A 115,343-nucleotide genomic window follows, 5' to 3' on the forward strand; every position below is an offset into this window, starting at 1 on the left:
GATGGAGCGGAGTACCAAAAATATTTGGCACTGACATTCATCGGCACACTGTTGAGTTCTCAAAGAACACGCACACACCATCGTTTCCGAACCTTCCGGTTCGTTCACTCCGGGGTGACTGTTCATCCGAGGGCCTTCCGGCCCTCGGGTACGGCTCCAAACCTTACCAGAAGGTTTCGAACCAGTGAAATCTGCAGGCGCCTTCGTCCAACCTCGTTGTCCCGTTCCTCTCGGCCTGGGTCGGTGTCCGTGTCGCTCTGACCTGGAATAAGTTACGCGAACATCTCCGAGAACACCAAATCGCCAGGTCAGAGCTGGTTTATCGACTTACGAAGCGTCGTTGTGAGGGTGTTCAGGGGACCCAGTACTTCGCCGCGAGGTGCTGGACGATCGGATCGTCCTCGCCGGCCTGCTCCAGCATCGCGAGGTCGCTGCGGAGATCCATGAGGCGAGGGTCGTCCCCTTCGGCGTCGCCGATCGGCCGGCCTCCGTCCTCGGCGCGCTGCCGCAGGATCTTCTCCCGAACCCGGTCCTTCAACGACTCAGCCATGAGAGAAGCATGCTGCGCGGTGACCGGGTTGTCGAGGATTTCGGCGCCGTGTCCGAGACCGCTCTCGTGCGCGCCGATGGTCGCGGTCGCTTCGCGTCAACGGTCCTTGTCCCGGAAGACCCGGACGGCCATGGGCAGCACCACGGCGAGAGCGCCGATGATCAGGACCAAGGAGAACAGTTCCATCAACATGTCTCCATCATCCGTGCGAATCGCACACCGCGCAGAAACGTCGAAGGCCCCTCACCGTGGTGAGGGGCCTTCGTGGAGCTGCCTGTCGGAATCGAACCGACGACCTTTTCATTACGAGTGAAATGCTCTACCGACTGAGCTAAGGCAGCGAGCCTTTCGGCGTCCGAAGTCTAGCGGACTACCCCCACCCCGATGCAAACCGGCACTTCGGCTACCGGAACGCCGAGCTCAACCGGGCTGCAAGCGTCGCGAGAGCGAAGCGGGGTTTGACGTTCTGGGCGAGCGCCTCCCGGCAGTCGAGGATGGCTTCGATGCACTCGAGCAGCGACTCCGGCCGGGTCCTCGCCGCGAGGTCGGCCGCACGATCCGACATGTCCGGATGGTTGAGCGTGACCCGCGATCCGAAGGCGTGCACCAGTGCGTCCCGGTAGAGACCGGCGAGATCGATCAGGGCTCGGTCCATGATGTCGCGCTCGGTTCGCGTCTTCCGCGACTTCTGAGTGCGTTCGAGTTCCTTGAGGACCCCGGCCGAACCGCGAAGCGCACCCGCGGCACCCTTGCCGGTACCGCCGGCACCGAGCGCGGTCTTCAGCTCTTCGGTCTCGCGCTCGTCGCGCTCCGCACTGATCTCCTTTGCCTCGGTCTCGGCGCTGCGGCCGAGGTCGTCGGCTGCGGAGTAGGTGGTGGCGGGGCGCAGGACCGCGCCGGCGACAGCGAGGGCACGTGCCCGGTTGTCGCGGGCGCCCTCGTCGGTGGCCAACCGTCGGGCCCGGCCGACGTGGCCTGCGCTGACGGATGCGGCCCACTGCGCCGTCTTCGGATCGATGCGGTCGGTGGCCTCGAGGACGCGCGCGATGGCGTCGGCGCTGGGAGTGACCAACCCGATGTGACGGCAGCGCGAGCGCAGCGTCACCGAGATGTCCTCTGGATCGACCGACGGCGCACACAGGAGGAAGACCGTTCGCTGCGGAGGTTCCTCGACCACCTTCAGCAGCGCGTTCGCGGCGCCTTCGGTGAGACGGTCGGCGTCCTCGATCACCACGACCTGCCATCGGCCCGTGCTGGGACGCCGCGACGCGACCTGCACGATGTCGCGCATCGACTTGACGCTGATCGTCAGTCCCTCGGGCACGACCCGCCGTACGTCGCCGTGGGTGCCGGCCATCGTGGTGGTGCAGGCGTGGCATCGCCCGCAGCCGGAAGTTTCCTCGTCGGTGCACTGCAGGGCGGCGGCGAAACACAGCGCCGCGACCGAGCGACCGGACCCGGGAGGACCGGTGAACAGCCACGAGTGCGTCATCGCCGACCCGGTGTCGCCCCGACGGGCAGCTACCGCGGCCGCGACGAGTTCGGTCTCGACATCGCGTTGACCGACGAGACGATCGAAGACCCCGGGCATGCGCTCAGCCTAACGACCGGGTCCGACGGGTCCGGATCACGTGTCCGAAACGTTCAAGACGGCCGCACGTGCTCGGTCCTACCGTCGGGCCATGACCATTCATTTCTCCGCAGTGGGGCTCGTCGTCGCCGATCTAGATCGGTCCTTCGCGTGCTATCGAGTGCTCGGCCTCGACCTGCCCACCGAAGCACCCGAGGTACCGCACTTCGAGGTCACTCTCCCCGGTGGTCTGCGCCTGATGTGGGACACCGTCGAGTCCGTCAGCAGCTTCGATCCGGAGTTCGAGCCGTCGTCCGGAGGCGGGGCGGCGCTCGCCTTCGACTGTGGCTCCCCCGACGCGGTCGACGAGACACTTGCGGCGTTGATCGAGGCCGGGTGCACGTCGACGAAGGCACCTTGGGACGCATTCTGGGGACAGCGCTACGCGAGCGCGATGGATCCGGACGGCCACAGTCTCGACCTGTTCGCCGCGCTCCCGGGATGACTCCGGACGAGTTCACCGAGAGTGACACCCGACAGCGCACGAACCTCCCGGGCCAGATGCGCCTGGTCGCTGTACCCGCAGTCGGCTGCGACACGGGCGAAGTCGTCACCGGCCCGGGCACGCGCGACCGCCCGACGGAAGCGCAGCACCCGCGACAACGTCTTCGGTCCGTATCCGTAGGCCCGAGCCGAGCGACGACGCAGCGTCCTGTCGCTCCAGCCGAGGGTCGCGGCGACCTCCGTGACGGCCGCACCGGCGGCCAGCGCCCGCGCGAGGTCGGCCATCGGATCGTGTTCGTCGACCGCGCCCCGCACGGCGTCGACAAGCGCAGCGACGGGATCGTCCTCGGCTCGAGCCGCGAGGAGACGCACACGACGTGACGGCCACAGATCGTCGAGCGGAACCCGTCGATCGGTCAGCTCGCTCGCGTCGACACCGAAGAACCGCGGCCCCAGGCCGGGTTCGAACCGGACGGCCGTCAGCGGTCGATCCGCCACCAGATCGGAGAACTGGGACGTCGTGTCCGGGCCGGCGACGAGGAAGCCGTCGGCGCGCCGAATGAGGTCCATGCAGCCGTCCGGCAGCACGTGGGTTCCGCCCACGCGGGCACCGGACGGCCCGGACCGCCACAGTGTGACGCCGACGATTCCCGACGGCAGTTCGCGGTACACACCGTGAGGCTATCCGCGTACCCCGACGGGAACCGTCAGTCCGTCGTCTTCTTCGCGGCAGCCTTCTTCGTCGTCTTCTTCGCCGCCGTCTTCTTGGCGGTGGTCTTCTTGGCGGCAGTCTTCTTCGCCGCCGTCTTCTTCGCGGTCTTCTTGGCCGGACCGCGTGCCCGACGGTCGGCGAGCAGTTCGGATGCCCGCTCGTCGGTGATGGACTCGACCTCGTCGCCCTTGCGCAGGCTCGCGTTCGTCTCACCGTCGGTGACGTACGGGCCGAACCGGCCGTCCTTGATCACCATCTGCTTGCCGCTGACCGGGTCGGTGCCCAGCTCGCGCAGCGGCGGCGTGGCGGCGGCCTGCCGGCCGCGGCGCTTCGGCTCCGCGTAGATCTTCAGCGCCTCGTCGAGCGTGATCGTGAAGATCTGCTCCTCGTTGGCGAGCGACCGCGAGTCGCTGCCCTTCTTCAGGTACGGACCGTAGCGGCCGTTCTGGGCGGTGATCTCGTCGCCGGACTCCGGATCGACACCCACCACGCGCGGCAGCGACAGCAGTTTCAGGGCGTCTTCCAGGGTGACCGTGGACAGGTCCATCGTCTTGAACAGCGAACCCGTGCGCGGCTTCGGACCGGTCTTCTTCGCGGGAGCCTTCTTCGCCGCCTTCTTGGCGACGGCCTTCTTGGTGGCGGTCTTCGTGCCGCCCTCTCCCTCCGAGCCGAGTTCATCGACGGGGATGGGCGTGACGTCCGGCTCCGGTTCGGGCTCGGGTTCCGGATCGGGGATCAGCTCGGTCACGTAGGGACCGAAGCGACCCTCCCGCGCGACGATCTCGTAGCCGGTCGACGGATCGACACCGAGGACACGTCCCTCCTGCGGCGTCGAGAAGAGTTTCTCGGCGTATTCGAGGGTGAGCTCGTCCGGCGGCAGGTCGTCGGGCAGGTTCGCGCGCTGCGAGGTCGGCTCGGCGTCGGGGTTGTTCGGGTCGGTGACCATCCGTTCGAGGTACGGACCGAAGCGGCCCACACGCACGTGGATCTCGCGACCCTCGGAGTCGTCGAACAGGCGGATGGAGTTGATCTCGCGGGCGTCGATGTCCTCGAGGTTCTCCCCCACCAGCTTCTTCAGGCCGCCCTTGCGCGCGACCGACTCCTCGTGACCGTCGTCGCTGCCGAAGTAGAACCGCGTCAGCCAGTCGGTGCGCTGCCGGTGACCGGAGGCGATCTCGTCGAGATCGTCCTCCATCCCGGCCGTGAAGTCGTAGTCGACGAGCTGGGCGAAGTGCGCCTCGAGCAGGCCGATGACGGCGAACGCCACCCACGACGGGACGAGCGCGCTGCCACGCTTGTAGACGTAGCCGCGGTCGAGGATGGTCTTGATGATCGACGCGTAGGTCGAGGGCCGGCCGATCCCGAGCTCTTCGAGCGTCTTGATCAGGCTCGCCTCGGTGTACCGGGCCGGCGGGTTGGTGGAGTGACCGTCCGGATCGAGCTTCGTCGCGGTGACCGAGGCACCCTCGGACAGGTTCGGCAGGCGCGACTCCGCGTCGTCCGACTGACCACCGGCCTCCTCGTCGACACTCTCGACGTATGCCTTGAGGAAGCCCGGGAACGTGATGGTGCGGCCCGACGACGAGAAGGTGCACTCCTCGCCGGTGCCCGCGGTGCCGGTGATGCGCAGCGTCAGCGTGGTGCCCCGCGCGTCGGCCATCTGGGAGGCGACGGTGCGCTGCCAGATGAGCTCGTAGAGCTTGAACTCGTCGCCGTCGAGGCGCGCGTGCAGCTCGCCGGGGGTCGCGAAGACGTCGCCGGCGGGACGGATCGCCTCGTGTGCTTCCTGCGCGTTCTTGACCTTGCGGGTGTACTGGCGCGGCGTCGGATGGACGAACTCGGCACCGTACAGCTGGGTGGCCTGTGCGCGGGCCGCCGCGATCGCCGACTCGGACAGCGTCGTCGAGTCGGTACGCATGTAGGTGATGTAGCCGTTCTCGTACAGACGCTGCGCGGTGCGCATGGTGCGCTCGGACGAGAACCGCAGCTTGCGGCCCGCCTCCTGCTGCAGCGTCGACGTCATGAACGGCGCGTAGGGCTTGCGGGTGTACGGCTTGCTCTCGGCCGACGACACCGTCAACGCGACACCGGCGAGTGCCTCCGCGAGGCGGCGGGCGCGGTCCTCGTCGAGGACGACGACACCGTTCGACTTCAGGTTCCCGTCGGGCCCGAAGTCGCGACCCGAGGCGACACGGGAACCGTCGACGTTGACCAGGCGGGCACCGAACGACCGAGGGCTCGCGTCGGCGCCGGCGTCCATCGTGGCCGCGATGTCCCAGTACTCGGCGGACTTGAACGCCATGCGCTCGCGTTCGCGCTGCACGATCACGCGGGTCGCCACCGACTGCACACGACCCGCCGACAGACGGGGCATGACCTTCTTCCACAGCACGGGACTGACCTCGTAACCGTAGAGACGGTCGAGGATGCGGCGGGTCTCCTGCGCGTCGACCAGGTCGTTGTCGAGGTCGCGGGTGTTCTCGGCGGCCGCGCGGATAGCGGGCTCGGTGATCTCGTGGAAGACCATGCGCCGGACCGGCACCTTGGGCTTCAGGGTCTCGAGCAGGTGCCAGGCGATGGCCTCGCCCTCGCGGTCGGGGTCGGTGGCGAGGTAGAGCTCGTCGGCGTCCTTGAGCAGGCTCTTCAGCTCCGAGACCTTGGTCTTCTTGTCGGCGCTGACGACGTAGAGGGGTTCGAAGTCGTGATCGACGTCGACACCGAGGCGCGCCCACGACTCGCCCTTGTACTTGGCGGGAACGTCCGCGGCACCGCGCGGCAGGTCGCGGATGTGACCGACCGATGCCTCGACGACGTAGTCGCGGCCGAGGTAGGGGGCGATCTTCCTCGCCTTGGTCGGGGACTCGACGATCACGAGCCGACGCGTGCCCGACGAACCGCCCGCAGTGCTCTTCTCCCGTGCTGCCACCGTGCCGCCCGCACCTTCCCTCATTGCCGACATGTCGCCTTGTTCGAAGACATGTATACCGACCCGTTCCCCAGACGCGGCCACACACAGGGTCGCACATCCTCGGGGAACGGCTCTTCACAAGTGATGATCACCCGGCTCCACGTGCGGCCAGATCCGTCGTGCCGCGTCGGCGTCCGGAGGTGCACCGATGTTCTCGACGAGCCTCGTCAGACGCCTCCGGCCGGAGATCCTCAACCCCGGTCCACCGGTGCCGTGCGTACCGATCAGGGTCGGTGCGATGCCGGCGCGCATGAGCGCCTGCGCCAGAACTGCATGGGTGTCGGGAGCCGTCGCATCCAGACCGAGAACATACTGTGCTCCCTCGACCTCCATGCGACCGGACGCGAGGAACCACGCCCGCTGGGCCCGCGAGGACGGGATCCAGCCGGTCGGGACCGTCTTGCCGTCGTCGCTGCTCCACTGGGTCGCGAGCGGGACGAGAGCGGGGTCGACGGATGTGCTGACGGTGAACAGCTCGCCGTCGACGGCGATGTCCGCCTCGACTCCCGTGTCGGTCACGAGCTGCCCGATCGCACGGGCGCGCCACTCGGCGTCGACCTCCACGGTCAGCACCGCGCCGTCGTCGGTGAGACGCGCACGTCCGTGTGCCGCGAGCAGGCCGCTCAGGTCGGCCAGGGCCGGCGGCATCGTGTCGGCCCCGAAGAAGGACAGTTGACTCACGGGTCCTCCTCTCCCGGCTCCGTGAGCGCGACGAGGCGGTGAGGTCCCACGACCGGTTCGCGCACACGTCCCGGAAATGCATCGTCCCCCATCACCTGAGGCGACGGGGGACGATCGGGCGAGGTGGTTGACCTTGCCCGGTTGCTCGCTCGAGCGGGTGGATCAGAGTGCGCGCACGCCGGTGGCCTGCGGGCCCTTGGTGCCCTGACCGACCTCGAACTCGACTCGCTGGTTCTCCTCGAGGGTGCGGAAGCCGGAACCCTGGATCTCGGAGTAGTGAACGAACACGTCGGCGGAGCCGTCCTCAGGAGCGATGAAGCCGAAGCCCTTCTCCGCGTTGAACCACTTCACAGTGCCCTGTGCCATGCTTTTCCTTCTCTTTCTAACACCGGATTCGACGAACCGCCGGGTACGCGATCCGCCAGGTCCCGGTTCCGACCGCTGTACTTCTCGAGTCCCCCGTTGGAAGAGCTAAAGCACCGCGCTCGCAACCATCGATCCTGCGAGCGTGCACTTTTCCAAGTCTACGAACACAGAAGCTGCGACCGGGTGTCAGTCAACCACGTTCTGGGCACGCGCAACAGTAGGAATGGGCACAAACGTGCCAATTCCCTGATCTTGTTCATGTCTCGGTAGCATTACCCACGGGTAGCTGTTGCTCCCATGTTACGGGAGGCCACTGTGGCCCCACTCGTCCCGGACCCGGGTCTCCCGCATCCGACACAGCCTCGCCGTATCCGACACATTCCTATCCGACAGACGTTTTCGACAGACACCTCGTCCGACCCAGCGGAGTACTGCGTGACCGGCTCGCCCTTCCTCCACAACGGCGACGCCACCGCCCCCACCTACGGTCGCGAGCTGCTCGACCGGCTGCTCGCCGGCACCCCGACGGGCGAGTCACCGCTGACCCACGTCGCAGAGATCCCGGCCCGGCCCGCCCACCACAGCGACTGGCCGCAGTGGGCGCACGAGGACGTCGTCCGGGCCTTCCGCGACCAGGGCGTCGAGCGTCCCTGGCACCACCAGGCGAGCGCCGCCGACATCGCGGCCGGCGGGGAGAACGTGGTGGTGTCCACCGGCACCGCGTCGGGCAAGTCGGTCGCCTACCAGCTGCCCGTCCTGAGCGCGCTCGCCGACGACCCGCAGGCCACCGCTCTCTACCTGTCGCCCACCAAGGCCCTCGGCGCCGACCAGCTGCGCGCGGTCACCGAACTGACCTCCGACATCGACGGCCTGTCGACCGTGTGCGCGTGTGCCTACGACGGCGACACCTCCACCGAGATCCGGCAGTGGACGCGCCGGCACTCGCGCTGGATCTTCACCAATCCCGACATGCTGCACCTGTCGCTGTTGCCCGCCCACGCACGATGGGCCCGGCTGTGGCGCCGCCTGCGGTACGTCGTCGTCGACGAATGCCACTCCTACCGGGGTGTGTTCGGCTCGCACGTCGCCCTGATCCTGCGTCGGCTCCGGCGCGTGGCCCGCCGGTACGGCGCCGATCCCGTCTTCGTCCTCGCCTCCGCGACGACCGCGGAACCGGGGGCAGCGGCGTCCCGGCTCATCGGAGCACCCTGCCGCGAGATCACCGAGGACGGCTCGCCGCACGGACCCCGCACGATCGCGATGTGGGAGCCGCCCCTGCTGCGCGAACTCACGGGCGAACACGGCGCCCCGGTGCGGCGGGCCGCCGGGACCGAGGCCGCGCGCCTTCTCGCCGACCTCGTCGTCGAGGGTGCCCGCACCCTGGCGTTCGTCCGGTCGCGTCACGGCGCCGAGCTCACGGCCATGGGTGCACGTCGGCTTCTCGCCGAGGCGGCACCGGATCTCGTCGACCGGGTGGCGGCCTACCGGGCGGGCTACCTCGCCGAGGACCGGCGCGACCTCGAGGCCGCGCTCTCCGACGGCCGTCTGCTCGGCGTCGCCAGCACCAACGCCCTCGAACTCGGCGTGGACATCGCCGGTCTGGACGCGGTGATCGTCGCCGGATTCCCGGGCACGGTCGCGTCCTTCCGTCAGCAGGGCGGTCGCGCCGGTCGCCGCGGGCAGGGTTCGCTCGTCATGCTGGTCGCGCGGGACGATCCGCTCGACACCTATCTCGTGCACCATCCGCAGGCACTGCTCGACCGGCCGGTCGAGGCGACGGTCACCGATCCGAACAATCCGTACGTGCTCGGGCCCCAACTTCTCTGCGCCGCATCGGAACTGCCGATCAGCGATGCCGAGGTCGAGGAGTTCGGCGCGCTCGACGTCCTCACGGACCTCGCGGAGCAGGGACTGATCCGCCGCCGCCCGCACGGCTGGTTCGTCACCCCGGGAACGCAACCGCACGGCGATGTCGAGATCCGCGGCGGGATCGGCCGCCAGGTCTCGATCGTCGAGGGTGACACCGGTCGCATGCTCGGCACCGTCGACGCCGCCCGCGCCCCCGCGACCGTCCATCCCGGAGCTGTGCACCTGCACCAGGGTGAGACCGTCGTCGTCGACGAGTTGTATCTCGAGGATGGCATCGCCCTCGTGCACGCCGAGGACCCGGAATGGTCGACGAGCGCACGCGAGATCACCGACATCTGTTGCATCTCCGTCGACGAACACCGCGAGTTCGGACCCGTCACCGTCGCGTCCGTGGGGGTCGAGGTGACGCACCGGGTGGTCGGCTATCTGCGCCGCCTGCCGTCCGGAGAGGTGCTCGACCAGATTCCCCTCGACATGCCCGAGCACACGCTCGACACCCGCGCGGTGATGTACACGATCGACCCCGACCTGCTCGACCGGATCGGGGTGACCCCCGATCGCGTGCCCGGGGCACTCCACGCCGCCGAGCACGCCGCGATCGGCCTGCTCCCCCTGCTCGCGACGTGCGATCGGGGCGACATCGGCGGCGTCTCCACCGATCTGCACCCCGACACCGGGCTGCCCACCGTCTTCGTCTACGACGGACAGCCCGGCGGCGCCGGATTCGCCGAACGCGGATACCACCGGATCACCAAGTGGCTCACCGCGACCCGCGATGCGGTCGCGGCCTGCGAATGTGCCGCCGGATGCCCGTCGTGCGTGTACTCCCCCAAGTGCGGGAACGGCAACGATCCGCTCGACAAGGCCGGGGCGGTCGCCGTCCTCGATGCCGTCCTCGCTGCGATCGAGGGGTGACGGCGATTCAGGCCACCGGCGCGCCTACTCGGCCGGATCCGGGACGGGAACGGCTGCCAGCAGCCGCTTCGTGTACGGGTCGGGCGGCAACCGCTGGATGCGAGCACAGGCAAGCAACGAGCGCGAATGCGCTGGATACGGCCGCGAGCGACCGCCGACGGGCCTCATCGGGCAGGACCGGCTCGCGCGACGGCCGTCGCCTCCTTCCCGCCGAAGAGAGCCGACACCTCAGCGGTGACCTCGACGAGCGCATCCCACTCTTCGATCTCGCAGCGCCGCAATCGCACTCGCATCCGTGTGGTGATCGCCTCGCTCGCCTCGCAAGCCTCCACGACCCCGCGGTCCAGTGCCGAGGCGACCGCCACCGCCGCCAGGTCGGCCGCCGCCTGCGCACGATGACGTGCGACGACGACCGACCCGACGTGCAGCAACGTGGCCGTGATCGCGATGAGGCCGGCCATCACGGCGCAGCCGATCACACTCGCGCTCCCGTCGTCGCCGAGGAGGGACGGGCCCGACCTCATCGCGTTCCTTCCGGCTCGCGCACCGCCACCGCCTCGGCCGTGAGGGTCAGCAACGGGAGCAGCGGACTCTCCGCAGTCACGACCGCCACGATCAGATCTCCTTCCTCGCGTACCGCCACGCGTGCGTCCGGAGGCGCGACTCGCGTGGCCACATCGACCGCCCTCGCTTGATCTCCCCGCGCGGCGAGGCGGGCGGCTTCACGGGCGGCGTCATGGCACCGCACCTGGTACGCGATGCCCAGCACCGCGCCGAGGCACAGCACGAGCACCGTGACCAGGCTTGCGACGGCGAGAGCCGCTTCGACGGTGACCCCGCCTTCGTCCTCACGAACGAAGGCGCGTAACCAGCGTCGTCCGAGCATCTTTCGCATGCGTCGGTATCACACCGCCGTGTTCAGGGCACGCTCGACGATGCCCGTCAGCGCGGACACGATCGAATCGCCGGTCACCACGGTGTACAGCACCGCCCCGAAAGCCGCCGCCGCAATGGTCCCGATCGCATATTCCGCCGTCGACATGCCGTCGTCCTGCACGACGAGCCCGCCGAGGCGACCGCGCAGACTGTGTGCAAACGCTTCGGTCACTGTTCGTTTCCCCATCTTCCGTCCCTCCCATCCGAGCGGCGCGGACCGTCCGCGCCGACGTTCACATCAGCCCCGCACCCAGGACGTCCCGCGCCAGGCCGACGACGACCGGCACGATGCCCAGGCACACGAAGGCAGGCAGAAAGCACAGACCGAGCGGCCCGCTCACGAGTACTCCGGCCCGATCGATCTCGGCGGCGACCCGGTCCTCCGTCTCGGCGCGATGCCGGACCGCGAGTTCGGCGACGGTGTCCGACAGGGGCGCACCGGATTTCGCGGATCGTCGTGCCGCGCGGGCGAAATCGTCCAGCGCGTCGACCGCTCCCGAACCTCCCCACGCATCGGCCGGATCGGCTCCGAGCGCCAATCGGTCGGCACCTCTCCGCAACGCCGCCGCGAGGTCGGGTGGAGCGGATTCCGCGACGACCCGCGCCGCAGAACCGGCGGGCATCCCTGCGCGCAGGCACGCCGCGAAGAGATCGAAGGCAGCGGGAAACGCGTGCGGGTCGGTCTCGGGTTCAGTTGTATCCGACGCGGCAGCAAGGGTTCTCGTGGAGAACAAGCGGGTGGTTCCACGAGGGGTCGGTGCGACGACGAGAGAGGCCGCTCCCAGCAACACCGCCCACGTCGCGCTCATGCCCTCACCCGTGCCGCGATCCGGTCCGTCCACAGCAGACCCACACAGACCAGCGCAGTGCCGACCACGAGCATGACGCCGCCGAGCCCACCGGCGAGGAGGATGCCGAGCGGAGCAGCGCCCATGAGTTGCCCGAGACCCACCCCGAGCACCGGCAGTCCCGCCAGAACCGTCGCCGTGGCCCGAGCACCGGCAAGTCCGGCCTCCGTACGGGCACGGATCCGCATACGCGCGGCCAGATCGATACGCGCGGCCCCGAGCAGTTCGGCGAGGGCGAGACCGTGGCGGTCGGAGACGGCCCACGCATCGGCGACACGACCCAGACTGTCGGCGACACCATTCGAGGATGCTGTGGCCGAACGTAGTCCGTGTGCCGCCGACCCGCCGAGTCGCGCCCGGGCCGCAGCGACCCGGAAGGCATCGGCGACGGACCCGGCCGTCTCCCGGGCCGCCGTCTCGCACGCGTCGGCGGGATGCGTCCCCACCCGCAGATCGGCGATCACGGTGTCGAGTCCCGACAGCAACATCCGTCGTTGCCGATCGAGCTCCGCAGCGCGGCGCCGGGCTCGGCGACGCCACACCGCGGTCGTCGCGACGGTCGCGCCGGCCACAGCCGGTGTGATTCCCGCCCACACCACAACCGTCGCGAGCACGACGACCATCACCCCGACGACTAGGGCGCGCGGTATCGGGCGCGGCGCCGCGTCGGGCACCCCGCGTCGCAGTCGACGGCGGGCCGAGGACGACGGCAGGACGAACAGCGCCGCCGCGAGGCACAGGATCGTCGCGTTCACGGCGCATCCCGTCGACGCAGGATCCGCTCGAGGGCGTCCATGCCGTGCTCGTCGCCCCTGTCGTGGGTCCATGCCGGTGTGACGATCACGCCTGCGACGGGGTCCCGCTCGACCACGCCGATCCCCACGAGACGTCGCGCTCCGTCGCTGCCGCGGTGGACGTGCAGGATCACCTGCACCGCGGCGACGAGCTGGCTGTGCAGCGCCGCTCGATCGAGGCCGCCGAGTGCGGCGAGAGCCTCGAGTCGCGCGGGCACCTCGTCGGGCGAATTGGCGTGCACGGTCCCTGCGCCGCCGTCGTGACCCGTGTTCAGCGCGGTCAGAAGATCGACGACCTCGGCGCCTCTCACCTCGCCGATGACGATGCGGTCCGGTCGCATCCGCAGCGCCTGCCGCACGAGATCGCGGACGGTGACCTCGCCGACGCCCTCCACGTTTGGTGCCCGTGCCACGAGGCGCACCACGTGCGGGTGGGCCGGGACCAGTTCGGCGGCGTCCTCGACACAGACGATGCGTTCGGTCGGATCCACCGCGCCGAGCAGCGCCGCGAGCATCGTCGTCTTGCCCGCACCCGTGCCGCCGACGACGAGGAAGGCCAGGCGCGCGCGGACGATGCGCAGCAGCAACCGATAGGCGACCTCGGAGACCGCACCGCGATCCCGCAGTGCTTCGAGTCCCTGGGTCGTGGGCCGCAGGACCCGCAGTGACAGGCACGTCCCGGCCTGCGCGACCGGGGAGAGCACCGCGTGCAGCCGGACACCGAACTCACCGTGCCCGGGCAACCTGCCGTCGACCCACATCTGGGCGTCGTCGAGCCGACGCCCGGCGAACAGCGCCAATCGCTGCGCGAGTCGTCTGACCGCGGCCTCGTCGGGGAAGGTGACCTCGGTCAGGTGCAGCCCGTTGCCACGATCCACCCAGACGCGATCGGGCGCGGTGACGAGCACGTCGGTCACGGCCGGGTCTGCCAGCAGATCCTCGAGCGGGCCCGCACCGGTCAGTTCGGTCTGCAGATGCCGCAGTGCCGCAAGCAGATCGGAGTCTCCGAGTACTCCACCGGATTCCGCGCGCAGGGCTGCGGCGACGCGGGTCGGAGTGAGCTCCCCGGTCTCGTCGGCCAGCCGGTCGCGGACCCGCGAAAGGAGGTCGTCCCCGAGGGTCCCGGTCATGCCGCACGTCCCGGGCCGGCGCGGTCGGCCCCGACGGCCGCCAGCACGTCGTGCGCCGCACCGAGCAACGGCGAGCGTGACCGCAGCCGCAGGCCCCCGCGTTCGAGCATCTCGCTCAAGCCCGGCTCGGGACGCATCGAGGTGAGCACGTCCAGGCCCACCGCGTCGGACACGTCGACGGCTCGCAAGCCACCGGGTGCGGGCCCGCGGACGACGACTCCGGCCGGTTCACCCCGCGCCGCGAGCGTGCGGGCGACCCGGGTAGCGGAGAGCACCGCACCGATCCGGGCCGGCACGACGACGACGGTGAGGTCGGCCAGTGCGATCACCGCGTCGGCGACCGGGTCGAAGCTGCGCCCCACATCGCAGACGACGGTTGCTCCCGCTCCGCGCACCCCGTCGACGACCGACTCTGCGGCGACGGCGGTGAGCCGATCGGTGTTCTCGCGGTCGGTGGACAGGACGCCCACCCCGGATGCCCATACGGGTACGGCGTCGCGCAGGGCACGCGCGGAGACCCGTCCACCGTCGACGGTGAGACCGGACCACCGCACTCCCGGACACTCCTCGAGACCGGTCAGGACGTCGAGTCCCGCGCCGAACGGATCGGCGTCGACGAGCAGGGTGTCGCGTCGTTCGTCGTTCCCCGCGGCCCAGGCGAGTGCGGCGGCGAAGGTCGACGCGCCCGCTCCCCCGCATCCTCCGACGACCGCGAGGACGGTGCCGGCACCCGTCGAGGGCTCGTCAGCGGCGGCGACGATCGAGAGCAGTTCCACCTCCTCGGACGGGAGGGCGAGGACGTGTTCGGCGCCGACGGTCGCGGCGGCCTGCCAGTCCGCCAGGCCGGCCGTCCCGCTGCACACGAGGATCACGCCGGGGCGGCGGGGATATCCGGCCGCGCATGCCGCTGCGGCGGACGCATCGAGGACGACGATCGCCGCGTCGGTCCACGCCCTGCGGGGCACCGGCACGGACATCTCGTGCAGTGTGCGGTCGGCCGCCGCGACCACACGATGGAGGTCGGCGACCAGCGCGGGATCGTCGACCAGTCCGAGGATGTCGTTCATGCCCGACAGGCTGCCCCGCTACGGGGTCGTGAGTGTCGCGGAAACGGCCTCGGAAGCCCCGCCTGTGGATGGATCAGGGACCTGTGGACAACCCGGCCGTGCGCCCCCTCGTCGCACCTGTGCGCAGGTCGGCGGGTGTAGAAGACAGTACGGAGACGTGCGGAAAAGGCCTCGGACAAAGCGACAGCCCTCGCCAGGGGGGAGGAGGCGAGGGCCGTCTGCGTTCAGCCCCGGGGGGTCGGGCTGAACACAACCCGAGTATCGACCCGGGCATTCGCGATAGTACACCGCTAGGCGTGACTGCTTGCAACTTCAAACACCGGCGCGGCGCGCCCCTATTGTGGTGATCGTGACCGATACGTCCGTGAATCCGTCCCGACCGGCCCCGTCGACGGGGGGCTCACCGGACTCGGCTCGCATCGCAGCGTTCTTCGATCTCGACAAGACCGTCATCGCCAAGTCGAGCGTGCTGGCGTTCACCCGGCCGTTCTTCGAGGAGGGTCTCCTCAGCCGCCGGGCCGTGCTGCAGAGCACCTACGCCCAGCTCCTCTACCTGTTGTCGGCGGCCGATCAGGCCCGGGTGGACCGGATGCGAGAACACATCGCGCACATGTGCAATGGATGGGATGTCGAGCAGGTCGGATCGATCGTCGAGAAGACCCTGCAGGACGTCGTGACACCGCTCGTCTACGCGGAGGCGAAGGATCTGATCGCCGATCACCGGGCCCGCGGTCACGACGTGATCATCGTGTCCGCATCCGGCCAGGAAGTGGTGACTCCGATCGCCCGGACACTCGGTGCCTCCCACAGCACGGGGAGCCGGATGCGGATCGTCGACGGCCGCTACGCCGGCGAGCTCGAGTTCTACTGCTTCGGGGAGGCGAAGGCGGTCGCGATCCGCGAGCTCGCCGAGCAGTACGGTTACGATCTCTCCCGCAGCTACGCGTACTCCGATTCGGCCACCGACCTGCCGATGTTGCTGGAGGTCGGCAATCCGCGCGCGGTCAACCCCGACCGCCCGCTGCGCCGGGAAGCAAACGAAAACGGTTGGCCTGTTCTCACTTTCGCCCGGCCCGTACCGCTCGGACGTCGTGCCCGTCCGTCGCCGCGCGCCCTGGCGACGCTCGCCGCGACCCTCGGAGCGACCGCACTGATACTGGGTGCCACCCGCCGACTGGCCAAGCGCCGGATGCGTTGACACTCAGGGTCACTCGCCGCGGAATCGAGAACAAACATTGCCGTCGGGGGCTTGCCGACATCTCGCGGACGGGGTAGAAAGGAGTTACGGAAGGACGGAAGGCCAAGACCGAATCGGAAGAGAAGATTCGATCTCCCGACTGTTCTTCCCAGCACGGACACCGAGTACCCACGCGAAGCCGATGCCACTATAAGGGCACGAGTGTTGTGGGCCTGCGAGTTCCGGATTTTCGAAGACGAGTACCCCGCACCCGTTGCGAGGACGAATCGACGATACCCGGATCATCGCCGAGGCCGTTGAATCACAACCCATTTCAGCACGCATGGTAACTCGGACCGCCCGTGCTAGCGGGTGGCGGAATCGATCTCGATCGATATGCCACCCGCTTTCGCGTGCAGGGGGTTTCGCGTACAGGCCGCGATTCGGCCGGCGAAGCCCCGCCCGGCACTCAGCCGGCGAACGCCTCGGCGATCGAGCCGGCCTCACGAGCCCCGGCCTCGAGCGACCCACAGCAGAAGAACACCCAGCCGCCGACGCCCTCCACGGTTCCCGCCCCGAATCCGGCGACCCCGTCGCGGTAGGCCTGCAACCGGCGCATCCAGTGGACCTCCGGTACGCCCAGATTGCGCGTATCGAGTCCGGACGCGACGCACACGAGCCGGGACGCGGCCCGCGCCACGATGCCGTCGGCGACACCGAAGGGCTTCAGGACGGACAGTTCACCGTGCACGACCGCAGCGAGAACGGGCGCCGGGGCGTTCGTCCCCCCGGTGACGAGTTGCGCGAGCCCGTCGAGACGCTCGGCGACCCCCGGCTCCGTCCGCGGACGACCCAGCTCCTCGGCGTCCTCCACGAGATCCGCGGCAGCGAGAAGGTGCAGGCGGGCGAGTGCCTGAAGCGGGGCACGTCGCCACGTCGCGACCATGTTGTCGAGCGCGTCGCCGTCGAGCGACTGCGCGACCCGCAGCGCTCCGGCCAGGATCGGATCGCCGCTCTCCCCCGGCTGCGGAAGTTCCGTCGACCCGCCGTCGATCGACGCCGAGGCGCGGGCGGCCCGCACCGATGCCTCCGCGGCGGTGTTCGCCCAACCACGCCGATTGGTTCGATGACGATGCACCTCCGCGAGCGCGTCGCGGGCACGGTCGGCGGCGTCGCGTACGCCCGGAAGGTCGACGAGAGGCTGAAGAGGGTCGGTCACGCCGACGACGGTACCGGCGCGCACGCGGTGGACGGACGAGAGGTTCACCGGTCGTGCCCGAATGCCGTTCGTCGCGCGAATTCGACCGATGAGCGAAAGTGACGGGGTTGCATATCGATGCAACGGTGCGGCGCCGGTCACAGATGATTACGCTCACAAGAGCCCGAATGGAACCATCCCGGAAAGAGGCCCTGCACCATGACGAGCGCAGCCCAGGAGCACGAATCGAAGGCGTACCCGCCGAGCCCGGAGTTCACCGCCACGGCCAACGCCGGTCCGGAACTGCAGGCCGCGGCCGACGCCGATCGGCTCGGATTCTGGGACGAACAGGCGAAACGACTCGACTGGGCGGAGCCCTGGACGGAAGTGCTCGACTGGTCGAACGCACCGCTGGCGAAGTGGTTCGTCGGCGGCAAGCTCAACGTCGCCTACAACTGCGTCGACCGGCACGTCGAGGCCGGTAACGGCGATCGGGTCGCCATCCACTTCGAGGGCGAGCCCGGCGACAGCCGGTCGCTGACCTACAACGACCTCCTCGCCGAGGTCTCCCGCGCCGCAAACACCTTCACCGAGCTCGGTCTGGTCGCCGGCGATCGCGTCGCGATCTACATGCCGATGATCCCCGAGGCCATCGTCACCATGCTCGCGTGCGCGCGCCTCGGTCTGACCCATTCGGTGGTCTTCGGCGGCTTCTCGTCGTCGGCATTGCGCTCGCGCATCGACGACGCGCAGGCCAAGCTGCTCGTCACGGTCGATGGTCAGTGGCGTCGTGGCCAGGCCGCGCCGCTCAAGGCAGCCGCCGACGAGGCCGTCGCCGATGCGAAGTCGATCGAGCATGTGCTGGTCGTCGCGCGCACCGGCATCGACGTGGAGTGGACCGAAGGGCGAGACCTGTGGTGGCACGAGACCGTCGAGAAGGCCTCCCCCGAGCACGAAGCGCAGCCGTTCGACTCCGAGCACCCGCTGTTCATCCTGTACACCTCGGGCACCACGGGTAAGCCCAAGGGCATCATCCACAGCTCGGGTGGCTACCTGACCCAGGCGTCGTACACCCACCACTACGTCTTCGACCACAAGCCGGGCAAGGACGTCTACTGGTGCACCGCCGACATCGGCTGGGTCACCGGCCACAGCTACATCGTCTACGGCCCGCTGAGCAACGGTGTCACCCAGGTCGTCTACGAGGGCACCCCCAATTCGCCGAACGAGCACCGGCACTTCGAGATCATCGAAAAGTACGGGGTGTCGATCTACTACACCGCCCCGACGCTGATCCGCACGTTCATGAAGTGGGGTCGCGAGATTCCCGACGCCCACGACCTGTCGTCGATCCGTCTGCTCGGCAGCGTCGGCGAGCCGATCAACCCGGAGGCGTGGCGCTGGTACCGCGAGGTCATCGGCGCGGATTCGGCCCCGATCGTCGACACCTGGTGGCAGACCGAGACCGGCGCGATCATGATCTCGCCGCTGCCCGGCATCACGGCCACCAAGCCCGGCTCGGCGATGGCGCCGCTGCCCGGCATCTCCGCGAAGATCGTCGACGACGAGGCCACCCCGCTCGGCGCGGGCGGTAACGGCTACCTGGTGCTCGATCAGCCGTGGCCGGCGATGCTGCGCGGCATCTGGGGCGACGAGCAGCGTTACCGCGAGACCTACTGGTCGCGCTACGCCGAGCAGGGCTGGTACTTCGCCGGCGACGGTGCGCGTTACGACGACGACGGAGCGCTGTGGGTGCTCGGCCGCGTCGACGATGTCATGAACGTCTCCGGTCACCGCATCTCCACCTCGGAGGTCGAGTCGGCGCTCGTGTCGCACCCGTCTATCGCCGAGGCCGCGGTCGTCGGCGCGGCGGACGAGACCACCGGTCAGGGCATCGTCGCGTTCGTGATCCTGCGCGAGCACGTCGAGAACACCGGCGACACGCTCATCAAGGAACTGCGCGATCACGTGGCGGTGGAAATCTCCCCGATCGCCAAGCCCCGTCAGATCACCGTTGTGCCGGAACTGCCGAAGACCCGGTCGGGCAAGATCATGCGCCGCCTGCTGCGCGACGTCGCCGAGGGCCGCGAGCTCGGCGACACCTCGACGCTCGTCGATCCGGCCGTCTTCGACGCGATCCGCGGCAAGTAGCCGAACGACGAAGGCCCCTTCCGGATCGGATCCGGAAGGGGCCTTTCGCGGTCGGTACGACTACACCTCGTCGAGCGACCGGTCGCGGGTCTCCTTGACGACGAGCAGCGCGACGAAGGTCGTCGCCGCGGCGATCAGCAGGTAGATGCCCACCCAGCCGACGCCGTAGCTCGTGGCCAGCCACGTCGCGATGAAGGGGGCCACCGCGGCACCGAGGATGCTCGACACGTTGTACGAGATTCCGGAACCCGTGTAGCGGACGTTGGTCGGGAACAGCTCGGGCAGGATCGCGCTCTGCGGTCCGAAGGTCAGACCCATGAGCAGCATGCCGACGATGAGGAAGAACAGCATGCGTCCGGAGCTCATGCCGTCGCTCGACAGCAGGAACTGGAAGCACAGGCCGAACACCATGATCGCGCCTGTGACGACCAGCAGGGTCGAGCGGCGACCGTAGCGGTCGGCGAGCCACCCGGCGACGGGAACCGCCGCGGCGAAGAACAGCACCGCGACCAGCTGCAGCACGAGGAAGTCCGCGTACTGGAAACCGGCACCGTGGCCACCTTCCTCGGGGGTCTTGCCCGTTCCGAAGCTCAAAACCCAGGTGGTCATGATGTAGAAGAGCGTGTACGTCGCGAGCATGACGAAGGTGCCGATGATCAGCTCACGCCAGCTGTTCTTGAACACCTCGGCGAGAGGCGTCTTGACCTTCTTGCCCTCGGCGACGGCCTTGGCGAAGACCGGCGTCTCTTCGAGCTTGAGCCGCACGTACAGCCCGATGATCACCATGATCGCGCTGAGCAGGAACGGAATGCGCCAGCCCCATTCGAGGAAGGCGCTCGACAGGTCGGGATCGCCGTTGTCGTGGCCGAGCGCCAGCGTGATGATCAGGAACAGGCCGTTGGCGCCGATGAAGCCGATGGGTGCGCCGAGCTGCGGCCACATCGCCGCCCAGGCGCGCTTGCCGGGTTCGGCCGTCTCGGTGGCGAGCAGCGCCGCACCCGACCACTCCCCACCGAGACCCAGGCCCTGGCAGAAGCGCATGAGCGCCAGCAACGCCGGTGCGATGAGCCCGGCCTGGTGATAGGTCGGCAGCAGGCCGATGAGGAAGGTCGCGATGCCCATCGTCAGGAGCGAGCCGACGAGCGTGACCTTGCGGCCGATGCGGTCGCCGAAGTGCCCGAAGACGACGGATCCGACCGGGCGGGCGACGAAAGCGATACCGAAGGTCGCGAGGGAGGCGAGCAGCGCGGTCGTGCTGTTGCCCTGCGGGAAGAACAGGTGCGGGAAGACCGAGACGGCGGCTGTCGCATAGATGTAGAAGTCGTAGAACTCGATGGACGTGCCGACCATGCTGGCGACGACGATGCGCCGGCGCGGAACGCCTGCGACGAGCGAGGAACCCCCGTCCTCGACTCCGACCGATGTGCTCACTGAACCATCCCCACTACTCCACTCACATTCTGAGACCAGATCCCACTTACTAGGAAAGTGAACACCCGAGTTTCCGCCCACCGCAAATCGGACACCCCTACGGACGCCCTCCGTCCGGCGTTAGACTCTTCCCCGGTGTGCCGGGAAGTCTGGTCGGCGACGGTTCGCCCGTGCCCGTATCCGCCCAGCGAAAGACGCCCGTGTCCGACACCTCCTCACCCACCTGGACCGCACCTCTGGGTCGCTTCCTCCGCACCGAGACGGTCGGCGGTTCACTGCTGCTCATCGCCGCAGCGATAGCGCTGATCTGGGTCAACTCCCCCTTCGGCGACTCCTATCTCGCTCTGCGGGACTTCGAGATCGGCCCGGAGTTCCTGCACCTGCACCTCTCGGTCGGCGACTGGGCCAAGGACGGCCTGCTCGCCGTCTTCTTCTTCGTCGCGGGCCTCGAACTCAAGCGCGAACTCGTCACAGGCGAACTCGCCGATCGCAGGAAGGCGATCCTGCCCGTGATCGCCGCATGCGGCGGCGTGATCCTTCCTGCCGTCATCGCAGCCGTCGTGGGCTGGGGTGCGCCGGGAATGGACCGGGGTTGGGCGATCCCCGTCGCGACCGACATCGCCTTCGCTCTCGGCGTGCTCGCCCTCACCGGTTCGCGCATCCCCACCAGCGCCCGGGTGTTCCTGTTGAGCCTGGCGGTCGTCGACGACCTCATCGGCATCGCGCTCATCGCGATCCTGTTCACCTCGGGACTCGCCGTCGCGTGGCTGCTCGCCACAGTGGCCGCAGCGGCGGCGTACTGGTTCGCGCAGCAGAAGCGCATCACCACGCCGTGGTTGTATGTGCCGCTCGCACTGTTCACCTGGTACGCCATGCACAACGCAGGCATCCACGCGACCGTCGCCGGGGTCCTCCTCGGCCTGCTCACCCGTGTCCGCACCGATCCCGGGGAGGACTACGCACCCGCCGAGCGGCTGGTCCACCACATCCAACCGTGGTCCGCCGGTCTGTGCGTCCCGCTGTTCGCCCTGTTCGCATCCGGTGTACCCATCGGTGCGGAGATGCTCGGCCAGGTGTTCACCGATCCTGTCGGCCAGTCCGTCGTCCTCGGACTGCTCCTCGGCAAGACCGTCGGGATCTTCGGCGCCACCTGGATCTCGATCCGGCTCGGTCTCGCCACCCGCCCGACCGGGCTGATGTGGGGAGACGTGCTCGCGCTCGCCGTGATCGGCGGCATCGGGTTCACGGTGAGCCTGCTCATCGCCGAACTTTCGCTCGGCGACATCCACGGTGGCGAGCCCGCCGAGATCGCCAAGGCCGCCGTGCTGGTGACATCATTGATCGCCTCTGTCCTCGGGTCGGCGCTACTGTTACGGCGTGGGCGCGCCCACCGCCAACGGAACGAACCAACCGAAGGGGTCGAGTAGTGAGCGTGACGAACGCGAATCGTCCGGAGAACGGAGTCCCGTCGAGCATTTCGGGCATCCCGTTGACGAAGGTGGACGCTCCGACACCCCGCGATGCCAGTGTGGGCGAACTGGTACGCGACGCCGCGACACAGCTGTCCACACTGTTCCGCGCCGAAGTCCAGCTCGCCAAGGCCGAGGTGACCGGTGAGGTCAAGAAGGGCGTGCAGGGCAGCCTGTTCTTCATCCTCGCGCTCGCCGTGCTGACCTTCAGTTCGTTCTTCTTCTTCTTCTTTCTCGCCGAACTCCTCGATGTCTGGGTGGCGCGCTGGCTCGCCTTCCTCATCGTCTTCCTGATCATGCTGGTGGTGACGGGCCTGCTGGCCCTGATCGGCTATATGCGGGTCCGGAAGCTGCGCGCACCGAACAAGACCATCGAGTCGCTCAAGCAGACCGCGTCGATCCTCCCGAGCAGCCAGGACGGACACGATGCGGACGGCCCGCGCCACGCCGCACCCCGCCGCGTCACCCGCTGACGAACCGGAACAGCCAGTGCCCGTCCCCGACCCGTCCACGGTCCGGTATCCCGGACCGTGGACGCATCGAGACATCCACGCCAACGGCATCCGCTTCCATGCCGTCGAAGCCGGTCCGCACGACCCGGACACACCTCTCGTGGTGTTCGTGCACGGCTTCGCCGACCTGTGGTGGTCGTGGCGTCACCAGCTCACCGCCTTCGCCGATCTCGGCTACCGGGCGGTCGCGGTGGACCTGCGTGGTTACGGCGACACGGACAAGCCGCCCCGCGGATACGACGGCTGGACGCTCTCGAACGACATCGCGGGACTGATCCGCGCGCTCGGGCACACCGAGGCGGTCCTCGTGGGCCATGCCGACGGGGGCCTCGTGTGCTGGGCGACCGCGGTGATCCATCCGCATGTCGTGCGGGCCATCGCGGTCGTCGACTCCCCGCACCCCATCTCGCTGCGCGACGCGACCCTGCGCGACCGCGCGCAACGCAAGGCTCTGGTGCCGACCTTCCTCGCCTACCAGCTGCCGTGGCGTCCCGAACGGAAGCTGGTTCGCGACAACGGCCTGGAGATCGAACGGCTGATGCGTGTGCGGTGCGGCCCGGACTGGCGACGCACCGACGAGTTCGCCGATGTCGTCGACCGGCTGCGCACCGCGATCCGCATCCCGGGCACGGCGCACCTGACCCTCGAATACCAGCGCTGGGCGTTCCGCAGCCAGTGGCGTCCCGACGGTCGCCGCTTCATGAAGGCCATGGACGTCGAGCTCACCTTGCCGATCCTGCAGCTGCACGGCGCGCTGGATCCCTACGTGCTCGCCGCGACCCTCCGACGCTGCGTGCGGCACGCCCCCGGACGGATCCTGAAATTCGTCGACGGGGCCGGCCACTACGCCCATCAGGAGAAGCCCGAAGCGGTGACGGCACTGCTCGCCGACTTCGTCCGCGGACTCGACTGATCTGCCCGTCCGCCGGACGGGCAGACGTCAGACGATGCAGGCGCCGGTCGCAACCGGCTGATTCACCCCGGCCATCTCCAGCTGCCGGCTCACCTCTGCACCGGTGAGAACGAAACCGGTGTCGGTGTTGTCGACCGCCGCGCCGAAGACCATGCCGAGGACATCGCCGGACGGATCGACCAGCGGACCCCCCGAGTTGCCCTGCCGGATCGTGCCGCGCACCGTGTACACCTCGCGTTCGACGGTGCCGCCGCGGTAGATGTCCGGGCCCTGCAGGTCGAGCGTCTCGCGGATCCGCGCCGCGCTCGCTGTGTACGGACCGCCGCCCGGGTAGCCGAGCACGATCGCGTCGTCACCCGACTCCGCCGGCTCCGGGGCGAAATCCAGCGGCTGCGCGGTCAGTCCCGGCACCGCGAGGATCGCGACGTCCACCTCCGGATCGAACAGCACGACGGTCGCTTCGAGCGGGCCGCCGTCCGTATCGACGGTCACCGCTGCGGTTCCGGCCACGACGTGCGCGTTCGTCATCACCCGTTCAGGGGCCACGACGAAACCGGATCCTTCCAGTGCCTTCTGGCAGCTGGGTGCGACACCGTTGATGCGCAGCACGCTCGTCTGCAGCCGGGCCGGGACCGATCCTTCGAGGAGACCGCCGTCGGGTGCCTCCACCTCGGCGATCGGGGTACGCCCGAACGGCCCGATCACCTCGGGCAGACCCGAAGTGTCGAGCAACGCCGAGAACTCGTTGGGGATCGCACGCATCCAGTCGGGGGCGACGTCGTCGACGGTCCCGAGCACCTGGGATCCCCGCACGGCTGCGGAGACGGCGGGCTGGGTCGTGGCGGTCAGCGGGATGGCGAGCAGCCACGCGGCGACGAGCACCGCGACCGATTGCAGACCGGCACCGACGACGCTGTCGACCGCCCGCGCACCCGGACTGTGGATGCCGCTGCGCGCGGCACGTCCGAGCACCATGCCGGCCACCTCGCCGATCACCACCAGCACCACGATCAGAGCGATGCCGGCGAGGATGCGCATGCGCGCATCGTCGATGTGCACGAGCACGTGCGGGGCGATGAGGATGCCCGCGACCGCACCGAGCAGCACACCCAGGAAGGCCAGCGCCGAGGCGACGGCACCCTGCCGGAGCCCGGAGGACGCGGCGATCAGGACGATCACCACGATGATCAGATCGATCCAGCCCGATCCGGTCATGATTCGACCACCCCCGTCTCCAGTTCGGCGAGTACGACGTCGAGATCACGGACGTCGTGGTGATCCCACTCGATCTCCCACCCCGATACCGCGAACAGACCCGCGAGCACACCCGCGGTGAAACCCCAGACCAGCATCCCGTCCACCTGGAAGGCCGGGCCCTGATAGCCCAGACGGTGCCGGACCTGGAAACGGTTGTCGGGGTCGAGCAACTCGTGCAGCGACACCCGGACCACGCGGGTCGCCTCCTTCGGATCGACCACTCCGACCGGGCTCGGGGTCTCCCAGTAGGCGACCACGGGAGTCACGTCGAAGCCGGAAGGCGGGATGAACAGTTCGGGGAGCACGGCGAGCGGCCGGATCCCGGACGGATCCAGGCCGGTCTCCTCCTCCGCTTCACGAAGTGCGGTGTGGATGGCGCCGTAGTCCTCGGGATCGGCGGCGCCTCCGGGAAAGGCCACCTGCCCGCTGTGCTGCCGCAGCGTCGCGGCGCGCTGGGTGAGCAGGACGTCGGCGTCGGCGGGAAGTCCGCCGCGGGCCATCGGATCGGCCTCCGGCGACCCGCCGAACAACACCAGCACCGAGGCCTGCCGCACCCGCGCGTCGCGCGGGGCGCGACGGTTCAGGATCGGGTTGAGACCGTGCGGGTCGGTCGGCGACACCGAGGCGACACGCCGGAGCCATTCGGGGATCATGCGGCCACCCCCAGATGCTCCTCGACGACCGAGGCGACCTCGTCGGCCGACCGGAACGGGATGGGGAGCACGGCGGCGACCGACCCGTCGGCGCGGAGCAGCACCGTCACGGGAAGGACGGCGGGCGCGCCGACCGCGGCCTGTACGCGACCCGAGCCGTCCTGCACACCCGGCAGGTGCACGTCGTAGTCGGCGAGCCGGCCGAGGGCGTTCGACTCGTTCGGGTCGGTGTGGACGGTGACGACGGTGACCTCCTCGCCCACCCGGGCGGCGTAGTCCTGGAGGACCGGCAGTTCCTCGGCGCAGGGAGCGCACCACCAGGCCCACAGGTTCACCACGGCGGGCCTTCCGGCGAGGGCGGCCGCGAGGTCGACGGAGGATCCGTCGCTCACGCACTCGAAGACCAGACCGGCGAGCGGACCGGCGGGAGCGGGCGTGGACCCGCCCGGCTGCGGGCACGGATCGAGTGCGGCGGTCTCCCGCAGCGGAGCGAGGGCCTGCGCGCCGTCCTGGGGCCGGCGGTCCACGGGTGCGGCCGGTCCCGGGCCGGTGGCCGGCGGAGGGTCGCTGCGGTCGCGCGGCCAGATGGCGACGATCAATGCGATGACGACGACGAGAGCTGCCAGGCTCCAGCGGCCTGCTGTGGAAGGACGCACTCCGTCACCGCCCGGCCAGCTCGAGCAGGTGCTCGGTCTCCGGTCCCTTCACCAGCGTGGCCGCGGTCTGCGGATCGGTGGGCCCGGTCCCGTAGGAGGGGCAGTCCTTCGCGAGGACACACACCCCGCATGCCGGCTTGCGTGCGTGGCACACGCGCCGACCGTGGAAGATCACGCGATGGGACAGCAGCGTCCATTCCTTGCGCTCGATGAGCACACCCACCGCGTGCTCGATCTTGACCGGGTCGGTCTCGTCGGTCCATTCCCAGCGACGCACGAGCCGCTGGAAGTGGGTGTCGACCGTGATACCCGGCACATCGAAGGCGTTACCGAGGATGACGTTGGCGGTCTTGCGGCCGATGCCGGGCAGCGCGACGAGATCCTTCAGCCGGGCCGGAACCTCGCCGTCGTGCCGCTCGAGCAGGGCCTGGCCGAGACCGATGAGCGAGTTGGCCTTGTTGCGGTAGAAGCCGGTCGAGCGGATGTACTCCTCGAGCTCGGCGCGGTCCGCCTCCGCGTACGCGCGGGCGTCGGGATACCGGGCGAACAGAGCGGGGGTCACCTGGTTGACCCGCACATCCGTGCACTGCGCCGACAGGATCGTGGCGACGGCGAGCTCGAGCGGATTCGTGAAGTCCAGTTCGCAGTAGACGTGCGGAAAAGCCTCGGCGAGGCGCCGGTTCATCCGTCGCGCGCGACGGACGAGGGCCAGTCGCGACTCCGGTCCGCGAGCCTTTCCGTTCACTCGGCGCGGGGCCGTCTCGGGGCTCTCGGACTGGGAGGCATGCACCTGATCCACTCTACGTAAACACTCTCCCCAGGATCCGGCCCCGTGTCTCTTCCGAGACCTTGCGGGTGTTTACTTCCGGGTATGCAAGCTCTTGCTGTCGTCCTCTTCCCGGTGCTGCTCATGTTGTTCGCACTGTCCATGGAACGTGTCGAAGCGCGCTTGAACCGGTTGTCCGTCCGTGAGCAGGAAGTGGAAGAGTTCCTCGACAAAGCGGACCAGGCCGATGTCGCGGCACTCGCTCGTGAAGGTTTCCCCGGGGCTTTGGCCCGCTTCCAGCGTCGCCGCCGCCGCGGACCGAGCACCGACGGAGCGGACGATTCGGACGGTCATCTGCGCGCGCGCCGCGCCAGCTGAACGACTACTTGCCGGTAGCCTCGAGGTACCGATGATCGGGTTCGTCGATCGTTTCCGTGGTATCGGTCACTCACTCGTGCAGCGCGCACGATAGACTGGGCGCTCGTACGCCTGACAGGTGACCTGCCCAGGAAGTCCGTCGACGTGCAGACCCGGCAGTAGATGACGAATCATTCCCAAAAGGAGCGCACGTGGACGAGGTCCTGGCCAGAGCAGGCATCTTCCAAGGAGTCGAGCCCTCGGCGGTTGCGGCGCTGATCAAAGAGCTTCAGCCTGTAGATTTCCCGCGCGGCCATGTCATCTTCAACGAGGGTGAGCCCGGCGACCGGCTGTACATCATCGTTTCCGGCAAGGTGAAGCTCGGACGTCGTTCGCCCGACGGTCGCGAGAACCTCCTGACGATCATGGGCCCGTCCGACATGTTCGGCGAGCTGTCGATCTTCGACCCGGGTCCGCGCACCTCCACCGCCACCACCGTCACCGAGGTGCGAGCCGTGAGCATGGACCGCGATGCGCTCAAGGCGTGGATCGACCAGCGCCCCGAGATCGCCGAGCAGCTCCTCCGCGTGCTGGCCCGTCGTCTGCGTCGCACCAACAACAGCCTCGCCGACCTGATCTTCACCGACGTCCCCGGTCGTGTCGCCAAGGCACTGCTCCAGCTCGCCCAGCGTTTCGGCACCCAGGAGGCCGGCGCCCTGCGTGTCACGCACGACCTGACGCAGGAAGAGATCGCGCAGCTCGTCGGCGCGTCCCGCGAGACCGTGAACAAGGCCCTCGCCGACTTCGCGCACCGCGGCTGGCTGCGTCTCGAGGGCAAGAGCGTGCTGATCTCCGACTCGGAGCGTCTGGCGCGTCGCGCTCGCTGACCCACGGACATACGAAAGGCCGGGACGCTCGCCGCGTCCCGGCCTTTCGTATGTGCGTATCCCAGCCGTAGCTGCTTCGACTCAACCGTGGCTGCGCAGGTACTCCAACTGCACGTTGACGGACTTCTCCGCCGCACCCCACAACGAGGGGTCGACGTCGGCGTAGACGTGCTCGACGACCTGCCGTGCGGTGGCTTCGGCGCCGAGGGTGCGCAGCGCACCGCGCACCTGCTCGAGCCGACCCTCCCGGTGCGCGAGGTACTCCCGCGCGATCGTCTCGAGGTCGGGCAGCTCGGGGCCGTGCCCGGGCAGCACCGTGTAGCCACCGCCGAGACCGATGAGCGACCTCAACGACCGCAGGTAGTCGCCGAGGTCGCCGTCGGAGTCGTCGAGCACGGTCGTGCCGCGGCCGAGGATGGTGTCGGCAGTGAGCACACTGCGGTCCTGCTCGATCACGAACGACAGCGAATCGGCGGTGTGCCCCGGGGTCGCGACGACCCGGATGCGCAGACCCGCCGCCTCGACGACGTCACCGCCGGACAGTTGCTGCCCACCGCCGTGGCGGTGTTCCGGCAGCACTGCGTGCACCGGGCATTCCGCGAGTTGCGAGAAACGCTCGGCACCCTCGGTGTGGTCGAAGTGGCGGTGACTGATGAGGGTCGCCGCCACCGGCACCTGCGCGATCCGCTCGAGATGGCCTTCGTCGAGGGGACCCGGATCGACCACGACGCACTCGTCGCTGCCGGGGGCCCGGAGGATCCAGGTGTTCGTTCCCTCGAGGGACATGATCGAGGGGTTCTCGGCCAGGATCACCGCGGCGTTCTCGGTGACCTGGCGCAGCTGCGCGTAGGCGGGGTGGACCAGCGCCATCACATGTGCCTCTCGTGTCGGATCCGTCGGGAGCCGCCTCCGATCGGGGAGGGTGGCGTCAGCGTACTTCCACCATCAGCTCGACCTCGACGGGAGCGCCGAGGGGCAGTTCGGCGACGCCGACGGCCGAGCGGGCGTGCGCGCCGACCTCACCGAAGATCTCCCCGAGCAGTTCCGACGCGCCGTTGATGACGCCGGGCTGTCCGGTGAAGCCCTCGGCGGACGCCACGAAGCCGACGACCTTCACGACGCTCGCGATGTTGTCGAGTCCGACGAGACCGTCGACTGCGGCGAGCGCGTTGAGCGCGGCGGTGCGGGCCGCGGTCTTCGCCTCCTCCGCTGACACCTCGGCACCCACCTTGCCGGTGTGCGTCAGCTTCCCGTCGGCCAGCGGCAGCTGACCGGAGGTATAGACGACGTCGCCATTGCGGACGGCGGGTACGTAGGCCGCCACCGGGGCGGCGACCGGCGGCAGGGTGATGCCGAGTTCGGTCAGGCGTTCGCTCCAGGTGTTGTGCGACACCGATCAGCCCTTCGGACGCTTGAGGTAGGCGACGTGCTGCTCACCGGTGGGGCCGGGCAGGACGGTGACGAGCTCCCAGCCGTCGGCACCCCACTGGTCGAGGATCTGCTTGGTCGCGTGCGTGAGCAGCGGCACGGTTGCGTATTCCCATGTGGTGGTTTCACTCATATCCTGACCTTATCCGGCACCGTTCACCGTCCACGACTTATAGGCTCGTGATCGTGGCATCTCCGACATCACATTCCGGCGAATGGCCGGCAGGCGCCGCCCAGGCGCGACTGCACTTCGTGTCCGGCAAGGGTGGCACCGGGAAGTCCACCGTGGCCGCGGCGCTCGCACTGGCGCTCGCCGCCGGAGGCCGCAAGGTCCTGCTCGTCGAGACCGAGGGACGTCAGGGCATCGCGCAGCTGTTCGACGTGCCGCCGCTCCCGCCGGTCGAGACGAAAATCGCGACCGCGCCGGGTGGCGGTGAGGTGTCGGCTCTCGCGATCGACATCGAGGCGGCCTTCCTCGAGTACCTCGACATGTTCTACAACCTCGGATTCGCAGGTCGCGCGATGCGACGGATGGGAGCGATCGAGTTCGTGACCACGCTCGCGCCGGGTCTGCGCGACGTCATCCTCACCGGCAAGATCAAGGAGACCGTGGTACGGACAGACGCGTCGGGCGCACCCGTCTACGACGCGGTCGTCGTCGACTCCCCGCCCACCGGCCGCATCGGCAGCTTCCTCGACGTCACCAAGGCCATGGCCGATCTCGCGAAGTCCGGTCCGATTCGGTCGCAGAGCGAGGGTGTGGTCCGGCTGCTGCACTCCGACCAGACCGTCGTCCATCTGGTGACCCTACTCGAGGCTCTGCCCGTGCAGGAGACGGCCGACGCGGTGGAGGAACTCGAGGCCGCCGATCTCCGGATGGGGACGGTCATCGTCAACCGCACCGCTCCCGAGCACCTGCCCGAGGAACTCGTCGACGACGTCGCCGCCGGCCGCATCGCCGGGCCCGCGATCCGGACGACGCTGGAGAAGGTGTCCATCAAGCTCTCCGACGACGATTTCGCCGGCCTGCTGACCGAGACCATCGAGCACGCCGCGGTACTCCAGGCGCAACAGGTGAGCGCCGCTCAACTCGACGAAGTGAAGGTGGCACGCATGTCCCTACCGGCCCTCGCCGACGGTGTCGATCTCGGTGGCCTCTACGAACTCGCCGACGTCCTCGCCGAGCAGGGTGTCCGATGAACGCACCGATCCGGAAGGTCCTCGACGTCGCCCGCATCCTGGACGACCGCTCGTCCCGGGTGATCGTGTGCTGCGGGTCGGGAGGTGTCGGCAAGACGACCACCGCCGCGGCGCTCGCGTTGCGCGCGGCCGAGCGGGGCCGTAGCGTCGTGGTGCTCACGATCGACCCGGCGCGGCGACTGGCACAGGCCCTCGGGGTCGCCTCGCTCGACAATTCACCGCAGAAGGTGGAGCTCGGGCCGGAGGCGAAGGGCGAGCTGCACGCGATGATGCTCAACATGCGTCGCACCTTCGACGACATGGTGCTCGAGCACTCGACGCCGGAGAAGGCCCAGCAGATCCTCGACAACCCCTTCTATCAGACCGTGGCGTCGTCTTTCTCCGGCACGCAGGAGTACATGGCGATGGAGAAGCTCGGTCAGCTCGCGCAGAGCGACGAGTGGGATCTCATCATTGTCGACACCCCGCCGTCCCGGAACGCGCTCGACTTCCTCGACGCTCCCCAGCGGCTCGGGGCCTTCCTCGACGGGCGGATGATCCGGATCTTCACGGCACCCGGGCGTGGCTTCGGCCGCCTGGTGACCGGCGCGATGGGGCTCGCGCTCAAGGCGGTCTCGACGATCGTCGGGAGCCAGATGCTGTCGGATGCGTCGGCCTTCGTGCAGTCGCTGGACTCGATGTTCGGGGGCTTCCGCGAGCGCGCCAACCGCACCTACCGGTTGCTGCAGCAGCCGGGAACCCACTTCATGGTGGTCGCGGCACCCGAACCCGATGCCCTGCGCGAGGCGTCGTTCTTCGTCGAACGACTGTCGGGCGATCGCATGCCGCTGTCGGGCCTGGTGCTCAACCGCACCCATCCGACACTGTCGGCGTTGCCGTCCGATCACGCCCTCGCCGCGGCGGACCAGCTCGCCGAGGAGGAGGGCGTGGACGCGAAGGCCGCTGAGGCCGTTCTCCGCATCCACGCGCACCGGGCCGTGATCGCCAAGCGGGAGCTGCGGTTGCTACGCAACTTCACCGCGGCGAACCCTGCCGTCCCCGTGGTCGGGGTGCCCTCGCTGCCCTTCGAGGTCTCGGATCTCGAGGCGCTGCGGGCGGTGGGCGAGCAATTGACCCGCGAGGCGTGATGTCTCGCGGGTCATGATCTCGGCGGTTCGTGTACCGGTGAGGTGGTGACTAGACCGCGCTCTGGTGCTGTCGCTGCGCCTGGAAGAAATCAGCCCAGGACTCGACCTCGGGATGCTGCTTGAGGAGAGCACGACGCTGCCGCTCCGTCATGCCTCCCCACACGCCGAACTCGACACGGTTGTCGAGGGCGTCCGCCCCGCACTCAAGCATCACCGGGCAGTGCCGGCAGATCACCGCAGCCTTGCGCTGCGCTGCGCCACGCACGAACAGTTCATCTGGATCGACTTCGCGGCAGCGAGCCTTGGAGACCCAAGCGATACGCGCTTCGGCCTGGTCGACGTCGAGTCGGGTCGTCGGGGTGGTCATGTGCATTCAGTTGCCCCTTTACTTTCCGAACGCCGGTTCGCGGTGTTCGAGGTCTGCGCCGTCCGTGTGCCGCAACGGCGCAAAACCTGCCCGTCAAGGTGTTATCTGCGTCACACTGATGTCTCAATCTAGGTAAACTGATGCCCACGCGCAAGGCGAACGAAACCTTTTCTGGTACGCACGTACAAAGTCCCACGTCGGAGGCGTTTTCACCTCGCCCGTCGTGCCACGCCCGCTCCCTGGAAACGGCCGGCCGGTCCCTCGCCACGTAGTGTGTAGGCGTGTCGATCCGAAGAACGGTGGCGAAGCTCGCTGGTTGCACGGCCCTCGGCGGCGTTCTCGTAGCAGGGATGCTCTTCCCGGCCGCGGGTGGTTTCGGGTACGTCTCGAACCGAGCCGCGGACACCGTCGACAACAGTTCCGCAGAGCTCGTCGAAGGTGTCGTCCCAGCCGTGACGACCATGGTCGACAAGGCGGGCGAGCCGATCGCGTGGCTCTACGACCAGCGTCGCTTCGAGGTGCCCAGCGACCAGATCTCCAACGAGATGAAACTGGCGATCGTCTCGATCGAGGACAAGCGGTTCCCCGAGCACCAGGGCGTCGACTGGCAGGGCACCATCCGCGCGTTCCTCACCAACACCACGAGCGGTCAGGTCGAGCAGGGCGCCTCCACGATCGACCAGCAGTACGTCAAGAACTACCTGCTCCACGTGATCGCGAAGACCGACGCCGAACGCCGCGCGGCGATCGAGACGACGCCGGCCCGCAAGATCCGTGAGATCCGCATGGCGCTGACCCTCGACGATCAGCTCACCAAGGACGAGATCCTCACCCGCTATCTGAACCTCGTCCCCTTCGGCAACGGTTCGTTCGGTATCCAGGACGCCGCCCAGACCTACTTCGGCATCGACGCCAAGGACCTGAACATCCCGCAGGCCGCGATGCTCGCGGGCATGGTGCAGTCCAGCTCGGCGCTGAACCCGTACACCAATCCCGACGGCGTGCTCGCCCGTCGCAACATCGTGCTCGACACGATGATCGACAACATCCCGGAGCGCGCCGACGAGATCCGCGCCGCGAAGGAACTGCCGCTCGGCGTGCTGCCCGAGCCCAACACGCTCCCCCGCGGCTGCATCGCTGCCGACGACCGCGGTTACTTCTGCGAGTACGCGCTGCAGTATCTCGAGAACTCGGGCCTGTCGCGCGAGCAGATCGACCGGGGCGGATATCTCATCCGCACGACCCTCGACCCCGAGGTCCAGAACTCCGTCAAAGAGTCGCTCGACCGGTTCACCAGCCCCACCGTCGACGACGTGGCCTCGGTGATGAACGTGATCGAGCCGGGCCAGGATTCGCACAAGGTCCTCGCCATGGGGTCGAGCCGCAAGTTCGGTCTCGACGCCGAGGCCAAGGAGACGGTCCAGCCGCAGCCCTACTCGCTGGCCGGTCACGGCGCCGGGTCGATCTTCAAGATCTTCACCGTCGCCGCCGCCATGGAACAGGGTCTCGGCACCTCTGCCGTGCTCGACGTCCCGTCCCGCTACAACGCCCGCGGTCTGGGCGACGGCGGTGCCCGCGGCTGCCCGGCCAACTACTACTGCGTCGAGAACGCCGCGCCGTATCCGTCGCGACTGTCGGTGACCGACGCGCTGGCACAGTCACCGAACACGGCGTTCGTCAAGCTCATCGAGGCGACCGGCGTCGACGCGGTTGTCGACATGTCGGTGCGCCTGGGTCTGCGGTCGTACCTGCAACCCCGCACCTCCGGCTTCGGCGACCAGTCGATGGCCGAGATGCAGAAGAACCAGCACCTCGGCTCGTACACGCTCGGCCCGACGTGGATCAACGCGCTCGAGCTGTCGAACGTCGCGGCAACCCTCGCCTCGCACGGCAAGTGGTGCCCGCCCAGCCCGATCGAGGAAGTGTTCGACCGCGAGGGCAAGCCCGTGCCGATCACGCAGCAGGCGTGCGAGCAGGCGGTCGAGCCCGGTCTCGCCGACACCCTCGCGACGGCGATGAGCAAGGACACCTCCGCCGGCGGTACCGCTTCGGGCGCCGCGGGGTCGGTGGGCTGGAACCTGCCGGTCGCGGCGAAGACCGGTACGACGGAGTCGCACATGTCGTCGGCCTTCCTCGGCTTCACCAACCGGTTCGCCGGCGTGGTCTACACCTACGGCGACTCCCCCACTCCCGGCCAGATCTGCTCGGGTCCGGTCCGCCCCTGCTACGACGGCAACCTCTTCGGCGGTACCGAACCGGCGCGGACATGGTTCTCAGCGATGCTGCCGGTGGCGAACAAGTTCGGCTCCATCGAACTGCCCGCCCCCGATCCCCGGTACGTCCGCGGCGCGGGCAACGCCCAGGTTCCGGACGTGACGGGCCTGTCGAAGGACCGCGCGGTGCAGCGACTGCAGGACGCCGGATTCTCGGTCTCGGAGGCCACGATCGCCGGTGAGGAACGCGCCGGAACGGTGACGGGTACGTCCCCGAGCGGCTCGGCCGTCCCGGGATCGACGGTCACGCTGTTCATCAGCGACGGATCGGTCCGCGTCGCTCCCACCACGAGCGCCACCCCGGCCCGCCCGCGCGACCGCGAGGTGCCCGACACGACCCGCCGGTCGACGCCCGCGCCCATCCCGGGACGGGAGCTCGAGCAGAGCGAGTCGAGTCCGCCGGCGGAGGAGGAGTCCACTCCCACGACGACACCGAGCCGCCCCGACAACTGAGCCGCAGGGCTTCCACGGTCGGTTTACAGGCGTGAACGCACGGCTGCGGACAGGCGCTTGCCGTCGGCCTTGCCTGCCGCGATCTCGGTGGCGGCCTTCATCACCTGGCCCATGTTCTTCGGACCCGGCCGCGTGCCGAGTTCCTCCGCAACGCGCGCGAGGGCGGTGTCGACGACGTCGACGAGTTCGGCATCGGTGAGCGGGGTGGGCAGGTACTCGTCGATGATCCGTGCCTCGGCGTGCTCCTTGGCCGCGAGCTCTCCGCGTCCGTTCTCGGTGTAGACCTCGGCGGCCTCGCCGCGCTTCTTCGATTCCTTCGCGAGGACCTGGAGCACCTCGTCGTCGGACAGCTCACGCGCCTCCTTGCCGGACACCGCCTCGTTCCGGATCGCCGCGAGCAGCATCCTGAGGGTCTCGGTCCGCAGCTTGTCCTTGTCCTTCATCGCTGCGGTCAGGTCGGTCCGCAGCCTGGATTCGAGGGAGGATGTGGTGTCGCTCATGCCGGAAACGCTACGCGGGGCAGGCGAACCACGTGCGAGGACCACGCACGGCGGTACGCTGGAGAAGTGCCTGACCTGTCTGCAATTCGCCGCGTAACCCTCGGTGCTGCCGGCGCCGCCGCTCTCGGCCTCGGTTACGCCACGCTGATCGAACGGAACGCGTTCACCCTTCGCGAGGTCACGGTGCCGGTGCTCGCGCCCGGCGCGTCGACACTGCGGGTCCTGCACATCAGCGACCTGCACATGACTCCCAATCAGAAGCTGAAACAGAACTGGTTGCGCGAACTCGATGGCCTCGAGCCCGATCTCGTCGTGAACACGGGCGACAACCTGTCGCACCCGAAGGCCGTTCCGGCCGTCGTCCAGGCCCTCGGCGGACTCCTCGCCCGCCCGGGTCTGTTCGTCTTCGGGAGCAACGACTACTTCGCTCCCGTGCTGAAGAATCCGCTGGCCTACTTCGACAAGGACCACGACCGCGTCTACGGGCCTCCGCTCCCGTGGGGCGACCTGCGTGCGGCGTTCACCGAACGTGGCTGGCAGGACATGACGCACGTGCGCCGCGACATCGAGATCGGCGGCGTGCGCATCGCCGTCGGCGGTGTCGACGACCCGCATCTCGACCGCGACCGGTACGAGACGATCGCAGGTGCGGCCGATCCCTCGGCCGATCTGCGACTGGGCATGACTCACTCCCCCGAGCCGCGGGTGCTCGATCGCTTCGCCGAGGACGGCTACGACCTCGTTCTCGCGGGCCACACCCACGGCGGCCAGCTGTGCCTGCCGTTCTACGGCGCGCTGGTGACCAACTGCGGGATCGACCGGTCGCGGGTGAAGGGCGCGTCGCGCTGGGGTGCCCACATGCGACTGCACGTCTCCGCGGGTATCGGCACGTCGCCGTTCGCTCCCGCCCGGTTCTTCTGCCGTCCGGAGGCCACCCTGCTGGCCCTCGTTCCGGCCTCGCGCGACACCGCGCAGCAGGCCAGCGGTGATTCGGCAGAGCGCGCCGGGTTACGTCGCTGACCAGCCGATTTAATCTTCTGCGGACTCGTGTTGTAAGCTGACCGAGGTTCAATACGGGGTGTGGCGCAGCTTGGTAGCGCGCTTCGTTCGGGACGAAGAGGTCGTGGGTTCGAATCCCGCCACCCCGACTCGTGGAAGAACTCGTCAGGGCACTTTCTCCTCACGGAGAAGGTGCCCTGACCGCGTTCCGGGGCACCTTGTTCACCTCTCCGGAAAAGGACGTCCCCTCCCGTCACAAAAGATTCTTCAAGTCGGTTTTTAGGGATTAAAACAGACTTGAATACCCTAAACTGAAAGGCGGCACCGCACTCGCGAGACGCCTCGGCTCTGGTCGGGCGGGAACGGACTCGGCGGATGACGCGACGACACAGGGCCTCCCGGCAGGACGCACCGGAGAACTCCGGAGGTTCCACACTCACCAGACCACGCCCCCGGCGACGACGGTGGCTCGCCGTCCTCGTGCTCGTCGCGTGCGCGATCATCGCCGCGGGCCTTCCCGTCTACGTGGCCCCGCAGATCGAGATCGAGAACCTCAGCCCGTATCGCCGGGCGGACGCGATCTTCGTTCTCGGCGGTGCGATCTACGAGCGCTATCCCTACGCGCTCGAACTCGCACTCGAAGGCTTCGCACCCGAGGTCGTGGTGTCGAATCCCAACGGCGCGAAGGACGTCTGGCTGACGGACCTGTGCGACCACCCGCGCTACGAATTCCCCGTCACGTGCTTCGAACCGGACCCGCCGACCACGCGCGGTGAGGCCATGGAACTGCGTCGTCTCGCGGAGCAGCGCGGCTGGAACAGCGTCATCGTCGTGACGTTCGTGCCGCACGTCTCCCGCGCGCGCTTCATCCTCGACCGATGCTTCGACGGCGAACTCATCATGGCCGCCAGCCCGGCCGACATCGCCCTGTCGTACTGGGCATGGGCGTACGCCTATAGACCGCCGGCTACATGCGGGCCTTCTCGCACACGGGGTGCTGAAGCGGAACGTCAGGGCAGCAACCGGTCGAGGAACCGGTTGCTGAACACCCGGTGCGGGTCGTACTGCTCGAAAGCCGCGAGCGCGGCGTCCCAACCCTGCCCGGACGGTAGGCCGGTGCGGTACATGGCCGGCACCGTCTCACCGAGGAAACCGGGGTCGCGGTAGCCGCCCTCGTCGTCGAACGCCCAACCCTTCGACCACTCGGACCGGAAGGTCGCGTAATCGCCCGAGTAGTGGGCGGCCATCCACTGCTCCATCTCGCGGAAGAAGGCCGGCATCCCGGCCGTTCCGGGGATGGAGACGACGTTCATCCAGATCGCGGTGTCCCAGTCGGGCCGGTCGGGGCGGGGACGCACCGGCGACAGGTCGGGCACACCGGCGGCGTCGACGAGCACCTCGTCGGCGTCGTCGACCTTGCACAGACGTACCTCGAACGGCATGTTCACGGGGTACTGCCCGAGCGAGGCGTAGTGCGTCATCCGCTCGTGCAGCCACGTCGTGAACTCGTTGATGACGCGGGCGATGTTGTCGCGTCTCGTCACGACGACACCGCCACCGGCAACCACGCGCAGGGTCGCGGCGCGCAGGTAGAACAGCAGGTCCTTGGACCAGCCCCACAGATCTTTCGTGCCGGTCGCTGCGAGTCCCGCTGCCACCGCACCGAACTGCGACGCACCGAAGGTCGGTGTGACGCCCTGGGCGCCACGCACGACCTGTCCCAGCAGGTCGGTGAGTTCCTCGGGCAGACTGTCCGAGAAGTAGTAGTTGTACGGATCCTGCACCTCGCGGGAGGCGGCGGGCTTCTCCGGGGAGACCGACCAGATCTTGAGCCAGGGTGTCTCGGTGAAGGGGAACCAGATCGCCTCGACCCGCCCGTGCTCCTCGACGTAGCGCTCGAAAGTGCGCCCCGGCGAGCCGGGCGGGGCGAACAGTTCGCGCCACGGGATGTCGGTGAAGCTCTGGCAGCGCACCCGGTAGTTCGCTCCGGCCTGCAGCGTCACCGAAGTGACGAAGGTGCGTCCGAGGTGGGCGAGCAGGGGTCTGATCTCCGGTTCGGCGCGGCGGAACTCGCGGAGTTCGTAGGCAGCGGCCGACGGGTTCCACACCACGGCGGTCAGAGCCAGGACGAGATTGGACAGGGAGCCGAACGACTGGCCGGGGATCACCGTCTCCCCCGCCGCCGGGTAGGTGGCTCCGTGGGCACCGATCGACAGTGCCCCCGCGATGGAGATGTCGCCGATGGCGGGCGAGTTGGCCCAGCCCAGTCCGTTCGCTTCGAGCGTGGTGAGGATGGATTCGATGCTCGCGCCCCCTCCGGCCGTCACGCGCGGAGGTGCGGCGTCCGCGTCGACGACGACCTGGTTCAGCTGCGACATGGTGTCGACCAGCACGACGTTCTCGATGTCCTGCCCGGCCTCGAGGGTGAGCGGACTCCAGCTGTGCATCGATCCGCGGGGACGGATGCGGAAGCCGTGGGCGTGCGCCCAGTTCGCGAGGCGGACGACGTCGTCGGCGGTGCGCGCGGTCGCGGTCCACACCGCGTCGAACCGGATGGTCTTCGCCCAGTTGACGAACTGTTGCTGCGAGAGCGGGATGTCGGCCGGGAAGTCCGGCGGCGCCGGGATCGTGGCTGCCGGGTCGCCGAGCGGTACCGCACCCGCGAGCGTCCATCCCGTGCCTGCAAGGACGGCTGCTCCGGCGGCTGCTCCGAGAAGACCGCGACGGCTGAGGGTGGGACCAGAGGCTCGAGCGCTCACGAGGGCGGGTTCCGTTCTGTTCTGCGGGCGCGGACTCCGCGAAAATAGAACAAGTTCTCTCTATTCTCCAGTACCGCTACCGGTGTGCGGCGCCCTCGCTCCAGAACGACAGACCCGACGCCTCCAACGTGCCGAGGATGTGTTCGGGAGCGCCGTCGACCGACCAGACCGCCATCGCGACCGCCGCCACGGTGAGGGCCGGACCGAGGATGCCGAGCTCGAACGGGCCACCCGCACGGATGGACAACGCCGACGGCAGCTTGATCTCCCACCAGCGCGACCCGCGCCAGGGCACGAACGGAGCGAGGAAGGGGATTCCCTCCTTGGTGATGGCGTCGCCGAGACAGTGCGTCGCGCATCCGAGGGCCACCGCGACCCCCAGGCCCGTCGACGCAACCTCCTGCGGGAACCACGTCCACGACAGGATCGACAGCACTGCCGCGCTCAGGGTGACGACCACCCACCCGCGCTTCTTCGCCCACGACCCGAACAACCCGCGCAGTGCGAGACCGAGAGTGACGAACAGGACCCCGATGATCGCTTCCCTGCCGAAGCTCGCGACGAGTGCCGAGACTCCGGCTCCGAGCAGTGCCGCGAACAGCGCGGTGTGCGTCATGGTGCGGTGCCCGCCGCGCCGCTTCCGGTCGCGGCTGCCCTTGGTGAGCGAGTAGTAGCCGAGCGAGACCGCGTCGATGCCCCTGGCGAAGGTCTGGCTCACGGGCCCGAACGACCTCGCGACCGTCGACTGTGCCGTGTCGAGATCCGGAAGCAGGGCCGCCCCCGAACACACCGCCGCGAAGGCGAAGGTCTCCGCGGTGGACGCGGGTGCACCCCAGTCGGTAGGAAGCAGATCTGCGACGACGAGCCCCACCAGCGCCCCGGATACTGCATGGGTAGGACCCATCACCATGTCGGACAACACCTTTCGACGAACGAGCGCGAACCCGACCCGGCGTGACGACGCCGGCCCCGGATCTCCAACCTAACAACCACAGCCGACACACCTGTCACACGCGTGTTCGAACAGCCGATATGCTCGGCAGACGCCGGCAGGGCCGCCCACCGGAGAGGTGGACGGCCCTGGCGTCTGTGCCGGATTCCTCGTTTGCGAGGAAGATGGAGTTGTCGTCGTCGGATGGAGGGAGAGCGACATGGACACCACGCTGATCGTGCTGGCGCTGGCAGCCCTGATCTACTGGTGGGGACTGCTCTGATCCCGCCGCATCTCCCCCGGTGACGGGTCAGGCTCCGGCGCGCACGCCCGCCTCGACCCGCTTGCCGAGCTCCTCGTCGACGTTGCGCCAGTACTCGAAGATCCGCTCGTAGAGCGCCTCCGAGGTACCGCCGAGGACGTGTCCGACGATGTTGTTCACGAGGCGTTCGCGCTCCGCGTCGTCCATCACGTCGCGGACGAGGGTGCCCGCCTGACCGAAGTCGTCGTCCTCTGGGTGCTGCACGTAGCCCGCGCGCACGGCCTCGGTTCCGAAGTTCCACAGACCTTCGTCGCCGGCCCGCTCGGGATCGGCATGCGGACCACCGAAGCTGTTCGGTGCGTAGACCGGGGTCTGCGGATCGTTGAAGGTGAAGGCCATGTTGCCCTCCTTGCTGTAGGAGTCGACACGGGCGGCCTTCGCGGAGTTCACCGGCAGCTGTGCGTGGTTGACGCCGATGCGGTAGCGGTGGGCGTCGGCGTAGGAGAACACGCGGCCGAGCAGCATCTTGTCGGGCGAGAAACCGATGCCCGGCACGACGTTCGACGGGGCGAACGCGGCCTGCTCGATCTCTGCGAAGAAGTTGCGCGGGTTGCGGTTCAGGGTCATCGTGCCGACCTTGATCAACGGGTAGTCCTTTTGCGACCACACCTTGGTCAGGTCGAACGGGTTGAACCGGTAGTTCTCCGCCTCCGCGACCGGCATGATCTGCACGTGGAGCGTCCAGCTCGGGAACTCGCCACGCTCGATCGCCTTGTAGAGGTCGGCGCGGTGGTAGTCGGGATCCGAGCCGGCGAGGCGGTCGGCCTCGTCCTGGGTGAGGAACTCGATGCCCTGGTCGGTCTTGAAGTGGTATTTCACCCAGAAGCGCTCACCGTCGGCGTTGATCCATTGGTAGGTATGCGAACCGAAGCCGTCCATGTGGCGCCACGTGCGCGGCAGGCCACGGTCGCCCATCAGCCAGGTGACCTGGTGTGCGGTCTCGGGGCGCAGGGTCCAGAAGTCCCACTGCATCGTGTGGTCGCGCAGGCCGGAGCCGGGCAGGCGCTTCTGCGAGTGGATGAAGTCGGGGAACTTGATCGGGTCCTTGATGAAGAAGATCGGCGTGTTGTTGCCGACCAGGTCGTAGTTCCCGTCCTCGGTGTAGAACTTCAAAGCGAAACCGCGCGGGTCGCGCCAGGTGTCGGGGCTGCCCTGTTCACCGGCGACCGTCGAGAAGCGTGCCAGCATCTCGGTTTTCACGCCCGGCCGGAACAGCTTGGCCTTCGTGTAGGCGGAGACGTCCTCGGTGACGACGAGCTCACCGAACGCGCCGGCGCCCTTGGCGTGCACGACGCGCTCGGGCACCCGCTCGCGGTTGAAGTGCGCGAGCTTCTCGACCAGGTAGTGGTCGTGGAGCAGGATCGGCCCCTGGGTGCCCGCGGTGAGCGACTCGTTGTCGCTGGCGACGGGGATACCGACGTTGTTCGTGGTGTAACGGGCATTCGTCATGGTGACCTCCGTATACGGATGTTCCGGGTCTCGGGACACGAAGCCGGTGGTTCGGCCCGCGGAGGGGCCGGACCACCGGTGAAGCGAGTGGGCGCTAGTCGGCGCGGCAATCGGGGCACAGGCCCCAGAAGGTGACCTCTGCTTCGTCGATGACGAAGCCGTGGTCGTCGGACGGTGTCAGGCAGGGCGCGGCCCCGACCACGCAATCGATGTCGACGACCGTGCCGCATGCGCGGCACACGAGGTGGTGGTGGTTGTCGCCGATGCGGGTCTCGTACCGTGCGGGTGATCCGGCCGGTTCGATCCGGCGGAGCAACCCGTTCCCCACGCATGCCTTGAGTACGTCGTACACGGCCTGCGTCGACACCGAGCCGAGTTCGTCGCGCACGTGGGCGGCAATTCCGTCCGCATCGGAATGCGGATGCTCGGCAACGGTTCTCAGTACGGCAACGCGGGGAGCGGTCACCCGCAGACCCACGGAGCGCAGTTGCTCCTTGGGGTCGAAGTGATGCTCGTGTCCTTGTTGCATGACACCAAGTATGCCCCTTTTCTGGAATAAGTCAAGAAAAGGATCGGTGCGGTGCCCGTCACGCCTACTTCGGGTCTCCGATCGGATCAGAGGTCGGTGTGGTCGGCGCCCGCCGGCGCCCGGCGCGCCTCGGTCGTCTCTCCGCACGGCCGGATACTCACCGAGTGTCGAATCGGGAAGTGCGAGCTAGTCTTTCGTCAGGAAATCGGTCCGCACGTATCCCGGTTCGATCAGATTCACCCCGATACCGAGATCGGCGACCTCCGCGGCGAGCGCTTCCGTCAGGGCCTCGAGCGCGAACTTGCCCGCACTGTAGAGCCCCCCAGCCCGGGAAGGTCGTGAGCCCCAGGATCGACGAGACGTTGACGATGTGCCCGCGACGGTTGCTCCTGAACACCGGAAACGCCGCCCCATCACGTTCAGCACCCCGAAGATCTGCACGTCGAACATCGCGTGTGCGTCGGCATCGGCGATCTCCTCGACGGCGGAGAGACCGGCTGACCTACATACGCGACACGACTCGCGACGCGCCCGTGGACATCCGTCCGGAGGTGATGACGATGCCGTGGTGGGTGCCGGGGCGAAGCCAGCGGCTCAGCGTCGGTCCCTCCGCCGCGACGGTCACCCGCGCGTAACGGAACTTCCCCCGCAGCCGGGCGGTGGCGCGTTCGACGGCGCCGCCGGGGATCGGCTGGGCGAAGGTCAGTCCACCTGCGATCGGCAGTTCCGGGCCCTTCGGCGCGGCCGAGGTGGCCACGCTCCATCGGGCGCCGGTCGCGGAGAAATCGCCGAGGACGTCGCCGTCGAACTTCGCGAGCACCTTCGGCAGCTTCCAGTGTTCGCGACCACCGTGCACCGACGGCTCGGAGTCGACGGCGATGAACGGCACCGCCATCGCCGGGATCAGGTCGCGGCGCAGCACCGGGCTGGCCAGCACCTCGCGGTACGGCCCGACCGGCGAGTCGAGGTAGTCGACCATCATCGCGAGGGTGATGGGCAGGGTCGCGCCGGTCGGCCCGTACTGGGAGGCGTCCGGGGTGCTGCGATGCCACCACAGGGTGGCCCGCACGGAGGCCGGCCATGGCGGTGGCGGCGAGACCGGATAGTCGGTGCGTTCGTCCTCGCTCTCAGGCACTGTCCAGAGCACGGGCGCTCTCCTTCCGAACGGGGGTGATGGGCAGTCGCAGCGCCGCCGGGGCCTCGACGGGCACGGCCGGACGCACGGGCTGCACGGGCTGCACGGGTTCGTAGGCCGACCCGAGCGGAGGCCGGTTGTCCTTCTCCCCCTTGTTCGGCCACAGCGCCAGCGCACGTTCGGCCTGCGCGGTGATCGTGAGGGACGGGTTCACGCCGAGGTTGGCGCTCACCGCGGAGCCGTCGACGACGTGCAGACCCTTGTGCCCGTAGACACGCAGGTACGGGTCGACGGTGCCGGTACGCGGCGAATCGCCGATCGCGCACCCGCCGAGGAAGTGCGCGGTCATCGGGATGTCGAACAGGTCGGCGATCGAACCACCGGCGTCGCCGTCGATCTTGTCGGCGACGCGGCGGACCGCTTCGTGGCCCACCGGAATCCACTCGGGCGGCGGAGTGCCCGGCCCCTGCTTGCTGGTCAGGCCCCGGCCGATCGGCGCGCGCCGGGTCGCGAGCTCGAGAGAGTTGTCGTCGGTCTGCATCACGAGAGCGATGACCGTGCGCTCGGACCAGTTCCGGACCGACAGCGAGCGGAGGAAGGCGGCGGGATTCTTCGCGGCGACACCGAAGAACTTCAGCAGTCGCGGCATCCGCGTGCCACCGTCGATGAGCAGCGCCTGGAGCAGACCGATCAGGTTGCTGCCCTTGCCGTACCGCACCGGTTCGATGTGGGTGTGGTCGTCCGGGTGGAAGGACGACGTGATGGCCACGCCCTTCGTGTAGTCGACGACGAGATCCTGCGCGGTCGCGGCGAGCACCGCCTCGGAGTTGGTGCGCACCACGGTGCCGAGGGCCGGAGACAGGTTCGGCAGGTCGCCGGTCTCGCGGCTCGCGAGCAGCAGGCGCGCCGTACCGTAGGTACCGGCCGCGATCACCACCTGGTCGGCGGTGAAGACCTTGCGGCGCTTCCTGATGCCGTTCGTGCTGCGGGTGTGGACCTCATACCCACCACCGGTACGGGGCACCACACGGGTCACCGTCGTGAGGGCGTGGATGTGCGCGCCGGCCTTCTCCGCGAGGTAGAGGTAGTTCTTGACGAGCGTGTTCTTCGCTCCCACACGGCAACCCGTCATGCAGCTGCCGCACTCCGTGCAGCCGGTGCGGTCGGGGCCGGCTCCACCGAAGAACGGGTCGGGCACCGTCCTGCCGGGCTCGTCGAAGAACACACCGACCGGGGTGGTCGTGTAGGTGTGGCCGACACCCATCTCGTCGGCGACCTGGCGCATCACCTCGTCCGCGGGCGTGATGCTGGGATTGGGGCGGACGCCGAGCATCCGTGCCGCCTGGTCGTAGTACGGCGTCAGTTCCGCTTCCCAATCGGTGATGTGACCCCACTGCGGGTCGCGGAAGAAGGGCGTCGGCGGCTTGTACAGGGTGTTGGCGTAGTTCAGCGACCCGCCGCCCACACCGGCTCCCGCCATGACGAGCACGTTGGGCAGCAGGTGCATGCGCTGCACCCCGTAGCATCCCACCTGCGGCGCCCACAGGTACTTGCGCAGCCGCCAGCTCGTCTCGGGCAGCTCGTCGTCCTCGAAACGCCGTCCGGCCTCGAGAACTCCTATCTTGTATCCCTTCTCGGTGGCGCGCAGTGCTGCGACGCTGCCGCCGAATCCGGATCCGATAACGAGGACGTCGTAATGGGTCATGCGCCCGCTCCTGCCGTCGCTCTGCTTCATGCGCCCGCTCCTGCCGTCGCTCGGTGTTCCGTGTAGCTCTCCGGGTCGAACTGCTTGGTCCGCGCCCGGTACTGCCACGTGAAGGTCGGCCACATCACGGAATTGCGGCCCTTCTCGTCGATGTACCAGCTGCTGCAGCCACCCTGGTTCCAGACCGTGTTGTTCAGCGCCGGGTCGAGATCGGCGGTGTAGCGGCGCACCGCGTCGTCGCGCACCTCCACGGCCGAGATGCCGTGACGCTCCATCGTGCGCAGCGCGTCGGAGATGTAGTTGGCCTGGGATTCGAGCATGTACACGATCGAGCTGTGGCCGAGATTGGTGTTGGGGCCGTACATGAGGAACAGATTGGGGAAGCCGGGCACGGTGATGCCGAGATAGGCCGAGGGGCTGCCGTCCCAGGTCTCGGCGAGGGTGCGGCCGTCGCCACCGCGGATATGGTGCGCGACCGGCGGTTCCGTCGGCGTGAAACCGGTACCGAAGACGATGGTGTCGACCGGGTACTCGGTGCCCTTGTCGTCGACGACACCGTTCTCGGTGACCGCTGCCAGACCGGAGGACACCACGTCCACCTTCGGGCGGGTGATGGCCGGGAACCAGTCGTTGGACAACAGGATCCGCTTGCAGGTGATCGCGAAATCGGGGGTCAGGCGCTTGCGCAGCTCAGGATCGCGCACGTTCTTGCGCAGCACCTGGCGTGCCCGGACCTCGAACAGCGGCAGGAGGTACTTGCGGGCGAAGGGCTTCGTCATGCCGACGACGTAGATCTCCCTCTGCCCGTACACGAATCCGCGCATGAGCTTCTGGGCCAGGGAGAAGCGCCGGTAGAGCGTGCGGACCGACCGCGCGATGACGTGGTCGTGCTTGGGCATCACCCAGGAGGCCGTGCGCTGGAACAGCGTGAGATGTTCGACGCGGTCGACGATCGCCGGCACGAACTGGATGGCCGACGCGCCGGTACCGATGACGGCGACACGCTCACCCGTGAGGTCGTGGTCGTGATCCCACTCGGCCGAATGGAACTTCTTGCCGCGGAACAACTCCAGTCCGGAAACCTTCGGATAGGTGGGTGTGGAGAGGGCGCCGGTCGCGGCGACGAGCACGTCGGCCGTCAGGTCGCCACGGGAGGTGGAGATCCGCCACACGGCACGCTCGGCGTCCCACTGCGCCGCGCGCAGTTCGCACCCGAACATCGTCCGGTCGGTCACGCCCTGCTCACGTGCAACACGGCGGAGGTACGCGTAGATCTCCTCCTGGGTGCCGTACGCTCGCGACCAGTCGGGTTCGGGCGCGAAGGAGAACGAGTACAGCGCGCTCGGAACATCGCATGCGGCACCGGGATAGGTGTTCACGCGCCAGGTTCCGCCGACGTCGTCACCGCGCTCGAGGACGAGGACGTCGGCGTCGGGGTTCTCGCGCAACAGCGTTGCGGTCATACCGATGCCACCGAAGCCCGCGCCGACGACGAGCGTGTGCACGTGATCGGGAAGCAGTGCGAGACTCATTTCATCACCAGCGCCTTCCAGACCGGGAGCAGGCGCTCCCGGAATTCTCGATCGGATTCGGGGGTACGCATCAGGGCCGAGACGGCGAAGCCCCGGGCGATTTCGATGCTGAGGTCGATGTGGTCGGGCGAGACCCGGTCGCCCATGATCTCCAGGCAACCCGTGCGGAGCGCGTCCGACACCTTGCGTTCGAGCGGGATCACCGCCTCGTGCAGGGACGGATCGGTCCGCGCCGCGACCCACAGTTCGAGCGCTGCGGCGAAGAGCGGGCCGGAGAAGGCATCCATGAGCGTTTCGAAGCCGTGCTCCGGATCGGGTCGTGTCTCGAGGATCTCCTGCAGCCGCCTGTCGACGAGGTGCCCGACCGCCGCGACGACAAGGCTCTCCTTCGTCGGGAAGTGGTGGAGCTGGGCGCCTCGCGAGACTCCGGCACGTTTGGCGATGCCCTGCGTGCTGGTTCCCGAATAGCCATGCTCGACGAGCGAGTCGACCGCGGCGTCGAGCAGCTTGGCTCGCGTCGCGGCTGTGCGTTGCGCCTGGGTGCGACCACCGTTCGGCGCAGTGTCCTGGATCACGCATCGCAGCGTAACGGGAAAACAACAAACAGTCCAGACTGCTTGTAAATATTTCTCGGGTATACCGGATCAGGCCCGAAACGCGACGGAGCGGGTGGACCCGAAGAGGTCCACCCGCTCCGTCGAGAAGGTCGAAAGGTCGCCTAGACGAGCAGCTCAGCGATCTGGATGGTGTTGAGAGCAGCACCCTTGCGCAGATTGTCGCCCGAGACGAAGAGCGCGAGACCGCGGCCCTCAGGAGCACCCGGATCCTGACGGATGCGGCCCACGAGCGAGACGTCGTCGCCCGCTGCGGCGAGCGGGGTCGGCACGTCGACGAGGCGGACGCCCGGAGCGTTCGCGAGCAGCTCCTGCGCACGCTCGACCGACAGCGGCCGCTCGAACTCGGCGTTGATCGACAGCGAGTGGCCGGTCACGACGGGAACGCGCACGCACGTGCCCGACACGAGCAGGTCCGGCAGGCCGAGGATCTTGCGCGACTCGTTGCGCAGCTTCTGGTCCTCGTCGGTCTCACCCGTCCCGTCGTCGACGATCGAGCCGGCGAGCGGCACGACGTTGAACGCGATGGGCGCGACGTACTTGTTCGGGGCCGGGAAGTCGACGGCGTCGCCCGCGTGGACGAGCTTGTCGGCCTCGTCGGCGACGGCACGCACCTGGCCGACGAGTTCCTCGACGCCCGCCAGTCCGCTACCGGAGACCGCCTGGTAGCTCGACACGATCAGGCGCTGGAGTCCGGCCTCGTCGTGCAGTGCCTTGAGCACCGGCATCGCGGCCATCGTGGTGCAGTTCGGGTTGGCGATGATGCCCTTCGGTGGGTTCTTCACCTGCTCCGGGTTGACCTCGCTGACGACGAGCGGAACCTCGGGGTCCTTGCGCCATGCCGACGAGTTGTCGACGACGATCGCACCGGCGGCCGCGAAGCGCGGAGCCTGTTCCTTGGAGAGGGTGCCACCGGCCGAGAACAGCGCGATGTCGATGCCCTTCAGATCCTCGTCGGAGGTCGCCGCGACGTCCTCGACCACGATCTCCTCACCGCGGAACGGTAGCTTCTTGCCGGCCGAGCGGGCCGACGCGAAGAACCGAACCGTGTCGGCCGGGAAGTTGCGCTCCTCGAGCAGGGTGCGCATGACGATACCGACCTGCCCCGTGGCGCCTACGACCGCAATGGTCTTGCCCGTCGCTTCGCTCGCCTGATTGGTGGTCACGATTACCGCCCCGTTCCTGCGTGCACGACGGCCTCTTCTTCGCCGCCGAGCTCGAATGCCGCGTGCAGAGCGCGCACGGCGTCGTCGAGTTCGTTGTCATCCACGAGCACGGAGATGCGGATCTCCGACGTCGAGATCAGGTCGATGTTGATGGCGGCGTCGGCGAGAGCCTCGCAGAACTTGGCCGTGACGCCGGGGTGGCTCTTCATGCCGGCACCGACGAGGGAGACCTTGCCGATGTGGTCGTCGAAGAGGACCTGGGTGAAGCCGATGTCGCCCTGCTGCTTGGTGAGGAGCTCGACCGCGCGCGGGCCGTCACTCTTCGGGCAGGTGAAGGTGATGTCGGTCTTGCCGGTCTCGACCTTCGAGATGTTCTGCAGCACCATGTCGATGTTGATCTCGGCGTCGGCGACGGCGCGGAACACCTTGGCGGCGTAACCGGGGGTGTCGGGGATACCGACGACGGTGATCTTCGCTTCGCTGCGATCGTGCGCAACGCCGGTGATCAGGGCCTCTTCCACAGGGATGTCCTCCATCGATCCGGACACCATGGTGCCGGGCTTGGTGGTGTACGACGAACGAACGTGCACGGGCACGTTGTAGCGGCGGGCGTACTCCACGCACCGCAGCATGAGAACCTTCGCACCGCACGCGGCGAGCTCGAGCATCTCCTCGAAGGAGACCTTCTCGAGGCGCTGCGCGTCCTTGACGATGCGCGGGTCCGCGGAGAACACGCCGTCGACGTCGGTGTAGATCTCGCAGACGTCCGCGTTCAACGCGGCGGCGAGTGCGACGGCGGTCGTGTCCGAACCGCCACGACCGAGAGTCGTGATGTCCTTGCTGTCCTGGCTCACACCCTGGAAGCCGGCGACCAGCACGATGCTGCCCTCGTCGAGGGCGGTGCGCACACGGCCTGGGGTGACGTCGATGATCTTCGCCTTGCCGTGGCTGCCCGTGGTGATCACGCCCGCCTGGGAACCGGTGAACGACCGGGCCTCGGCGCCGAGCGAGTGGATCGCCATCGCGACGAGGGAGTTGGAGATGCGCTCACCGGAGGTGAGGAGCATGTCCATTTCGCGGGCCGGCGGGGCCGGGCACACCTGCTGTGCGAGATCGAGGAGTTCGTCGGTCGTGTCTCCCATAGCCGAGACGACGACCACGACGTCGTTGCCCGCCTTCTTGGTCTCGACGATCCTTTCAGCGACGCGCCGGATCCGCTCGGCCGTCGCGACCGAGGATCCTCCGTACTTCTGGACGACGAGTGCCACGCTGGCCAACCTCCGGGTCTCGGGAACAAGTCCAGTGGCCCAGCTTACCGACCGCGGCTTCCATCGACCCGGGGCGTCTCAGGAAAGTGTCGTGCGCAACAGGATGACGTTGTAGTCGCCCCACCGCGAGGCGGTGAAGTAGAGATCCGTATCCGTGGACCACGGGTGGATGAACGGAGCGTAGAGACCACCGATCTCGCGGTGGGGGACCAGCACGCGGGCCTCGCTCCACGGCCCCTCGGGTCTCGCGGACGTCCTCATCTCGATCGTGCCGTTCGCCTCGTTGCCGTAGAGCATGACGAACTCACCGCCCAGGAACTGCACCGACATCTCCCCGACGGCGGGTGGCACGTCCGGTGTGGCAGCTGCTGCACCGTTCGCGGGAGTGCCCCGAGCCGCGGTCCTGATGATCCCGTGCCGGTGATCCCGTGCCGAAGGATCCGGAGCCCGAACCCGAGCCGGGGAGTTCCCGAGTCGCAGGGTTGGGCGTGCGCCGCGGGGGCGGAGACCGCCATGAGTCCGAGTGCGAGCAGTGCAAGTACCGCTGTCAGGCACGTTCGTATCGATCGGGTCACGACATCACCGCCGCCCGGTCACACGGGACGCATGCGTGTGGGAGGTGCCACTTGGTCGAGGTGGGGTATGGCGCGATACACTGCTGGGCATGCAGCGCGTGCTTCTCCTCGGCCGCCGCGGCGGGATCTGACCAGACCGGCTTCCCGTCGCGGGGTTTCGACGCGCCGGTCGATATTCGATCTGGGCCCACAGGTCCCCTTTTCTCTTTGGAGTTACGTCATGTCACCCGCCGACGCTTTCACCTCCGGCTCGCGCACCATCACGCCGCCGAGCAAGCCGGCCCCGGCCGACCAGCCGTCGTGGAACAAGCAGAAGAACTCGTCGATGCCGACCTACCGGTACCGGCCGTTCGCCGAGGAAGTCGAGTCGATCTCGCTGCCCGACCGCACCTGGCCCGACAAGATCATCGATCGCGCCCCGGCGTGGTGCGCCGTGGACCTGCGCGACGGCAACCAGGCGCTGATCGACCCGATGAGCCCCGCCCGTAAGCGGCGCATGTTCGATCTGCTCGTACGCATGGGCTACAAGGAGATCGAGGTCGGTTTCCCGTCCGCGAGCCAGACCGATTTCGATTTCGTCCGCGAGATCATCGAGGACGGCGCGATTCCCGACGATGTCACCATCCAGGTGCTGACGCAGTCCCGCCCCGAACTGATCAAGCGCACCTTCGAGGCGTGCGCCGGGGCGCAGAACGTGATCGTGCACTTCTACAACTCCACGTCGATCCTGCAGCGTCGCGTGGTGTTCCGCGCCGACAAGGAGACCGTCGAGAAGATCGCGACCGACGCCGCGGAGTTGGTGCTCGAAGAGGCGAAGAACCACCCCGACACCAACTGGCGCTGGGAGTACTCCCCCGAGTCGTACACCGGAACCGAGCTGTCGTACGCCAAGGATGTCTGCGACGCGGTCGTCGAGACCTTGGGCGCGACCCCCGAGAACCCGGTGATCATCAACCTGCCTGCCACCGTCGAGATGGCCACCCCCAACGTCTACGCCGACTCGATCGAGTGGATGCACCGCAACCTGGCGAAGCGCGACTCGATCATCCTGTCGCTGCACCCGCACAACGACCGCGGCACGGGTGTCGCCGCGGCCGAGCTGGGCTACCAGGCCGGTGCCGACCGCATCGAGGGCTGCCTCTTCGGCAACGGTGAGCGCACCGGCAACGTCTGCCTGGTGACCCTGGGCATGAATATGTTCAGCCGTGGCGTCGACCCGCAGATCGACTTCTCGAACATCGACGAGATCCGCCGCACGGTCGAGTACTGCAACCAGCTGCCCGTCCACGAGCGCCACCCCTACGGTGGCGACCTGGTCTACACCGCCTTCTCCGGCAGCCACCAGGACGCGATCAACAAGGGCATCGACGCGATGAAGGTCGACGCCGAAGCCGCCGGTGTCGACGTCGACGACCACACCTGGGCCGTGCCCTACCTGCCGATCGACCCGAAGGACGTCGGCCGCACCTACGAGGCCGTGATCCGCGTGAACTCGCAGTCCGGCAAGGGCGGCATCGCGTACATCATGAAGCACGACCACGGCCTGAACCTGCCGCGTCGCCTGCAGATCGAGTTCTCGCAGGCCGTGCAGAAGGTCACCGACGGTGATGGTGGCGAGGTCAGCCCCAAGGAGATGTGGGACATCTTCCACGAGGAGTACCTGGCCCCGGTCTCGCCGCTCGAGCGCATCCGGCAGAAGGTCACCGCGGCCGAGACCGACGACGGTGAGGACAGCATCGCCGCCGTGCTGAAGGTCGACGGCGTGGAGAAGGAGATCTCCGGCAGCGGCAACGGCCCGCTGGCGGCCTTCGTGGACGCCCTCGAGTCGCTGGGCTACCAGGTGGCCGTTCGCGGTTACGCCGAGCACGCCATGTCCGCCGGCGACGACGCCAACGCCGCGGCCTACGTCGAGGCCGACGTCACGCGTCCCGACGGCACGACCGTCCTGGTGTGGGGCGTGGGCATCGCCCCGTCGATCACCACGGCGTCGCTGCGCGCGATGGTCTCCGCGGTGAACCGCTCGCACCGCTGATCCGTCTCCGAACCGAATGCGGTGGACCCATGAGGGTCCACCGCATTCGTCGTTTTCGGGGATTTTCACCCCGACAATTCATCTCGCAAATACCGTTTCGGGCAATTACCGCACTCTCCGGAAAGATACAGTTCCGAATGTTCGACGAGAACGAACCCGTTCACGGGTGATATCCGTCGAATTCCGCAATTTCCGTCCCGCAGAGTCGTTCTGCTCGAACCCGGAGTGTGCGTATGGAGTTCATGGACATCATCTGGTACATCATCGTCTGCTTCGCATTCATCGCGTACCTCATCATGCTGTGGATGATCATCGGGGATCTGTTCCGCAACCGCGAACAGTCCGGCTGGGTCAAGGCGATCTGGATCGTCTTCCTGTTCGTCTTCCCGTGGCTCACGGGCCTGATCTATCTGATCGTCCACGGCACCGGAATGGCAGAGCGCTCCGCGAAGGAGGCCGCGCAGTACAAGGCCGTGCAGGACGACTACATCCGCTCGGTCGCCGGCAAGTCGCCCGCCGAACACATAGCCGACGCGAAGAAGCTGCTCGACGAGGGTGTCATCGACCAGGCCGAGTTCGACGCACTGAAAGCCAAGGCACTCGCCTGATCCCGCGCGACCACCCGTTCGTTCACATCGACAGCTTCCGTGCCGCTGCGGTCCGGAAGCTGTCGAGCACGGCACCCACGGCTGGCCGTCGCGACGCTCCCGGGCGGGTGACGAGCTCGTAGATCCGCGCCGCACGTACACCGGCCAGCGGCAGGCGCACCAAGGCGGGATGCAGAACCGAGTACCGCGGCAGCAGGGCCACCCCGTGCCCCGCCGCGACGAGTTCCTCGATGACACGGAAGTCGTTGATGCGGTGCACAACCCGAGCACGGATGCCCGTCACCGCCGCGACGGAGAGCAACACGTCGTCGACGGGGAATCCACCCCGCACACTGATCCAGCGCTCCCCCACCAGTTCGTCGACCTGCACGCGGTCCTGCGCCGCGAGCCGGTGCCCGGGAGGGAGGACGACATCGATCGGTTCGCGCATGAGCGTCTCGACGTGGACACGCGGCCCGGACAGCGGAGCCGAACGCTCGTCGCGGTGGGTGAGCACCACGTCGTAGTCGGCGAGCAGTGCGGGCGCGGCCGAGGCCGGGACGTCCTCGTCGCTCACGTCCAACTCGACGCCGATCGCCCCGGCCGCCTCGAGCACGGCCGGCAGCAGGAGTGCTGCCCCGGAGGGGAACGACGCCACGCGCACCCGTCCGCGGGGCGACCGCGCATAGGCGGTCATCTCGTCGGCGGCCCGGTCGAGGGCGTCGAGCACCTCGTCGGCGCGCACCACGAGCGCACGACCCGCGTCGGTGAACCGCAGGCGTCGGCCGTCGGGTTCGAGCAGGGGCACTCCCGCCTCCCGGGCGAGCACCTTGAGCTGCTGCGAGACGGCTGACGGTGTCATCGACAACGCTGCGGCTGTCGCAGCCACGGTTCCGCGGTCGGCGAGTTCGCGCAGTATTCGCAATCGCACGACGTCCATGTAGTAAAACTACACACTTTCTTCAGAAACATTCGCTTGTACTGATTGTTTCCTGCGCAAAGAATTGACGGCATGTCGTTCCGGGACCGTCTGCTCGCGTTCACCGTCGCGGTGCTCTGGGGATGCAACTTCCTCGCGATCAGACTGGGCCTCGACCACTTCCCGCCGTTCTTCTTCGCCGGACTGCGCTTCGCGATCATCGCCGTCCCGGTCCTGCTGTTCGTCCCGCGACCCGCCGTTCCCCTGCGCTGGCTCCTGCTCTACGGCGCCGGGTTCGGCTTCGCCCAGTTCGCCTTCCTGTTCTGGGCGATGGAGGCCGGTCTACCCACGGGCCTCGCGTCGCTCGTACTGCAGTCGTCCGCGCCCTTCACGGTCCTGCTCGCCGTATTGTTCCTGCGCGAACGGCTCGACGGCGTCCGCCTCGCCGGTCTCGTCGTCGCCGTGTCCGGCATGGTGATCGTCGCCGTGGGGCAGGGCGCCGCGGACGCGAGCCTGATCCCCATGACCCTCGCCGTGCTCGCCGGTCTGTCGTGGGCGGTCGGCAACATCGCGACCCGCAAGGCGGGCGCTGCCGACCCCATGCGCCTGATGCTGTGGATGTGCGTCGTGCCCGTGCTCCCCTTCTTCGGAATCTCCTGGTTCGTCGAGGGCCCGCAGGCGTGGTCGACCCTCGATACCGTCGTCACCACCCTGGACGGGGGCCTGGCGCTGGCCGGACTCATCTACGTCGTCCTGGCGGGCACGATCGCCGGCACCGGCATCTACGCCTCGCTGCTGTCGCGCTATCCCGCCGGGGCCGTCGCGCCGCTCTCCCTCATGGTGCCGGTCGTCGGGTTCACCGTCGCGTGGATCACGCTCGGCGAGCGACCGGCACCGTCCTCCCTGATCGGCGGTGTGATCGTCATCGTCGGAGCCCTCGCCGCCCAGGGCGGACACCGCAGTGTGACGAGCAGGACGCTCCTCCGGCGACACAACGCTCCCGCGCCTGTGGAACACTCGCCGACGTGGGAACCAGCACAGGAATCACCGCACGTGGACGGCTCGCATTGCGCGCAGCCCGAGCCGCCGCGTGGGCGTCCCAGAAGGCCGGACGCGGTAAGGGCTCGATGATCGGAGGGCTCGTCGCCCTGAAGATCGACCCGGCACTGATGAAGCAGCTCGGCCACGGCCGGCAGACCGTGCTCGTCACCGGGACGAACGGCAAGTCCACAACGACCCGTATGACGGCCGCCGCGCTCGAGACGATCGATTCGGTCGTCACCCAGGCGGACGGCGCGAACATGGACGCCGGGATCGTCGCCGCGCTCGCCACCGATCTCCGGGCGCCGCTCGCCGCGATCGAGGTCGACGAACTCCACACCCCGCACGTCGCCGACGCCCTCGAGCCCCGCGCGATCGTGCTGCTCAACCTCACCCGCGACCAGCTCGACCGGGTCGGCGAGATCAACATGATCGAGCGGAAGCTGCGTGAGGGCCTGAAGCGGCATCCCGACGCCGTGATCGTCGCGAACTGCGACGACGTGCTCGTCACGTCCGCCGCCTACGACAACCCGAACGTCGTGTGGGTCGCCGCCGGCGCCGGCTGGGCCAACGACTCGGTGAGCTGCCCGCGCACGGGCGAGCCGATCGCCCGCGAAGGCGACCACTGGTACAGCACCGGCTCCGACTTCGCCCGGCCGACACCGGACTGGTGGGTCGACGACGAGAACCTGTACGGACCGGACGGCCTCGTCCTCCCGCTGAAGCTGACCCTCCCCGGTCGCGCCAACCGGGGCAACGCCGCCCAGGCGGTCGCGGCCGCCGTCGCCCTCGGTGCCGATCCGGCGAAGGCCGTCGCTGCCGCCTCGGTCGTCGAAGAGGTCGCCGGTCGCTACAAGACGGTGCAGGTCGGACCGCATTCGGTGCACATGCTGCTCGCGAAGAACCCCGCCGGCTGGCAGGAGGCCTTGTCGATGATCGACCCGACCGTCGACGGCCTGGTGATCGCCGTCAACGGTCAGGTGCCCGACGGTGAGGACCTGTCGTGGCTGTGGGACGTCCGCTTCGAACACTTCGAAGGCGTGCAGGTGGTGGCAGCCGGAGAACGCGGCACCGATCTCGCCGTCCGCCTGACCTACGCGGGTGTCGAGCACACGCTGGTGCCGGATCCGCTGAAGGCCATCGCCTCGTGCCCTCCCGGCCGCGTGGAGGTGCTCGCCAACTACACCGCGTTCCGCGATCTCAACACCGCCATCGCCAGGAGAGCTGCCCATGTCTGAGTCGACCGTCCGCATCGGACTCGTCCTGCCCGACGTGATGGGCACCTACGGCGACGGAGGCAACGCCCTGGTGCTGCGCCAGCGCCTGCGGATGCGCGGTCACGACGCCGAGATCGTCGAGATCGGACTGAACGATCCCGTCCCCGAGTCCCTCGATCTCTACACCCTCGGTGGTGCCGAGGACGCCGCGCAGCGACTGGCCACGCGGCACCTACAGCGTTATCCGGGTCTGCAGCGCGCCGCCGAACGCGGAGCGCCCGTGCTGGCCATCTGTGCTGCGATCCAGGTGCTCGGCCACTGGTACGAGACGTCCTCGGGCGAACGCGTCGACGGTGTCGGCATCCTCGACGCGACCACCTCGCCGCAGCAGACCCGCGCGATCGGCGAGATCGTCATCCGCCCCACCCTCTCCGGCCTCACCCAGCCGCTGACGGGATTCGAGAACCACCGCGGCGGAACGACTCTCGGGTCCGATGCCACCGGACTCGGCCGCGTCGACCGCGGTGTCGGCAACGGCGTGGGCGACGGACTCGAAGGTGCCGTGCAGGGTTCGGTGATCGGCACCTATCTGCACGGTCCCGTGCTCGCCCGCAATCCCGAGCTCGCCGATCATCTCCTGATGCGCGCTCTGGGAGTCGACTCGCTGCCGCCGCTGGATCTGCCCGAGGTCGATCTGCTGCGGCAGGAACGGTTGCGCGCCTGAGTGATCAACCGTGCGCGGCGATGTGTTCGAGGACCAGCCGCGCGAGCTTCTCCGGCTCCTCGTCGGGAATCCAGTGGCTCGTGCCGACGAGCGTTTCCCGTCGGTACCGCCCACTGACGTAGTGGGCCGTCGCGTCGACCCCGGCGGATCCGATCGCCCGCTGGTGAAGAACGAGCGCATGAACGCCGTCGGATGCGGAACGGACACCGCCGTCACGGTGCGGACGAGATCGGGACGATGCGCCGCGAGCACCCACGCGACGGCGGCTCCCCAGTCGTGGCCGACAACGTGCGCGCGACCACCGGGTACCGACTCGATGAGCGCCGCGACGTCGCCGACGAGCAGGTCGAGGCCGTAGTCACGGCGGCGGGGTGGTGGGGCGCCGGGCGAGTAGCCGCGCTGATCCGGGGCGAAGGTGCGAACCCCGCGGCGTGCAAGTGGGGCGCGACCGCCTCCCAGACGCCCTGTGCAACCCCTGCTGCAGTCGCGGCGATCGGCCGCGAAACCTCCCCTGAACAGGGGTTCGGCCCGGTGATTCGCTTTACGCGTTCTCCGGGCCGGATCTCTGCTTCACGAGCTTCTCTCTGTCGTCCGCGGACGTCTTATAAGCTCGATTCGCACCTTCGATGTTAGCTACGTCACAGTGCGAACGCAAGTCTTTTCCGCGACCCGGTTCAGACCGAGGCGAGGGGGAATCCCAGAGTCGCCCAGTCGTGCAGGCCCCCGCGGTAGTAGGCGAGCGCGGACGCGGGATATCCGGCATCGATCAGCTTCCGGATCGCATCGGGCGACTGAGGGCACTGGGGACCGTTGCAGAAGACGATCGTTGTCCGGGCGGTGTCGAGCTCGCCCTTCCTCTCGACGATGTCGTCGTGCGGGATGTTCACGGCACCGGGGAGGCTCACGCCGCTCCGGGAATCGGGCACCCGCGTGTCCACGAGCGCAGCGCCCCGGTCGAGCAGTTCGATCACCTCGAGTTCACCGACGGTCGCCACGCCCGCGGCCACCTGCAGTGGCTGCACCTCACCCCAGGTCGTCTCCACCACCATGCGGTCGGCTTCACCCTCCGCCGGGCGGGGAATATTCTGCGGGTCGCCGTCGCGTGTGCGATCGGCACGCCTGATCTGCTGCTCGTCGCTCGTCACGAACCGGACTCTACGGGAGAGCGGTCACCCTCCGCGGGGTTGTCGGGATCCCACCCGCGCTGGGCGAGGATCGCCGTCCCCATCCATCGCCGCAGGTAGCGGCGCAGATCGTCGTCGGAGCGTGGCGGCGTTCCCGGTGAGACGAAGAACGACTGCATCGTGCGCAGCACGTATTCGACCAACTCTGCGAGGGAGTCGTCGTCGTAGCCGTGTTTCTCCCAGTCGACGTCGAAACGCTTGATCATCGCCATGCCGAACATCCACGCCTCCTCCGAGGCGATCTCCTCGGGATGCGGGTTCGAGTAGGTGCTCGACAGCAGGATGCCGAGGTGCGGGGTGCGACGCACCTCCGCGAGCGTGTAGACCACGCCTTCGGTCATGGCCTCGACCGGATCGTCGAGGCCCGCGACCTGCCGGGTCAGTCGTTCCAGGAACCCTTCGACCGATGCGATGGCGGCCGCGCGCATGAGGGCGTCGGCGCTCGGGAAGTAGCGGTAGACCGTCTGGCGGATCACGCCGAGGGACTGGGCGACGTCGGCGATGCTGATCTCCGCGCCGGTCCGGTCGATCAGGTCGACGGCAGCGGCAACGATCCGCTGCGACGCCTCTTCGTCGCTGGCGGGAGGACTCCCGCCCCACCCACGTCTACGTGCCACTTCGCGCTTCCTCGAACCGTCGCCTGGAGAAGGCCCGACGGTAACACGGCCGACCTCGGTGGATGTGGTCCGAAACGGGCTCCCGTGAGTGGATGGGACTCCTATCATACACATGACGCATTTCGTGTATGGTCACGCCGATCGGGGCCTCCCGGCTCTTCCGAGGTCCTACCGACCGTGTCCCAACCAGGTCCACAACCAGCCCGGTGTCGACGAGACGAGGTACCGCCCCATGACGAACCTGCAGGTCCGCAAGATGCGCTTCGCATTCGCGGATTACGACGTGCCGTTCCTGTGGAACGAGGAGAACCCGGCCTTCTCGAGCATGGCCAACGCCGTCTCGTTCCTCGCGATCGGTTTCGAGAAGATGATCGTGAACATGATCCGCGAGATCACCCCGCGCATCACCGATCCCGAGGTCCTCGAAGAGGCCAACGCCTTCATGTACCAGGAGGGGCAGCACTCCACCGCCCACCGGCAGCACGTGAAGGGTCTGATCAAGAGCTATCCGGGACTACAGGAGACGCTCGACGACGTCATCGGCGCCTTCGACAAGCTCACCGCCGAGACCTCCGCCGAATACCGACTCGCGTACACCGCCGATCTCGAGGCGACCTTCACTCCGGTCTTCAAGCTCATGCTCGACAACGACGCGGCGCTCTTCCGTCCCGGCGACGACCGGGTCGCGTCGTTGTTCATCTGGCATTTCGTCGAGGAGGTCGAACACCGCAGTTCGGCGCTCATCATCTTCGACGCGGTGGTCGGCAGCGATCTGTACCGCATGCGGCAGGCCCCCTCGGTGTTCAAGCACGTGCTCGACGTCATCGCCATCGCGTGCGAGGGCTTCAACAAGCATGTGCCGCTGGAGGAACGGAAGATCGACACGATGTCGATGTTCGCGTCGCACCGCCGTAAGCAGAACCTGCGGCGCCGGTTGCCGTTCCTCCAGTACCAGGATCACGGCCCGATGCCGCGCGCCTTCGACGTCCTGCCGCTCGGCGAACAGCTCGTCGCGCTGGTGGGCATCATCCGCAGCCAGATGCCCAAGCACAATCCCGACCACGAGAAGCTGCCGGCCCTCGCCGACGTGTGGTTCCGTCGATTCGACGAAGGCTACGACGTCTCGCACTGGTACACGGCGGAAACCGTGGGCGGGAGGAACAACTGATGTCGGACCTGTGCTCGCCCACCTTCGAGGACCTCTCGACCCGCCTCGGATTCTCGTGCGACGAAGCCGGGGGGATCTTCGAACTGCGCAGTCCGTTCGCGCTGGAGAACTGGACGCTGCCCGTCCTCGAGCTGACCATCGTGCTCGGGGCGGTGCTGATGCTCGTGTACGCGATCGTCCGGTTGCGGCGCACCGGTGACGCCACGAACCTCGTCGTCTGGCTCGGCACCCTCGCGTTCCTGTTCATCATCGAACCGCTGCTGTACTTCCCCGACGCCTTCGGCGTGGAGGACTACCTCGACACGATGTTCGCGCACAACGTGTTCACCGTCGAGTTCATGTGGGGACGCCTGCCGCTGTACATCATCGCGATCTACCCGATGATGGCGACGATCGCGTTCGACATCGTTCGGATGCTCGGGGTGTTCCGGCAGTACGGCACCGTCGTCGGCGCCGTCTGCGTGGGCTTCGTCCACCACGCCTTCTACGAGATCTTCGATCACCTCGGACCGCAGCTGCGGTGGTGGGAGTGGTCGCTCGACAACCCGATCAACCAGCCCTTCTTCGACTCCGTTCCGCTCCCGAGCGTCGTGGTCTTCGCTGCCCTGTGGCCGATGTCGCTCGCATTCTGCGCGCAGTTCTTCGTCGGCCGGCACATCGACGCCGGTCGCACCTTCGGCGGGCTCGAACTGACCTGGCGCACGGCCACCGTCGGACTACTCGCGTCCGTGGGTGTGGTGATCCTCCCTGCGCCGGCGACCGTCATCGGCATGGGCAGCACGACGGTTCGGGCAACGATCTACGCGGCCGAACTTGTGATCCTGTCGATCGTGGCGATCTACGTGCTCTCACGCCAGTGGTCCCGGCTGCGGAGTACATCCACGGATCGGCCCTATTCGAACGACCTCGTCCGCTGGTACGCCGTCGCCTATCTCGTCGTGATGACCGTGCTGTGGATCGGCGCTCTGCCCGACTGGTTCTCCGCCGTCGACGGGGTCACCGAGGCAGGCGACCCGATCGGTAGCCTGTGGTACACAGTCGCATGCTTTGCGGTCGCAATCGCCTGTGTCGCTGCGACCTTCACCGTCCCGCGCAGGGCCGATACGAGCCCGGACGACACCGCGTCGAAGACGCTCACCGAGGCCTGACGAATTCGGTGGTGCCCGACGTTCCGCTACGACGGAAGCCGGCCCGCGCCACCGCGCGTCGGCCCCGTCGAGCAACCACCGGTCGTCGACCCTCTTCAACGTGATGACGAAGCGGGTCGCGTCGGTGCGTCCCTCCGGCACGACGACGAACGAGGACACGGACCGCAGTGGTCCGGTCCCCGTTCGTTCGTACGAGGAGTGAGCCGGGGATCAGCCCTGGGCGACGGCGGGGAGACCGCCGCGGAGTTCACCCTTGACGACCTTGCCGCTCGCGTTGCGCGGCAGGGCGTCGACGATCACGACCTCCTTGGGGTGCTTGTACCGTGCGAGGTGCTCGTCCAGGTACGGCTGGAGCTCGTCGAGGGTGAGGTCGTCGCTGCCGGGCTTCAGCGCGACGACGGCGACGGGCACCTCGCCCCACTTCGCGTCGGGGCGACCGATGACCGCGGCCTCGAGCACCTTGGGGTGCCCGAACAGGACGTTCTCCACCTCGGCACAGTAGATGTTCTCGCCACCCGAGATGATCATGTCCTTCTTGCGGTCGACGACGTAGACGAAGCCCTCCTCGTCGACGCGCACGAGGTCGCCGGAATGGAACCATCCGCCGTTGAATGCCTCGCTGGTAGCGGTGGGGTTGTTCCAGTACTCGCGCATCATGGTGGGACCGCGGTAGACGATCTCGCCGACCTCACCGGGAGCGACGTCGTTCATCTCGTCGTCGACCACACGCGCCTGGATTGTGGGGATGACCCGGCCCACGGAGCCGAGTTTGCGGATGGCGTCGTCGCCGTCGAGCACGCAGGTGATGGGCGACATCTCGGTCTGGCCGAAGACCGCCACGTTGAAGGCATCGGGGAAGGTCTCCGCCATGGCCCGCAGGATCGTGTCGGAGCTCGGCGCCGCACCCCAGGAGATGTTGCGCAGCTTCAACTTCCGCGGCTCGGCCTGCTGCGCGGCGCACATCGCCTGCCACTGCACCGGCACGAGAAACAGGCTGGTGACGTTCTCGGCCTCGAGCACGTCGAGCAGTTCCTCCGGGTCGAAGGCGCCGACCGGGTGGATGACGGTGGGCGTGCCGAGCATCAGGCTCGGCGCGATCGAGCCGAGGGCCGCGATGTGGAACATCGGCGACGCGCAGAAACCGATGCCCGATTCGTCGAACAGACGGAAGGCCCGGATGCAGGTGAGCGACTGCGCTTCGAGATTGGAGTGGGTGAGCACGGCGCCCTTGGGCCGGCCCGTCGTGCCCGAGGTGTACATGATGAGCGCGGGCGTGTCGTTCGGGATCTCCACCGGGGGGTGGGGTTTGCCCTCTTCGGCGACGAGTGCCTCGTAGGAGAGCGAGTCGCCTTCCGGCTCGACTCCGACCGTGATGGACAGTTCGATGCCCTCCGCCTGGCCACGCGCGGCGGCGGCGAGCGGGACGAGCGGCCCCTCCGCGACGATCGCCGTGGCGCCGGAATCGCCCACGAGGAAGGCGACCTCGGGTGCGGTGAGGCGGAAGTTCACCGGCACGGCGATGGCACCGAGGGCGTTGGCCGCGAGCACGATCTCGACGTACTCCGGACGGTTGAGCATGAGGATGATGATGCGGTCGCCGAAGCCGATGCCGCGACGCGAGAGTGCATCGGCGAGCTTCTCGACACGCGTGTCCAGCTGCGACCAGGTGATGGTCTCGCCGCGGAATCGGAAGGCCGTGCGATGGGGAATCATCAGGGCGTGGCGCGCCACCTGATTGTTCCAGTTGTTGCTACGGAAGCGGGTGGCGTCGGAGCCGACCGCTTCGGAAACGACAGAGGGGGGAACCATCGATGATCCTCTCGTGACGTGGCGGGAGTGCGGGCACGGCCTGTTCCGAGCCGTCGATGTGTGAGGCACATTACAGACTCGGAACGGTTTGGGCCAGAGCTTTTGTTAATGGAGATTCCACGAATGCGGACCGCCTCGCTCCAGGCGTCGTCGCCCAGCGAGAACGGGTGAAAGAGGCAGAAAACACTGGTCGAGCGTTGGTTTCACCGGACGGGAGCGGGTGTTCGACGAGCACGTCGGTTCCTGCTCCCGTCCGGAAAGTTCCTTGTCGATCCTCCTAGAACCATGCCGGGAAGGATCGTCCCGTCAGGCGAAGCGAGCGGGACGCTTGTCCAGCATCGCCATGGCACCCTCCGCGAAGTCGGCTGAGCCGAGGAGCTCGACCTGACCGTCCTTCTCCCGCGCGAGCGCCGCGTCGAGCTCGCCGAGCGTCGAGGCGTTGAGGGCCCGCTTCGTCAGTTCCAGGGCACGTCGCGGACCGGATGCGGTCCGCGAGGCGACGGCGTCGACGTGCGCGGCGAGTTCGGCGTCGGGCAGGGTGCGGGCGACCAACCCGAACCGGTCGGCGTCCTGCGCGGACACCCGCTCGCCGAGCAGTGCCATCTCGGCGGCCCGGGCCCGCCCGATCGCGGCCGGAACCAGCAGGCTCGCGCCGCCGTCGGGCATCAGTCCGATGTTGACGAAGGCGAGCAGGAAGTACGCGCTCTCGGCCGCGTAGGTGAGATCGGCCGCGAGGGCGATCGAGACACCGACGCCCGCCGCGGGACCGTTGACCGCCGCGACGACGGGCACCGGGACGGATGCGATCGCCCGGACCAGTTCGTTGGCGGTGTCCATGACGACACCGGGGTCCTGCGGATCCGCCGCTCCCGCAGCCAGGTCCGCGCCCGTGCAGAACGCCGATCCCTCACCGGTGGCGACGATCGTACGGACGCGTTCGTCGTCGCCGGCCGCCTTCACCGCGTCGCTCAGCGTCTTCATCGTGGTCAGGTCGATCGCGTTCATCCGGCGCGGACGCGTGATGGTCAGTCGCAGGATGCCGTCGGCGAGTTCGGACCGCAGGCTCTCGGTGGTGGTCGAGGTCATGCGCGCACCGCCCGATCTGCACCGGCGATGTCGTTCAGGCGACCCGTGATGATGGCCTCCGCCTCGGCGACCATGCGGTCGACCAGTTCTCCGACGGTGGGGATGTCGTGGATGAGCCCCTGGCTCTGCCCGGCCGTCCAGATGCCGGCGTCGAGTTCGCCGTCCTCGAAGACCTTGCGGCCTCGGGCGCCGGCGACCAGGTGGGCGATGTCGCCGAATTCGGCTCCGCGCGATTCGATCTCGACAACCTCTTCGCTCACCGCGTTGGTGGCGACACGAGCGGTGTTGCGCAGCGTGCGGAAGATGAGCTTCGTGTCGAGTTCGGTGTTGCGGACGATCTGCTCCTTGACCTCGTGGGCCACGGGCGATTCGACCGTGCACATGAAGCGGGTGCCCATGTTGACACCGTCGGCGCCGAGCGCGAGTGCCGCCACGAGCCCGCGGGAATCGGCGATGCCGCCCGACGCGATCACGGGAATGCTGAGCTTGCTCGTCGCGGCGGGGATGAGGATCAGGCCCGGAACGTCGTCCTCGCCCGGGTGCCCGGCGCACTCGAAGCCGTCGATGCTCACGGCGTCCACGCCGATGCGCTCGGCCTTGACCGCGTGCCGCACGCTCGTGCACTTGTGGATCACCTTGATGCCGGCGTCCTTGAAGTGCGGCAGGTGGTCGGCCGGGTTGAAGCCGGCGGTCTCGACGATCTTCACGCCCGAGTCGATGATCGCCTGGCGGTACTCGGCGTACGGCGGCGGATCGATCGACGGCAGGATCGTGAGGTTGACGCCGAACGGCTTGTCGGTGAGTTCGCGTGTCCGTTCGATCTCGCGGACGAGATCCTCCGGGGTGGGCTGGGTCAGTGCAGTGATGAAGCCGAGCGCTCCCGCCTCCGCCACGGCGGCCACGAGTTCGGCGCGGCCGACCCACATCATGCCTCCCTGGACGATGGGATGCTCCACCCCGAAAATCTCGGTGAATCGGGTTCTCACGAGTCCTCCTCGGTCCTTCGAAAAGTGCCGCTGTCGTGACGGTTCCGTATGCGCCCAGCGGTGACGCAGCTGAAGAATTGGTGCTAACTTTGCGGTCTGGGTGCTGGTTTGTCAATACGTTCTGCCTGCAGTTTTGGCCATTCTTACCCAAAAGTAGTGTTTCTCCGCAGGGGGTTCGACTGTTACCTTTGAGGCCGACGAACATTCACCGCGACATCGCGGCCGGCAACAGGATCCACGACGAGGAGGCAGGGTGCCCGAACGAGCGCAGGCCGGTGCACGCACAGCCGCCAAGACCGGCACCCCGACCCCCACCGTGCGGCGCCGGCCGAAGAACCGCAAAGCACAGATCGCCACGGTCGCGGCCGAGGCGTTCAGCGAACGCGGCTACCACGGCGTGAGCATCGACGAGATCGCCACTGCCGTCGGCATCTCCGGCCCCGCCCTGTACCGGCACTTCCCGAACAAGTACGCCCTGTTCCACCACGCCGTGGTCACCCTCGCCGACGCCCTCGGTGCCGCCCTCGCGGAGTTCGACGAGCAGAGCGGAGCGAACGCCACCGGACTCGCCGCCGCCGAGGAGCTCGAACGCAAACTCCTCGCGCTCATCCGCACCACGATCGAGAACCGCCGGACGGGCGGGTTGTACCGCTGGGAACGCCGCTACCTCACGGGTGAGGACCACAGCGAGATCCGCTCGAAGACGCGGGCACTCAACCGCCATCTCGCCCGCACGGCCGCGCGGCTGCGGCCCGATCTCACCGACGACGACTACGTGCTGCTCAGCAGCGCGATGCTCAGCGTCATCGGCTCCATCACCACTCACCGCGTTCCGCTGTCCAACCGGCGCCTGCAGCAGCTGCTGCTCGACGCGTGCACAGCGGTCGCGGCAACCGACCTGGTGCCCGACATCGACGAACCCGCACCGACTCCCGAGCCGGGCGGGTTGTCCGTGGCGAACAAGCGCGAGGTCCTCCTGCACGAGGCCGTGCTGCTCTTCGACGCCCGGGGCTATCACGAGGTGAGCATCGAGGAGATCGGTGCTGCGGCAGGTATCAACGCGTCCGGCGTCTACCGTCACTTCGCGAGCAAGGCCGATCTGCTCGCCGCCGCCTTCCACCGGGCCGGTGATCGCGTCGCGATGATCATCGGCGAAACGCTCACCGACTCGACGACCTCCGCGCAGGCCCTCGACGTCCTCACCGAGGCGTACGTCCGGATGTCGTTCGAGAACAGCGAACTGATGTCGGTGTACTTCGCCGAGATCGGCAACCTGCCCGCGCACCATCGCAGCGACCTGCGGAACATCCAGCGGCTCAACATCGAGGAATGGGCCCGTCTGGTCGGGGAGCTCCGCCCCGAGCTGCCCGCCGTCGAATGCCGTTTCCTCGTGCACGCCGCGCTCAACCTCGTGCTCGACACCGGCAACCTCGTGCACTTCCTGCCCACCCCCTCCCGGCAGCGCAGGGTGCAGCAACTGATGCTCTCGGTACTGCTCGGCGACACCGGTTCGCCGGAGGCGGTGGGATGACCCGCACCAGGGCCGCAGCGGTACTCCGCGAGTACGGTGCACCGCTGAGGCTCGAGACCGTGACCGTGCCCGAACTGCGCGACGACGAAGTGCTCGTACAGATCCACGGGGTCGGGATCTGCCACACCGACCTCACCGCCGCCACGGGAGGCGTTCCCGTCCCGAGGCCCGTCGTACCGGGACACGAGGGTGCCGGAGTCGTCACGGAACAAGGTTCGACGATCGTCGTCTTCGATCTCGGCGCCGTCGGCACGGCCGCGGTGATGACAGCACGGATTTCCTTGTGCGAGAACATCATCGGCGTCGCCCCCGATCCACGACGGCACGAGCTCGCGCGATCGCTCGGGGCCACCGAGGTCCTCTCCCCCGACGATCACGACGACCTCGGACGCCATCTGCGTCGCCTCACCGGCGGTGGTGCCGACGATGCGGTGGAGTCCGTGGGCGCCCAATCCGTGATCCGGCAGGCACTGTCGTCGCTGACCAGCCCCGGTGTCTCCTTCACGAGCTGGCCGCGCCGTGGCGCGACGGGCACTTTCCCGTCGACGAACTCGTGCAGACCTTCGATTTCACGAAACTCGACGACGCTCTCGCCGCTGTCGCCTCCGGCGAGATCATCAGAGCCGTACTCACCTTCGACATCCAGGGGAACACATGAACGTCGTCCAGCGACTCGAGGAACTGCGCGCCCGCACCGACCGGATCGATCCTCGCGAACTCGATGCCCTCTGGGAGCATCTCGCTCCGGCACGCCTCGACGATCTCGTCGGATACCGGTGGAAGGGTTACAGTTTCGACACCGGGCACCGCACCCACACACTGCTCGGCAGGTCGCGGTGGTACGGAAAGACGTTCGCGTCGGTGTCCGAGGTCCAGCCGCTCGTGTGCTACGGCGAGGACGGCGAGTTGTTCTCCGACACGAAGACCGGACGCGGCGAAGCGAGCCTGTGGGAGATCGTCTTCCGCGGTGAGGTGACGGCGACGATGGTCTACGACGGCATGCCGGTCTTCGACCACTTCAAGAAGGTCGACGACGACACCGTCGTCGGGGTGATGAACGGCAAGGGCTCGCTGGTGTTCGACGACGGCGAGCACTACTGGTTCGGTCTCGAACGCGATACCGCCGTGTGATCGTCGGATGGGAAACGCACCGTGGCCGGACGCGCGTCCGGCCACTCGGCGTTCTCGGCGGAGAGCTCAGATGACGTGTCCGTGCGCCTTCATTCGGCGGCGCATGTCGTTGAGGTAGTAGGTGGCCGACAGCTGTCGGATCGGCCTGGGCACCGCGCGGTAGATCGGCGGGACCACCTTCCAGAACAGGTCGAAGCGCCGCTGGTCGCGCGGGCTCCACGGCAGCGCGAATTCGTCGCGCATGCGTTGCGGGAGAAGACCGATCGTCATGAAGCGCTGCAGCGGCACGAGGGCGCGAACGGGAAGCGGGGCGTCACCGCCGGTGAGGAGATCGCGGGTGAACGAACGCACCTTCCGGTCGACCTCGAAGGTCGCGATCATCTCGTCCCAGTACCTGTCGAACTCCTCCCGCGTCTTCGGCCACATATCGTCCTCGACCTGCAGGGCCGTGCCGTAGACCGCGGACTGGCGGTAGATGCGTTCGATGTCGGCATCGGTGACAGGCCCGAACATCCGCCGGTACATGTCGACACCGTTACGGTACAGCGTTGCGGCGACCCACAACTGGAGTTCGGGATCGAAGGCGTTGTAGGTCTCCGAGCGCACCGGGACGTGCGCCTTGTTGACCATCCGGACGATCTGCTTCTTCTCCTCGGGAGTACCGAGCGTGACCGCGTAGACGTAGGTCATCGTGGTGCGCAACCGGTCGAGCGGCCGCTGCAGGGTGGTGCTGTGATCGGCGACGCCGTGCCCGACACCGCGCGATGCCAGCTGCAGGAGGACCGTCGCGCCGGCGCCGAGCAGGAGCATCGACTCTCCGACGAAGTCGGCCAGTTCGACCGAGCCCGCCGGAAGCGGAGCGGGGGTCGCCACCGGTTCGTCGGTGGTGACGGTGGGGACGCGCTCTTCGGCGTGGATCGTCACCGGAGGTCTCCTGATGGTGAAAGCACTGGTGCAGCACTGTCATACAAATTGCGCACACCCGCACTCAGATATGCAAGTGCCTATCCGGGAGGCGAATCGACACCCGCTCGCTCGCGGTGGGCGACCAGACGCGCGGCCGCGTCCTCGAACTGCACCAGCGTCTGCGTGATCACCTCGCTGTGGTCCTGCGCGGCGATCGCCTCGATCAGCTTCGTGTGCGATCGGATGGCGAGCATTCCCCACTCGGCGTCGCGCGCGTAGAGGCGGTACGGAATCGTGCGCGCGGCGGTGTTGAGGAACCACGCGAGCTTGGGGCTGTCGGCGATGCGGTTGAGCTCGCGATGGAAGTCGAACTCCGCGTCGGCGATCCGCTCGATGTCGGGTGTCACTCCCTCCGGGGCAACAACGAGCCTGCGCAGCCTCTCGCTGAGTTCGGACAGACACTCGAGGTCGGCCGGCGTGGCACGGTCGACCGCTCGGAGCGCGAGCTCGACGGCGATCTGCCCCTGCAGCCAGAAGATGTCGTCGATGTCGCCGCGCGTGAGGGGCGAGACCCGGTAGCCGCGGTTCGGGGCGGATTCGACCATCCCCTCCCCGCGCAGCGTCAGCAGCGCCTCCCGGACCGGGGTGACGCTGACGCCGAGTTCGACGGCGGTCTCGTCGAGCCGGATGAAGTCGCCCGGACGCAACACGCCGGACATGATCGAGCCGCGGAGATGACCGGCCACCTCGTCGGAAAGCTGCGGACGGCGCCGTACGGCCCCCTCCGAACGTTGGGATGCCGCAGCGTGATCCGCCGCTGTCCCGGGGCTACGTGTCGGTGCCGCCATCGTGTCTCCTGTAGGAATCCGGACAACTGCGCACGGGGGTTGTCCAATTGTCCCGCGAACGCCTAATGTGATGTCCACTACAGCTATCACATCAAATATATGTGATGTGGTTCACCAGGAAGTGTCGAACATGACCCAGAACCTCACCAGTCCGAAGAACGCGAAGAGCAGCTCGGACAAGGCATCCACGGCAGCAAGCACCGACACCTTCGCCAGCCTCGATCCCCGGAACGGCGAGGTGATCGCCGAGTATCCGGTCGCCGACGCGGCCGCCGTGGGCGCGGCCGTCGAGCGCGCCCGCGTCGCCGCGCGCTGGTGGGAGGCGCAGGGCTTCCGCGGCCGCCGCGACTGGCTCCTCGAGTTCAAGAAGGCCATCGCATCCGACGCGACCTCGCTCGCATCGGTGGTGGCGAAGGAGACCGGTAAGCCCTTCGGCGACGCCTTCCTCGAAGTCATGCTGGCGGTCGAGCACCTCGACTGGGCGGCCAAGAACGCCAAGAAGGTGCTCAGGCCCCGCAAGGTGCCCTCGGGCGTCGCGAGCTTCAACCAGGCCGCAACCCTCGAGTACAAGCCCCTCGGTGTCATCGGCGTGATCGGCCCCTGGAACTACCCCGTGTACACCCCGATGGGTTCGATCGCCTACTCGCTGGCGGCCGGCAACGCCGTCGTCTTCAAGCCGAGCGAGCTCACCCCCGGTGTTGCGAAGTGGCTCGAGGACAAGTGGAACTCGATCGCCCCCACCCAGCCGGTCTTCCAGGTCATCACCGGTCTCGGTGAGACGGGTTCGGCGCTCGTGCGTTCGGGTGTCGACAAGGTCGCCTTCACCGGCTCCGGCCCCACCGCCCGCAAGGTCATGGCGGTGTGCGCCGAGTCGCTCACCCCGCTCGTCGCCGAATGCGGCGGCAAGGACGCGATGATCGTCGCGGCCGACGCGAACATCGACGAGGCCGTCGAGTTCGCCGCCTTCGGCGCCTTCGGCAACGCCGGCCAGACCTGCGCGGGCGTCGAGCGCATCTACGTCGAGGAGCCTGTCTACCGCGAGTTCCTCGACAAGCTCACTGCCACCGTCCGGCGCGCGAAGCCGGGCGGCGATGAGGACTCCACCTACGGCCCTATGACGCTTCCGCGCCAGGTCGACATCGTGCGCAGTCACATCGAGGACGCCCTGAAGTCCGGTGGCAAGGCCGTCCTCGGCGGACTCGATTCGGTGCAGGAGCGCATCGTCGAGCCCGTCATCCTCACCGACGTGCCCGAGACCTCGGCCGCGGTGTGCGAGGAGACCTTCGGCCCGACGGTCGTCGTCAACAAGGTTCGCGACCTCGACGAGGCCGTCGAACGCGCGAACGGCACGAACTACGGTCTCGGTGCGTCGATCTTCACGCGCAACAAGAAGAAGGGCCGTCAGCTCGCCGAGCGCCTGCGCAACGGCATGGTGTCGGTCAACTCGGTGCTCGGCTTCGCCGCCATCGCCTCGTTGCCCTTCGGCGGCATCGGCGAGTCCGGCTTCGGCCGCATCCACGGCGCCGACGGCCTGCGCGAGTTCAGCCGTCCCAAGTCGGTCACGGTGGCGAAGTTCAGCTCGCCGCTCAAACTCATGAGCCTCGAGCGTCCGGAGCGCGATCTGAAAATCTCGCGAGCGATGCTCCAGTTCATGCACGGAAGGTGAGCCGATGACGACCACTCCCCCGCGCACTCGCAGCCGAAAGGCCGCCGTCGTCGCGAAGCCCGAGGCACGCATCGAGAAGGCCGGTACGTTCCCACCCCCGAACAGGGACCCGCACCCGAAGCGTGGGCGGATGGGCTGGGTCGAGGTGATCGAGGAGCTCGACCCGGTCACGCAGCACCAGGACATCGTGCGGATCACCGCCGGTTACGAGTTCCCGTGGGACTACCAGCGGTCGCTCGAGTTCGCCCTCTTCCGCACGTACTGCGTGCCCAGCATCTCGGAGTTGCTCGCCCGCACCGGCGAGTTCGAGAAGCGGCCGCAGAAGCGGTACGACGACACGGCGCTGCTGATGGCCGAGCTGGTCGAGCACGGCTACGACGCCGAGCGGGGACGCGAGTCGCTGCGCAACATCAACCGGATGCACGGCCAGTACTCGATCGACAACGACGACATGCTGTACGTCCTGTCGACCTTCGTGTACGACCCGCTCGACTGGATCGACCGCTACGGGTGGCGTCGCCTGCACCCGAAGGAGCGGCTGGCGTCGTTCTACTTCTACCGCCAGGTGGGCATCCGGATGGGCATCAAGGACATCCCGGAGTCGTTCCAGGAGTTCCACCGGTTCAAGCTCGAATACGAGCGCGAGAAGTTCACCTACAGCGACGACAACCACGCCATCGGCACCTACACGCTGCGCCTGTTCCAGTCGTGGTACCCGAAGGTGCTGAACAAGGGCATCGAGAAGGTCGTTTTCGCGCTGATCGACGACCGCATGGCGTCGGCGTTCGGTTTCCCGAAGAGCTCACCGCAGGTGACGGAGATCGTCGAGGGCGCGCTGCGGGCACGGTCGGCGTTCGTGCGGCGACTGCCGAAGCGACGCGTGTCGCTGTCGGCGGGCAACGCCACCAACCGGACGTATCCGGGTTACCCCCTCGGTTACCGTCCGAACGATCTGGGCGTCGAACACTGACGCACCGACAGACCTGGGGGACAGGAGGGGCGGCCCCGCATTCCGGTTTCACCACCGGGGTGCAGGGCCGTAACTGTCCGGGAGGAGCGGGCCGGGGTCAGTTCTCGACGGGCCGCAGGGCCTGCTTCGACGGGAGTGCGAAGCCCGAGACGAAGACGACCACGGCGCAACCGGCGCACACGAGGTAGGCGATCACGAAGCCCGCGGTGCCGATGCCGAGCCCGCCCCCGAGGGTGTGGGCCGCGAGCACCGAGGCGACGACCGCGCTGCAGACGGTGCTGCCCACGGTGCGGAGCAGGACGTTGACGCCGTTCGCCGCGGCGTTCTGCGACAGCGGCACCGCGCCGAGGAGGAGCACCGGCAGCGTGCAGTACACGAGCGACGTGCCGATCGCCGCGACGAAGATGGCGGCGACGACGAGCCACAGCGGCTTGCCGGGCACCGCGTGGACGCTGTAGCCGGCGAGCAGGAAGACCGCTCCGGTCATGATCGTGATCTTGGGTCCGAAACGTTCGGTGATCCGGGAGGCCACGATCGCGAAGATCATCATCGCGAAGCTCGCGGCGAGCTGGCAGGCCGCGGCCTGGAGGATGGTCAGGTCGTATCCGGCTCCGTGCCCGGACGGCGCCTGCAGCAGCTGCGTGGTGATGAGGGTGTTGCCGTAGAAGGCGAACCCGACGAGCAGTGCCGACAGGTGCGGCGCGAGGACGGAACGGCGGGCCGAGACACGCAGGTCGACGAGCGGGTTGCGGTTGCGCAGCTGCTGCACTCCCCAGAGCACGAACAGCAGCACCGACGCGGCGAACGAGAGCAGCACCGCGGGGCTCGTCCAGCCCCACGTGCTGCCCTGGGTGATGGGCACGAGCAGGCACACCAGGGCGGCGGACAGGCCGGCGGCGCCCACGGCGTCGAAGCGACCGCCGGTGCGGGTGTCCGATTCCGGGATGACGATCCACGCCGCGAGGGCGACACCGGCGCCGATGGCGGCGGTGGTCCAGAAGAGCAGGTGCCAGTCGGCGAACTGGACGATGGCGGCCGCGAACGGGATACCGACCGCGGTGCCGATGCCGAGGGTGGAACTGAGCATCGCGATCGAGCGCTCCACGTGCTCACGGGGCAGGACCTCGCGAAGGATCGCCATGCCGATCGGCAGCACCGCCGCGCCGGCGCCCTGCAGGCCACGGGCGACGATGAGCAGTCCGATGTCCGAGGTCAGCGCGCAGATCAACGAGCCGAGGGTCATAAGCGAGAACGCGATGAGGAGCATCCGCTTCTTGCCGATCATGTCGGCGAGACGGCCGAAGATGGGCGTCATCACCGCACCGACCAGCAGGGTGCTCGTCACCAGCCACGAGACGGCGGTGGTTCCGGCGCCGGTGAAGCCCGGCATGCTCGGCAGGAGCGGCACCATGACGGTCTGCATGATGGCCTGGAAGACGGCACCGACCGCGAGAACCGGGAAGACGAGATGCCGCAGGTTGCGCGTCTTCTTCTCCGCCGGTCCGCTCGCCTTCGTCGTTCCGGACGCCGAGCGCGTCGGCGCGGAGGCGGACCTACCCGCCACGTGCAGGCGCAGGGGGAGCGAGATCGACATCGACACCCCCTCTCGCCAAACAGGTAAATAGCCGTTCACCACATTAGGTGAACGGCTATTTACCCTCAAGAGTAGTGACCAAGGTCATTCGTGCCGCTAAGAACCGTCTCCGTCGAGCAACCGCTGGACCAGCGGCGCGTACATGGCCACGACTTCCTCGACCGTGCCGGTCGCGCGCTCCTGCATCATGCGGCGCCGCATGATCGCCAACCCCATCACCGCCGACATCGCCAGCTCGGCCCGGAGCCGGGCATCCGGCCCCGGCAGCCGCGCGGCGAGCGCGTCGACCATCTGCGCGGAGTAGTTGTCGCGGAGCATGCGGTTGCTCTCCTCGCTGCCCCCGCTCATGAACAGGATGTTCATCGACAATGGCTTGTAGGGTTCGAGCGGGCGGGCGAGCATCGCGACCATCCGCTCCCCCAGGCTCTCGAGCGGCCCGTCGAACAGCACCTGCGCGCCGTACTGGAAGTCGACGAGCTCCTCGTACAACTGCTCCTTCGAGCCGAAGTACTTGATGATCAGCGGGGCGCTGACCCCCGCTTCCTCCGCGATGTCCTTGAGCGTGATGTCGCGGTAGGGGCGCGTCGCAAACGCCTTCCCCGCAGCCTCGATGATCAGCTTCCGGGTCTCGTCGGAAGTCCGGCGACGCTTCTCGGGCTCACCCCGGTGCGATGCCTCCGTGCTGCGCACGGTCACATCGCCCGCCTCCCCGACAACGCTCGTCCGAGCGTCAGCTCGTCGGCGAACTCGAGATCGCCGCCCATCGGCAGACCCGACGCGAGGCGGGTGACGCTCAGCCCCGGGAAGTCGCGCAGCATACGCACCAGATAGGTGGCCGTCGCCTCGCCCTCCGTATTGGGGTCGGTCGCGATGATCACCTCGGAGACGTCGACGCCGTCCTCCTGGTTGCCGATACGGGTGAGCAGTTCGCGGATGTGCAGCTGGTCGGGGCCGACGCCATTGAGCGGGTCGAGCGCACCACCGAGGACGTGATAGCGCCCCCGGAACTCCCGGGTGCGTTCGATCGCCTGCACGTCCTTCGGTTCCTCGACCACGCAGATCACCGTGCGGTCGCGGCGAGGATCGGAGCAGATGCGGCAACGCCGCTGGTCGGAGACCGTTCCGCAGACCTCGCAGAACTGCACGCCGTCGCGGATCCGCTGCAGCGCCGCCTGCAGGCGGTCGATCTCGGGCGGCTCGACCGAGAGCAGATGGAACGCGATGCGCTGGGCACTCTTCGGGCCGACGCCCGGAAGCTTGCCCAGCTCGTCGATGAGGTCCTGTACCGGTCCTTCGTACAACGCCGACCTCTAGAAACCGGGCAGGCCGGGGATTCCGCCGCCGAGCCCACCCGCGAGCGGACCGAGCTTCTCGGCCGCGATCTCCTGGGCCTTCGCCGAGGCGTCGGCGATCGCACCGACCACCAGATCCTGCAGGGTCTCGACGTCCTCGGGGTCGACGACCTTCGGATCGATCTTCACGGACACGACCTCGCCCGTGCCCTTCACCGTCGCCGTCACGAGGCCACCGCCGGCCTGGCCGGTCACCTCCGCCTGCGCCATCTCGTTCTGCGCAGCGACGAGTTGCTGCTGCATCTGCTGGGCCTGAGCGAGGAGTTGCTGCATGTCGGGCATTCCACCACCGGGTTGCACGGCACGTCCTTTCTGCACGTTTGTGATGCCAGCCTAGTCGCCGCGCATCGGGGTGGACACAGACGCCGAGGTCGACCGAACCGGGCTCAGTCGACTTCCTTCTTCAGGTTCTCGAGCACCTGCTGCTGGATCTTCTTCAGGCCGAGCGGCGCGAACGTCTTCTCGAAGAAGCCCTTGACGCCACCGGCACCCTTCCACTGAGTGAGCACGACGACCGTCGAACCCGTCCCGTTCGGCACGACGCTGTAGGTCGTCACGAGCGTCGAGTTCGCGTCCGTCTCCGTGACGGTACTGCCCTTCACCGACACGGTGGCCTGCACGTCGCGCTGACGCTTCTCCGTGGCCTGGAGGATCCAGTGCACGACGGTGCCGTCGCCGCGACCACCGGAGATCACGCGGTAGTCGCGGTAGTGCTCGGTGAGGATGCGCGGGCGCACGGTCTCGTAGTCGGCCAGGGCGGTGAGCACCACCTCGGGAGCTGCCGCCAACTGGATCGAACTGCTTGCGCTGACCTGTGCCATGAACGACTCCTTCTGCTTCTTCCGCGCTGATGCGGGCTCGAATGTGCCTGTGACGACAGCATCCATCCTGCCCTGCGCGTTCCGGGACGGATGCGACCGCCGGGTCTATTGTGGACGTGCCACTGATGCGCCGCTCCGGAGGAGTCGAATGCAGATGCCGAGATCGTCAGGTGTGAAGGTCCCGTACGGGGAGGCGGTACACCGCCAGGGTGTAGACCGCCTGCTGCGCTCGTACAGCGCGATTCCGGCCGACGCGCCCGTGCGACTCGCGAAGAAGACGTCGAACCTCTTCCGGGCACGCGCCGCGGCGAACGCGCCGGGGCTCGACGTCTCCGGTCTCGGCGGTGTCATCTCCGTCGACCCGCAGGCCCGCACCGCCGACGTCGCCGGCATGTGCACCTACGAGGACCTCGTCGACGCGACCCTGCCCTACAGCCTCGCACCGTTGGTCGTCCCACAGCTGAAGACGATCACGCTCGGCGGCGCCGTCACCGGGCTCGGCATCGAGTCGACGTCCTTCCGCAACGGCCTCCCCCACGAGTCCGTGCTCGAGATGGACATCCTGACCGGGTCCGGCGAGATCATCACGGCCCGTCCGGAGGGTGAGCACGCCGATCTGTTCCACGGCTTCCCCAACTCGTACGGTTCGCTCGGGTACGCCACGCGCCTGCGCATCGCACTCGAACCGGTGAAACGTTTCGTCGCACTGCGTCACCTGCGTTTCGACACGATCGCCGATCTGCAGTCCGCCCTCGCGCGGATCGTCGACGAACGGACCTGGGACGGCACACCGGTCGACTATCTCGACGGTGTCGTCTTCTCCGCGACCGAGAGCTACCTGACGCTCGGCACACAGACCGACGAGCCGGGTCCCGTCAGCGATTACACCGGGCAGGACATCTACTACCGGTCGATCCAGCACGTCTCCGTCAACCGCCCCAAGGAGGATCGGCTCACGATCCGCGACTATCTGTGGCGGTGGGACACCGACTGGTTCTGGTGCTCCCGGGCTTTCGGCGCCCAGAACCCGAAGATCCGCCGGATGTGGCCGAAGCAGTTGCTGCGCAGCAGTTTCTACTGGAAGCTCATCGCGCTCGACCACAAGTATTCGGTGGCCGACCGGATCGAGGCACGCAAGGGCAATCCACCCCGCGAGCGCGTCGTGCAGGACATCGAGGTCCCGCTCGAACGCACGCAGGAGTTCGTCGAGTGGTTCCTCGACGAAATTCCCATCGAGCCGATCTGGTTGTGCCCCTTGAAGTTGCGCGACATCGAGTCGTCCCCGGACGCCGGCCGTCCGAGCACCTCGGACGCCCAGCGCCCCTGGCCGCTGTACCCGCTCGAGCCGAAGCGCGCCTATGTGAACGTCGGGTTCTGGTCGTCCGTTCCCATCGTGCCCGGCGCCGAGGAGGGCGCCGCCAACCGGCTGATCGAGAAGAAGGTCGCCGAACTCGACGGGCACAAATCGCTCTACTCGGACTCCTACTACTCGAAGGACGAGTTCGAGAAGCTCTATTACGGCGGCGGTGAGTACCCCGCTCTCAAGCAGAAATACGACCCTCGGTCCCGTCTACTGGACCTGTTTTCGAAGGCGGTGCAACGAAAGTGACCATATTCAAGACCGAGAACGATCGGTCCACCGAGGACAAGCTCGCACTCGCCCAGATCGTGGAGATCGTGACCGGCGGCGACATGCCGTTGCGCTTCACGGCCTACGACGGATCGGCGGCCGGTCCCGAGGACTCTCCCTACGGTCTACATCTCGCGTCGCCCAAGGGCGCGACGTACATCGCCACGGCCCCCGGCGATCTGGGTATGGCACGGGCGTACATCTCGGGCGATCTCCAGGCGAAGGGAGTGCATCCCGGCAACCCCTACGAGTTGCTCGCCTCGCTCGGCGACCTGCACTTCGAGCGTCCCCCGGCACGTATCCTCGCGCAGATCGCCCGGTCGCTCGGCACCGAACTGCTCAAGCCGATCGCACCGCCGCCGCAGGAGCACCTGCCGCGCTGGCGCCGCATCGCCGAGGGTCTGCGGCACTCGAAATCGCGCGACGCCGAGGTCATCCATCACCACTACGACGTGTCCAACGAGTTCTACGAGTACGTTCTCGGTCCCTCGATGACGTACACCTGCGCCGTCTTCGAATCCGAGAATCAGAGCCTCGAGGACGCCCAGGAGAACAAGTACCGTCTGGTCTTCGAGAAGCTGCGGTTGAAGCCGGGCGACCGCCTGCTCGACATCGGTTGCGGCTGGGGCGGGATGGTGCGTTACGCCGCTCGGCGCGGTGTGAAGGCCCTCGGCGTGACGCTCTCCAAGGAGCAGGCAGAATGGGCGCAGAAGGCCATCGTCGAGGAGGGCCTGAGCGACCTGGCGGAGGTCCGGCACTCCGACTACCGCGACGTGCCCGAGGAAGGATTCGACGCCATCTCGTCGATCGGCCTGACCGAGCACATCGGTGTCGCCAACTATCCGGCCTACTTCCGGTTCCTCCACGGCAAACTGCGGGTGGGCGGTCTGCTGCTCAACCACTGCATCACCCGGCCGACCAACAACACCCGCGCCAAGGCCGGCGGGTTCATCGACCGGTACGTCTTCCCCGACGGGGAGCTCACCGGTTCGGGTCGCATCATCACCGAGGCGCAGAACATCGGCTTCGAGGTGATGCACGAGGAGAACCTGCGCGAGCACTACGCCCTGACGCTGAAGGGCTGGTGCGAGTACCTCGAGAAGCACTGGCAGGCCTGCGTCGCCGAGGTCGGTGAGGGCACGGCCCGCCTGTGGGGCCTGTACATGGCAGGCTCGCGCCTCGGCTTCGAACGCAACGTGGTCCAGCTGCACCAGGTGCTCGCGGTCAAGCTCGGCGACGACAAGAAGCCGCAGACGCCGCTGCGCCCCTGGTGGGTCGCCTAGCCGACCTCATCGGCACGAAAACAGAAGAGCGCGAACGGGAAGGGCTCCCGACGCCGTGGCGTCGGGAGCCCTTCCGTGCAACCGTCGTGTGCGTCAGCTGCGCAGCGACGCCGGCGGGTTGAAGCGCTCGCCGTACTTGGCGGCGAGTTCCTCGGCGCGCTTGACGAAGCCTTCCTTGCCACCCGGGTAGCCGACGATGTACTGAGCGACACCACCGGTCCAGGCCGGGAAGCCGATGCCGAAGATCGAGCCGATGTTGGCGTCGGCGGTGGTCTCGAGAACACCCTCGTCGAAGCACTTCTGGGTCTCGATCGCCTCGGCGAAGAGCATGCGGTCGATCAGATCCTGCAGCGGCACATCGAGGGTCGCCTCGGTCTTGAAGTGATCGCGCACACCCTGCCAGATGCCCTGACGCTTGCCGTTCTCGTCGTACTCGTAGAAGCCGGCCTTCTCGAGACGACCCGGACGACCCTGCTCGACCATCCAGTCGACCACGTCGAGTGCGGGATGACGCGTGGTGCCGAGCTTGGTGTCGCCCTGCTTGGCGGCCTCCTCGGATTCCTTCGCGATCTTCTGCATGAGCTTCATGTTCAGCTCGTCGGTCAGCTGCAGCGGCGGAGCCGGGTAACCCGCCTGCGAACCGGCCTGCTCGATGGTCGCGGGCTCGATGCCCTCGCCGAGCATGGCGATGGCCTCGTTGACGAAGGTGCCGATCACACGCGAAGTGAAGAAGCCGCGACTGTCGTTGACGACGATCGGAGTCTTGCGGATCGCGAGCGTGTAGTCGAACACGCGGGCCAGGGCCTCGTCGGAGGTCTTCTCACCCTTGATGATCTCGACCAGAGGCATCTTGTCGACCGGCGAGAAGAAGTGGATACCGATGAAGTCCTCGGGACGCTTGACGCCGGTCGCGAGACCGGTGATGGGCAGCGTCGAGGTGTTCGAGCCGAGCAGCGCGTCGGGATCGACGATGTCTTCGATCTCCTGGAACACCTTGTGCTTGAGCTCGGTGTTCTCGAACACTGCCTCGATGACGAAGTCGACGCCCGTGAAGTCGGCGGGGTCGGCCGTCGGCGTGATGCGGTCGAGCAGAGCCTTCGACTTCTCCTCGGTGGTCTTGCCACGCGAGAGAGCCTTGGCCTCGATCTTCTCCGAGTAGTTCTTGCCACGCTCGGCGGCCTCGAGGGTGACGTCCTTGAGGACGACCTCGTAACCGGCCTTGGCGGAGACGTAGGCGATGCCGGCGCCCATCATGCCCGCACCGAGAACGCCGATCTTCTTGATCTCGCGCTTCGGCACGTCCTTCGGACGCGAAGCGCCCGAGTTGATGGACTGCATGTCGAAGAAGAACGCCTGGATCATGTTCTTCGCGACCTGGCCGGTGGCGAGTTCGACGAAGTACCGCGACTCGATGGTCGACGCATTGTCGAAGTCCACCTGCGAGCCCTCGACGGCGGCGGCCATGATGGCGCGCGGAGCCGGCATCGGGGCGCCCTTGATCTGCTTGCGCAGGTTCGCGGGGAAGGCCGGGAGGTTCGCGGCGAAGGCCGGGCTGGAAGGGGTGCCGCCGGGGATCTTGTAGCCCTTGACATCCCACGGCTGGATGCCGCCCTCGGGGTTGGCCTTGATCCATTCCTTGGCGGCCGGAACGAGTTCCTCGACGCTACCCACGACGTCGTGGACCAGGCCGATCTCCTTGGCCTTGACCGCGTTGTACTTGTTGCCCTGCAGCAGAACCGAGAGCAGCGCCGTCTGGATGCCGAGCAGGCGCACGGTGCGGGTGATGCCACCGCCACCGGGGAGCAGGCCGAGGCTGACCTCGGGCAGACCGATCTGCACGCCCTTGACATCGGCAGCGATGCGGCGATGTGTCGCGAGGGCGATTTCGAGGCCGCCACCGAGAGCCGCGCCGTTGATGGCGGCGACGACGGGCTTACCGAGGGTCTCGAGACGACGCAGGTCGGCCTTGATGCCCTGAACCTCGTCGAACGCGACCTGCGCGTCGTCGGGGCCGATCGCGATGATGTTGCGCAGGTCGCCGCCGGCGAAGAAGGTCTTCTTCGCGGAGGTGATCACCACACCGGTGATGGAGTCCTGCTCCTCGTACAGACGGTCGACGGTGGCCTTCATCGACGCCTTGTACAGCTCGTTCATCGTGTTGGCGCCCTGGTTCGGATCGTCGAGTGTCAGCACAACGATGCCGTCGGCGTCCTTATCCCAGGAAATCATGTTGTCGCTCACTGTTTTTCGAATTCCTTCCGGTGTCAGACGCGCTCGATGATGGTGGCCACACCCATGCCGCCACCGATGCACAGGGTGACGAGGGCGCGCTTGGCTCCGCGGCGCTCGAGCTCGTCGATCATGGTGCCGGTGATCATGGCGCCGGTGGCGCCGAGCGGGTGGCCCATCGCGATGGCGCCGCCGTTGACGTTGAGCTTCTCGTCCGGGATGTTCAGGTCCTTCTGGAACTTCAGGACGACGGAGGCGAACGCCTCGTTGATCTCGAACAGGTCGATGTCGTCGACCGTCAGGCCCGCCGAAGCGAGAACCTTGTGCGCGGCCGGCGTGGGGCCGGTGAGCATGATCGTCGAGTCGGCACCGGAGGTGGCCGTGGCGACGACGCGGGCACGCGGGGTCAGACCGAGGTCCTTGCCGGCCTGCTCGGAACCGACGAGCACGAGTGCCGCGCCGTCGACGATGCCCGAGCTGTTGCCGCCGTGGTGGACGTGATCGATCTTCTCGACGAAGTGGTACTTCTGCTGCGCCACGGCGTCGAAGCCGCCCATCTCACCGATGGTCGCGAACGACGGCTGCAGCTTGGCCAGACCCTCGAGGGTCGTGTCCGGACGCATGTGCTCGTCCTGATCGAGGATGGTCAGGCCGTTCTGGTCCTTGACCGGCACGACCGACTTGGAGAAGTAGCCGCCCGACCAGGCTGCCGCCGCGAGCTGCTGCGAACGCAGTGCGTAGGCGTCGACGTCCTCGCGGGTGAAGCCCTCGATGGTCGCGATGAGATCGGCGGAGATGCCCTGGGGAACCAGGTAGCTGTCGTAGTTGGTGGCGGGATCGAGCATCCACGCGCCACCGTCGGAGCCCATGGAGACACGCGACATGGACTCGACGCCGCCGGCGAGAACGAGCTCGTCCCAGCCGGAGCGGACCTTCTGCGCAGCCATGTTGACGGCCTCGAGGCCCGACGCGCAGAACCGGTTGATCTGCACGCCGCCCGTGGTGGCCGGCAGGTTCGCGATGGTGACAGCGGTGCGTGCGATGTCGGCACCCTGATCGCCGACGGGGCTGACGACACCGAGGATCAGGTCGGAGATACGGTTCTCGTCGAGATCGGGGAATCGAACACGCAGCTCGTCGATCAGGCCCGTAACCAGGGAGATCGGCTTGACGGAGTGCAAAGAGCCCGTCTTCTTGCCTCGGCCGCGTGGTGTTCGGATGGCTTCATAGATGAATGCCTCGGTGGTCACAGTGCGCAGGTTCCTTCCCGTGCTTGCGGAGCGACAGCACCCACGGCCCTGCAGAGGGCCGCCGTGCCCAACCTCTCCTACGATAGAAGCGGGCACCCCTCGGCCGTAAGGACCGAAGCGATCGGTGTCCGTGACCGAACCGAACGTCCGCAAACCCCTTACGGGACCACCGCCGCCCGCAGGCGCGGCGCCGCATACAGGACTTCTCGCAGCGCATCGAGGGGGACGGGGGTGCCGACGAGCCCGCGAGCACGAGGCGCCCGCCCACATCGAGGCGCGACACCAGCGACGCGATCGCATCCGCCGAACCCGAGAAGTCGAGACGGACGTCGTCGGTACCCGTGCGCAGCAGGGCGGTGAGGATCATGTCGGGGTAGGGGCATCCGCGACCGGCGTCGGCGGGTGTGAGAGCGAGGTCGGCGAGGTCGTGCCAGCCGAGTACATCGAGCAGCCTGACCTGGGTGGATCGGCTGAATGCTGTGGTGCGTACGACTTTCACGCCGGCCTCACGCAGCTGCGTGATCGCCTTGCCGGTGCCCGTGCCGGGGGCGGCGGCGACGTCGCCCTGGTCGACGAATCGGGGCGTCCGGTTCCGGGATGCCAGAGGCCGAGCAGGTCGGCGGTCTCCTCGCCGAGATAGAGGCCGAGGGTCATACCGCGGCCACCCGGGCCGGCGACGACCCATACGTCTTCGTCGGCCTTCGCGCGGTGCACGAGCGCGTGGGGTCGATGCACTGGCTGTACACACCGGCCCAGCGCCGGACGACGCGCGGCAGTCGGCGGCCGAGGAACTCCTCCGTCACTGCGACGAGGTGGTCGTAGGCGTCGACGTCGACGTCGAAGTCGAAGTCGAACGGTTCGTCGTAGGCGTGGGTGTCGCCGACGGTGAGGCCGCCGTGCAGACGCTGGACGCACAGCAACTGCATGCGATGCTGCGCGGCGACGGGTCGTTGCTCCTCGGAGGCGGTGAGCTCGTCGAGGGCGGTACCGGCGAATCCCGGGTAGTAGCGCAGGCTGTCGCCGTCGGCGATCGACGTGGTGAGGTCTTCGCCGAGCGGTGCGGTCTGCATCGTCTGCAGCCGGACCCTGCGCAATGGCAGGTCGCGGGCGAGGCCACCGAGTGTCGCGCCGGGACAGACGAGAACGAGGTCGGTCTCGTGCACGGTGCCGTGGTCGTCGCGCACCTGCACGGTCCCGCGGGCCGTGCGGGAGACGTCCCGGGCCTCTGTGGACAGCAGGAACCGGTAGCGGCCCGAGATGGCGAGATGTTGCCGGATCGCCGGGAGCGCGATGCGGGATTCGACGGCAGCGTCCGTGCTGCAGTGCAGTGCCGCGAGGAAGTTACCGCGTAGCGCGGGGTTACGGCGGCGCGTCTCGTCCGCATCGAGCAGGGCGAATCCCCGTCGCTGCGCGTCGTCGCGTGCGACCGCTTCCTCCGCGACGGCGATCTCGGCGGCGGTGCGCGGCAGCGTCAGCGAACCGTTCGCGCGGAAACCGACGTCGGGAACGCGGGCGCCGAGGTCCTCCCACAGCTCGCGGGACCGCAGAGTTAGGGCCGGTTCGTCGAACTCCCGGTGAAACAGTTGGTGTAGACCGGAATTCGGTTACGCTGGATGTGTGGCCACCGTCGTTCGCGAAGCGCGCACCCTCAAGCACCAGATCGTGCGCCGCCAGGTGGAGTGCCTCCTCGACCAGCTCAGCGTGGGAGATCAGGTCCCCTCCGAACGCGATCTCGCCACCCGGTTCGACGTCGCCCGCGAAACCGTCCGCCAGGCACTGCGAGAACTGCTCGTCGACGGCCGCATCGAACGGCGGGGCCGCAGCACCGTCGTCGCCGGCCCGAAGATCGTCCAGCCCCTCGTCATCGGTTCCTATACCGAAGCCGCCCTGCTCGAAGGGCGCAGCGCTGGGCGTGTGCTCGTCGCGTGGACCGACCTCGTCGCCGACGACGAACTGGCCTACTGCCTCGGTCTCGAACCCGGCGATCCCGTCCTCGAACTCGAACGTGTCCTGCTCACCGACGGAGTGCATGTCGGACTCGAACGCACGCGCCTTCCCGCACACCGCTTTCCGGATCTGCGCCGGACGCTCGATCCGTCGTCGTCGCTGTACGCCGCGATCCGTTCCTACGGGATCACGTTCGCGCGGGCGGTCGAGCGGATCGAGACCACGCTGCCGGATGCGCGCGAGGCGGCGCTGCTCGACGCCGACACCCGCACACCGATGCTGCTGCTCGAGCGGATCTCCTACGACGAGAACGACGTCCCGATCGAGCACCGCCGGTCGCTCTACCGCGGCGACCGGATGTCGTTCGTCACGACCGTCACTCCCTGAGCAGCAGGTCAGTCGACGCCCAGGCCTGCTTCCCGCGCACGGACGATCGCGCTCGCCCGGTCGGCTGCACCGATCTTGCCGAGGATATTGGACACGTGGTTGCGCACCGTCTTCTGGCTGAGCACGAGTCGGCGGGAGATCGCGGCGTTGTCGAGTCCGCGGGCCACGAGGTCGAGGATCTCCCGCTCCCGTTCGGTCAGATCCGGGAAGACCGCCGACGTGTTGCGGGAGGTCGCGACCGCCGCAAGGGCTTTCGCCGCGACCGCCGCACCGACGATCATCTCACCGTCGGCCACGGCCCGGATCGCCCGTTCGACCCCCGACGGATCGGCCCCCTTGACGAGATAACCCGAGGCACCGGCACGGATGGAGGCGACGAGGATGTCCTCGTCCTCGTGCATCGTGACCATCAGGATGCGGGTGCCCGGCGACTTCCGGAGGATGCTGCGGGTCGCGTCGATCCCCGATCCGTCGCCGAGTTCGATGTCCATGAGCACGACGTCGACATCGCCGGTCACGACCTCGAGCGCCTCCCCCACCGAACTCGCCTGGCACACGACGTCGATCCCGTCGAGGGTGCCCAGCAGTGCCGCCATACCGAGGCGGAAGACGGGATGGTCGTCGACGACCGCAACGCGTATCGCTCCGTTGTCGCTCATGATTCGGACCAGGGTAGCCGCGCCCGCACCACGACACCGCGCGGGTCGCCGGGTTCGATGGCCACCGTTCCGCCGACCTCCCGGGCCCGTTCCCGCATGCTCTGCGTCCCCACACCGACTCGTGCGTCGGTCGCGAGTCCTCGTCCGTCGTCGACGATGTCGAGGGCCAGCACGTCGCCCTCCGCCGCGACCCGCACCGTGCATTCGTCGGCACCGGAATGCCGTCGCGCGTTGATGATCGCCTCGGAGGCGATGCCGTAGGCGGCCCACGCGATCGGCCCGGACATCCCGGCGGGGAGGTCGGACCGCAGGTCGACGCGGAATCCCGCGCGGGCGTGGGTGATCACGAGTTCGTCGAGAGCGGCGGTGAGGCCGAGTTCGTCGAGAACCGGGGGCAGCAGACTGCGCGAGAGCTCGCGGACACCGTCGACCTGCCGATCGAGTTCGCGGAGCAGTTCGTCGACGAGTCCGGCCGCGGCGTCCGGGTCGGTGGTGACGAGATTGCGTGCGCCCTGCAGGCCGAGCCGCACCCCGGCGAGCGACGGGCCGAGGCCGTCGTGCAGTTCGCGGCGGATGGTGCGGCGTTCCTCGAGTCTCACCTCGGTGAGGCGGCGACGTGCGTCTTCGAGGTCCTCCGCCGACCGCAGGACGACGAGCCCGACGTCGACGACGGTCGCGAGTTCGGTGAGCGCCCGCCGGCTGCGTGCCCCGAGCGATTCGCCCGGAGGTGCGGTGACGGCGAGGGTGGCGTCGCCGTTACCGACCGGAACCTCCTCGACGGGTCCGGTCGCGGTCCCCCAGCGTGCGATCACGTCGCCACCGCGGCGCACCTCGACCGATTCGAGACGCAGTGCGGTGCCGATTCCGGCGACGAGTTCGCCCAACAGCAGGTCGGGCGAATCGGCACCGGCGAAGTGCCGCCCGAGGATCCGGACGGCGCGTGCCGGGTCGACGCCGTCGCCGTAGACGAGGCGGTGCACCTTCCGGCCGAGCCACATCCGCACCGGCTGCACGGCCAGGGCGACGGCGGTGGCGGCGACCGCCTGGGCGAAGACCGATTCGTTCGGGAGCACCAGCGACACCGCGACCGTCACCGCGAGATAGGAGGTGACGAGCACGGCGGTGAGACTGCCGGCGAGCGCGGCGCGACCCACCGCGAGGTCGATGCCCCAGAGTCGTTGGCGCAGCACGACGGCAAGGATCGCGACGGGATAGAAGGCCTGCGTCGCGAGGTGGAGCAGCGGTGTGAGCATCCACGGCACGTCCGGGACCGCCAACGGGATGTACGAGGCTGTCATCAGGGCACTGCCGAGCGCGAGCCATCCCGTCCCGGATCGTTCGCCCGCCGAGGCGTGACGGCGACGCCACTCGACGTGCCCGGAGGTCAGGAAACCCACGGCCACAACGGGTCCGACGAACCAGATGTCGGCGATGTCGGTGAAGGTGCGCGCCCAGAAGAACCAGGCGATCGTCAGGACACCGACGCCGATCCCGGCCCGCACCACGGGATCGGCCGGACGGTCGCGGACGAGCCACGGCACCACCAGGAACAACGCGAGCGTCCCGGGAATCCAGGTGGTGTTCTGCAGCGGACCGAGGAATCCGACGGGCAGTTCGGGGCGGACGAGGGCGAGCTGGGTCCAGCTGTAGGACACCGCTGCCACACCGACGCCGATCGACGCGACGGCCAGCAGGATCGGCACGGCGTGGACCCGGCGGGCGAGGATCACCCCGGCGACCGTCCCGTAGACGGCGGCTCCGACGACGTCGACGAGGAAGAACAACTGGTCGGAATCGAGCGCGGGCCGGGCCGCGACGAACACGACGACGGCCGCGACGGCGAGCAGCCAGGAAGCGACGGCCACGACGGCGGCGGGTACCGGAGCCCCGGTACCCGCCGATCCGTTCGTCGTGACTGTGTCCTTCATGGTGCGGTGAGTATGCACCACTGTGTCCTTGATGCGGCCGGTATACGCCGCTGGGCCGCTCGCAGTGGCACTAACGTGCACGCCGGTCCGCGAGGGCGAATCCGACTCCGGCCACCAGCACCCACACCGGGCCGGTGAAGCCGGCCATGTACTGCAGTGGGGAGATGCCGAGGAGCAGTGTCAGGCCACCGAGAACGATGCTCGCCCAACCGATCCAGCGGGGCGCCGCGCGGTGATGCAGGACCGCGACCGCGACCGCGACGCCGCTGACACCGGCACCGACCCACAGCCATGGGATGGTGCCCATCCAATGCGAGGCGAAGACCGCCACCTCGGGCACCATCTGATCGGTGTTGCCGAGGCCGAACAGCAACTCGGTGTCGAGTCCGGTGCCCATGAGGGTCGCGACCGAGGTGAGCACGAGACCGAATGCCGCGACCGTCGGCACGAGGCTGAATTCCGGAGTGCCTGCGCGCAGTCGGCGCTGCAGTCCGGCGGCGAACACGAGCAGCAGCGTCGTCGACACCATCAGCGTCAGGTGCATGACGAGCATGGGCGTGCGCTGCCCGGCGAACTCGGTCATGATCGCCACCGCGTTGCCGGCGGTGCGCTCGTTGTATGCCGCGCTCATCGCCATGCTCGCCTGGATGCCCACGACGCCGGCGAGTCCGGCGACCGCCCCCGTCCACGCCCAGAGCGAACCGGGGCCACGACGGTCGGGAGCGATCGGCGCGAGGGGTTCGGTCTCGGTGCCGAGAGTGTTCATGAGGGTCCCTTCGGATCGGTGCGACGCCCTGCGCGTCGCGGAAGGAACGATCCGACGCCCGGTGTCCCGGGTGGAAGGGACGGCCGTCCCGACCTTCCGGGACCACCGTTCGCGCCATCCCCGGGCACGACGAACGAGGGGGAGGTTGTGTGCGATTCTCCCGACGAAAACGCACACGACCTCCCCCTCGATTGGCCAGCGCGACGCGGATATCTCCGTGAGCGGACGGATCCGCGTCGTCACGAATTCACTCAGGGATGGCGGGTGCGGCGCTCGTCCGCCGAATGGAGAGCGGCGACGGACGCGAAGGCCGCAGCCAGTACCAGTAACAACAGCACAACATTGAGTGTCATGGAATGTCCTTTCACGGGGCCGGGTGAATTTCTCCCGACTTCGAAACAGGCGCTCTCCTCTTCTATCCCATTTACGGGAAATATGCGAGTCGACGCATTTTCCACCGGCGAATTCGATGCGTTCGCAATTCGAACGCCGACGAATTACCCGTCGGATATTCCGTCGGGAAATTCGGCGGACCGGCCCAGTGACCTGCGCCTCATGCGCGCCTGCCGACGGGAAACGCCGGCCCGCCGGTTCCTAAGGTGATACGACGTGGCGGAAGCGAGCGGAGATCATCGGGTCGTCGACCTGCCGCTGCCCACACCCGCCCCGCTGCGAACGGCGATGCTGTCGGTTCCGCGGCAGGGACGCCGGTGGCCCGGCGCCGCACGTGCGGCCGCGACCGTCGCGATCCCCGGTCTCGCGGGTGTCGCCCTCGGCTTCGGTGCCGTCTCCGCCATCGCAACACTCGGTGCGTTCGCCGTCGTCTACGGCGAGCAACGTCGCTATCGTGTCCGTGCCCGCGCGGTCGCCGTCATCGGGACGGTGCTCGTGACGCTGGCGACGATCGGCGCCCTCGCAGGGTCGGTGGTCCACCACGAGCTGGCGGAGGGTGGGTCGGCGTGGTGGTACCTGCTGGTCGTCGCGGCGATGACCGCGACCGTCGCGGTGTGCGCCTTCGTCGTCGACGCCCTGCGGATGGGTGCGCCCGGCGCCTTCCTGATGTTGCTGTCCCTCGAGATCGCGTCCGCTCTCCCCGCGCTGGGGGTGTCCGTCCCGACGGTCTCGGCCTGGACGGCCATCGGTGCGGGGACAGCCGTCGTGGTCTCCCTGTCCGGCGCCCCGTTCCGGCCGCGAACCCCGGAACGCACGGCGGTGGCCGCTGCGGTCGCCGCCGTCGACGCGGTCCTCGAGGAGAACTCACCCGGCAGTCGCCGCGCCGCGGTCCACGACCTGCACGCCGCCTGGCAGTGCCTGCACGACGCCGGGCTCGTCGATTCGGGGCATCCGCTGGAGCAGACGCTGCGCGCGGCCCACCTCCGATGCGCGGAGACACTGGACGAGCGTCCGCGGGACGAGGCGGTTCCCGAGGACGATCTGCGGCTGCGGACCCCGCTGCGACGCCCCTCCGTGCGGTACCGCCTCGCGCGCGCCGCGCACCTGCGCAGCCGGTCGGCGACGATCGCCGCGCGCCTGCTCGTCGCGGGACCTGTCGCCGGGACGATCGCCATCGCGCTGGGCGTCGGACGCCCCGACTGGGCGGTCATCACGGCCGCGATGATCCTGCATCAGGGACCGGACCGGATCCTCGGCTCCTACCGGGCGGCGCACCGCTTCCTCGGCACCGTGCTCGGGCTCGTCCTGGTGGCCTGCCTGACGCCCTTCCATCCCGGTGGGGTCGTCCTCGTCGCGGTGCTGGCCGCAGTGATGGCCGGCACCGAGATGTTCCTGGTGCGGAACTACGGCCTGGCGATGGTCTTCATCACCCCGCTCGTCGTCGTCCTCGGCGGGCTGGGCGCCCCCGGCGATCTGGTGACCGTCGCGCGCGATCGATTCCTCGAGACCGTCGTCGGCGTCCTCGTCGCGCTCGCGGTGCTGTGGGGTGTACTCCCCCGGGCCCACCGCCGCGTCCTCGACTTCGCCGACGGGCGCGTCCGCGACGCCGTCACGAGGATCGCCGCGTCGACGGACGCGCGCGAGCTGCCCGAACTGCGCCGCGACCTCGAGTTCGACCTGCACGCCTCCACCACCGCGGCCGTCATCGCCGCGCACACCGAGCCGGCGTGGACCCGGGAACGCTGGACCGAGCATCGCCGTCTCCACGAACTCGGCTACCGGATCCTGACCCTGCCGGAACGACCGGGCCCCTGAAGCAGGGACCCGGTCGCTTCCGTCGGAACACGCGCCCTCGTCAGAACACCAGGACTGCGAAGACGGTCGAGAGGATCAGTCCCGCCATCACCGGCAGGAAACACTTGCGGGCGAGATCGAGCACGGGCACCCGGGCGAAACCGGCCACCGCAACCAGCGAGGACCACGCGATGATGACGCCGCCACCGGACCAGATGTTGCCCATCTGACCGATCGCCGCGAGCGTCGAGGGGTCGACATCGACGGCAGGGCCGAGGGCACCCGACAGCGCACCGGTGAGGGGCAGTCCGCTGAATCCGGATCCGTCGAGTCCGGCGACGAGGCCGATGAGCAGGATGCCGAAGGACGTGATGAAGGCGTTCTGCGGAAGGTGCGCCTGCACCGTGGTCACCAGGTCGAACAGGATCGCCGGGCCTGCGGCGTCTGCGGAGATGCCGAGGATCGGTCCCGCGAACTCCGGATTGCCGATGAAGAAGAAACCGGCGATCGGGAGGACGCAGCCCATGGCCTTGAAGGCGAAGACCAGGCCGTCGACGAGGTGATCCGAGGTGGTCTCGAGGAAACCTCCGCGGTCGGTCGACGCTGCGGCGGCGAACAGGATCAGCGCTGCGATCCCACCCACGATCGCGGCGGCGTCACCACCCTGCAGCGGCGGCACGACCTCGGTGAACTTGCCCAGCATCAGGTAGACGATGAACGCGAGGTAGGCGAGCGGCACGAGCATCGCGAACGCTTTCGCGGTACCGCGGCGCTCCTTCTCCGCCTCGGCGTCGGGGTCGGGGTCGGCGATCGGGTCGGACGGTGCCACGAGCACCGCCGTGGCCGTCGCCGCCTGCTCTCCGCCACCGCCGCTGGGGCCGCCGGCGGGTTCCGGCCGACGCGGAGGACGGGAGCCGCCCCCGCCGCCCGAGGAGTCGTCGCCACGGGTCTCGCCGATGCCGCGATCCGCTTCGGCCTCCCACTCGACGAGGAGGTCGGGTGACGGCGCACGCCAGTGCCGCTTCTGCACGAGGTAGGTGATGAGCAGAGCCGTGCCGCCGACGATCAGGGACAGGACCATGGCCTTGTCCGCGACGGCGTCGGCCTCGACGCCGGCCGCCGATGCGGAGATACCGGGCGCCACCTTGATGATGTAGTCCGAGGACAGCGCCATGCCCTGACCGCAGATCGCGATGACCATGCCCACCGACAGCGGGGACATGCCCGCGCGGATCGCGACGGGGATGAGCACCGCGCCGACGAGGGGCACGGCCGGGGTGGGCCAGAAGAACAGGGAGATCACGTAGGTGACCGCGGCGAGGACGAGGAAGCTGCTGGTGCCCGCACGCATGACCCGCCGGAACGGCGCGACCATCATCCGGTCGGCGCCGAGCTGGCGCAGCGCGCCGAGCATGGCCGTGACCATCGCGATGATGAGGAAGATGTTGAACAGTTCCTTCGCCGCGACGAGGCTCGCGTTGAAGATGGCCGACAGTCCCGTGACGATGCTGCCGGAGAACGTCAGTGCGGTCAGGAAGGTTGCGACGACTGCAGGAACGACGATGTTCTTCCGCAGGGCCATGGTGGCCAGGATGACGAGGATGCCGGCCAGGTAGACCCAGTGGGCGGCGGTGAGTTGTACGTCCAAGGCGATTCCTTCGACAGGGGGGTGGAACGAGTCGGGCTGTGTTCGTGGACGGTGAATGGGAACTCGATGTATTGGGGGAACTTTCCGCTACGGCCCGTGCTCGGTCAACGAGAACGGTGCACAGTGCCCGCCACGCTAGCTGTGCACTGTGTTCCACTTTTGCGATTTCGTGACGACGGAGCGCTCGGATGTGAAATATTGCTACGAACATGTGTCGCGCGCCCCGCGCCGCCCTCACGACGTCGTCGAATGTGCACCCTGCACCGGTTCCCCCGGATCCGATGTGCACCTTCACTCCGCGATGGCGATGCATCCGACGGTAGCGCAGTGCGAAAGTGGTTCGACGGTACGAACCGTGCCGCGCAGTTCCCCGAGGTTCCGGAGAGTTCGATGACCACTCGCACCGATACACCGGCAGCGCCGGCAGCCGAGACGGATACGGGCACTCCCCTGGCCCTGTCCGCCCTGCTCGCCGGAACCCTCGTCGGGACACTGAGCAACAACATCATCAATGTCCCACTGCCACAGATACTTTCCGACTTCGACGCAAGCCTCGAAGACGGCGCACTACTGGCCGTCGGCTTCCTTCTCACTTTTGCTGCGGCAATGCCCCTTGCAGGGTACATCGGCGACCGATACGGTCGCCGTCGCGTCTACTGCGGCGCCCTGCTCGGCACCGCGATCTGTGCTGCCGGAGCGGCGACGGCGCCGACCCTCGAGATCCTCGTGGTCTGGCGCGCCCTCGGCGGAGTCGCGGCGGCCGCATTCGCGCCTGCGGTCATGGGATTGATCGCGTGGTTGTTCGGCGCGCACAGACGCGCACGCGCGGTGAGCGCGTGGGCCACTGTGAACGGACTCGGCCAGGCCGTCGGCCCCACCCTCGGCGGTTTCGTTGCGGGACATTGGGGTTGGCGATGGGTATTCGTCCCGATGATCCCGATTGCACTGATCGGACTGGCCGGAACGCTGCGGTGGATCCCGATCTTCCCCGGCCGCAGGATGACCCTCGACGTGCCCGGTTCGATCGCACTGACGCTCGGCTCCGCCGGAGTCGTGCTGGGACTGAGCATGTTCGGACAAGCGGGTGTTCCCACGTCCGTCGCGGGGATCGCCCTGGCCGTCTCGATCGTCGTACTGGTCGGTTTCGTCGTGCACTGCCTGCGCACGGACGTACCGTTCGTCGACGTCCGACTGCTGGTCGAGAGCAGGTTCGCGCGGAGCGCAGCCGCCGCCTTCGCGCAGATGTTCTGTCTGGGCGCGGCTCTGCTGGCGGTGCCGCTGCGGTTGCACGAGACGGGTGCGTCGACGGCCACGGCCGGGGCGATCCTGTTCGCGCTGCCCGCGGTCATGGCGGTCCTCGCACCGGTCGTCGGCCGCACCGTCGACCGCGTCGGCGCACGCCGGATACTGCGGGCGGGACTGGTGGTGCTCCTCGTCGGCCAGAGCGCGCTCGCCGTCGTCCTCTCGGCGGACGAACCGCGCCTGTGGCTCGTCGCGACCGTCCTCGCGATCACCGGCGCCGGCATCGCCGCCGTGCAGACCCCCGCGGCCGCCGGCTCGACGCGTTCTCCGGCGGGCGAGCGCGGGACGGGGCTGGGAGTGTTCAACCTGATCCGTTTCGGCGGCTCGGCCGTCGGGGCGGCGTGGGTGACCGTCGCGCTCGGTTCGTGGACGGTGGGACCGCTCTTCACGGTGTGCGCCGTGGTCGTGTGCGCGGGGTTCGCCGCGTCGTTCCTGGGGGCCGACCCCGAGGATCACGCACCGACCGGCTCCGAGTCGACCGCTCTCAGCGGTAGTTGATCTCGTTCTCGACCGAGGTGCGCAGCCGGTCGAGGAGCTCGAGGCGGACGGCGAGCCAGGCCGTGAACTGGTTCTCCGGCAGCCGGACGTCCATCCCCATCGCGCGGGAGATCCGGTCCAGCTTCGACAGCATCGTGTTGCGGTGCACCGACAGCTCCCGCGCCGCCGCGTTGACATTCCCGCCGGCCGCGAGATAGGCCAACAGGGTGTCGTACAGGTCGGTGCCGGGCTTGAGCGTCCCGAACACGTCGCCGACGAACCTGCGGCTGCGATCGGTCTCGGCGACCAGCTCGAGCACGCCGTAACCCCGCAGGTCGCGGTAGGCCACCGAACCCGACATGCCGAGCCGCTGCCCGATGCCGAGCGCCACGCGGGCCTGCCGGTAGCTCTCGCGGATCTGGTCCGCGCCGACGGCCGGAGCGCCGTGGGCGACGGGCACCGGGCGCACGCGCCGGCGGGACAGGTCCTGCGACACTGCGTCGGCGTATTCGGCGATCTCGAGTTCGACGTCGCGCGGGTCGCGGTAGCGGAGCGACCGCACCACCACCAGGACGTCGCCGATCACCGTGACGTACGAACGCACCGACGGATGAGGCAGGACGCTGGCCGCGTACCGGGCCAACCGCAACAGTCCACCGGATTCGTCGCCGCCCGGGCCTGCCGGGTTCTCCCCGTAACCGGGCGCGACGAAGACCGCGAACGACGAGGTGAGATCGATGTCGTGGTACTCGGCGCGGGCCTGCATGTCGTGCTGGCTGGTGAAACTGCCGTGCACGAGCGCCTGCACGAAATCACCGCGGGCCCGCTCCTCGGCCTCGTCGACGCTGCGTTGCCGCAGCATCTCCGACCCGATGATCGCCGTCGCCTGTTCGGTGACGACCGCGTGCTGGGCCAGCTCGTGCGGGCCGGGAGACGTCCCCGAGGCGAGCACCACCACCCAGCCCTCGAACCGTTTGCCGAGCCGGATGGTGCTCGCCGTGCACGTCCAGGGTGCGCCTCCGACGACCTCCTCCAGCACGCGGGTGTCGTGGTGCGCGTGACGATCCGCGGCCGTCACCGTCGACAACTGCTTGTGCAGGATCTCCGAGATCTCTTCCGCCCGAGCGGCATCCACGCCGTGGAAGGCGACGGCCTGACCGCGCGCGTCGAGTGCGATCGCCGGATGCTGCGCGAGCGCCGAGACCTCCTTGACGAGCAGGTTCAGTCCCGCTCCGCGGTGCAGGAGACCGGCGAGCGTCGAGTGCACGTGCGCGGAATAGCGCATGACGTGCACTTCCTGCATCAGCGACCGCTCGGCGAGCAACCGGTTGAGTGCCGCGAATCCGACGGGCAGGTCGAGTTCGATCACCACCAACCCCGCCGGCCAGGACATTCCGGCGGGCACCGCGCCGTCGACGACCAGCGCCGCCGCATCGCGGGCCGCGAGTGCGGACAGGGCGTGCGCGCTGTCGGCCAGTGCCTCCGGCCGCATGTACACGGCGACACCGGTGAGATCGTCGAATCGGCCGACGACCTCGCCGAACGGCAGCACCCAGGTGAGCGCCCGGTCGAGATCGGCCTCCCGATCCACGACCCGGGCGCCCTCCATGAGCGGTTCGTCGAGCAGTCCTCGGATTGTCAGACGCGGGCTCGATTCCATGGGGACCTGCTTCCATCGGGAGCATCGGCGGGCCGTGAGGGGGTGGACCCGTCGACACCGTGGCGGTGTGCACTTTCTACACCAGTTACCAGAGTCATGCGTCCCAGACACATGTGCACTGTGTACACCGAATCCCGAAAACAACGGTGATCCTGACCGTCCCCATCGGCGCGCAGCCCTGTTAGAAATGAGCCACGCCGGACACACCGCTCCACCGCTCCGGCACCCGCCGACACTTCAGCGACGCGGCATCGGCGGGACGCACACGGATCCCGACGCGGACCAGGAATCGTCCGACTCTCCGACCCGACTTCGAAAGTGGAGACCAATGCATCGAATCCACCGCATCACCCTCGACGACGCACTCCCCCTGCTGGCCGCCGGCCGCGCGAAGGCCGAGGAGATCGGCGTGAAGCAGACCCTCTGTGTCTGCGACGAGAGCGCGAACGTCATTGCTCTGCACCGGCTTCCCGGCGCCCGCCTCACCGGCGTCGAGATCGCCATGGCGAAGGCGTTCACCGCCGCCGGCCACGAGCGCGCCACCCACCTGTTCAACGAGGGTCCCAACGGACCCGCCCTCCCCGGCAACGAAGCGTTCGGCATCAGCCACATGCTCCCCGGGAAGTTCGCGATCTTCGTCGGCGGCTTCCCCCTCGTCTACGACGGACAGATCGTCGGCGCCGTCGGCATCAGCGGCGGCAACGGCGAGCAGGACAAGGCGGTCGGCGCCGCCATGATCGCCGAATTCGAAGCCCTGACCTCCGCGATCAACGCCTGATCGTATCCCCCGCACGACCTCCTCATCGAAAGGCATCATCATGACCGAACTGCTCGGACGCGACGAATTCCGCGCCGCACTCGAAGACGCCATCAAGGGACGCGAGGCGAAGAACGCATCGTTCAGCAAGGCGTGGGCCGAGGGCAAGCTCGAGAAGCACCACTTCGCCCGGTGGGCCGAGAACCACTACCACTACGTCGGCCCCTTCGCCGACTACCTGGCGAACATCTACTCCAACACCCCCGATCACTTCACCGACGCCAAGGACTTCACCCTCCAGAACATGTACGAGGAGGAGCTGGCCGACATCCGGCACACCGACCTGCTCATCAAGTTCGCCGAGGCGTGCGGCACCACCAAGGAGCGCGTCGAGGATCCGAACAACATGAACGCGGTCACCCGCGGACTGCAGGCCTGGTGCTACGCGGTGTCCCAGCGCGAACACTTCGTCGTCGCCACCGCGGCCCTGGTCGTGGGCCTCGAATCCCAGGTGCCGAGCATCTACAAGAAGCAGATCGTCCCGCTCCGCGAGGTGTACGGCTTCACCGAGGACGAAATCGAGTTCTTCGACCTGCACATCACCTCGGACGTCGTGCACGGTGAGCGCGGCTACCAGATCGTCCTCGACTGCGCCGACACCCCGCAGCTGCAGCAGCGCTGCCTGCAGCTCGTCCGCTGGGGAGCGGAGATGCGTTTCTCGTACACGAAGGGCCTGTACGACACGTACGTCGCCCCCGATCTGGAGCTGGCGTCCGCCTGATCCGATGCGCGGGAGCGGAAGTCGCTCGCGGCTTCCGCTCCCGTTCTCGCACACGAGCGAAGGAGAAGCATGTCCACCGAAATCATGGGCAGCGGGACCGCCGGCACCGACACCGCCGCGGAGTCCCCGACCTGGGTCGCCGTCGCCACGGTGAAAGAGGTGACCCGCCGCCGCAAACTCCGCGTGGAGGTCGACGGCCTCGCGATCGCACTGTTCCATGCGAACGACCGCATCTACGCCTTCGCCGACCTGTGCATCCACCAGGACCGTTCGCTCGTGAAGGGCACGCTCCTCCACGGCCGGGTCATCTGCCCCGGCCACCAGTGGCGCTTCGACCTCGAGACCGGATACGAAGAGGACCAGGACCTCTGCCAGCCGGTCTATCCCGTCCTCGTGCGCGACGAGACCGTCCTCGTCGACCTCACCCCGCGTCCGGCACCGGCCGCATCCGGAAAGGAGTGCACGGCATGACCGTTCGCACCGTAGTCACAGTGGGCGCCGGCCAGGTCGCCGCCGTCGCCGCACGCACCCTGCGCCGCCGCGGCTTCGACGGACGCATCGTGCTGCTCGGCGACGAGCAGCACGCCCCCTACCAGCGTCCGCCCCTGTCGAAGGAATTCCTCGCCGGTCGCGAAGGGGTCGACTCCCTCGCACTGCTGACCCGGAAATGGCTCGACGCCAACGACATCGACATCCGAACGGGCGTCTCGGTACAGCGCGTCGACACCGCGACCCGCACCGTCGAGTTCGACGGCGGCGAGATCGCCGCCGACGCGATCGTCCTCGCCACGGGCGGACGCCCCCGCACCCTCGCCACCACCGGATCCCGGCCCGATCTCGTCCACTACCTGCGCACCCTCGACGACGCGACCGCCCTCGCAGCCCGCCTGACCCCGGGTTCGAGTCTCGCGATCGTCGGCGGCGGCTTCATCGGACTCGAGATCGCCGCGACCGCCCGATCTCTCGGCGTGACGGTGACGGTCCTCGAACAGGCCGAACACCTGCTCGGAGGCATCCTCGGCGAGCAGGTCGGCCGGCACTGCGTCGATCTGCACCGCCGCAACGGTGTCGACCTGCGCACCGGCACGGGCGTCGCCTCGGTGACCACCTCCGACCGCGGTGTGCGGATCGAGACCACCACCGGCGGGATCGTCGAGGCCGACGCCGTGGTCGTCGGCATCGGCATCGTCCCCAACACCGACATCGCGGCGGCCAGCGGACTCGCCGTCGACGGCGGGATCGTGGTCGACGCCACCGGGCGCACCTCGGTCGAGAACATCTACGCGGCAGGCGATGTCGCGAAGCGGTTCTCTCCGCGCGAAGGCCGGCACGTGCGCGTCGAACACTTCGACAACGCGAACCGCCAAGCCGCGGTCGTCGCCGACACGATCGTCGGGCGGCAGTCGCTCTCCGACGACCCGCACTGGTTCTGGTCCGATCAGTACGACACCAACATCCAATTCGCCGGATCGGCTTCCGGAACAACCGAACTCGTCGTCCGCGGTGACACCGACAGCGGAGAGTTCTCGGTCTTCTACCTCGCCGGCGACGTTCTGACCGCTGCCTTCGCGATGGACCGCGGCGAGGACATCATGGCGGCCCGCGAACTCATCGGCCGCAGGGTCGACGCAGCGCTGCTCGCCGACGAGGACACCGATCTGTGGGAGATGTACGAGGAGGTCGAGCCCGCATGACGATCACCGGACTGAACCACATCGACGGCAACTGGGTACCGGCCGCCTCCGGCGCGGTCTTCGAACGCCGCAACCCCGCCGACGAGACCGATCTGATCGGCACCTTCCCGGACTCCGACGCCATCGACGTCCGCAACGCCGTCGATGCTCTCGACAAGGCCGCGCCCGAATGGGCCGCCACCCCGCCCGAACGCCGCGCCGCGATCCTCGAAGCAGCCGCCGACCACCTCGCCGCACACTCGGCCGAACTCGTCGACGAACTGATCCGCGAAGAGGGCAAGACCCGCGCCGAGGCGTCGATGGAGGTGACTCGCACCCCCATGAACCTGCGCTTCTACGCAGGTGAGGCACTGCGCGCCACCGGTGCGACCTTCCCGGCACCGGGCTCCACGACCATCTACACCGTGCGCGAACCGATCGGGATCGTCGGTGCGATCACGCCGTGGAACTTCCCCCTCAACATCCCCTCCCGCAAGCTCGGGCCCGCGCTCGCCGCCGGCAACACGGTGCTGTTCAAGCCGTCCGAGATCACCCCACTGATGGGACAGCGACTCGTCGAGGCCCTACTCGCCGGAGGTCTGCCGGCGGGCGCGATCGCACTGATCCAGGGCGACGGCAAGGCCGGTGCGGCGGTGTCCGGCGACGAGCGGATCGCAGCGGTGACCTTCACCGGGTCCACCGAGGTCGGACGCGCCATCCACCGCAGCGTCGGCCCCGACCGGCGCGTGCAGCTGGAGATGGGCGGCAAGAACCCCGTCGTTGTCCTGGACGACGCCGACCTCGACGCGGCGGCCGCGCTGATCGTCAAGGGCGCCTTCGGGTTGTCGGGCCAGGCGTGCACCGGCACCAGCCGGGTCGTCGCCGTCGACGCGATCCACGACGAACTGCTCGAGAAGGTCGCCGAACGCACCCTCGCACTGCGGGTGGGACCAGGTTCGGGTGCCGCCGTCGATGTCGGCCCGCTCGCGGGTCGCGGTCAGCTCGACAAGTTCCTCGAGTACGTCACCATCGGCACGGACGAAGGCGCACGGCTCGTGTGCGGCGGCGTGCGATGCGAGGACGACGCGCTGCGAGACGGATTCTTCGTGCGGCCCACAGTGTTCGCAGACACCGCCCCGGGGATGCGCCTGCTCACCGACGAGATCTTCGGCCCGGTCCTGGCCTTCCAGCGCGCCGGCTCCTTCGACGAGGCCCTGGCTCTGGCGAATGACACCGCCTTCGGGCTCAGCGCCTCGGTCGTCACCCGGAGTCTGTCCGCTGCACAGCGTTTCATCGCCGGGTCGCGGACCGGGCTCGTGAAGGTCAACCAGCCCACGACGGGAATGGCCATGAACGCGCCGTTCGGCGGCTACAAGCAGTCGAGCACGCAGACCTTCAAGGAACAGGCCGGCCCCACGCTCATGCAGTTCTACCAGTCCGAGAAGACCGTCTACCTGTCCCCCGACGCCTGACCGGCGACACCGACCCTCGACAAGCCTGGAGGAAAGACCATGGAGTTCAAGCGAGTGGCCCGATCCGGGCAGGTGCCCGAAGGCATCGTCCGCCGGTTCTACGCCGAGGACTACGAGTTCGCCATCTCCCGACTGGACGGCAAGGCGTACGCGACGTCCAACTACTGCTCACACCTCGACTGCTTGCTGTCGTCCGGCAAGCTCGTCCAGGACGGCATCGGATGCTCCTGCCACGGAAGCGCATTCGACCTCGAGACCGGTGAGCCGATCTGCCCGCCGGCCACGGAGCCCATCAAGACCTATCCGTGCGAGGAGCGCGACGGCGAGATCTTCGTCGGGATCGACCCCGCCGAGCCGCCGGAAGGACCCCGTCGACGTCGGATGCGATCGGCATGAGTCGGCGCGCGACACGACCGGCGACGGTCGCGACCGGAGGCATGGTCGCGTCGAGTCATCCGCTCGCGAGCCTCGCCGGGGTCCGCGTCCTCGAGGACGGTGGCAACGCCGTCGACGCGGCCCTGGCGACGGCAGCGGTCACGTGGCTGACCCTGCCCGGGCAGTGCGGCATCGGCGGCGACGCGTTCGCCGTGGTCCGCGAGCCCGACGGGTCGGTGTGGACCGTCAACGGCAGCGGTTACGGACCCGACGGCGGTACACCGGATTTCTACCGGGCACGGGGACTCGACGCGATCCCGCTCGACGGGGCGCTCGCCGTCGCCGTTCCCGGCGCACCCGCCGCGCTGGCGGCACTGCACCGGCGGGGAGCGAGCAGGTCGCTGCCCGAACTGTGGGCGCCGGCAGCCCGGATCGCCGAGAGCGGCCTGCCGTGCTCTGCGAAGACCCGAACCGATGTGCAGACCGCTCTGCATGCGATCCGCGGCGACGCCGGACTCGCCTCGGTGTACGCACCGGGCGACCGGGTCCCGCGCCTCGGCGACGTGCTTCCCCAGCCCGATCTGGCCCGCACGATCCGTGCCCTGGCCGAGGATCCGGCATCGTTCTACACCGGCACGCTCGCCGAACGCTGCGTGGCTGCGCTGCAGGGGGGCGGAGCACCGTTCAGCGGCGACGAATGGCAGGCCGGGGCGTCAGTGGACGCGGAGGCGGCGCTCACCGGCAGCTATGCCGGTCACGTCGTGCACCAGACCCCGCTCCCCACACCGGGATGGATGGTGCTGCACCAGGCCGCCCTGTGCGACGACGCGCTCGGCACCCACCCTGTGCTCGGCGCGGCATCGATCGACCGGATGGCCCGCGCGGCCACCGTCGCCTTCGAAGACAGGCTCCGCTGGTGCTCGTCGGACAACGACGGGGTCGCACGGGTGCTCGATCCCGCGAACATCGCAGCCGGTCGCGCACGGATCGACGGGCGTGCACCGGCCGAGGCGTTCGCCGTCTCCGCCGGGGACACGACGTCGTTCGTCGCCGTGGACTCCGAGGGGCGGGCGGTGTCGTTCATCCACTCGCTGGCGTTCACCTTCGGAGCGAAGCTCACCGTGCCCGGCACCGGCATCGTGCTCAACAACCGGCTCGGTCGCGGTGCCTACCTGATCGACGGGCATCCGAACGAGGTGGCGCCGCGCCGCAAGCCCCTGCACACACTCAACGCGTGGATCGTCACCGACTCGGCGGGTGAGCTGCGGCATGTGGGCAACACGCCCGGTGGCGACGGCCAGGTGCAGTGGAACATGCAGTTGCTGTCGCACCTGCTCGACCACGGTCTCGACCCCCAGGAGGCGGTCTCGGCGCCGCGCTTCACCGTCTTCCCGGGATCGGACGCCAACGTGCTCGGCGAACCGACCGCATTGCGGATCGAAGGCGACGTCGCCGACGGCGTGTGCGACGAACTGCGCGAACTCGGCCACCTGGTGGAAGTGCTCGAACCACTCGACGCCGAGGGCAGCGCGCAGGTGATCTCGATCGACGACCGCGGGGTGCTCTCCGGCGGCAGCGATCCACGACAGGAGGGGGTGGCTCTGGGTGTCCTCTGACATTGCTTCGCAATGGGTGTCCACTGATGTGACCGCTGTCGCACCGCGTCCGCAGGGGCGATACGTCCCGGCCGTGTTGGCCGGCGACACCGTCCGCACGGCGGGCATGACCCCACGGCGAGACGGCGAGCTGATCCTCACCGGACGGGTCGGTGCGGAGGTCACCGTCGAACAGGCCCGGGCCGCCGCGGTCGTCGCGGTGGGCAACGCGTTGGCAGCGATCCGCGCGACGCTGCCGGAGGGCACGTCGTTCCGGCCGGTCGAGATGGTCGTCTACGTCGCGAGCGCGCCCGGTTTCGTCGATCTGTCGGTGGTCGCGGACGGCGCGTCGGACCTGATCGAACGCGAACTCGGTGTGGATGCGCTACCGGCGCGCACCGCCGTCGGCGTCCACACCCTGCCCGGCGGGGCACCGCTCGAGATCGCGCTGACCGCCGTGTGCGGATAGACGGAGGTTCACAACCGAGAAACGAGGCTCACAATCCTGGTGGTCGACCACCAGGATTGTGAGCCTCATCTGTGGATTGTGAACCTCGGGGACGAGTGTTCAGCGCTTGGCGCCGATGTCCTCGAGTTCGGCTGCAAGATCGACACTCTCGGACGGTCGCTGCCACCGATACACTCCGCCACCCTGGGCGTAGGAGAGGTGACCGCCGAGAGCGCCACCGACTCCGACCGCGCCGAGACCGATCAAAGTCCACATCGTCCCCGCCCGGTCGTGGCGGGCATGTCGCGCGCGATAGGACGTCGCCATGCAGATCACCCCGATCGCGTTGGACACGGCGTGCACCGCACCGACCCTGCGCTGAGGGGCATCCTCCAGGGTGGAGAAGTCGGTGTAGCCGGTGACGATCGTCGGGACCGCCGCGCCCAGTCCCAACGCGACGAGTCGCCGGGACGCGGTGCGCTGCCCGGGCAGCGCGTCCAACGCCGCCGCGGACACCCACGACCCGATCGGGACGGTGACGAGGAGCGGATGGACGGGGTGTCCGAGCCAGGAACCTCGGAGCAGGTCGTCGACGACGGAGCCGTCGAGGACTCGCCGTATGCGCTGCGCGATGCGCTCGGCGGGCCGATCCACAGCGTCGAACGATTCGACGGCGCGCAGGAGTTCGTGCAGGTTCATGATGAGGCGATACCCGTCGGCAACAGATACGAATCGCCGGGTGAGCGCGATACGACGGCACCCTTCGATCGCTGGCCATGACGACGGCGGCATTCGTATTTCTGTCGTATCCCGAGGGCACCATGTGGCCGTGACCGAGAAGACCATCGGCTTCCCGAGGACTATCCGCAATTCCTGGACGAACTCGAAGCACAGGTTCGTCGACCAACTGGCCAGGGACCTGCGCTCCGAGTTTCCACACATGCGCGGTCTCTCGCGCCGCAATCTCTTCTACATGCGGTCCTTCGCGGACGCCTGGCCCAGGAAATAGTGCAACAGCCTGTCGCACAATTGCCATGGGGACATGTGACGGTCCTTCTCGAGAAGCCCGACAACCGAGAGCTTCGCGACTGGTACGCAGCTCGCGCAGCAGAACACGGGTGGTCGCGTCACGTTCTGACTCATCAGATCGTCGGGCAGTTACATCGCCGTGTAGGTGCCGCGCCGTCGAATTTTCCGGACCATCTTCCTCCACAGGACTCCGACCTCGCACAGCAACTCGTCCGCGGCCCGTACATCTTCGATTTCCTCGATCTCGACGAGCGGGCCGCGGAACGAGAACTCGAAGCGAGCCCGAGTACGCCGGCAAACTCGGTTTCTACGTCTCCTGGGTGGACGAGAACCTGCGAGTCGCGGACCGGCACGCACCGACGATCGGGATCCTGCTGTGCGCGGGGCGCAACGACCACGTGGTGCGCTATTCGCTCGCGGGCACGACCGCTCCCTTGGCGGTTGCGAACTACACCTACGACACCCTGCCCGAACCCATCCGCGAACTTGTGCCTACCGACAGCGAACTCGCCGACGCGGTCGATGCGACCTGGGACGAGCTCACGACGGACCGCACCGACGGAGACAACCTGCAGACCTGACACCGTTCGTCGGCCACTCCAGGCCCGGTACGACTACTTCTCGTCGAGCGGTTTCGCTCCCAGCACGTCCTTGAGCAGCTCGATCGCGACTTCTTCAGGATCGCGGCGCGTCGACGGGTCGCCGGGCGTGGCGGCCTCGGCGAACATCTCCTCGACGTCCGCCTCCGTCATCTGCGACGGGTCGGGCGGCGGTGCGTCGTAGCCCGGGCCCGGATCGTCGGGAAGGTCGGGGGCTTCGGGCGGCGGGATGTCGTCGACGCTCTCTACGGACGGACGCGTGAACGTCGGAGCAGCCGACGGTGCGGCCGCCGGTCGCTGCGGCGCGGCGGGGGCTTCGGCGGGTGCGGGCGGCGCGGCATTCTTCGCCTGGCTCGGCCGGGAGAAACGCGGTTGACCCGCCGGGCGCGAATTCTTTTCGGGCGCCGGGGTTCTGGCAGGTGCCTCCGCAGCAGCGGATCCGTGGACGCAGGTGACCTCGAACTCTCCACCGAAGACCGCCTTCAGCGCATCGGCGATGACCGTGGCGTTGCGCGCGTCGGCGAGTCGCTTCGCGAGCGGAGCGGAGTCGTGCACGAGCACGACGCGGGTGCCGTCGACCGATCGGACGGTGGCGCCCGAGAGCATCACCTCGACGGTGCGGCTGCGTTCGCGGACCTTCGCGCGCACCTCCGACCACACGCCCCGCATCTGGGCTGCGTCGGGACCGCCTGCCGCGCGGGCGGGTTCGGGCTCGGGCTCGGGCTCGGGCTCGGGCTCGGGCTCGGGCTCGGGCTCGGGCTCGGGCTCGGGCTCGGGAGCAACCGGATCCTCGGGAGCGGGCGGCGGAACCTCCTGTGCGGCAACCTCGTCGGGCACACTCTGCGGCTGTGGAGCCTCCGGGACGACGGGAGGTTGCGCGGCGGCGGGAGGCGGTGTCGGGGCAGGTGCCGGCTGGGCAGGTTCGGGCTGCACCGGTGCCTGCTGGGCAGGGGGTTGCTGGGCAGCTTCCGGCTGCGGCTGAGCGGCCTCGCGGGGCTGAGCAGTCTCGTTGGACGGTGCGGCAGGCGCCGCCTCCGCTGCCCGGCGCTGGGAGGGACGCTGGAAACGTGCCGCGGGTTCGTCGGGCGAGATGGGCGGTGCGGCAGGCGCGGCGGGTACTGCCACCGGCTTCGGCGCGACACCTCCCGCCGGGGCTGCGACGATGCCCTGCTCGAGTCGTTCGAGGCGTTGCAGGACAGCGGTTTCCGCGTCGGACGCCGCGGGGAGCAGCATGCGCGCGCACATCACCTCGAGCAGCAGACGCGGCGACGTCGCACCGCGCATCTCGCCGAGCCCGGCGTGCACGATCTCGGCGTAGCGGGTGAGGGTGGCCGGGCCCAGGCGGGTCGCTTCGTCGCGCATCCGCTCGAGGACGTCGCCGGGTGCGTCGACGAGTCCGCGCTCGGCGGCGTCGGGGACGGACTTCATGAGGATGAGATCGCGGAGGCGTTCGAGAAGGTCGACGGCGAAGCGACGCGGGTCGTGCCCGGCGTCCATGACCTTCTCGACGGTGCCGAACAGCGCCGCGCCGTCGCCGGCCGCGAGCGAATCGACGGCCTCGTCGATGAGAGCGACGTCGGTGACGCCGAGCAGCGACAGGGCGCGCTCGTAGGTGACGCCCTCGGGGCCGGCACCGGCGAGGAGCTGGTCCATCACCGACAGCGAGTCGCGGGGGGATCCACCGCCGGCACGGATGACCAGCGGATAGACCGCGTCCTCGACCGGCACGTTCTCCTGGCCACAGATCTGCTCGAGCAGACCCCGCATCGCCGTGGGAGCGAGGAGCCGGAAGGGATAGTGATGCGTGCGCGACCGGATGGTGGGCAGCACCTTCTCGGGCTCGGTGGTCGCGAAGACGAAGATGAGGTGCTCCGGCGGCTCCTCCACGATCTTGAGCAGGGCGTTGAAGCCCTGCGTGGTGACCATGTGCGCCTCGTCGATGATGAAGATGCGGTAGCGCGATTCGGCCGGAGCGTAGAACGCGCGGTCGCGGAGTTCGCGGGTGTCGTCGACACCGCCGTGGCTCGCGGCGTCGAGTTCGGTGACGTCGAGGTTGCCTCCACCGCCCGGACCGAGCGACACGCACGACCGGCACGTTCCGCACGGCGTGGACGTGGGGCCGGTCTCGCAGTTGAGCGAGCGGGCGAGGATGCGCGCCGAGGACGTCTTGCCGCATCCACGAGGACCCGAGAACAGGTAAGCGTGGTTGATGCGGCCCGTGTCGAGCGCCGTACTGAGGGGCACGGTGACGTGCTCCTGCCCCACCACCTCCGCGAAGGTCGCAGGTCGATACTTCCGGTACAGAGCCACGCGCCGAGCGTACCGGCGGCTCCCGACATGCACGGAGGTCGGTCCGTTGACATCTGTGGCCGAGACCACTGTTGCGTTAACGATATATCGAGATCTATCGTGATCGTATCGACATAGAAGGAGACGCACGGATGCGAACCCACGAACATCCCCGCGGCCGTCGCCGCGCCATGCACGATCGAAATCTTCCCGGCGGCCCGTTCCGCGCCGACGGCCCCCGCCGTCGCGGACACCACCCGCACGACGAACCCGGCTTCCGCCCGCACCGCGGTGGCGGCGGACGGGGACACGGCGGCCCGCGAGGAGGACGACGCGGCCGAGCACAGCGAGGCGACGTCCGTGCGGCCGTGCTGCGCCTGCTCGGCACCGAACCGATGCACGGCTACCAGCTCATGGAAGCGATCGCCGAACGGACAGGCGGCACCTGGCGCCCCAGCCCCGGCGCGATCTACCCGACGATCTCCCAGCTCGAGGACGAAGGACTCGTCACCGTCGAGAAGGAGGGCGGACGCAAGCTCGTCTCACTGACGGATGCGGGCCGCACGTACATCGACGATCCGGAAAACGAGCTCCTCGACCCCTTCGCCGCTCACGATCCCGATTCCGACGCCCCCGACCTGCGACTCGCACTGCGCGAACTGCAGGTCGCGACGCGGTCGGTCGCGATGGGCGGTTCCGACGCCGAGGTCGCCGCGGCACACGCGGTCCTCACCGGAGCCAAGAAGTCGCTGTACCGGATCCTCGCCGGCGACATCGACACGTCCGATCAGGAGTGAAGGCTCAGCCGCGGGCGAAGAGGCGGATGCGCTGCTCGCGGCTGCGCTCGAGATGAGCACGCATGTGTTCGCGGGCCGCGGACTCGTTCCGCGCCCGCAAGGCGTCGAGGATCTGCGCGTGCTCCCGGTTGAGCAGATCGGGCTCGCCGTAGTTGGACGGCGGCCCGGAGTCGTAGATCCGCAGCTGGGTGGTCAGACGCACGAGCAATGTCGTGATCGTCGTGTTGTGCGCGGCCTGCCACAGCGCCTCGTGGAACCGGAAGTTCCCGATGCGCACCGCGCCGTCGTCGGTGGCTGAGCAGCACGAATCGTGCAGTCGCTCGAGCCGGGCCATGTCGAGATCGGTGTGCCGGATCGCCGCGGCGCCGGCCGCCTCGGATTCGAGCGCGACGCGCGCCGCATAGATCTCGATGACGTCCTCGGGGGTGCCCGAACGCACCCGGAAGCCGCGACTGGCCCGTTCGAGCAGACCGTCGTGCGCGAGCCAGTTGAGCGCCTCGCGGATGGGGGTGCGGGACGCCCCGTAGGTCTCGCTGAGCTGGGTCTCGTGCAGAGCGGCGCCGCGTGGGAACTTCCCCGCGAGGATGTCCGAGCGCAGGCGCAGGTACTGCTTGGAGGTCTGGTCGTCGCGCCCGGTGGGCGATTCGACGAGAAGAGAGCTCTCCAGCTCGGCCGTCGCGTCCTGCTCGGTCATCTACACCCTCCGTAGGCATGCCGTTTACGTGCGCCGATTATGCCACCGTGGACTTACGAATACTTGCGTATACGTTATTCGTCGTTTAGCGTCGCTCCTCGAACACGACGAGAGGACCCAAACGCGTGACCGAGGCGGCTTTCCGGGACGAACAGGTGCTGATCAGCGCCGAAGAGCTCGCGAGCGACCCCGGCGCCCACACGGTCCTGCACGCCACGGTCACCTTTCCGAAGCCCCGTTTCGACGGCGACTACCGTCCGGAATCCGGCTACGCGACCTGGCGCGCCGCGCACATCCCGGGCTCCGTGCACGCCGACCTGCTCGGCGGATTCAGCGCCCCCGGCACCGACCTGCACTTCTCCCGCCCCGCCCCGGACGACCTCGCGGCCGCCCTGACCGAACTCGGCGTGACCCCCGACACCGACCTCGTGATCTACGACGACGGCGGCATGACCTGGGCGTCCCGGCTGTGGTGGATGCTGCGCAACATCGGTGTCTCCGCCCGCGTCCTCGACGGCGGCTTCGCCCGCTGGACCGCGCTCGACCTGCCCGTGGAAACCGGCGACGCCGCCGAGCGCACTGCCACCACATCCCGGACCGGGCTGCCCGACCACGGCCTGTGGCGCGATCGCGACGACGTGCTCGCCGTGGTGTCCGGTGACGCACCGGGCACCCTCGTCTGTGCGCTCGACGCCGAGCAGTTCGCAGGCACCGCCACCACTCGTTACACGCGCCGCGGGCACATCGGCGGGAGCCGGAACCTGCCGGCCAAGAGCCTGCTCGCCGACGGCGTCCTGCGGAGCACCGATCGGATCGCCGAGCTGGCCGAGCAGGCCCTCGCCGATACCTCCCGGCCCCTGATCCTCTACTGCGGTGGCGGCGTCTCGGCCTGCCTGGTGGCGCTCGCACTGGTCCGGACGGGCCACGACGACATCGCCGTCTACGACGGATCCCTCGAGGAGTGGACCGCCGACCCCGCACTCCCCATGCGGACACTCGGAGAAGGGAAGGGCGACGCATGATGCGATGTCCGCGATCCTGACCCGCTTCGTCCCCTCCCCTCCTCCCGACAGGATCTCCCGTGACCACGACCCCCACCATCGACGATCTCGCCGTCACCCTCGACGCCCTGCGCGCGCAGACGCCGCTGGTGCACTCGCTGACCAACATCGTCTCGGCCAACTTCCTCACCAACGTGCTGCTCGCCGCAGGCGCCAGTAACGCGCACATCGACAACGCCCACGAGGCAGGCGATTTCGCGCGCATCGCCGGTGGAGTGCTCGTCAACCTCGGCACGCCCTTCGACGAGACCTCGGTGGCCTTCACCCGCGCGGCCGAGGCCGCGCACGACGCCGGCACCCCGTGGGTCCTCGATCCCGTGGGCGTGGGCGGACTGGCGTGGCGCACCTCTCTCGCCGCCGACCTGCTGAAGTTCCGTCCCACCGCGATCCGCGGCAACGCCTCCGAGATCATCGCGCTGGCCGGTCTGGGCGGTGACACGCGCGGCGTCGACAGCGCCGACGAGGCCGCTGCTGCCGTGCCTGCCGCGCTCGCGCTGCTCGACCGTGCGGACGCCGTGTCGGCCTCCGGTCCCGTCGACTACCTCGTCGGCCGCGACCGCGACGGCGGGATCGTCGGATTGCGCATCGCCGGTGGCAGCGCCATGTTGCCGCGCGTGACCTCCACCGGATGCTCCCTCGGTGGACTCGTCGCGGCCTATCTCGCGGTCGCGGAGATCCCTCTCGTCGGCCTCGCGGCCGCCCACACGCACGTCGCCGTGGCGTCCGAGATCGCCGAGGAGAACTCCACCGGCCCCGGCTCCTTCGCCGTCGCCTACCTCGACGCCCTGTTCGCCGTGGACGCCGGCACGCTGCGCGCCCGCGCCCGCGTCGAACCGTTCGAACTCCCCTCGAAGGACACGAAGTAATGCCCCTCAAGACCTTCTGGTATCTCACCCAGGCCGACGGCGACTACCCCTGGAGCCCCGGCGGGTTGTACCCGGTGGACGGGCAGCGGCAGATCGAACTCGCGAAGACCATCGACGACGGCGGCTTCGAAGGTGCGCTCGTCGCGACCTGGCCGAACGACCCCTTCATCTCGGCGACCTGGGCTGCGGCGCACACCAGCCGGATGAAGTTCCTCGTCGCGATCTACGCGAACATGATGCCCGCGCGACTGCTCGCCGAGAAGGCCCTGACCTTCGACGCGTTCAGCGGTGGCCGCCTGATGATCAACTCGGTCAACGGCCGGGAGAACATCCTCACCAAGTACGACATGAACGTCGAGCACGACCGGAGGTACGAGCTCGGCGAGAAGTACTGGGACGAATTCCGCCGGATCTACGCCGAGGGCACCGAGTCGAACTTCCCGAACACCCCGTTGCGTATCGACGCGCCGGCCGACCGTTCGGTGCCACTGTGGGGCACGGGCGACTCCCCCGCCGGCCTGCAGAACGCCGGCAAGATCCTCGACGCCTATCTGATCATGCTGCGTGAGACCTCGTTCGTCACGCAGAAGTTCACCGCTGCCCGCGAATCCGCTGCTGCGGAGGGACGCGAGTACACCGATTTCGGCGCTCTGTCCGGCGTCATCGTGCGTCCGAATCGGGACGAGGCACTCGAACGGTTCCGGTCGCTGTTCGAGAAGGCCGGCATCGAGCAGATCCAGGACGTGCTCGACCGGGCGGTGCGCCGCCGCACGCACAGCAAGCAGGATCTGAAGACCTTCACCGCGCGCGACGCGCAGCGGCAGGGCTGGGTCGACACCATCAACGCCGGCAAGCTGCCCGAACCCGAGGACCTGTATCTCGGCGACGGCCTCTACGCGGGCATCACCGCGTGGTCACCGCTGGACATCTTCGCCACGGGATCGTCGGCCGTCTACTACGTCGGCGACCCGGACGAGATCACCGGCCACGTGCGCACCCTGCGCGACGCGACCGGACCGACCTCCCTCATCCTCGCCGGATGGCCGCTCATCGACGAGGCGAAAAACGTTGCCGAACACCTGATTCCGCGTTTCGAGAAGCTCTGACGGTAACGCCGGCGGGATCGGTCAGGGGGTGTCGACGAGACGGAACCCCGAGCCGATCCCGTCGCGCGCGTCGATCTCGGCGAGGATCCGGTCGGCCCGCTGGTAGGCGGCGAACCTCGTGTCGGGAACCTGCCGGTCGTCGGAGACCGCGGTCTGCGGGAACCGGTAACCCACCGACAGTCCCATCCATTCGCCCGTCTCGGTACGCACGAGCGGCCCGCCGGAATCGCCCGGTCGCATGAGCAGCGGCGAGGACATCAGGTTCCCGTCCACCCGCACATCGCCGGTCGCGCAGGCCACCGACGTGCTCCGCCCTGCCGCGCAATGTGTTCCGGCCGGCAGCTCGCCTTCGCCGAACGCCGCGACCGATTCGAGCACGACTCGCTCTCCCCGGTCGTTGGGCACCGACGTGTTCGATCCCCGCACGCGGGTCTCGTCGAGCAGGACCACCGCGTAATCGGCGATCTCGTCGGTGGGGAATCCCAGCTGATCGACCGAACCCGTACTCGCGACGTCCGTTTCGGTTCCGATCGGCCCTCGGTGCTGCTCCTCGACCTTCCAGACGGGCGACGATCCCGTCTGATAGCAGTGCCCCGCCGTGATCGCGACGAGCCGACCCGCGTCGTCGTGACCGACCGCCGCCACGGAACACCAACCCGGTGTCGGCTCCGCGGAGAACACGATCCCGTCGCCGGGCCGGAGGACGACCCGGTCGTCTCCCCCGCCGGCCGAGGCCACGCCCACGGTTCCCCCGGCGAAGGCGACGGCGGCGCCGCACACCGCTGCGACGCGTCTCATGACTTCTTCGCTACCTTCATCGACTTCTTGAACTCGCGCACCTCGCGCAGCGACTGCTCGTCGACGACGTCGGCGATCGACCGGCGCGCATCCTCGTGCCCGTAGTCGCCGGCGGCCTCGCGCCATCCCTCGGGCCGCACACCCATCTGCTTGCCGAGCAGCGCCAGGAAGATACGTGCCTTCTGGTCGCCGTAGCCCGGCAGCTTCTTCAGCCGCCGCAGCACTTCCTTGCCGTCCGGGTCGCCGGACGTCCACAGTGCGGAGGCGTCGCCGTCGTAGTCCTCGACGATCGCCGCGCACAGCGCCTGGATCCGCTGTCCCATCGACTTGGGGAACCGGTGGACGGCCGGTTGCTGCGCGCACACCGCGACGAACTCGTCGGGGTCGGCCGACGCGATGCGGTACACGTCGAGACCGCCGAGACGGTCGGCGAGCTTCTTCGGTCCCGCGAACGCGACCTCCATCGCCACCTGCTGGTCGAGCAGCATGCCGATGAGAAGCGCCAGCGGGTTCTCGGCCAGCAGTGCGTCGGCGTCGGGATCTCCGACCAGGTTCAGCGTCGAGGACATGCAGACGATCATGCCCTGCGCGTCAGGGGCGGCGCCACACGACCACCGCGATCACGATGCCCAGGGTGAGCGCGATCGACGTGGTCAGAGCATGCAGCCAGTGCGGGAACAGCGTCGGTTGCGAGGTGTCCGGAACGGCGGCCAGGGCGGCGAACAACGCCACGACGGCGATGACCGACGCCGCCGCGGACCAGCCCTTGGCCAAGCGGGTATGCCTCGCACCGCGCAACTCGGCACTGCGCAGCAGGGCGTGCTCGACGATGTCCACGGCCTCGGACAGTTCCGCGTCGAGTTCGGCCAACTCGTCGGCGACCCGGCCGGCCATGAGTGCTCGCAGCTGGGTGGGTTGCGTCCACGAGTGGAACCGGTCGTCGTGGATCGATTCCTTGCGCAGCAGGGCCCGTTCCATCCGGCGCGCCTGCATGATCGCGATGTCGTCGAGGACCGTGGCCAGCCGATCGCCGCCGAGCCCGTCGGGGTGGCGCAGATGCTCCATGGTCGTCCAGTAGTCGGCGGAGGCCCGGGCCCGCACCGCCACCCACGGGATGAGCCCGTAGATCATCTCGCGGGTGCCGTGCCCGACATAGTCGCTGCCGAGGGCGGTGGCCTCGAGGTCGAACAGCACCGCACCGGAGTCCTCCCGCACGGCGATGGTGGCTCCCGGCTGCACGGGCCGGTCCACCAGCGGAACCCGGTCCCACTTCCACAACACACCCCAGGACCGTGCCGCCGCGCGGGCCTCCGGTCCGATGCGCGGGCCGTCGACGAGCGAGCGGACGCGTTCGCCGCCGCTCGAGACCACTTCCACGACCATGCCCTCGGCGACCTCGCGATCGCCGACTCCCCGGTGGCGGTGGACGACGAGCTCGTGCAGGTGCTGATAGGTCGTCGGCGCACACAACCGCCTGTTCAGTCCGGGAAACACGTCGTTCAGGCAGGCGTCGGCGGTCAGTTCGAAGGGCGCGAGGAACTTGCCGAGCACCGGGCGCAGACCGGCGCCGTCGCGGTCCTGCAGCGGGTCGCTGCGCCAGTCGACGAGCGGCGACCCGTGGTCCGACAGCGATTCCAGCGCCAGGACGAGACCGTGGCCGGGGACGTCCCACAGCGACACGCACGTCGCGGGGTGTCCCACATACGGTCGGGTTGTGTCCGGCGCCTCACGCAGCGACCCCGTCGACGCACCGAACGAGATCTCCGGTCGTGTCGGGTCGACGACGTGCCGGAACGCGAGCAGGCACGGCGGACGCACACCGTGGTCCGTCTCGGGCTGCTCGGCGATGCGTGCCGGCAGGAAGGGCTCCACCTTCTCGACGGGTGGGACCCGCGGGGGCGTCTCGGGCGCCGCCTCGATGTCGAGCGCCAGTAGGAACACCTTCAGTACACCGAGACACCCCGTGACAGATCCGACGGCCGATACGCCGACTCCGGAATTCACGAGAGCGCGGTTTTCCATCACACTCACCACTTCCGAACCCGCCGCACGGTATGCGGCGACCCTGACCAGCGAGTATGTCAGGTCGGTAGGGGAAAGCAAGTCGCGGTGACGGCGGGCACCGAGAATGCCCCGACCAGGGCCGATCCGAGTTGTCCACCGCCCGTCCACGTGTTGTGCACAACTTTATCCACAGGCTGGGAACAAACTCACACCCGGAGTGCAGATTCTTGTCGACGGAGGTACGCAACAAAGAATCGAGGCTCGCAACGCCGGCAGTGACTGCCGATGTTGCGAGCCTCGTCCTCGCGTTGCGTACCTACCCACGCACTACTTGTCGGCGAGCGCCTTCTCCGCTGCGGCCAGCAGCACGCAGGTCGCGACACCGTCCATGGCCTTCTCGAGCTCACCGAGCGAAGGGAAGCTCGGTGCGAGGCGGATGTTCTTGTCCTCGGGGTCCTTCTTGTACGGGAACGCCGAACCGGCACCCGTCAGCGCGATACCCGCCTCCTTCGCCAGGGCGATGACGCGGGCCGCCGTGCCCTCGACGACATCGAGGCTGATGAAGTAGCCGCCCTCGGGCTCGGTCCACGACGCGACCTTCGACGTGCCGAGACGCTCCTCGAGGATGCGGCGCACGAGCGCGAACTTCGGCGCGAGGATCTCGCGGTGCGTGGCCATGTGGGCACGCACACCCTCGGCGTCGCGGAAGAAGCGCAGGTGACGCAGCTGGTTGACCTTGTCGGGACCGATGGTCTTGATGCCCAGGTACTTCTGGTACCAGGTGAGGTTCTCGGTGGAGCTGCCGAAGAAGCTCACGCCCGAACCGGCGAAGGTGATCTTCGAGGTGGACGCCAGCGCGAACACGCGGTTCGGGTGACCGGCCTGCGCGGCCAGACCGAGGATGTCGATCGCGGGCGCGAGGTGCTCGGTGAGCGGGTGCACCGCGTAGGCATTGTCCCAGAAGATGCGGAAGTCGGGAGCGGCCGTCGGCATCGACACCAACTCGCGGGCGACCTCCTCGGAGTACACCGCGCCGGTGGGGTTCGAGTAGGTCGGCACAGCCCACATGCCCTTGATCTGCGGGTCGTTCGCGACGAGATCGGCGATGAACCGCACGTCGGGGCCGTCCTCGCGCAGCGGCACGGGGATCATCTCGATGCCGAGCGACTCGGTGATCGCGAAGTGCCGGTCGTAGCCGGGCGCCGGGCACAGGAACTTGACGACCGACTCCTGCGACCACGGGCGCGGCGAGTCGACGGTGCCGTGCAGCAACGACCAGACGACGAGATCGTGCATGATCTCGAGGCTCGCGTTATTTCCTGCGACGAGGTTCTCGACCGGGATGTTCAGCAGCTCGGCGAAGATCGCGCGCAGCTCGGGCAGGCCGGTGAGGCCGCCGTAGTTGCGGGTGTCGGTGCCGCTGCCGTCGCGGAAGTCGTCGGCACCCGGCAGCGACAGCAACTCCGCGGAGAGGTCGAGCTGCTCGGGCGAGGGCTTGCCGCGGGTCAGGTCCAGCGTCAGCTTCTCCGACTTCAACCGTTCGTAGTTGGCGGACTGGCGCTCGTGCTCTGCAACGAGTTCCTCATGGCTCATCAACCCGTACTGGGTCTGCGTAGGCATGCGGAGGGACCTTTCACCGT

The 115,343-nt window shown here is 68.3% G+C and carries 106 protein-coding genes, 2 tRNA genes and 6 pseudogenes; 47 read left to right on the forward strand and 67 right to left on the reverse strand.

The window, feature by feature from the left end; translation table 11 throughout:
* Positions 1-352 precede the first annotated feature (352 nt).
* The 3 genes from NVV99_RS19820 to NVV99_RS19830 all read right to left on the reverse strand — a co-directional run bounded on the left by NVV99_RS19820 (position 353) and on the right by NVV99_RS19830 (position 2,141).
* A complete protein-coding gene (locus NVV99_RS19820; protein WP_006552400.1) occupies positions 353-550 on the reverse strand; it encodes a hypothetical protein in 198 nt (65 codons plus the stop codon).
* Positions 551-815: 265 nt separating this feature from the next.
* A tRNA-Thr gene (locus NVV99_RS19825) sits at positions 816-891 on the reverse strand.
* Between the two features lie 62 nt (positions 892-953).
* Complete coding sequence (locus NVV99_RS19830) at positions 954-2,141, reverse strand: DNA polymerase III subunit delta' (RefSeq protein WP_024102828.1); 1,188 nt, start codon at positions 2,139-2,141, stop codon at positions 954-956.
* A gap of 91 nt (positions 2,142-2,232) precedes the next feature.
* Between NVV99_RS19830 and NVV99_RS19835 the strand changes: the two genes are divergently transcribed.
* On the forward strand, positions 2,233-2,625 hold the full coding sequence (locus NVV99_RS19835) for a VOC family protein (protein ID WP_041803956.1): 393 nt from the start codon (positions 2,233-2,235) through the stop codon (positions 2,623-2,625).
* Here NVV99_RS19835 and NVV99_RS19840 read toward each other — a convergent pair.
* The 4 genes from NVV99_RS19840 to NVV99_RS19855 all read right to left on the reverse strand — a co-directional run bounded on the left by NVV99_RS19840 (position 2,562) and on the right by NVV99_RS19855 (position 7,351).
* On the reverse strand, positions 2,562-3,296 hold the full coding sequence (locus tag NVV99_RS19840) for a helix-turn-helix domain-containing protein (protein WP_024102826.1): 735 nt from the start codon (positions 3,294-3,296) through the stop codon (positions 2,562-2,564). The genes NVV99_RS19835 and NVV99_RS19840 overlap by 64 nt on opposite strands.
* 35 nt (positions 3,297-3,331) lie before the next feature.
* On the reverse strand, positions 3,332-6,262 hold the full coding sequence (gene topA / locus NVV99_RS19845; RefSeq protein WP_024102825.1) for a type I DNA topoisomerase: 2,931 nt from the start codon (positions 6,260-6,262) through the stop codon (positions 3,332-3,334).
* 117 nt (positions 6,263-6,379) lie between these two features.
* Positions 6,380-6,985: a hypothetical protein gene (locus NVV99_RS19850; protein ID WP_024102824.1), complete on the reverse strand. Its 606-nt coding sequence runs from the start codon at positions 6,983-6,985 to the stop codon at positions 6,380-6,382.
* A gap of 162 nt (positions 6,986-7,147) precedes the next feature.
* Positions 7,148-7,351, reverse strand: coding sequence for a cold-shock protein (locus tag NVV99_RS19855; protein ID WP_003935252.1), 204 nt, complete (start codon positions 7,349-7,351; stop codon positions 7,148-7,150).
* Between the two features lie 435 nt (positions 7,352-7,786).
* Between NVV99_RS19855 and NVV99_RS19860 the strand changes: the two genes are divergently transcribed.
* Positions 7,787-10,135, forward strand: a complete 2,349-nt coding sequence (locus NVV99_RS19860; RefSeq protein ID WP_024102823.1) for a DEAD/DEAH box helicase — start codon at positions 7,787-7,789, stop codon at positions 10,133-10,135.
* Between the two features lie 164 nt (positions 10,136-10,299).
* Here NVV99_RS19860 and NVV99_RS19865 read toward each other — a convergent pair whose 3' ends face one another.
* The 7 genes from NVV99_RS19865 to ssd all read right to left on the reverse strand — a co-directional run bounded on the left by NVV99_RS19865 (position 10,300) and on the right by ssd (position 14,910).
* Positions 10,300-10,659 (reverse strand): Rv3654c family TadE-like protein, encoded by a 360-nt coding sequence (locus NVV99_RS19865; protein ID WP_024102822.1) that lies wholly within the window; start codon positions 10,657-10,659, stop codon positions 10,300-10,302.
* Positions 10,656-11,030, reverse strand: a complete 375-nt coding sequence (locus NVV99_RS19870) for a TadE family type IV pilus minor pilin (protein WP_100167921.1) — start codon at positions 11,028-11,030, stop codon at positions 10,656-10,658. The genes NVV99_RS19865 and NVV99_RS19870 overlap by 4 nt, the downstream gene beginning before the upstream one ends.
* Positions 11,031-11,039: 9 nt before the next feature.
* Positions 11,040-11,243, reverse strand: a complete 204-nt coding sequence (locus NVV99_RS19875; protein ID WP_024102821.1) for a DUF4244 domain-containing protein — start codon at positions 11,241-11,243, stop codon at positions 11,040-11,042.
* Positions 11,244-11,304: 61 nt separating this feature from the next.
* Complete coding sequence (locus NVV99_RS19880; protein WP_041803541.1) at positions 11,305-11,880, reverse strand: type II secretion system F family protein; 576 nt, start codon at positions 11,878-11,880, stop codon at positions 11,305-11,307.
* Positions 11,877-12,674, reverse strand: a complete 798-nt coding sequence (locus NVV99_RS19885; RefSeq protein WP_019290218.1) for a type II secretion system F family protein — start codon at positions 12,672-12,674, stop codon at positions 11,877-11,879. The genes NVV99_RS19880 and NVV99_RS19885 overlap by 4 nt, the downstream gene beginning before the upstream one ends.
* Positions 12,671-13,843: a TadA family conjugal transfer-associated ATPase gene (locus NVV99_RS19890; RefSeq protein WP_024102820.1), complete on the reverse strand. Its 1,173-nt coding sequence runs from the start codon at positions 13,841-13,843 to the stop codon at positions 12,671-12,673. The genes NVV99_RS19885 and NVV99_RS19890 overlap by 4 nt, the downstream gene beginning before the upstream one ends.
* Positions 13,840-14,910, reverse strand: a complete 1,071-nt coding sequence (gene ssd, locus NVV99_RS19895; RefSeq protein WP_019290220.1) for a septum site-determining protein Ssd — start codon at positions 14,908-14,910, stop codon at positions 13,840-13,842. Before ssd ends, NVV99_RS19890 begins: the two co-directional genes overlap by 4 nt.
* Positions 14,911-15,274: 364 nt before the next feature.
* Between ssd and NVV99_RS19900 the strand changes: the two genes are divergently transcribed.
* Positions 15,275-16,108 (forward strand): HAD family phosphatase, encoded by an 834-nt coding sequence (locus NVV99_RS19900; protein ID WP_041803954.1) that lies wholly within the window; start codon positions 15,275-15,277, stop codon positions 16,106-16,108.
* A gap of 448 nt (positions 16,109-16,556) precedes the next feature.
* On the opposite strand, the gene NVV99_RS19905 is transcribed toward NVV99_RS19900, so the two are convergent.
* Positions 16,557-17,306, reverse strand: coding sequence for a hypothetical protein (locus tag NVV99_RS19905; RefSeq protein ID WP_024102817.1), 750 nt, complete (start codon positions 17,304-17,306; stop codon positions 16,557-16,559).
* Positions 17,307-17,504: 198 nt separating this feature from the next.
* On the opposite strand from NVV99_RS19905, the gene acs reads away from it, so the two are divergent.
* A complete protein-coding gene (gene acs, locus NVV99_RS19910) occupies positions 17,505-19,436 on the forward strand; it encodes an acetate--CoA ligase (protein WP_024102816.1) in 1,932 nt (643 codons plus the stop codon).
* A 60-nt stretch (positions 19,437-19,496) separates the two neighbouring features.
* Here acs and NVV99_RS19915 read toward each other — a convergent pair whose 3' ends face one another.
* Positions 19,497-20,867: an MFS transporter gene (locus NVV99_RS19915; protein WP_006552417.1), complete on the reverse strand. Its 1,371-nt coding sequence runs from the start codon at positions 20,865-20,867 to the stop codon at positions 19,497-19,499.
* A gap of 200 nt (positions 20,868-21,067) precedes the next feature.
* Here NVV99_RS19915 and nhaA point away from each other — a divergent pair, with 200 nt between their 5' ends.
* Genes nhaA through NVV99_RS19930 form a run of 3 tightly spaced genes read left to right on the forward strand, consistent with a single transcriptional unit; the run spans position 21,068 to position 23,761 of the window.
* Positions 21,068-22,294, forward strand: coding sequence for a Na+/H+ antiporter NhaA (nhaA, locus tag NVV99_RS19920; protein ID WP_041803540.1), 1,227 nt, complete (start codon positions 21,068-21,070; stop codon positions 22,292-22,294).
* Positions 22,294-22,809 carry a phage holin family protein gene (locus tag NVV99_RS19925; RefSeq protein WP_024102814.1) on the forward strand — a complete coding sequence of 172 codons (516 nt, stop codon included), beginning with the start codon at positions 22,294-22,296 and terminating at the stop codon, positions 22,807-22,809. Before nhaA ends, NVV99_RS19925 begins: the two co-directional genes overlap by 1 nt.
* Before the next feature lie 16 nt (positions 22,810-22,825).
* A complete protein-coding gene (locus NVV99_RS19930) occupies positions 22,826-23,761 on the forward strand; it encodes an alpha/beta fold hydrolase (RefSeq protein ID WP_024102813.1) in 936 nt (311 codons plus the stop codon).
* A gap of 27 nt (positions 23,762-23,788) precedes the next feature.
* Here the strand turns inward: NVV99_RS19930 and NVV99_RS19935 are convergent, their stop codons facing one another.
* From NVV99_RS19935 to nth, 4 genes are read right to left on the reverse strand one after another with little or no spacing between them, the layout of a single operon-like run.
* On the reverse strand, positions 23,789-24,976 hold the full coding sequence (locus NVV99_RS19935) for a MarP family serine protease (RefSeq protein ID WP_006552421.1): 1,188 nt from the start codon (positions 24,974-24,976) through the stop codon (positions 23,789-23,791).
* The gene (locus tag NVV99_RS19940; RefSeq protein ID WP_006552422.1) at positions 24,973-25,671 is read right to left on the reverse strand and encodes a CoA pyrophosphatase; all 699 of its coding nucleotides are present in this window, start codon (positions 25,669-25,671) and stop codon (positions 24,973-24,975) included. Before NVV99_RS19940 ends, NVV99_RS19935 begins: the two co-directional genes overlap by 4 nt.
* The gene (locus NVV99_RS19945) at positions 25,668-26,327 is read right to left on the reverse strand and encodes a TlpA disulfide reductase family protein (protein ID WP_024102812.1); all 660 of its coding nucleotides are present in this window, start codon (positions 26,325-26,327) and stop codon (positions 25,668-25,670) included. The genes NVV99_RS19940 and NVV99_RS19945 overlap by 4 nt, the downstream gene beginning before the upstream one ends.
* 4 nt (positions 26,328-26,331) lie before the next feature.
* A complete protein-coding gene (nth, locus tag NVV99_RS19950; protein WP_006552424.1) occupies positions 26,332-27,126 on the reverse strand; it encodes an endonuclease III in 795 nt (264 codons plus the stop codon).
* A gap of 72 nt (positions 27,127-27,198) precedes the next feature.
* Here nth and NVV99_RS19955 point away from each other — a divergent pair, with 72 nt between their 5' ends.
* On the forward strand, positions 27,199-27,471 hold the full coding sequence (locus NVV99_RS19955; protein WP_024102811.1) for a hypothetical protein: 273 nt from the start codon (positions 27,199-27,201) through the stop codon (positions 27,469-27,471).
* A gap of 191 nt (positions 27,472-27,662) precedes the next feature.
* Positions 27,663-28,337: a Crp/Fnr family transcriptional regulator gene (locus tag NVV99_RS19960; RefSeq protein ID WP_006552426.1), complete on the forward strand. Its 675-nt coding sequence runs from the start codon at positions 27,663-27,665 to the stop codon at positions 28,335-28,337.
* A gap of 81 nt (positions 28,338-28,418) precedes the next feature.
* Here NVV99_RS19960 and NVV99_RS19965 read toward each other — a convergent pair whose 3' ends face one another.
* The 3 genes from NVV99_RS19965 to NVV99_RS19975 are packed head-to-tail and all read right to left on the reverse strand — an operon-like array spanning position 28,419 to position 29,898.
* Positions 28,419-29,207 carry an MBL fold metallo-hydrolase gene (locus NVV99_RS19965; protein ID WP_019290225.1) on the reverse strand — a complete coding sequence of 263 codons (789 nt, stop codon included), beginning with the start codon at positions 29,205-29,207 and terminating at the stop codon, positions 28,419-28,421.
* A gap of 58 nt (positions 29,208-29,265) precedes the next feature.
* Positions 29,266-29,730, reverse strand: a complete 465-nt coding sequence (locus tag NVV99_RS19970; RefSeq protein WP_006552428.1) for a RidA family protein — start codon at positions 29,728-29,730, stop codon at positions 29,266-29,268.
* A 3-nt stretch (positions 29,731-29,733) separates the two neighbouring features.
* Positions 29,734-29,898, reverse strand: coding sequence for a DUF4177 domain-containing protein (locus NVV99_RS19975; protein WP_006552429.1), 165 nt, complete (start codon positions 29,896-29,898; stop codon positions 29,734-29,736).
* Between the two features lie 53 nt (positions 29,899-29,951).
* Between NVV99_RS19975 and NVV99_RS19980 the strand changes: the two genes are divergently transcribed.
* Together NVV99_RS19980 and NVV99_RS19985 are read left to right on the forward strand one after the other, a co-directional pair.
* Entirely contained in the window at positions 29,952-30,965 is a 1,014-nt protein-coding gene (locus tag NVV99_RS19980; protein ID WP_037217256.1) for an ArsA-related P-loop ATPase, read from the forward strand.
* The gene (locus tag NVV99_RS19985; protein WP_006552431.1) at positions 30,962-32,092 is read left to right on the forward strand and encodes an ArsA family ATPase; all 1,131 of its coding nucleotides are present in this window, start codon (positions 30,962-30,964) and stop codon (positions 32,090-32,092) included. Before NVV99_RS19980 ends, NVV99_RS19985 begins: the two co-directional genes overlap by 4 nt.
* 49 nt (positions 32,093-32,141) lie before the next feature.
* On the opposite strand, the gene NVV99_RS19990 is transcribed toward NVV99_RS19985, so the two are convergent.
* Positions 32,142-32,465, reverse strand: coding sequence for a WhiB family transcriptional regulator (locus tag NVV99_RS19990; RefSeq protein ID WP_006552432.1), 324 nt, complete (start codon positions 32,463-32,465; stop codon positions 32,142-32,144).
* A 293-nt stretch (positions 32,466-32,758) separates the two neighbouring features.
* Here NVV99_RS19990 and NVV99_RS19995 point away from each other — a divergent pair, with 293 nt between their 5' ends.
* Complete coding sequence (locus NVV99_RS19995) at positions 32,759-35,185, forward strand: penicillin-binding protein (protein WP_041803539.1); 2,427 nt, start codon at positions 32,759-32,761, stop codon at positions 35,183-35,185.
* Positions 35,186-35,208: 23 nt separating this feature from the next.
* On the opposite strand, the gene NVV99_RS20000 is transcribed toward NVV99_RS19995, so the two are convergent.
* Positions 35,209-35,685 (reverse strand): GatB/YqeY domain-containing protein, encoded by a 477-nt coding sequence (locus NVV99_RS20000; RefSeq protein WP_006552434.1) that lies wholly within the window; start codon positions 35,683-35,685, stop codon positions 35,209-35,211.
* Between the two features lie 66 nt (positions 35,686-35,751).
* Between NVV99_RS20000 and NVV99_RS27130 the strand changes: the two genes are divergently transcribed.
* The 3 genes and pseudogenes from NVV99_RS27130 to NVV99_RS20015 form a co-directional block, all read left to right on the forward strand.
* Entirely contained in the window at positions 35,752-36,705 is a 954-nt protein-coding gene (locus NVV99_RS27130) for a metallophosphoesterase (protein WP_024102809.1), read from the forward strand.
* A 54-nt stretch (positions 36,706-36,759) separates the two neighbouring features.
* A tRNA-Pro gene (locus NVV99_RS20010) sits at positions 36,760-36,833 on the forward strand.
* A 226-nt stretch (positions 36,834-37,059) separates the two neighbouring features.
* A pseudogene (locus NVV99_RS20015) lies at positions 37,060-37,530 on the forward strand (YdcF family protein); the annotation flags it as partial.
* Between the two features lie 164 nt (positions 37,531-37,694).
* Here the strand turns inward: NVV99_RS20015 and NVV99_RS20020 are convergent.
* Positions 37,695-39,443, reverse strand: coding sequence for a cholesterol oxidase substrate-binding domain-containing protein (locus NVV99_RS20020; RefSeq protein WP_024102808.1), 1,749 nt, complete (start codon positions 39,441-39,443; stop codon positions 37,695-37,697).
* A gap of 76 nt (positions 39,444-39,519) precedes the next feature.
* Positions 39,520-40,353 (reverse strand): metal-dependent hydrolase, encoded by an 834-nt coding sequence (locus NVV99_RS20025; RefSeq protein WP_024102807.1) that lies wholly within the window; start codon positions 40,351-40,353, stop codon positions 39,520-39,522.
* Between the two features lie 160 nt (positions 40,354-40,513).
* Here NVV99_RS20025 and NVV99_RS20030 point away from each other — a divergent pair, with 160 nt between their 5' ends.
* On the forward strand, positions 40,514-40,657 hold the full coding sequence (locus NVV99_RS20030; RefSeq protein ID WP_019290230.1) for a hypothetical protein: 144 nt from the start codon (positions 40,514-40,516) through the stop codon (positions 40,655-40,657).
* 27 nt (positions 40,658-40,684) lie between these two features.
* Here NVV99_RS20030 and NVV99_RS20035 read toward each other — a convergent pair whose 3' ends face one another.
* The 10 genes from NVV99_RS20035 to NVV99_RS27135 form a co-directional block, all read right to left on the reverse strand.
* The gene (locus tag NVV99_RS20035) at positions 40,685-42,145 is read right to left on the reverse strand and encodes a catalase (protein WP_019290231.1); all 1,461 of its coding nucleotides are present in this window, start codon (positions 42,143-42,145) and stop codon (positions 40,685-40,687) included.
* 94 nt (positions 42,146-42,239) lie between these two features.
* A complete protein-coding gene (locus NVV99_RS20040) occupies positions 42,240-42,674 on the reverse strand; it encodes a Fur family transcriptional regulator (RefSeq protein WP_024102806.1) in 435 nt (144 codons plus the stop codon).
* 186 nt (positions 42,675-42,860) lie between these two features.
* Positions 42,861-43,124, reverse strand: a complete 264-nt coding sequence (locus NVV99_RS20045; RefSeq protein WP_024102805.1) for an SDR family NAD(P)-dependent oxidoreductase — start codon at positions 43,122-43,124, stop codon at positions 42,861-42,863.
* A 52-nt stretch (positions 43,125-43,176) separates the two neighbouring features.
* Entirely contained in the window at positions 43,177-43,809 is a 633-nt protein-coding gene (locus tag NVV99_RS20050; RefSeq protein ID WP_024102804.1) for a hypothetical protein, read from the reverse strand.
* Entirely contained in the window at positions 43,802-45,514 is a 1,713-nt protein-coding gene (locus tag NVV99_RS20055; protein WP_024102803.1) for an FAD-dependent oxidoreductase, read from the reverse strand. Before NVV99_RS20055 ends, NVV99_RS20050 begins: the two co-directional genes overlap by 8 nt.
* Before the next feature lie 26 nt (positions 45,515-45,540).
* Positions 45,541-47,046, reverse strand: a complete 1,506-nt coding sequence (locus NVV99_RS20060; RefSeq protein ID WP_024102802.1) for an NAD(P)/FAD-dependent oxidoreductase — start codon at positions 47,044-47,046, stop codon at positions 45,541-45,543.
* Positions 47,043-47,621, reverse strand: a complete 579-nt coding sequence (locus tag NVV99_RS20065; RefSeq protein ID WP_024102801.1) for a TetR/AcrR family transcriptional regulator — start codon at positions 47,619-47,621, stop codon at positions 47,043-47,045. Before NVV99_RS20065 ends, NVV99_RS20060 begins: the two co-directional genes overlap by 4 nt.
* Before the next feature lie 143 nt (positions 47,622-47,764).
* On the reverse strand, positions 47,765-48,826 hold the full coding sequence (locus tag NVV99_RS20070) for an aspartate-semialdehyde dehydrogenase (RefSeq protein ID WP_071936173.1): 1,062 nt from the start codon (positions 48,824-48,826) through the stop codon (positions 47,765-47,767).
* Positions 48,827-48,828: 2 nt separating this feature from the next.
* A complete protein-coding gene (locus NVV99_RS20075) occupies positions 48,829-50,094 on the reverse strand; it encodes an aspartate kinase (RefSeq protein ID WP_024102799.1) in 1,266 nt (421 codons plus the stop codon).
* Positions 50,095-50,172: 78 nt separating this feature from the next.
* Positions 50,173-50,649, reverse strand: coding sequence for a DUF4185 domain-containing protein (locus NVV99_RS27135; protein WP_313906255.1), 477 nt, complete (start codon positions 50,647-50,649; stop codon positions 50,173-50,175).
* Between the two features lie 240 nt (positions 50,650-50,889).
* On the opposite strand from NVV99_RS27135, the gene leuA reads away from it, so the two are divergent.
* Together leuA and NVV99_RS20090 are read left to right on the forward strand one after the other, a co-directional pair.
* Positions 50,890-52,701: a 2-isopropylmalate synthase gene (leuA, locus tag NVV99_RS20085; RefSeq protein WP_024102798.1), complete on the forward strand. Its 1,812-nt coding sequence runs from the start codon at positions 50,890-50,892 to the stop codon at positions 52,699-52,701.
* A gap of 233 nt (positions 52,702-52,934) precedes the next feature.
* Positions 52,935-53,309 carry an SHOCT domain-containing protein gene (locus tag NVV99_RS20090; RefSeq protein WP_006552449.1) on the forward strand — a complete coding sequence of 125 codons (375 nt, stop codon included), beginning with the start codon at positions 52,935-52,937 and terminating at the stop codon, positions 53,307-53,309.
* 22 nt (positions 53,310-53,331) lie between these two features.
* Here NVV99_RS20090 and NVV99_RS20095 read toward each other — a convergent pair whose 3' ends face one another.
* Positions 53,332-54,228: a LysR family transcriptional regulator gene (locus NVV99_RS20095; RefSeq protein ID WP_024102797.1), complete on the reverse strand. Its 897-nt coding sequence runs from the start codon at positions 54,226-54,228 to the stop codon at positions 53,332-53,334.
* A gap of 72 nt (positions 54,229-54,300) precedes the next feature.
* On the opposite strand from NVV99_RS20095, the gene NVV99_RS20100 reads away from it, so the two are divergent.
* The 3 genes from NVV99_RS20100 to NVV99_RS20110 are packed head-to-tail and all read left to right on the forward strand — an operon-like array spanning position 54,301 to position 57,189.
* A complete protein-coding gene (locus tag NVV99_RS20100) occupies positions 54,301-55,338 on the forward strand; it encodes an EamA family transporter (RefSeq protein WP_024102796.1) in 1,038 nt (345 codons plus the stop codon).
* On the forward strand, positions 55,233-56,486 hold the full coding sequence (locus tag NVV99_RS20105; protein ID WP_024102795.1) for a Mur ligase family protein: 1,254 nt from the start codon (positions 55,233-55,235) through the stop codon (positions 56,484-56,486). The genes NVV99_RS20100 and NVV99_RS20105 overlap by 106 nt, the downstream gene beginning before the upstream one ends.
* Positions 56,479-57,189 carry a type 1 glutamine amidotransferase gene (locus tag NVV99_RS20110; RefSeq protein WP_006552453.1) on the forward strand — a complete coding sequence of 237 codons (711 nt, stop codon included), beginning with the start codon at positions 56,479-56,481 and terminating at the stop codon, positions 57,187-57,189. Before NVV99_RS20105 ends, NVV99_RS20110 begins: the two co-directional genes overlap by 8 nt.
* 90 nt (positions 57,190-57,279) lie before the next feature.
* On the opposite strand, the pseudogene NVV99_RS20115 reads toward NVV99_RS20110, so the two are convergent.
* The 3 genes and pseudogenes from NVV99_RS20115 to NVV99_RS20125 all read right to left on the reverse strand — a co-directional run.
* Positions 57,280-57,708: pseudogene (locus tag NVV99_RS20115) on the reverse strand (alpha/beta fold hydrolase); the annotation flags it as partial.
* 155 nt (positions 57,709-57,863) lie between these two features.
* Positions 57,864-58,334 carry a rhodanese-like domain-containing protein gene (locus NVV99_RS20120; protein ID WP_041803537.1) on the reverse strand — a complete coding sequence of 157 codons (471 nt, stop codon included), beginning with the start codon at positions 58,332-58,334 and terminating at the stop codon, positions 57,864-57,866.
* Positions 58,331-58,990 carry a TetR/AcrR family transcriptional regulator gene (locus NVV99_RS20125; RefSeq protein ID WP_024102792.1) on the reverse strand — a complete coding sequence of 220 codons (660 nt, stop codon included), beginning with the start codon at positions 58,988-58,990 and terminating at the stop codon, positions 58,331-58,333. Before NVV99_RS20125 ends, NVV99_RS20120 begins: the two co-directional genes overlap by 4 nt.
* 232 nt (positions 58,991-59,222) lie before the next feature.
* Here NVV99_RS20125 and NVV99_RS20130 point away from each other — a divergent pair, with 232 nt between their 5' ends.
* Positions 59,223-60,158, forward strand: a complete 936-nt coding sequence (locus tag NVV99_RS20130) for a metal-dependent hydrolase (protein WP_024102791.1) — start codon at positions 59,223-59,225, stop codon at positions 60,156-60,158.
* Positions 60,158-61,306 (forward strand): hypothetical protein, encoded by a 1,149-nt coding sequence (locus tag NVV99_RS20135; protein ID WP_024102790.1) that lies wholly within the window; start codon positions 60,158-60,160, stop codon positions 61,304-61,306. Before NVV99_RS20130 ends, NVV99_RS20135 begins: the two co-directional genes overlap by 1 nt.
* A 210-nt stretch (positions 61,307-61,516) precedes the next feature.
* On the opposite strand, the gene fadD5 is transcribed toward NVV99_RS20135, so the two are convergent.
* The 3 genes from fadD5 to NVV99_RS20150 all read right to left on the reverse strand — a co-directional run bounded on the left by fadD5 (position 61,517) and on the right by NVV99_RS20150 (position 65,187).
* Positions 61,517-63,115 carry a fatty-acid--CoA ligase FadD5 gene (gene fadD5 / locus NVV99_RS20140; RefSeq protein ID WP_024102788.1) on the reverse strand — a complete coding sequence of 533 codons (1,599 nt, stop codon included), beginning with the start codon at positions 63,113-63,115 and terminating at the stop codon, positions 61,517-61,519.
* Between the two features lie 306 nt (positions 63,116-63,421).
* The gene (locus tag NVV99_RS20145; protein ID WP_260783003.1) at positions 63,422-64,201 is read right to left on the reverse strand and encodes an enoyl-CoA hydratase; all 780 of its coding nucleotides are present in this window, start codon (positions 64,199-64,201) and stop codon (positions 63,422-63,424) included.
* A complete protein-coding gene (locus NVV99_RS20150; protein ID WP_006552461.1) occupies positions 64,198-65,187 on the reverse strand; it encodes a nitronate monooxygenase family protein in 990 nt (329 codons plus the stop codon). Before NVV99_RS20150 ends, NVV99_RS20145 begins: the two co-directional genes overlap by 4 nt.
* A 253-nt stretch (positions 65,188-65,440) precedes the next feature.
* Between NVV99_RS20150 and NVV99_RS20155 the strand changes: the two genes are divergently transcribed.
* From NVV99_RS20155 to NVV99_RS20165, 3 genes and pseudogenes are all read left to right on the forward strand, one after another.
* A complete protein-coding gene (locus NVV99_RS20155) occupies positions 65,441-66,718 on the forward strand; it encodes a TetR/AcrR family transcriptional regulator (RefSeq protein WP_024102786.1) in 1,278 nt (425 codons plus the stop codon).
* Positions 66,715-67,155: pseudogene (locus tag NVV99_RS20160) on the forward strand (alcohol dehydrogenase catalytic domain-containing protein); the annotation flags it as partial. The gene NVV99_RS20155 and the pseudogene NVV99_RS20160, both read left to right, overlap by 4 nt.
* A gap of 217 nt (positions 67,156-67,372) precedes the next feature.
* The gene (locus tag NVV99_RS20165) at positions 67,373-67,849 is read left to right on the forward strand and encodes a DUF4334 domain-containing protein (RefSeq protein WP_006552464.1); all 477 of its coding nucleotides are present in this window, start codon (positions 67,373-67,375) and stop codon (positions 67,847-67,849) included.
* A gap of 66 nt (positions 67,850-67,915) precedes the next feature.
* Here the strand turns inward: NVV99_RS20165 and NVV99_RS20170 are convergent, their stop codons facing one another.
* Both NVV99_RS20170 and NVV99_RS20175 read right to left on the reverse strand, forming a co-directional pair.
* Positions 67,916-68,773 (reverse strand): oxygenase MpaB family protein, encoded by an 858-nt coding sequence (locus tag NVV99_RS20170; protein ID WP_041803536.1) that lies wholly within the window; start codon positions 68,771-68,773, stop codon positions 67,916-67,918.
* Between the two features lie 80 nt (positions 68,774-68,853).
* Positions 68,854-69,603: a GntR family transcriptional regulator gene (locus NVV99_RS20175; protein WP_197539106.1), complete on the reverse strand. Its 750-nt coding sequence runs from the start codon at positions 69,601-69,603 to the stop codon at positions 68,854-68,856.
* A gap of 130 nt (positions 69,604-69,733) precedes the next feature.
* Here NVV99_RS20175 and NVV99_RS20180 point away from each other — a divergent pair, with 130 nt between their 5' ends.
* Both NVV99_RS20180 and NVV99_RS20185 read left to right on the forward strand, forming a co-directional pair.
* Entirely contained in the window at positions 69,734-71,269 is a 1,536-nt protein-coding gene (locus tag NVV99_RS20180; RefSeq protein ID WP_024102782.1) for an aldehyde dehydrogenase family protein, read from the forward strand.
* A gap of 4 nt (positions 71,270-71,273) precedes the next feature.
* Positions 71,274-72,239 carry an oxygenase MpaB family protein gene (locus tag NVV99_RS20185; protein WP_024102781.1) on the forward strand — a complete coding sequence of 322 codons (966 nt, stop codon included), beginning with the start codon at positions 71,274-71,276 and terminating at the stop codon, positions 72,237-72,239.
* A gap of 97 nt (positions 72,240-72,336) precedes the next feature.
* Here NVV99_RS20185 and NVV99_RS20190 read toward each other — a convergent pair whose 3' ends face one another.
* The 5 genes from NVV99_RS20190 to NVV99_RS20210 all read right to left on the reverse strand — a co-directional run bounded on the left by NVV99_RS20190 (position 72,337) and on the right by NVV99_RS20210 (position 76,006).
* A complete protein-coding gene (locus NVV99_RS20190) occupies positions 72,337-73,833 on the reverse strand; it encodes an MFS transporter (protein ID WP_232238015.1) in 1,497 nt (498 codons plus the stop codon).
* 96 nt (positions 73,834-73,929) lie between these two features.
* The gene (locus tag NVV99_RS20195; protein ID WP_024102779.1) at positions 73,930-74,529 is read right to left on the reverse strand and encodes a TetR family transcriptional regulator; all 600 of its coding nucleotides are present in this window, start codon (positions 74,527-74,529) and stop codon (positions 73,930-73,932) included.
* Positions 74,526-75,134: a recombination mediator RecR gene (gene recR, locus NVV99_RS20200; RefSeq protein ID WP_019290261.1), complete on the reverse strand. Its 609-nt coding sequence runs from the start codon at positions 75,132-75,134 to the stop codon at positions 74,526-74,528. The genes NVV99_RS20195 and recR overlap by 4 nt, the downstream gene beginning before the upstream one ends.
* 9 nt (positions 75,135-75,143) lie before the next feature.
* Positions 75,144-75,467 carry a YbaB/EbfC family nucleoid-associated protein gene (locus NVV99_RS20205; RefSeq protein WP_019290262.1) on the reverse strand — a complete coding sequence of 108 codons (324 nt, stop codon included), beginning with the start codon at positions 75,465-75,467 and terminating at the stop codon, positions 75,144-75,146.
* A gap of 104 nt (positions 75,468-75,571) precedes the next feature.
* On the reverse strand, positions 75,572-76,006 hold the full coding sequence (locus NVV99_RS20210) for an SRPBCC family protein (protein WP_006552473.1): 435 nt from the start codon (positions 76,004-76,006) through the stop codon (positions 75,572-75,574).
* Positions 76,007-76,154: 148 nt separating this feature from the next.
* Between NVV99_RS20210 and NVV99_RS20215 the strand changes: the two genes are divergently transcribed.
* Positions 76,155-77,615, forward strand: coding sequence for an FAD-binding oxidoreductase (locus tag NVV99_RS20215; RefSeq protein WP_024102777.1), 1,461 nt, complete (start codon positions 76,155-76,157; stop codon positions 77,613-77,615).
* Positions 77,612-78,919 carry a class I SAM-dependent methyltransferase gene (locus tag NVV99_RS20220; protein ID WP_024102776.1) on the forward strand — a complete coding sequence of 436 codons (1,308 nt, stop codon included), beginning with the start codon at positions 77,612-77,614 and terminating at the stop codon, positions 78,917-78,919. The genes NVV99_RS20215 and NVV99_RS20220 overlap by 4 nt, the downstream gene beginning before the upstream one ends.
* Before the next feature lie 93 nt (positions 78,920-79,012).
* Here the strand turns inward: NVV99_RS20220 and NVV99_RS20225 are convergent, their stop codons facing one another.
* From NVV99_RS20225 to NVV99_RS20240, 4 genes and pseudogenes are all read right to left on the reverse strand, one after another.
* Positions 79,013-81,148: a 3-hydroxyacyl-CoA dehydrogenase NAD-binding domain-containing protein gene (locus NVV99_RS20225; protein ID WP_041803953.1), complete on the reverse strand. Its 2,136-nt coding sequence runs from the start codon at positions 81,146-81,148 to the stop codon at positions 79,013-79,015.
* A gap of 35 nt (positions 81,149-81,183) precedes the next feature.
* The gene (locus tag NVV99_RS20230; RefSeq protein WP_006552477.1) at positions 81,184-82,398 is read right to left on the reverse strand and encodes an acetyl-CoA C-acetyltransferase; all 1,215 of its coding nucleotides are present in this window, start codon (positions 82,396-82,398) and stop codon (positions 81,184-81,186) included.
* Positions 82,399-82,720: 322 nt separating this feature from the next.
* Positions 82,721-82,927, reverse strand: a pseudogene (locus NVV99_RS20235) (haloacid dehalogenase); the annotation flags it as partial.
* A 74-nt stretch (positions 82,928-83,001) separates the two neighbouring features.
* A pseudogene (locus tag NVV99_RS20240) lies at positions 83,002-83,951 on the reverse strand (FAD-dependent oxidoreductase); the annotation flags it as partial.
* 64 nt (positions 83,952-84,015) lie between these two features.
* Here NVV99_RS20240 and NVV99_RS20245 point away from each other — a divergent pair.
* The gene (locus NVV99_RS20245) at positions 84,016-84,732 is read left to right on the forward strand and encodes a GntR family transcriptional regulator (protein ID WP_024102774.1); all 717 of its coding nucleotides are present in this window, start codon (positions 84,016-84,018) and stop codon (positions 84,730-84,732) included.
* A gap of 8 nt (positions 84,733-84,740) precedes the next feature.
* On the opposite strand, the gene NVV99_RS20250 is transcribed toward NVV99_RS20245, so the two are convergent.
* The 3 genes from NVV99_RS20250 to NVV99_RS20260 form a co-directional block, all read right to left on the reverse strand.
* The gene (locus tag NVV99_RS20250; RefSeq protein ID WP_024102773.1) at positions 84,741-85,391 is read right to left on the reverse strand and encodes a response regulator transcription factor; all 651 of its coding nucleotides are present in this window, start codon (positions 85,389-85,391) and stop codon (positions 84,741-84,743) included.
* Positions 85,388-87,319, reverse strand: a complete 1,932-nt coding sequence (locus NVV99_RS20255; RefSeq protein WP_024102772.1) for a histidine kinase — start codon at positions 87,317-87,319, stop codon at positions 85,388-85,390. Before NVV99_RS20255 ends, NVV99_RS20250 begins: the two co-directional genes overlap by 4 nt.
* 70 nt (positions 87,320-87,389) lie before the next feature.
* Entirely contained in the window at positions 87,390-88,085 is a 696-nt protein-coding gene (locus NVV99_RS20260; protein WP_019290270.1) for a hypothetical protein, read from the reverse strand.
* Positions 88,086-88,694: 609 nt separating this feature from the next.
* On the opposite strand from NVV99_RS20260, the gene NVV99_RS20265 reads away from it, so the two are divergent.
* Positions 88,695-90,293 (forward strand): FUSC family protein, encoded by a 1,599-nt coding sequence (locus tag NVV99_RS20265; RefSeq protein ID WP_041803535.1) that lies wholly within the window; start codon positions 88,695-88,697, stop codon positions 90,291-90,293.
* A 40-nt stretch (positions 90,294-90,333) separates the two neighbouring features.
* Here the strand turns inward: NVV99_RS20265 and NVV99_RS20270 are convergent, their stop codons facing one another.
* On the reverse strand, positions 90,334-91,920 hold the full coding sequence (locus tag NVV99_RS20270) for a hypothetical protein (protein WP_024102770.1): 1,587 nt from the start codon (positions 91,918-91,920) through the stop codon (positions 90,334-90,336).
* A gap of 327 nt (positions 91,921-92,247) precedes the next feature.
* Here NVV99_RS20270 and NVV99_RS20275 point away from each other — a divergent pair, with 327 nt between their 5' ends.
* On the forward strand, positions 92,248-93,720 hold the full coding sequence (locus tag NVV99_RS20275; protein ID WP_041803532.1) for an MFS transporter: 1,473 nt from the start codon (positions 92,248-92,250) through the stop codon (positions 93,718-93,720).
* Here NVV99_RS20275 and NVV99_RS20280 read toward each other — a convergent pair.
* Positions 93,707-95,359 carry a CdaR family transcriptional regulator gene (locus tag NVV99_RS20280; RefSeq protein WP_024102768.1) on the reverse strand — a complete coding sequence of 551 codons (1,653 nt, stop codon included), beginning with the start codon at positions 95,357-95,359 and terminating at the stop codon, positions 93,707-93,709. The two genes, NVV99_RS20275 and NVV99_RS20280, sit on opposite strands and share 14 nt — an antisense overlap.
* 328 nt (positions 95,360-95,687) lie before the next feature.
* Here NVV99_RS20280 and NVV99_RS20285 point away from each other — a divergent pair, with 328 nt between their 5' ends.
* From NVV99_RS20285 to NVV99_RS20320, 8 genes are all read left to right on the forward strand, one after another.
* Positions 95,688-96,137, forward strand: a complete 450-nt coding sequence (locus NVV99_RS20285) for a heme-binding protein (RefSeq protein ID WP_006552488.1) — start codon at positions 95,688-95,690, stop codon at positions 96,135-96,137.
* 40 nt (positions 96,138-96,177) lie between these two features.
* Positions 96,178-96,897 carry a TenA family transcriptional regulator gene (locus NVV99_RS20290; RefSeq protein ID WP_006552489.1) on the forward strand — a complete coding sequence of 240 codons (720 nt, stop codon included), beginning with the start codon at positions 96,178-96,180 and terminating at the stop codon, positions 96,895-96,897.
* A gap of 84 nt (positions 96,898-96,981) precedes the next feature.
* Positions 96,982-97,368: a Rieske 2Fe-2S domain-containing protein gene (locus NVV99_RS20295; RefSeq protein ID WP_016691025.1), complete on the forward strand. Its 387-nt coding sequence runs from the start codon at positions 96,982-96,984 to the stop codon at positions 97,366-97,368.
* On the forward strand, positions 97,365-98,591 hold the full coding sequence (locus tag NVV99_RS20300; protein ID WP_024102766.1) for an NAD(P)/FAD-dependent oxidoreductase: 1,227 nt from the start codon (positions 97,365-97,367) through the stop codon (positions 98,589-98,591). Before NVV99_RS20295 ends, NVV99_RS20300 begins: the two co-directional genes overlap by 4 nt.
* A complete protein-coding gene (locus NVV99_RS20305; protein WP_041803530.1) occupies positions 98,588-100,042 on the forward strand; it encodes an aldehyde dehydrogenase family protein in 1,455 nt (484 codons plus the stop codon). Before NVV99_RS20300 ends, NVV99_RS20305 begins: the two co-directional genes overlap by 4 nt.
* Before the next feature lie 39 nt (positions 100,043-100,081).
* Positions 100,082-100,438, forward strand: a complete 357-nt coding sequence (locus NVV99_RS20310; RefSeq protein ID WP_006552493.1) for a non-heme iron oxygenase ferredoxin subunit — start codon at positions 100,082-100,084, stop codon at positions 100,436-100,438.
* Positions 100,435-102,033 carry a gamma-glutamyltransferase family protein gene (locus tag NVV99_RS20315; RefSeq protein ID WP_024102764.1) on the forward strand — a complete coding sequence of 533 codons (1,599 nt, stop codon included), beginning with the start codon at positions 100,435-100,437 and terminating at the stop codon, positions 102,031-102,033. The genes NVV99_RS20310 and NVV99_RS20315 overlap by 4 nt, the downstream gene beginning before the upstream one ends.
* Positions 102,034-102,061: 28 nt before the next feature.
* Positions 102,062-102,481, forward strand: a complete 420-nt coding sequence (locus tag NVV99_RS20320; protein ID WP_006552495.1) for a RidA family protein — start codon at positions 102,062-102,064, stop codon at positions 102,479-102,481.
* A gap of 99 nt (positions 102,482-102,580) precedes the next feature.
* On the opposite strand, the gene NVV99_RS20325 is transcribed toward NVV99_RS20320, so the two are convergent.
* A complete protein-coding gene (locus NVV99_RS20325) occupies positions 102,581-103,159 on the reverse strand; it encodes a DUF2231 domain-containing protein (RefSeq protein ID WP_024102763.1) in 579 nt (192 codons plus the stop codon).
* Positions 103,160-103,400: 241 nt separating this feature from the next.
* Here NVV99_RS20325 and NVV99_RS20330 point away from each other — a divergent pair.
* Positions 103,401-103,570 (forward strand): annotated as a pseudogene (locus tag NVV99_RS20330) (DUF1016 N-terminal domain-containing protein); the annotation flags it as partial.
* Between the two features lie 239 nt (positions 103,571-103,809).
* Positions 103,810-104,070, forward strand: a complete 261-nt coding sequence (locus NVV99_RS20335; protein WP_144376968.1) for a PDDEXK nuclease domain-containing protein — start codon at positions 103,810-103,812, stop codon at positions 104,068-104,070.
* A 33-nt stretch (positions 104,071-104,103) separates the two neighbouring features.
* Here the strand turns inward: NVV99_RS20335 and NVV99_RS20340 are convergent, their stop codons facing one another.
* On the reverse strand, positions 104,104-106,398 hold the full coding sequence (locus tag NVV99_RS20340) for a DNA polymerase III subunit gamma and tau (protein WP_024102761.1): 2,295 nt from the start codon (positions 106,396-106,398) through the stop codon (positions 104,104-104,106).
* 131 nt (positions 106,399-106,529) lie between these two features.
* Between NVV99_RS20340 and NVV99_RS20345 the strand changes: the two genes are divergently transcribed.
* Complete coding sequence (locus tag NVV99_RS20345; RefSeq protein WP_024102760.1) at positions 106,530-107,174, forward strand: PadR family transcriptional regulator; 645 nt, start codon at positions 106,530-106,532, stop codon at positions 107,172-107,174.
* Positions 107,175-107,178: 4 nt separating this feature from the next.
* Here NVV99_RS20345 and NVV99_RS20350 read toward each other — a convergent pair whose 3' ends face one another.
* Positions 107,179-107,868, reverse strand: a complete 690-nt coding sequence (locus tag NVV99_RS20350) for a GntR family transcriptional regulator (RefSeq protein WP_006552499.1) — start codon at positions 107,866-107,868, stop codon at positions 107,179-107,181.
* A gap of 125 nt (positions 107,869-107,993) precedes the next feature.
* Between NVV99_RS20350 and NVV99_RS20355 the strand changes: the two genes are divergently transcribed.
* The 3 genes from NVV99_RS20355 to NVV99_RS20365 are packed head-to-tail and all read left to right on the forward strand — an operon-like array spanning position 107,994 to position 110,901.
* The gene (locus tag NVV99_RS20355; RefSeq protein WP_024102759.1) at positions 107,994-108,890 is read left to right on the forward strand and encodes a sulfurtransferase; all 897 of its coding nucleotides are present in this window, start codon (positions 107,994-107,996) and stop codon (positions 108,888-108,890) included.
* A gap of 59 nt (positions 108,891-108,949) precedes the next feature.
* Positions 108,950-109,795, forward strand: a complete 846-nt coding sequence (thiM, locus tag NVV99_RS20360) for a hydroxyethylthiazole kinase (protein WP_024102758.1) — start codon at positions 108,950-108,952, stop codon at positions 109,793-109,795.
* Positions 109,795-110,901 carry an LLM class flavin-dependent oxidoreductase gene (locus NVV99_RS20365; RefSeq protein WP_024102757.1) on the forward strand — a complete coding sequence of 369 codons (1,107 nt, stop codon included), beginning with the start codon at positions 109,795-109,797 and terminating at the stop codon, positions 110,899-110,901. Before thiM ends, NVV99_RS20365 begins: the two co-directional genes overlap by 1 nt.
* Positions 110,902-110,922: 21 nt before the next feature.
* Here the strand turns inward: NVV99_RS20365 and NVV99_RS20370 are convergent, their stop codons facing one another.
* The 4 genes from NVV99_RS20370 to NVV99_RS20385 all read right to left on the reverse strand — a co-directional run bounded on the left by NVV99_RS20370 (position 110,923) and on the right by NVV99_RS20385 (position 115,323).
* Complete coding sequence (locus NVV99_RS20370; protein ID WP_006552503.1) at positions 110,923-111,699, reverse strand: trypsin-like peptidase domain-containing protein; 777 nt, start codon at positions 111,697-111,699, stop codon at positions 110,923-110,925.
* Positions 111,696-112,268 (reverse strand): HhH-GPD-type base excision DNA repair protein, encoded by a 573-nt coding sequence (locus NVV99_RS20375; protein ID WP_006552504.1) that lies wholly within the window; start codon positions 112,266-112,268, stop codon positions 111,696-111,698. Before NVV99_RS20375 ends, NVV99_RS20370 begins: the two co-directional genes overlap by 4 nt.
* Positions 112,269-112,290: 22 nt before the next feature.
* Positions 112,291-113,703, reverse strand: coding sequence for a hypothetical protein (locus NVV99_RS20380; RefSeq protein ID WP_242411675.1), 1,413 nt, complete (start codon positions 113,701-113,703; stop codon positions 112,291-112,293).
* A 327-nt stretch (positions 113,704-114,030) separates the two neighbouring features.
* Positions 114,031-115,323, reverse strand: coding sequence for an aminotransferase class I/II-fold pyridoxal phosphate-dependent enzyme (locus NVV99_RS20385; RefSeq protein WP_006552506.1), 1,293 nt, complete (start codon positions 115,321-115,323; stop codon positions 114,031-114,033).
* Between the last annotated feature and the right edge of the window lie 20 nt (positions 115,324-115,343).

Source organism: Rhodococcus sp. PAE-6 (assembly GCF_025290685.1).
GTDB lineage: Bacteria > Actinomycetota > Actinomycetes > Mycobacteriales > Mycobacteriaceae > Rhodococcus > Rhodococcus pyridinivorans.

Coding starts and splice junctions, on each gene's coding strand:
- NVV99_RS19820 (WP_006552400.1), bottom strand. CDS start 550: ATGGCTGAGTCGTTGAAGGACCGGGTTCGGGAGAAGATCCTGCGGCAG.
- NVV99_RS19830 (WP_024102828.1), bottom strand. CDS start 2,141: ATGCCCGGGGTCTTCGATCGTCTCGTCGGTCAACGCGATGTCGAGACC.
- NVV99_RS19835 (WP_041803956.1), top strand. CDS start 2,233: ATGACCATTCATTTCTCCGCAGTGGGGCTCGTCGTCGCCGATCTAGAT.
- NVV99_RS19855 (WP_003935252.1), bottom strand. CDS start 7,351: ATGGCACAGGGCACTGTGAAGTGGTTCAACGCGGAGAAGGGCTTCGGC.
- NVV99_RS19865 (WP_024102822.1), bottom strand. CDS start 10,659: ATGAGGTCGGGCCCGTCCCTCCTCGGCGACGACGGGAGCGCGAGTGTG.
- NVV99_RS19870 (WP_100167921.1), bottom strand. CDS start 11,030: ATGCGAAAGATGCTCGGACGACGCTGGTTACGCGCCTTCGTTCGTGAG.
- NVV99_RS19880 (WP_041803541.1), bottom strand. CDS start 11,880: ATGAGCGCGACGTGGGCGGTGTTGCTGGGAGCGGCCTCTCTCGTCGTC.
- NVV99_RS19890 (WP_024102820.1), bottom strand. CDS start 13,843: ATGACCGGGACCCTCGGGGACGACCTCCTTTCGCGGGTCCGCGACCGG.
- ssd (WP_019290220.1), bottom strand. CDS start 14,910: ATGAACGACATCCTCGGACTGGTCGACGATCCCGCGCTGGTCGCCGAC.
- acs (WP_024102816.1), top strand. CDS start 17,505: ATGACGAGCGCAGCCCAGGAGCACGAATCGAAGGCGTACCCGCCGAGC.
- NVV99_RS19935 (WP_006552421.1), bottom strand. CDS start 24,976: ATGACCGGATCGGGCTGGATCGATCTGATCATCGTGGTGATCGTCCTG.
- NVV99_RS19940 (WP_006552422.1), bottom strand. CDS start 25,671: ATGATCCCCGAATGGCTCCGGCGTGTCGCCTCGGTGTCGCCGACCGAC.
- NVV99_RS19955 (WP_024102811.1), top strand. CDS start 27,199: ATGCAAGCTCTTGCTGTCGTCCTCTTCCCGGTGCTGCTCATGTTGTTC.
- NVV99_RS19965 (WP_019290225.1), bottom strand. CDS start 29,207: ATGGCGCTGGTCCACCCCGCCTACGCGCAGCTGCGCCAGGTCACCGAG.
- NVV99_RS19975 (WP_006552429.1), bottom strand. CDS start 29,898: ATGAGTGAAACCACCACATGGGAATACGCAACCGTGCCGCTGCTCACG.
- NVV99_RS19985 (WP_006552431.1), top strand. CDS start 30,962: ATGAACGCACCGATCCGGAAGGTCCTCGACGTCGCCCGCATCCTGGAC.
- NVV99_RS19990 (WP_006552432.1), bottom strand. CDS start 32,465: ATGCACATGACCACCCCGACGACCCGACTCGACGTCGACCAGGCCGAA.
- NVV99_RS20000 (WP_006552434.1), bottom strand. CDS start 35,685: ATGAGCGACACCACATCCTCCCTCGAATCCAGGCTGCGGACCGACCTG.
- NVV99_RS20025 (WP_024102807.1), bottom strand. CDS start 40,353: ATGGTGATGGGTCCTACCCATGCAGTATCCGGGGCGCTGGTGGGGCTC.
- NVV99_RS20035 (WP_019290231.1), bottom strand. CDS start 42,145: ATGACGAATGCCCGTTACACCACGAACAACGTCGGTATCCCCGTCGCC.
- NVV99_RS20040 (WP_024102806.1), bottom strand. CDS start 42,674: ATGCAACAAGGACACGAGCATCACTTCGACCCCAAGGAGCAACTGCGC.
- NVV99_RS20045 (WP_024102805.1), bottom strand. CDS start 43,124: ATGTTCGACGTGCAGATCTTCGGGGTGCTGAACGTGATGGGGCGGCGT.
- NVV99_RS20055 (WP_024102803.1), bottom strand. CDS start 45,514: ATGACCCATTACGACGTCCTCGTTATCGGATCCGGATTCGGCGGCAGC.
- NVV99_RS20060 (WP_024102802.1), bottom strand. CDS start 47,046: ATGAGTCTCGCACTGCTTCCCGATCACGTGCACACGCTCGTCGTCGGC.
- leuA (WP_024102798.1), top strand. CDS start 50,890: ATGTCACCCGCCGACGCTTTCACCTCCGGCTCGCGCACCATCACGCCG.
- NVV99_RS20090 (WP_006552449.1), top strand. CDS start 52,935: ATGGAGTTCATGGACATCATCTGGTACATCATCGTCTGCTTCGCATTC.
- NVV99_RS20095 (WP_024102797.1), bottom strand. CDS start 54,228: ATGGACGTCGTGCGATTGCGAATACTGCGCGAACTCGCCGACCGCGGA.
- NVV99_RS20100 (WP_024102796.1), top strand. CDS start 54,301: ATGTCGTTCCGGGACCGTCTGCTCGCGTTCACCGTCGCGGTGCTCTGG.
- NVV99_RS20110 (WP_006552453.1), top strand. CDS start 56,479: ATGTCTGAGTCGACCGTCCGCATCGGACTCGTCCTGCCCGACGTGATG.
- NVV99_RS20130 (WP_024102791.1), top strand. CDS start 59,223: ATGACGAACCTGCAGGTCCGCAAGATGCGCTTCGCATTCGCGGATTAC.
- NVV99_RS20135 (WP_024102790.1), top strand. CDS start 60,158: ATGTCGGACCTGTGCTCGCCCACCTTCGAGGACCTCTCGACCCGCCTC.
- fadD5 (WP_024102788.1), bottom strand. CDS start 63,115: ATGGTTCCCCCCTCTGTCGTTTCCGAAGCGGTCGGCTCCGACGCCACC.
- NVV99_RS20145 (WP_260783003.1), bottom strand. CDS start 64,201: ATGACCTCGACCACCACCGAGAGCCTGCGGTCCGAACTCGCCGACGGC.
- NVV99_RS20165 (WP_006552464.1), top strand. CDS start 67,373: ATGAACGTCGTCCAGCGACTCGAGGAACTGCGCGCCCGCACCGACCGG.
- NVV99_RS20175 (WP_197539106.1), bottom strand. CDS start 69,603: ATGGCGGCACCGACACGTAGCCCCGGGACAGCGGCGGATCACGCTGCG.
- NVV99_RS20180 (WP_024102782.1), top strand. CDS start 69,734: ATGACCCAGAACCTCACCAGTCCGAAGAACGCGAAGAGCAGCTCGGAC.
- NVV99_RS20185 (WP_024102781.1), top strand. CDS start 71,274: ATGACGACCACTCCCCCGCGCACTCGCAGCCGAAAGGCCGCCGTCGTC.
- NVV99_RS20190 (WP_232238015.1), bottom strand. CDS start 73,833: ATGTCGATCTCGCTCCCCCTGCGCCTGCACGTGGCGGGTAGGTCCGCC.
- NVV99_RS20205 (WP_019290262.1), bottom strand. CDS start 75,467: ATGCCCGACATGCAGCAACTCCTCGCTCAGGCCCAGCAGATGCAGCAG.
- NVV99_RS20210 (WP_006552473.1), bottom strand. CDS start 76,006: ATGGCACAGGTCAGCGCAAGCAGTTCGATCCAGTTGGCGGCAGCTCCC.
- NVV99_RS20215 (WP_024102777.1), top strand. CDS start 76,155: ATGCAGATGCCGAGATCGTCAGGTGTGAAGGTCCCGTACGGGGAGGCG.
- NVV99_RS20225 (WP_041803953.1), bottom strand. CDS start 81,148: ATGATTTCCTGGGATAAGGACGCCGACGGCATCGTTGTGCTGACACTC.
- NVV99_RS20250 (WP_024102773.1), bottom strand. CDS start 85,391: ATGAGCGACAACGGAGCGATACGCGTTGCGGTCGTCGACGACCATCCC.
- NVV99_RS20255 (WP_024102772.1), bottom strand. CDS start 87,319: ATGAAGGACACAGTCACGACGAACGGATCGGCGGGTACCGGGGCTCCG.
- NVV99_RS20260 (WP_019290270.1), bottom strand. CDS start 88,085: ATGAACACTCTCGGCACCGAGACCGAACCCCTCGCGCCGATCGCTCCC.
- NVV99_RS20280 (WP_024102768.1), bottom strand. CDS start 95,359: ATGGAATCGAGCCCGCGTCTGACAATCCGAGGACTGCTCGACGAACCG.
- NVV99_RS20285 (WP_006552488.1), top strand. CDS start 95,688: ATGCATCGAATCCACCGCATCACCCTCGACGACGCACTCCCCCTGCTG.
- NVV99_RS20290 (WP_006552489.1), top strand. CDS start 96,178: ATGACCGAACTGCTCGGACGCGACGAATTCCGCGCCGCACTCGAAGAC.
- NVV99_RS20295 (WP_016691025.1), top strand. CDS start 96,982: ATGGGCAGCGGGACCGCCGGCACCGACACCGCCGCGGAGTCCCCGACC.
- NVV99_RS20300 (WP_024102766.1), top strand. CDS start 97,365: ATGACCGTTCGCACCGTAGTCACAGTGGGCGCCGGCCAGGTCGCCGCC.
- NVV99_RS20305 (WP_041803530.1), top strand. CDS start 98,588: ATGACGATCACCGGACTGAACCACATCGACGGCAACTGGGTACCGGCC.
- NVV99_RS20310 (WP_006552493.1), top strand. CDS start 100,082: ATGGAGTTCAAGCGAGTGGCCCGATCCGGGCAGGTGCCCGAAGGCATC.
- NVV99_RS20315 (WP_024102764.1), top strand. CDS start 100,435: ATGAGTCGGCGCGCGACACGACCGGCGACGGTCGCGACCGGAGGCATG.
- NVV99_RS20325 (WP_024102763.1), bottom strand. CDS start 103,159: ATGAACCTGCACGAACTCCTGCGCGCCGTCGAATCGTTCGACGCTGTG.
- NVV99_RS20345 (WP_024102760.1), top strand. CDS start 106,530: ATGCGAACCCACGAACATCCCCGCGGCCGTCGCCGCGCCATGCACGAT.
- NVV99_RS20350 (WP_006552499.1), bottom strand. CDS start 107,868: ATGACCGAGCAGGACGCGACGGCCGAGCTGGAGAGCTCTCTTCTCGTC.
- NVV99_RS20365 (WP_024102757.1), top strand. CDS start 109,795: ATGCCCCTCAAGACCTTCTGGTATCTCACCCAGGCCGACGGCGACTAC.
- NVV99_RS20370 (WP_006552503.1), bottom strand. CDS start 111,699: ATGAGACGCGTCGCAGCGGTGTGCGGCGCCGCCGTCGCCTTCGCCGGG.
- NVV99_RS20375 (WP_006552504.1), bottom strand. CDS start 112,268: ATGTCCTCGACGCTGAACCTGGTCGGAGATCCCGACGCCGACGCACTG.
- NVV99_RS20385 (WP_006552506.1), bottom strand. CDS start 115,323: ATGCCTACGCAGACCCAGTACGGGTTGATGAGCCATGAGGAACTCGTT.